Below are 115,343 nucleotides of genomic sequence, written 5' to 3'. Positions count from 1 at the left end.
CGACAACTAAACAATTAGTCAATAAATGAACAATTAGCAAGTTTTAGCTGTTTTTGATATAAAACTTTGGAAGTGCTTGATTGCAAGAGAAACTACTTAGTGCATTTTCACATCAAACAACACAATAAAGACACAAAATAGTCTATTTAACTCATATTTTTAGATTGCTTAGAGCATTGGCAGCGCATATAAGCAAATTTGTTTAATCATAAGGGTTTTGCAGTTTGTACCTGCTTACCTAATACTAGGTTTAAAGTGACTGTTTTTTATAAAATATTCGACCTTTAAACAAAATAATATCAGATACATTCATATATATTTTTTCCCCTTCCATACTGGTTTCCAGACTTAAACCGTAAACAAATGATGACAAAGACCTCCAAATCAACATCATTTATTTCACACTAAATTTACATTCAATCTATAATCAATGTGCCGATTGTTTAAAAAGGATACAACATGAAAACAATATCAACTGCATTAATACTAGGTAGCTTACTACTCTCAAAAGCAGTCATAGCACAAGGGCAGCATAGTCACATCAGTGAGTTCACTTTCGATGAACAGGCTCTTAAAAGCCTCCAGTTATATTCAATTCAAGTAATAGAAGAGCAGTCTTTCTTGTTTAGTAATTCGTTACAACATTATGATTTAGAAAACTTCCTCATGAGTTATGCTCCACATTTAGAAAGTAAAAAAGAAGTCCTGCTGCACTGGTCAGGTTATAGCAGCATCAGCCCTAAGTTATTACTTGCTTTGATGGAAACACAGAGTCAAGTGCTCAGTACACCCAATAAACAAAACTTAAATGCACCGTTTGGTAACCTTTCAACTCATAAAGGGTTTGATAAACAAGTTGAAGATATCGCGCTGTCACTCAGTAAACGCTATTATGCATATCAGCAATATGTCGAACTGAATATAAAAAATACGCTTGTGTCCACTAATGCCAGCACCGTAGCGATTGTGAGCATGTTGGAAAATCAGCGCACTGATTTAAATAAACTACTTGTTCAATACGAGCTCTTATTTGGTAAAAGCATGTTGCAAGCCAATGAAAAAAACCATATTCAAGTGCAAAATGTACAGCCACAAGTCAATTTCACTATGCAACTACCTTGGCCTTCTGGAAATGCATGGTACAGCGGTGGAGCTCATTCAAATACAGGTTCGGGTTACCCTTATTCTTCATTAGACTTTAACAATGGTTCAGGTGGCTGGGGAAGCAACACGCCCTGGGTACAAGCATCCCACAGTGGGCGTGTTACTCGCTATTCATCTTGTAGTATTCGCGTAACTCATTCTAGTGGCTACGCTACTCAATACTACCATATGGACAACTTGCAATATCAAAGCGGTGATACGATCTCCTCGGGGGCGTGGCTAGGTCGTTATGCTAACAATAGAAATCAAGCTTTATGCCAAGGAGGTAGCTCTAGCGGGCCACATGTTCACTTTTCATTACTTAATAATGGCCGTTTTATCTCGTTACATAACTGGTACATCAGCGGCTATCGAATAGATGTAGGCAACTCGAACTATGATGATAATTGTTGGAATTTTTATTTTGAAAAAAATGGCTATGTGACTTGTGCATGGAACCGTTTATATAAGTAAATTCTTATATTGCACACTGACTAGCATCTGTAAGTTAAGTGTGCATCTTCCTCATTTATTAGGCTCTTTTTTACAAGCTGTAGGTGCGCCATCAATTCTGCTATCTCAACTTGTGCAATGTAATAATTACTTTGCTGCTCAACATTACTTACCAAAGAAAACAAAATAATGGGCTGTATTAACAAGTCTTTAAGGTGATAACAAATAGGTAGCTCAAATTGCGGAAGTAAACTTTGAATATATTCATCAGAACGCTGTTTTAAAGGTTTTTTTTGCAACTCATTTGATATTAATAACAACTGCGAAATATAGTTCGCGCACTGTGATTTTTGATCAGCAAATACTGCAAGTATGGTTTGCGCCGTGATATGAAGCTCATCACTTTGTGTTTTAAGCGCTTGCCGCTTTACATCTGTATACAAAGCAAGCTGTAACTTTTGTAGCTGTTCACTATATGTATGCAACAAAACCAACAACTTAGGCGAATCATGCACTTGCAAAGATTTATTTTGCTCAATACACGCTGTAATAACCACACATGCTATTATCACAGCGAATTTTTTAATCATTAAAATTGTACCTACTCAATGCCAAAAACCAATAAAAAAAGCCGCATTGACGCGGCTTTTTTTAATTATTTAGTATTAAGGCATCGCATCAAGATCGGCGCCTTCTTTTTCTACTTCAACTGGAATTAAGTCTTCTTTACTTACCCCCATTGCAACTGCAACTGAGCTGGCAACATAAACAGAAGAATAAGTACCGATGAAAACACCAAACAACAGTGCTGTGGCAAATCCATGAATTGTTTGTCCACCCCATACAAATAACGCGACCAATACCAATATAGTGGTAATTGATGTTACTAATGTACGGTTAAGTGTTTGAGTTAAAGAAATATTAATTATTTCAATTGTATCGTCAATGCGCACTTTTCTGAAGTTCTCACGGATACGGTCTGAAACAACAATCGTATCATTTAACGAGTAACCTATAACAGCCAAAATCGCAGCTAATATGGTTAAGTCAAACTCAAGATCAAGTAACGAAAACAATCCCATCGTCAAGATCACATCATGGAACAAAGCTGCAACCGCACCAAGTGCAAAACGCCACTCAAAACGAAATGCGACATAAATCAAGATACAGATCATGGCAGTTAACATAGCTAAACCACCTTGCTCTTTTAGATCCTCACCTACACTTGGTCCTACAAACTCGATACGACGCATTTCTACACTACTATCAGCCTGTTGTAATGCAGCAATAAGTTGATTACCTATCTCTTCAGCTTTAACATCATCGCCACGAGGCGCTAAGCGAACCAGTACTTCTTGACTGGTACCAAATAGCTGTACCGATGCATCTGCAAACCCATTTTCAGCAAGTACATCGCGAATATTTTTTAAATCAGCTGGCTGTGAAAAACCGACTTCAACGGCAGTACCACCTGTGAAATCTAAGCCAAAGTTCAATCCACGAATTGCCATTGAAGCAATTGACGCCACTATCAACAGCGCAGAGAAAGCCATTGTAAGCTTTCTTGCCGACATGAAGCGGATAGTGTCTTTTAAGTTTAATAACTGCATACCCGTCTCCTAGATAGAAAGCTTCTCAACACGTTTACCACCAATACAAAAATTGATCACCGCACGGGTGCCAACGATGGCTGTAAACATGGAAGTAATAATACCAATCGCCAACGTCACTGCGAACCCTGCAATTGGTCCTGTACCAACTGAGAACAAAATAATTGCAGCAATTAGCGTGGTGATGTTAGCATCAAAAATTGTGCTAAATGCACTATCATAACCGTGATGTACAGCTTGCTGAGGACTACGACCATCGGCTAATTCTTCTCGAATACGCTCAAAAATAAGCACATTTGCATCCACAGCCATACCTACTGTTAATACAATACCTGCGATACCCGGTAAGGTTAGTGTCGCCCCAGGGATCATCGACATAACGCCAACGATTAATACTAAGTTCGCCGCTAATGCAAGGTTTGCAACTAACCCGAAACCTTTGTAATAAGCCAACATAAAGGCTAATACAAATGCAAAACCTAGCCCCACAGCCGTCATACCTGCATCAATATTTTCTTGACCTAAACTTGGACCTACCGTGCGCTCTTCTACAATTTGGATTGGTGCAACCAAAGCGCCTGCACGAAGTAATAAGCTCAAGTTATGTGCTTCGGCGGGGTTATCGATTCCAGTAATACGGAAAGAGTTATTTAACCGTGCTTGAATTGTTGCAACATTAATGACTTCTTCGACTTTAATTGGCGGTAGTGCTTTACCACTTGCATCTTTCTTACCTGATGGTTTGTACTCAATAAATACTGTTGCCATGCGCTTACCGATAGCACGTTTAGTAAACGCATTCATTTTTGCGCCACCTTTACTATCAAGGTTAATACTCACTTGTGGACGCTGGTATTCGTCCATGCCAGACTGCGCACCAGTTATATGACTCCCCTCTAGGATGATACGTTTTTTCAATACCACAGGAAAGCCATCTTTGTGGTTAATAACTTCAGTACCCGGTGGAATACGCCCTTGTGCAGCGGCGCGCACATCAGCATTTTCATCCACTTCACGGAACTCTAAAGTGGCGGTGGCACCTAAAATCTCTTTCGCTCTTGCAGTATCTTGTACACCTGGCAATTGCACAATAATACGCTCGGCACCTTGTCGCTGAACATTGGGCTCAGCAACACCTAGTTGGTTAATTCGATTGCGGATGATAGTTTCGTTTTGCTTGATAGCATAGTCACGAATTTCTTTAAACTTCTGATCGCTTAAATTCACATAAAATGCAACATCATTGCTACTGTCATCAATAAAGTTATAAAGCGGATAACGACTTTGTAAGAAGCGCTCTGCAGCTTCTTTATCAGTCGCCTCACGCATCGTTACTTGTAATCTATCGCTGCCAGCGACGCGACGTACTGAGCGATAACGTAACTTTTCTCCCCGCAAGTCGCTCTTAAAATCTTGTTCCATGGTCTCAAGCGCGTTATCAAGCGCAGTAACCATATCTACTTCCATAGTAAAGTGCACACCGCCACTTAAATCCAAGCCCAACTTCATTGGATTGCCACCTAAGGTTTTTAACCATTCAGGTTGTGCAGGGCTCATATTAATCGCAGAAATATAGTCTTCACTCAAATTAACACGCAATATGTCTTGCGCTTTCAGTTGCTCTTCTACATTTTTAAAACGCACCAATACTTGACCATTCTCAAATACTGACGACTTTACTGTGATGTTGTTCTTTGCAAGTGTATTATTTACTTGATCTAGCACGCTTAAGTCAGCACTAGCACCTTTGGTGCCAGAAATTTGTATAGCCGGATCACGGCCATACAAATTTGGTGTGGCATATAAGATACCCACAGCCAACACAACGAGTACCAGTAAGTATTTCCACATTGGATACTTATTTAACACTGGATTATCCCTTTTATTATTTTTCTTACAGTGACTTCATTGTACCTTTCGGTAGAACAGCAGAAACTGCTGATTTTTGTACCGTTACTTCAGCTTGGTCATTAAGTGCAATAACGACAAAATCTTTATCATCAGCAACCTTCGTAATCTTACCTACCAAGCCACCTTGAGTTAGTACTTCATCACCCTTCGCTAATGCACCCATTAGGCTTTTATGATCTTTAACACGCTTAGCTTGTGGACGGTATATTAAGAAATAAAATACCAGACCAAAAATAGCCAGCATAATCAGCATTTCCATACCACCACCTGCAGGCGATGCACCTGCAGTGCTTGCATGCGCACTCGACATAAATAAACTCATAACACTTCCTCTTTAAATTTTATATTTAATCTTATTCAGTTTCTGCTAACGGTGGTACAGGTTGACCACGGCGTGCATAAAAATCTGCTACGAAGGCATCTAACTCACCTTTACTGATAGCATTGCGTAATCCTTCCATAACACGTTGATAGTAACGTAAGTTATGAATTGTATTTAAGCGTGCCCCTAAGATTTCATTACATTTATCTAAATGATGTAAATAAGCACGAGAATAATTTTCACAAGTATGACAGTCACACTCAGGGTCTAATGGACCCGTATCCGTTTTATGTACTGCATTGCGAATTTTAACGATGCCACCGGTAATAAATAAATGTCCATTGCGCGCGTTTCTTGTTGGCATGACGCAATCAAACATATCAATACCACGTCTTACAGACTCTACTAAATCTTCAGGTTTACCAACTCCCATCAAATAGCGAGGTTTATCTTCTGGCATTTTATAAGCACAATGATCAAGGATGCGGATCATATCTTCTTTCGGTTCACCGACAGATAATCCACCTAAAGCGTAACCATCAAAGCCAATATCTTCTAAACCTTTTTGTGACTGTGCACGCAACTCTGGATACATCCCACCTTGAATAATGCCAAACAGCGCAGATGGATTATCACCGTGCCCCTCTTTGGAACGCTTAGCCCAGCGAAGTGACAACTCCATTGAATCTTTCGCTTCTTTTTCTGTTGCAGGGTAAGGGGTACATTCATCAAAAATCATGACAATATCAGAGCCTAAATCACACTGTACTTGCATCGCTTTTTCTGGAGAGAGCATGATTTTCTCACCATTTACTGGTGATTGGAACATAACGCCTTCTTCAGTGATTTTACGCATAGCACCTAAGCTGAACACCTGAAAACCACCAGAGTCAGTCAATATAGGTTTGTCCCAGTTCATAAAATCATGAAGGTCACCATGTTGTTTAATAATTTCAGTACCTGGGCGCAACATTAAATGAAAGGTGTTACCAAGACAAATTTGCGCGCCGGTGCCTTTTAACTCATCAGGAGTCATACCTTTAACAGTACCATACGTACCTACAGGCATAAATGCGGGGGTCTCTACTACACCTCGTTCAAAAACAAGACGACCACGACGCGCTTTACCATCTGTACAGTCTAATTCAAATTTCATTATTACCTCAAAGTCGGAAAAACAGTCCAACTGTTAACAGTTGCTAACAACAAAGCAGTTTAACAATCTGGTGAAAAAACTGCCCAATTCTACCTTGTTTGCTTGGGTAATTCTAATTATTGGGCCGAAAATACGGTTTTAAAGATAAGAGAGAGTAAAACAACGTAAACAAATAAAAACTTCTTTGAAGAATTAAACACATACTTATGTTAGAGCTCTAATTGAGTAGCTAACTCTGGCTCATTGATATTTTCGCGAACAGGTAACCAAATCTATAAAGCGAGCTCTAGGCTCTTAGTTATTCACTGGTTTTACCTGCTGGTTTTTACCTTCAATTGGGCGTTTTTATTGTATGAACCTCTTAAGCTGTAATTAATACCGCTTTGTATTCTGTGCCTTGGGTCAACATTGCAAAGGCTGTTCTGACTGTCTTGTTCGCTAAGGCTACCGCAGCACAACGTTTTCCTCTACGAGCAACCAATGCTTGATCCATGCCTCTTTTTGGGTGACGGCTTCTCGTGTCATTATCCGGTTAATCGCTGACATTGCACCTACGATAAGGTTACTGCGTAACATACTGTTTTTCACATATTTGCCAATACTGCCCAGTTTGACTTTTCCTCCCGTTGAATACTGAATTGGGGTTAATCCTATACAAGCAGAAGCATCTTTGCCTTTGTGAAATAGCTCGGGTTGACAACCCAAAGCAATATATAAATTCACAGCATTGATGGTACTTACGCCCTCTAACTGTAGTAACCTTTTACATTCAGTATGTTGTGTCGATATGTTAGCCAACACCTCTTCATAATGCACAATCGATTTTAGTAAACCGCGATATTGTGTCCAGGCCATTTGTAATGCACTTCTAAATTCAAAGGATAGGTCATTTTCACCATCTTCTAATGTTGCTTGAATGACACCTTTTAACCCACCATTACGGTTGGACAATTTAATATTCAATTCCAATAACAAGCCTTTTAGCTGGTTGCCTAAGGCTGTTTTTTGCTTAATCGCTAACTCTCTAAAACGCATAATAGATTGCAGTTGTTGCTGTTCAATGTTTTTACCTGAGATAAAATTAACATCCGGTAGTAAAGCCGCTTGCACAACCGCTAATGCATCGTTTTTATCTGTCTTTTGGTTCTGGCGTACTGAATGGACAAGTTTAGGGCAAATGAGACGAGCATCATGCCCTAAACTACTGGCTTGTTGTTTCCAATAGTCTGAGGTACTACAGGCTTCAAAAATAACTGTCGCTGATTTAAGGTTGGCTAAGAAGGTTAAAAACTCCCTCGTTGTCATTTCTGTATTAGAACGCACGCTTTTGTTTGTATACATATAAACTTGGATAACTTCTTCTGCTAAATCTACACCAACGATAGTATTATTCATGTTATGGACTCTTTTTAATATGTTTGTGTTGTAACAAATATATTACCTCACATCTTCGGGTGTGAGGGAGTCCAATTACCTATGTGCGACGCGCAGGTTCTGCCTTAGGAAAACACTCGAATGACTGCTCTGAGAACACACAGCAAAGATCAACACGCCCTAGATTTAAAGTAGTGATGTCCATGATGTTGTTTCGCATCTGCAAAGCTTCGCTCGACCATTTCTACTCATCGTCGATAAAGCTTTTTCCCCATTCGCTCAGCCTAATCACATTGGTGTTTTCTACACTTACTTGCCAAACATACTACGTGATAACTTTGGTTTTATTCTTACTGACTGTACACTGATTTTTGACTTGGCAACTTTCGCATTTCCTTGGGTCGCAATGATAATGCCGATAGCCTGTTCGACTCGTTGTTTTATAGATTAGGATTTCACCTTGGGCCGTACATAGGTATCCGTATCAGGTTGGTACTGATATTCCCGCTTGGCAAGCACGAGTTGATAAATAGCGACCATTTATAATTCGAATTGCTGGGAGGGTTTTCTTTAAGCATAGTGGAAGGGTTTTCTTTAAGCATAGTGAATATTCTAAACTCACTACGCTTATTAGATCAAAGTGTGAGATCCGCGTCTAGCCTTTTTTAACAATCTTAATGACGCATAATGCGTCATTTTTTTATCTGTATTTTATGTATCAAGCCGTCGTAACTTCAAGACCTGGTGCTGGCATTGAGACAGGTTCGTCGAACGTAGCCCATTCCCATGCTGATTCAGTTGCCATAATCTGACGTAACAACTTATTATTTAAGCCATGGCCCGATTTAAAACATGTGATCTTACCAAGGATATTGTACCCAGCCATAAACATGTCACCCACACAATCTAATATTTTGTGTTTTACAAACTCATCATCATAACGAAGGCCATTTGGGTTTAACACTTTATAATCATCAAGCACAACTGCATTGTCCATGCTACCACCTAAGGCTAAATTATTGGCATGCATGTATTCAATGTCTTTCATAAAACCAAACGTTCTAGCTCGACTGATTTGCTCCGTAAAACTCTGTGCAGTGATATCCAGCGCAATGCGTTGGCGGCTTTCATTGATAGCAGGGTGATCAAACGCAATTTCAAAATCAATATGAAATCCATCATAAGGCGTAATTTCTGCCCACTTATCACCGTCTTCAACACGGACTTTTTCTTTGATACGAATAAAGCGTTTAGCAACGTTTTGTTCTTTAATGCCGCCTTTTTGCAATAAATAAATGAATGGTAATGCACTCCCATCCATAATTGGCACTTCTGCACTATCAAGCTCAACAATTAAATTATCGATACCCATGGCAGCGACTGCAGCGATTAAGTGCTCAGTGGTCGAAAGACGAATACCATCTTTATTAGTTAAACACGTACACAGCTGCGTATCTCCAACAGCTTCTGGCGTAGTTTCAAAATTAACGACTGGATCAAGATCCACACGACGAAACACCACTCCGGTGTTTTCGCTCGCTGGTCGGAGAGTGATCGTGACCTTTTCGCCTTTATGAAGCCCTACACCCGTTGCTTTTACAACTTCGGCAATTGTACGTTGTCTAATCATAGCTTCGCCCACTTTTATTACACATAGACGGCGGATTGTATCACAAATACGATCAGCTGCCAATTGTTCAATCTATAATCAGAGATTAGTCTGATTGCTTACGCAAAAACGCAGGAATATCGAAATAATTTTCTTTTTCTTTATCTGCTTCTTTGCTATCTACTTTACTTGTTTCTGTACTAGCGCTTGGCTTATTACTTACAGCTGGTTTACTCTTCTGAGATGCTGTTTCCTGAGTACCATCTGTTTGTGGTTGTGTAAAACTAGGAACAAACATACCTGTTGATTGAGTGCTTTCTTGAGCCTCATTACCTGTATCAGAACCTACGACCTTTTTAAAGCCATTATCTACAATACCGAATTGAGGACGACGCTCACCACCTAAACCAGTTGCAACCACAGTTACACGTAGCTCTTCGCTCATTTCAGGGTCAATAACGGCACCAACAACCACAGTCGCATTCTCTGAAGCTAGTGCTTTAACGTGGTTACCCACTACCTCAAACTCTTCGATAGTGATGTCCATACCTGCTGTAATATTTACCAAAATGCCCTTTGCGCCAGTTAAATCTACATCCTCTAATAAAGGACTTGAAATTGCGGCTTCAGCAGCTTCTTGCGCACGGTCCGGACCTGAAGCCGAAGCAGTACCCATCATTGCTGTTCCCATCGCTGACATCACTGTTCTTACGTCTGCAAAGTCAACATTGATCAAGCCTGAACGAGTAATTAGTTCAGCGATACCTTGTACAGCACCATATAGTACATCGTTAGCCTTAGCGAACGCGTCTAACAGTGTAGTTCCTTTGCCTAAAACTTTAAGTAATTTGTTGTTGGGAATTGTAATAAGTGAATCTACAATTTCTGACAGTTCACCAATCCCTTGATCAGCTGCTGCCATACGCTTCTTACCTTCCAAATCAAATGGACGGGTAACAACAGCCACAGTTAAAATTCCAAGCTCTTTCGCAACACGAGCCACAACAGGCGCAGCACCAGTACCGGTTCCACCGCCCATACCTGCTGCGATAAATACCATATCAGCACCTTCTAAGGCTGATTTGATAGTTTCAATATCTTCTTCAGCGGATTTACGCCCCACATCTGGGTTAGCACCTGCACCCAAGCCTGAAGTAATTTGAGTACCTAGTTGCACAGTTATATCTGCTGATGATTTACGCAGTGCTTGCGCATCGGTATTAGCAGCAACAAAACGTACACCTTCAATTTCTTGTTTCACCATGTGTTCAACGGCATTACCACCACCACCACCCACACCAATGACTTTAATAACAGCTTCTTCGCTGTGTTGTTCCATAATATCAAACATCTTCACTCTCCGACTTGAGCTTAAAACTCACCTTGGAACCATTTTGTAATGCGGCTCCACCAACTTCCTTCCGTCTCTGCTTTGGACTTTTGTGCATTCATCGATTGCAGTGTACGGCCGTATTGTAACAAACCTACCGCTGTTGCATATGCAGGATCGTTAACATAATCTGTTAGGCCCGTTACACCGATGGGTTTACCTATTCTCACAGGCATTTGACAAATATCCTCGGCCACCTCAAGGGCACCGGTCATTTTCCCGCTTCCACCAGTAATAACAAGACCCGCAGCAATTTGATCTTCAAAACCTGAGCGGCGTATTTCTTCAAGCGCCAACTCTAATAACTCTCTGAACCTAGGCTCAACAACTTCAGATAACGTGTGTCGAGACATTAAGCGTGCTGGACGACCACCCACACTAGGTACTTCTATTGTATCTTCATTGCTAGCCATTTGGCTGCTAGCACAGGCATATTGTACTTTTAATGACTCAGCATGAGAGATAGGAGTACGAAATATTTTAGCAATATCACCGGTAACCTGATTACCTGCAACAGGGATTACAGCAGAGTGACGTAATGCGCCATTTAAATAGATAGCAATATCCATCGTCCCTCCACCAATATCAACAACCGCGACACCCAGTTCCTTTTCATCATCCGTGAGTACCGAATAACAAGAAGCCAACGCACTAAACGTTAATTGATCAACTTGAAGCCCGCAGCGTTCAACACACTTCTCTAAATTTTTAGCCATATCATTCGAGCAAGTTATGATATGGGCTTTGGCTTCCATACGAACCCCACTCATACCAAGGGGATTCTTTATCCCCTCTTGCATATCAATGCTGTATTCTTGTGGCAATGAATGGAGCATTTTACGTTCTGCAGAAATTGGTACGGAACGCGCAATATGTATCACATTAGCAATATCGTCATCACTCACTTCAGCATTGTTAATCGCTACCACGCCGCTTTCGTTCTGGCATTGAATATGCTTACCAGAGATACCTAAATAAACTGAACTAATACGGCAATCAGCCATCAGTTCCGCTTCATCAATCGCACGACGAATAGACTCTGAGACAAGGTTGAGATCATTAACACCACCCTTATCCATACCATAAGAGACTTGGTTGCCCACACCAACTATACTAAGCTGATTATCCGCGGTAATTTCACCAACGGTCGCAACTACTTTTGAAGTACCTACATCCAACCCTATCACTAAATTTCTTTCTGCTGACTTGGTCATGCTTCACTCTTACTTTGTTGTTCTTGTACTTGCGGATATTTCCAGCTAATTGCCAGCCCCGTATCATAACGCAGGTCTATCACATCAATCATGGCACCTTCCGGTGCCTGCATTTTTGGATAAACATCAATAAATCTTTGTACTCGTTTGGCTATACTCTCTCGACCTAAATTAAGCCGCACACCACTATCTAGCCAAAGCTGCCAAGCAAAACGCTCCGATAGTGCCAAGCTTACTAGCTCAAAATTATTCACCAACAGCATGTCTTTAAACTGCAAGAAGGTCTGCCAAGCTTCGCGTTCACTCCCTTCAGGGCCATATAACTGAGGCAACTGTGTACTTAGTTGTTCACTTTGAGCTTGAAAAACATCACCTTGCTTATTGAGCAGTAAATCACTATTCCACACTGCAACAGGTTGATGCTCAACAACATAGACCTGTAATTGATCAGGCCATTGCTTACGCACTGACACATGGGCTACCCAAGGCAGATCTTGTACCTTGTTATGCACAGACTTAACATCAAGTTCAAAGTAGCTACTCAAATCAACTTCTTTAATCGCCGCGATAATATCGACTTCTTTGGTGTAATAAGGTTTACCTAGTACTGTTAATTGCTTTATTTGCGCATCTTTATGCTCTACTAACCAATCACTTACCCAGTATGTACCTTTAATTACACTCAGTATAACCAACATGAAAAAGCTGACACCTAAAATCAACGACCAATTAAGGCGCTGTTTTAGCCGTTTGGCTTTATCAAAAAATGCACGCATTTTAAAGCGTTTGTTCCAAAATGCGAACAACTAATTGTTCAAAACTTATGCCTTGTGCTTTAGCCGCCATAGGTACTAATGACTTTTGCGTCATCCCTGGGACCGTATTCACTTCAAGCAAATAAAACTGCCCATTATCATCTTGCATCGCATCAACACGTCCCCAACCTTTTGCACCCACTAATTCAAAAGCATGCTTAGACATTACTTGTAATTGTGACGCATAAGCGTTTGAAATATCAGCAGGACAAAAATATTGTGTACTATTGACTTGATACTTAGCTTCGTAATCATAGAAACCACGTGGCGTTTTCATTTCAATGACCGGCAACGCCTCACCACCTAGCATTGCAACAGTAAACTCTGGACCCGTGATCCACTGCTCAACCAATACTTGATCATCAAATTTAAAAGCATGAGTGAGCGCTACATTCAACTCTTGTGCATTACTGGCCTGCGCCATACCAATACTAGATCCTTCGTGTGATGGCTTTACCATCACCTTACCAAATTCATTGATAATACTCTGCGCGTCAAAACCAGTATTGGCATCTATCACTGTATAAGCGGCTGTGCTCAACTTGGCAGATTGAAAAAGGCGTTTACAACGTACTTTATCCATTGCTAATGCACTGCCTAATACACCACTGCCGGTGTATGGAATGCCCATATACTCTAAAGCACCCTGTATAGTACCATCTTCTCCGCCTCTACCATGAAGCGCAATAAACACACGCTCAACGGCTAAGTTTTTTAATTCCCACAGGTTTCGCTCGGCGGGATCAAAGGCCAAAGCATCTACGCCAGCATTGAGCAAGGTATTTAAAACTGCTTCACCAGATTTAAGAGACACTTCTCGCTCAGCAGAGCTACCTCCGAGCAATACTGCTACTTTTCCAAATCGACTCATGCTTCACCTTGCTGTAATGCAGCTACCGACATTTGACTGGCAGCCAATTGTTTAACGATTTGGCCTATATTACCCGCACCTTGAGTAATGACTAGGTCATTATCTTGTATTACCTCAGCCAATATCGCTGATAACTCTTTATGATCAGCAACGTGAATTGGCTCAACACCTCGTTGTCTTAAACTACGACACAAACTTTTACTATCAGCACCAACAATGGGAGACTCACCAGCACTATAAACATCTAATAAAATCAACTGGTCAACTTCAGCTAGTACTTTCACAAAATCCTCATATAAGTCGCGCGTTCGAGAATAGCGATGAGGTTGATAAATCATCACCAAACGCTTATCCGCCCATCCAGCTTGTACCGCCTGTATCGTAACAGCCACTTCTGATGGGTGATGACCATAATCGTCCACCAACATAACCGTGCCGCGCTCGTTTTCAAATTCACCATAGTGCTGAAAACGTCGGCCAATCCCTTCAAATTGTTCAAGGGCGGCTAAAATAGCACCATTGTCTATGTGATGATCTTTAGCTACAGCAATAGCTGCAGTGGCATTAAGGGCGTTGTGCTTACCAGGCATGTTTAGTTTTACTTCGATTAACTCACCTTTTTTACTAACTACCGAGAACTCACTACTATTGAGTGTCTGTTGAAAGTCTTGCATCCGGTAATCTGCCAGCTCCGACTCCCCATAAGTAATGGTTGGACGTGCAAAGCGTGGGATTAAATCTGCCGCAACTTGTGAGTCAATACACACGACGGCTAAACCATAAAATGGCAGGTTATGAATAAAATCCACGTAGGTGTCTTTCATTTTTTCAAAGTCACCTTGGTAAGTATCCATATGATCTGCTTCAATATTGGTGATCACAGATACCATAGGTTGTAAATGCAAAAACGACGCGTCACTTTCATCTGCTTCTGCAATAAGCACATCACTGGTGCCTAATTTTGCGTTAGTGCCAACACTATTTAATAACCCGCCAATAACAAAAGTAGGGTCTAATTTTGCCTGAGCAAAAATACTGGCGATTAAACTTGTGGTAGTGGTTTTACCATGTGTACCCGCAATGGCAATACCGTGACGAAAGCGCATTAACTCAGCCAACATTTCTGCACGGCGTACAATTGGAATACGCGCGGCCTTAGCTGCGATAATTTCAGGGTTTTGCTCATCAATTGCGCTCGATACAACGACCACATTGGCATCTTTAATATTATTCTCATGATGCCCAATAAAAACCTCAGCACCCGCTTTCAATAACCGCTCAGTCATGGCATTTTGAGCAATATCAGATCCTGTGATCCGATACCCCTCATAAGCCAATACTTCTGCTATGCCGCCCATACCAGCACCACCAATACCAATAAAGTGTATGGTGTTAATTCTTCTCATAGCCCGACGATTAGTGATTTCTTTCACGCGTTACTCTTTTATATCTAAAATTCAAATGGGCGAACTTAGTTGTTCGCATACTTTCGCCACGCAAGACGTAGCATCTAACTTTGCTTGTTGTTTTGCACGAATAGCAAGCTGCTCAATCATCTCTGGCTGGTGCACATAAGGAAACAACAATTCACAGAGTGTTTGTTCATTAAACTGACTTTGAGGCAACAACAATGCAGCATCATTATCCACCAAATAACCCGCATTAGCCGTTTGATGATCATCAACTGCATGTGGATAAGGGACAAAGAGCGCCATTTTACCCGCAGCCGCAATTTCGCTCACTGTTAGCGCACCTGCTCGACAGATAACAATATCAGCCCAATCATAAGCACTATCCATATCATCAATAAACTCAAAGACTGACGCTGCGACACCTGCAAATTTATAGCAGTCGATCAGTTCAGCTTTGTGCCCTTTACCACTTTGATGGCGTATAGCAATCGGCAATGATGCTGTTTTACTCAGTCTTGCAAATGCAGCGGGTAATATATCGTTTAACACCTTGGCACCTAACGAGCCACCGACCACCAAGCAATTTAACTGCTTAGCAACCTTTTTTGGTGTAAGAGTTGCTACCGAGTGACGTACAGGGTTACCAACAACTTGTACTTCGTTACTTGCAAATGCACTTGGAAATGCAGCTAACACTTTATTGGCTATGTTGGCCAATAACTTATTACTTAAGCCTGCCACCGCATTTTGTTCATGAATTACCAAAGGAGTACCTGTTAGTTTTGCCGCAACTCCCACAGGGCCTGTTACATACCCACCCATCGCTAACACCACATTAGGACGGCGATATTTGATCACACTTCTGGCGGCTAGAATTGCTTTAAGCACCATAAATGGCGCTTTGAGTAAACGTTTGATGCCATTGCCACGTACACCTTGAACATTAATAAAGTCAATCTCAAAACCATGCTTAGGTACAACCTGCGCTTCCATTCTATCCGCAGTGCCAATCCAAGATACTTCCCAACCTTGTGACTTAAGCTCGTTTGCGACTGCAATCCCTGGAAAAATATGTCCGCCCGTGCCACCTGCCACAACCATAAGACGTTTAGTCATCGCCGACCTCCACGAGTACCACTTCTTGAGGTTGCTTGTTTGGTTGCCATTTTAGTTTCAAAATCCACTCGTTGTAATACACCCGCAGCAACTATCATCACCAATAAACTTGATCCACCATATGACACAAAAGGTAACGTTAATCCTTTTGTTGGCAAAATACCTGCACTTGCACCTATATTCACCATAGTCTGAAAGGCAAACCAAATACCAATGGCAAGTGCAAAATAACCTTCATATTCCAAAGCGCTCTTCAATGCTCTTTGCCCAATTAACAAAGCTCTAAAAACCAAAGTTGCGAGCAGCATAATAATGCTCACTACGCCAACAAACCCTAGTTCTTCAGCAACCACCGCAAAAATAAAATCATTGTGTGCCTCAGGTAAATACTGCAATTTTTGCACGCTATTGCCTAATCCTTGCCCAAACCAACCACCTTGACCATAAGCCATTAATGATTGCACCAATTGATAACCTTTACCGAATGGATCGTCCCATGGCTCCAAAAAACCAATTACCCGAGCCATACGATAGGGTTCAAAAATGATAAGCAAAACCACTAATAAAATACCGGTTAGAATTAACGCAAAAAACTGCCATAGCTTGGCACCTGCCAAAAAAAGTAAACCCACCGTGGTGACAAACATCACTACCACTGTGCCTAAATCAGGCTGCATCAAGATTAAAAACGCATATACAGCAAATACAGCAATGGGCTTGGCAAAACCTTTTAAGTTCTCCTGAACTTCTTCTCGCTTGCGAACAAGGTAACCTGCGATATAACTAAAAAAGAATAGTTTCGCTAATTCCGCAGCCTGAATCCCCACCGGCCCCACAGGTATCCATCGCTTAGACCCATTTACTTCACGACCAATCAACAATACCAATACTAAAAGCGCTAAACCAAACAGTAACAAATAAGGATTACAGCGCTTCCACCATAACATCGGCGCACTGGTGGTTATCCAAAACAATACAAAGCCCAGACACAAAAATGCACCATGGCGAATAGTAATATGGTAAGGGTTATTAAATAATCTTTCTGCAACCGGCATTGATGCACTGGTCACCATCACAAATCCCACCCCCAGCAAACACAACATAGCGTAAAGCAAAGGCACATCATATAATGCGTTTGACTGTTTAAAGTTGAAATCCAGCCGCAGCTGTGGCCATGCTACCATTTTGTTATTTCACCCACTAACCGGCAAAACTCCTCGCCTCTAACCATATAGTTAGGGTACATATCAATACTGGCGCAAGCAGGTGCCAATAAAATACAATCGCCATTACTTGCGATTGCTTGAGCTTGCTTTACCGCTTCTTCCAATGTTGCCACTAGATGGCTATAACGATGTAAAGACAAAAATAAAGAGCCATCTTTGCCAAAGCCATAAATAGCCTTGCAGTGCTTTTTCATCGGCTCTGTAAGCGGGCTTAAATCAGCACCTTTTGCATCTCCCCCAACGATTAAAATAATCTTGCCATGCTCGGCTTCTAAACTTTCCAATGCAGCAACTGTCGCACCCACATTAGTTGCCTTAGAGTCATTGAAGTATTTAATACCTTGAACATCTGCGACTAATTGACAACGATGCGCCAGTCCTTTGAATTGAGCGAAAGCACATTCAAATGCGCTAACTGGCAATGAAATTGGTGCCAACAGAGCCATAACAGCTAAAGCATTAAATTGATTATGTTTACCCTGTAAAGCCATACATGAAACAGGTAGCAGTGGTTGGCTATGCACACAAAAATACTGCTCTTGTTGATACTGCGCTAATTGATAATCAGCACCGCTTAGCCCAACACTGACCCCTTGCTGTTCACTGTTAAATGTATTTTTATCCGCAGCGTTATAAACTAAATGCTCGGTATGCTTATAAATACGTTGCTTAGCCGCACAATACGCAGCAAAATCGGGGTAACGATCCATATGATCTTCAGTAATATTTAAAATCATTGCACTAGTGCAGTAAAGACTATGCGTGGTTTCCAACTGAAAACTAGAAAGCTCTAGTACAAACACATCATAGTCTTGATGAAGTAAATCCAAAGCCGCTGTACCAATATTTCCGCCCAAGCCTACTTTCATACCAGCTTGTGTGAGAACTTGGGCCGCTAATGTCACCACGGTTGACTTACCATTTGAGCCTGTTACTGCAATTACAGGCTTATCATTGAGACGGGCAAATAGTTCAATATCACCAATAACTTCAATCCCATCGGAAATTGCACTTGCCACTGTTGCTTCGTATAAAGCAATGCCTGGGCTGATGATAATCATATCTGTACTAGATAAACTTGCTTGTGCTAATGGGCCAAACACTGCCTCGCATTCGGGCGCATTCTCAGCTAGCCAATGCGCACCAGGCGGCACAGGACGACTATCCACAATACGCGGTAAGATATTATGCGATAGCAAAAAACGTACAATGCCCAAACCCGTTACACCGAGCCCGAGCACTGTAATATTTTTATTTTTTAGTACGTTTAAATACTGCATTATCTAATCTTCAACGTTGCCAATCCAGCTAAAACTAAAACAATAGAAATTATCCAAAAACGTACAATAACACGAGGTTCAGGCCAGCCTTTGAGCTCATAATGATGGTGAATAGGTGCCATACGGAAAATACGTTGACCACGTAATTTATAAGAGCCGACCTGCAAAATAACGGATAAGGCTTCCATCACAAATACCCCCCCCATTATCAATAATACCAACTCTTGGCGTACCAAAATTGCAATAATCCCTAGCGCGCCACCTAATGCCAATGAACCAACATCTCCCATAAATACTTGTGCTGGATAAGTGTTAAACCATAAGAACCCTAAACCTGCGCCCACTATCGCGGTACATACAACCACCAGTTCACTGGCCAATGGTATATGCGGAATGTGGAGATAATTAGAAAAATTCACATTACCTGTTAAATAAGCAATAATAGCTAACGCAGAGGCAACTAAAATCGTTGGCACTATCGCTAAACCATCTAGTCCATCGGTTAAATTTACTGCGTTTGATGTTCCAACAATCACGAAGTAGCACATAACCAAATAAAACAGCCCTAACTGGGGCATCACCTCTTTCAAAAATGGTACAACCAGAGTTGTTTCAGCTGCTGAGTTAGACGTAAAGTACATAAAACTTGCGACAGATATGGCGATCACCGACTGCCAGAAATACTTCCATCTTGCAATTAAGCCTTTACTGTCTTTGCGAATAACCTTACGATAATCATCTACAAAGCCAACAATGCCAAGACTACCTATCACAAATAGCGTGACCCAAACGTATTTATTATCTAAATCTCCCCACATTAGCGTACTGGTAAAAATCGACGCTAAGATCAATAGCCCACCCATCGTTGGGGTACCTGACTTTGACAAATGTGATTGAGGTCCATCATCACGTACAGTTTGACCAATCTGCATTTTTTGTAATGCTCGAATTAACTTCGGACCAAAATACAACGAGATAAATAACGCAGTTAGGATCCCAAAAATAGCGCGCAAAGTAAGGTAAGAAAAAACGTTAAAGCCGCTATAATATTGAGTTAGATACTCTGCTAACCAAACTAACATTTTGAGGCCTCATCAGTGCTTAAGTCATGGCAACTGCTTATTAAATCTTTGACTAATAATTCCATACGTGCGCTGCGAGAACCTTTAATTAACACAGTACAGACCCCATCATGTTCATTTATTTTGTTTTTCAGTGCATTTAACAAATGCTCTCGAGTCGAAAAATGCCGCTCAGGTTGGGCAAATACATCACTACTATGGCGACTTAAAACACCTAAAGAAAATAAAGCATCGATACCTTTGTGTTGTGCATATTCTCCCACGTCTTGATGATATTCACGGGCTTGTTCACCAAGCTCTCCCATATCTCCAAGCGCTAAAATACGATAACCTGGCATGTTCATTAACATGTCTATACCCGCTTTAACAGAACGTACATTCGCATTATAAGTATCATCAATGACATTAAGGTTGGGCCCTGCTTTAATAAGGTTAACCCGGCCTTTAACAGGTGCCATACTTTCTAGACCAGCAGCAACATCACTGAGTGAAGCGCCCAACTCGCAAGTTAAAGCTGCAGCAATTACCGCGTTAGTCACATTATGTTCGCCGGGTAATGCAAGTTGTACTGGTACTTTTTCTTCTTTAGTACACAGCATAAAGCTTGCATGTGCCGTATCGCTTAAAAGTACATCTTCAGCCCACACATCAAGCTGTTTGTTACTTGAAAAGCACTTGGTTTTCACATCGCTAAGATCATTTCGCCACATATCGACAAATTCACAGTCGCAGTTCAAAACCGCCACGCCACCGGTTTTTAATCCTGAAAATATCTCACCTTTAGCTTGTCCAACACCTTCGATTGAACCAAATCCTTCAATATGTGCTGGTGCTACATTACAAACCACAGCTACATCAGGACTAGTTAATGCAGTCGTGTAAGCAATTTCGCCAATATGATTAGCGCCAAGTTCAATAACAGCAAATTCATCATCTTCTTTTAAACGTAGCAAAGTGAGAGGCACACCAATATCGTTATTAAAATTACCCTTAGTAGCCAAAACCTTGCCTTTATTTACTAAAATAGCAGCGCACATTTCTTTGACTGTAGTTTTGCCAACACTACCTGTAATCGCAATGGTTTTTGGTGCAACTTTATGTATTACTGCTTTACCCAGTTGCCCCAATGCTAAACGCGTATCTTTAACCACAAATTGTGTAATATCACATGCTACTGGTGTATCAACAATAGCCGCTATCGCCCCTTTTTCTTTGGCTTGTTCCACAAACTGATGACCATCAAAATTTGGTCCGCGTAACGCCAAAAACACCTCATTATTTGTAATTGTTCGGGTATCTGTATTGACATTAGCTATCGACAAATTTTCTCCAGTTAATGGAGTATCAAGTACCGCAGCAAGCCAAGCTAAATCTACTTTTATCATGCATTTACCTCATGCAAAATGGCTTCCACATAACGCCTATCACAAAACTCTAAGCGCTCACTTCCAATTATTTGGTAATTCTCATGCCCTTTACCAGCAATCAACACCACACCATTTTTTGGTGCTAACTCAATTGCATAGCGAATAGCTTCTGCCCTATCAATTTTGCACACAGCATACTCAGGCTTGCTGAGTCCAGCCTTAACGTCATCAATAATACTTTGAGGGTCTTCACTGCGAGGGTTATCACTGGTGATCACTAATTTATCCGCATTACGCTCTGCAACTTGCGCCATTAAAGGGCGCTTTCCTTTGTCTCTATCGCCACCGCAACCGAATACACACACCACATTACCAGGTACATGCTGTTGCAGTGCTTTTAAGGCCAGCTCTAATGCTTCGGGCGTATGCGCATAATCAACAATACAGGTTGGTTTATTTTTCACACTCAGTGGCTGCATTCGTCCTGCAACGGGTTCTAATTGTCCAGCAGCACTTAATAACTGCTCAAATCCATACCCTTGCGTTAGCAACGTGGTAATTGCGGCGACAAGATTATAAACATTAAACTGCCCGTAAAGCGCAGCGCTTACACTTCCGCTTCCCCAACTACTGGTAATTGAAAAGGCAACCCCTTGCTTATTAAACGTAACATCTTCAAACCAGACATACTGCAGATAAGAGTCTTGCAAAGGCCTTTTACCATATGCAACAACATGTTTGAACTGATGCTCATGTAACCATTGCTGTGCGTATGCATCATTTATATTTAAAACACTAAAGTGTGGTTTATGCTTTTGAAAAAGCGCTAATTTTGCTTGTGCGTAACGCTGCATATCACCATGATAATCTAGGTGATCTCGCGATAAGTTCGTAAATACCGCAACGTCAAACTCGGTTTCATCTAAGCGCCCTTGCACTAACCCATGAGAAGACACTTCCATAGCTACGAGCTCATTATCTTCACTCAGCTGGGATAAAATACGTTGTAAATCAACATTTGATGGCGTGGTATTGGCAAGTTCGGTTAACTGCTCAGGTTGTCCAAACCCTAACGTACCAATCACTGCTGAAGGCGTACCACACAACTGTGCTAGATTGGCAATCATGGTGGTCGTCGTTGATTTGCCATTGGTACCAGTAACCCCAACGCTACAAAGCTTTTGACTTGGCTGCTGATAAAAGTGCGCAGCTATTTTTGCAATATTTTCGCTTAGTTTGGGCACGGGAATAAATGCATCACGGGTGGCGGCCAGTTCGCTATCAGCGTCAATTAAAACACATTGGGCACCTTGTTCTAGTGCTGATATTGCAAAATCTTCACCGTTTAATTGGTGGCCTCTTAATGCAACAAATGCATCACCCGTTTGTAACTGCCGGCTGTCTAAACGCAAGTCACTCACCATCACAGGCAAGCACTGTACGTCAAAATCTTTAAGCACCAGACTGATGTCACGACTCATTGCTTAACTCCGATATATAGGCAACCCTACCTTTATCTGGTGCAACATTTAAAATACGCAATGCATTTGACATGATCTCTGCAAATGCAGGCCCTGAAGTATGGCCTCCATAATACACATCTCCACCAGGTTCATTAACCATTACCACTACTGCCAAACGAGGGTCACTTACCGGTGCTACCCCCGCAAAATACCCTACATACTCATCACCATAACCACCTGCGATGGCTTTTTCAGAAGTACCCGTTTTGCCTGCAGCGCGATACCCATCTACTTTGATATTGGATGCAGTTCCTCCTTTTTCAAATACCGATTCCATCATTTCTACCACAGCGTGTACATCGTCTTGCTCAAAAATACGCTCACCTGGGGGCGGAGCTTTTTGTTTTAAAATAGTTAAAGGACGCAATACACCGCCAGAACCGAATAACGAATATAAACGTGCAATTTGCGCCGTGCTTGCTGCTACCGAATAACCATAAGCTAGAGTAGCAATTTCAAAATCTGACCAGCGACGATTTGGATAAAATAAACCACTACTTTCACCAACCATCATAGTGCCTGTATCTTCTCCAAATCCAACCTTTTGATATAAGCCAACCATATAATCTTTTGGCAGCATTTGGCTTATTTTAGCAACCCCCATGTTGCTAGAGATTTTTAAAATTTCACGTAACGTCATTTCACCATGGTTACGCGTATCTTCCACAAGGGAGCCGCCTAGACGCATCCACCCTGGGTGAGTATTTACCGTATCACTGCTCTCAATTGCACCATAATCAAGGCCTGCTAATACAGCCAATGGCTTTAGCGTTGAACCCGGTTCAAAAAGGTCTGTAATGGCGCGGTTACGACGCTTATAAGGTGCAGCATCACGCATATCATTAGGGTTAAAACTGGGGCTGTTTACCATTGCCAAGACTTCACCAGTTTTAACATCAACCACCATGGCAGACCCCGATGTGGCTTTATAACTTAATACAGCACTTTTTAAAGCACGATAAGCAATCGCTTGAATACGCAAATCAATACTTAATTCAATGTTTTCAGGCTCTACACGTTGTTCTTCTGAAAGCACTTGAATTTCACGCCCTCGAGCATCTTTTCGCACCGTGCGTCTACCTTCAGCGCCAGTCAGTGCAGTTTCAAATAAACGTTCAATGCCTTCGATACCTTTACCATCAATATCGGTAAATCCTAGAATGTGCGCAGTTACCTCGCCACTTGGGTAAAAACGCTTTGACTCATCTAGCAAATGAATACCGGGCAGGCGAAGTTGACTAATATAGTTGGCAACTGCCGGAGTCACTTGGCGCTTGAGATATATAAAGCGTCTGCTTGGGTCGTTACGCAAGCGACCATCAACTTCGTCATTTTTGATTTGTAGAACATCAGCCAGCTCTCGCCAACGTAGCTCACTGGTATACCAAGCTTGCTTACGTCGAGCCATCTCAGCTTCATTTTCAGCTATTGCTTTATAGTCTTCACCCTTTTTACGTGCCTCTTTTAGCACTTTTTTAGCAATCGACTTATCAAGTGCTTTTGGGTCTGCATACACACTGACTACAGGCACACTTACCGCAAGTTCTTTACCATTGCGGTCAAATATCATGCCTCGCTGTACTTTTAGCTTTTCTACTCGCACAGTCCGTTTAGCATTTTCAGCTCGCGCTTTATCAGGCTCAATAACCTGTAAATAAGCAGCACGCGCTACTAAGGTTAAAAATACCAAAACCATCAAAACGCATACCAAAACAAAACGCCAAGTGATAAGACTAGTGACCGCTTTTGACTTATTCACTGTAGCACCACCACTTGTTCATCTTTACTGGTTGGGCGCTGCATATTCAGTTGCGTCTTCGCTATCTCTTCTATTCGCGCATGTTGTGAGTAAAACTCTTCTTCCACCAACAAATAGCGCCATTGTAAGTCGAGTTCATCTCGCTGTTGCAATAATTCATCTTGTGCTATTAATTGCTCTCTGGTGAGGTGAGTGACCTGTACAACAGCCAAGGCAGTGACAAAAATCGACAGCAGTAAAAACAGAGTGAATTTGTGTGCAAACAAACCCTGAATAATTTCAACAAATAGTTTTGGCTGTCGATCTGTGTTTTTACTCATTACAGTTTTTGCGCCACCCTTAATACTGAGCTTCTAGCTCTTGGGTTCATTGCAACTTCTTCTACGCTTGGTTTAATAGCTTTGCCCACTGCCTTTAACGTCAGGTTTTGTTTAAGTTGTGCATCCGTTAAAGGCAGACCTCTGGGCACCGCTTCTCCCTTACTCTGCTTCTTAATAAACTGTTTTACGATCCGATCCTCTAAAGAGTGAAACGAAATCACCACTAAACGCCCGCCTGGCTTGAGTACTTCTAACGACGCTTGTAGCGCAGTTTGGATTTCTTCCAGCTCACTATTAATATAAATTCGAATGGCTTGGAAAGTGCGTGTGGCTGGGTGTTTATGCTTATCCTTTACTGGTACGGCTTCGTCAACCAGCTCTGCTAATTGCTTGGTTGTTGTGATAGGTGTGTGCTCACGTGTTTCAAGAATTTTGTGTGCGATTCGACGGCCAAACTTTTCTTCACCGTATTTTTTGATAACAAAGGTAATATCTTCTAAATCAGCCTCAGCCAACCATTGCGCAGCACTGCGACCTGCCGTTGGGTTCATTCGCATATCAAGCGGTCCGTCGTTCATAAAACTAAAACCACGTTGAGCGTCATCCAACTGCGGTGACGAAACACCTATATCTAATAAGATGCCATCTACTTTACCAAGCAAACCAGCTTGCAGAGCAACTTCTTTAATATTAGAAAAACGTGAATGAGCTATCGTAAAACGGGTATCATCAGCAAATTTTTTCGCTGCCTCAATGGCTTGAGGATCTTGGTCAATTGCTTGTAGCTGGCCTTGCGAATCTAAACGTGACAAAATCTGCCCCGAATGACCGCCTCTGCCAAATGTGCCATCTATGTATATGCCTTGTGGGTTAATAGCGAGTGCGTCTAACGTTTCTGCCATCAACACCGACACATGTTGAAATTGCGCCGTCATGCTCAAATTTTGCCTTACTTTCAATTACAGCGAGAAATTATCAAGTTCTGGAGACGCTTCAAACTCACCACCACGTTCAAGTTCAGTGTCAAGTTGCATCTGTTGATGCCAGCGATCTTCGTCCCAGATCTCAAACTTATTTAACAGCCCAACCAGCATAACCTTCTTGCTCAATCCAGCATGGGTGCGCAATGAAGGTGCCAATAAAATACGACCATTTTTGTCTAGTTGATATTCAGTAGCGTGGCCCAGTAACATACGCTGCAAACGCCTTGCTCTGGGGTTCATATTGGATAGTTTTTGTAAGCGAGCTTCGATTTCATACCATTCGCTCATGGGATAAAGCCATAAACATGGTTCATTAATAGCAATAGTGCAGATCAGTGCGCCCTGCTCTTCAGACAGCAACTGTTGTCGGTACTTGGTTGGTACCGCAAAACGACCTTTGTCATCTAAGCTCAATGAGCTTGCACCTTTGAACATTAAAAAACCAACCTCAACCTCGCTTAGCGTTCAAGATCCAATTTGATCCACTAAAAACCACTTTTTACCACGATAGTACAGTTTAGGGCTTGACAGCACTTTATGTCAAGCAAATATGAGCTTTGCTATTGCTTTTGAGGCCAGAAAAAATGCGGGTTTAGTGAAAGTGTATGAATTAGGTGGAAAAAAGTGGGAACTGTTAAAATCCACGACTTCCTAACAGAAAAATTACCGTATTTTATCCGCAGGAAAATAATAAATTTTATTTTTGACTACTTAAAACGCATAGATCGTGTGCACCGAAATGGTGTAAATATTTAATAAAAAACACCTAATTACTTGGCGCATAGAGTCACAGTTTAGTATTATACAAGATCGTTTTACTGGTACTTCTAGGTGTGATTATTTCTAATTTATCAATACCGCAACGCTTCTATCGTTTGCTGTTTCTTATTTGTGTTCCTGGCCTTCTAGTGATATTTGCACAACTATTAGGTGAACGAGCCGAAATATTAGAGCAAAGCGAGCATCATGCACTGCTACTGGCAAAGCATATCGTAGCAGTACAAAGTACTGAAATTAATGATACGAAGGCGTTGTTAACCCAGCTTGCTAACCATGAAAGTGTACGTAATCTAACCTATGGTCAGTGTCCAGATTTGCTCTCACATGCACGGTTATTATCCGCCAATATTGCCAATATTGGCATTGTCGCACCCAATGGTGACGTCATCTGTTCTTTGCAAACAGGTACTCGTGCTATCAACATCACTGATCGCGAATACTTTCAAAAAGCTTTGTCATTGGAGCAATTTACCATTGGCCAGTTCCAACAAGATCGCTCAGTAAACCGAGCAACCGTTAATTTTGCAATGCCCGTATTTGATAATAATAATGCGATTCTATCAATCTTAGTTGCTGTAAAACCTCTAGACAGATGGAGTCACACCTTGGCCAAATTACCCCTGCCACAAGGTAGCCAAGTGATGTTAAGTGACGTCAATCAAAACATCATTGCGCAATCACCATTTAACCCAGCATTATTAGGTACGCCAAGCAATGCCAGTTGGCCAACTTTAGCATCAAACCAAACACATATATTAAATGATGACAATGGGCATCGTCGTATCTACTTTACGCTCCCTTTAGCTATCAGTGATACTCAAAACTCTTTAGCCGTCCATGTTTCGTTGCCTTTTGAAGAAGCAATTACACAAGCAAATAAAGAAGTTGCCATTACTTTATTATTATTTGTGTTGGCTATTGCTTTATTAATTTGGCAAGCACATTGGCGCTTACAGCGAGTCATTCTAAAACCGCTGCAAAACTTGCTCAATGCCATTGAAAGCCTATCTCAAGGGCAGCCCGTACGTTGGTCTCAAAAATCACAAACCCCAGAATTTAATGCTATCGCTTTGCGGTTTGAACAAATGGCAAATATCCGTTTGAGTATTGAGTCAGCCCTCTCTCATAAACATGCTGAGCTAAGTGCCTTATTAGCATCACTACCAGATAGCTATCTACGATTAGATAGGCAAGGTAATATTTTGATGCGCCATGGAGAATTTGCAAAACGCGCCTCTGTATTAGCGCACATTTTCCCAGAGCATATTTATCAACGCTTACTCAAGCACCTTGCAGAGCTTAGTGCTCATTCACATTGTCAGTTGGAATTTTCAATTGTTGAGAATAACAAACGTCACGTTTTTGAGTGCCGCTTGAGCCCAATCCTCGACCATGCGCAAGCAATTTTAGTCGTTCGTGACATCAGTCAACGCAAGAAACAAGAAGAAGCCATAAACCTTGCAGCTTTGGTCTATAACAATAGCAGTGAAGGAATGGTGATCACAGATGCCAATGGCTACATTCTAGATACTAACCCTGCATTTAGTCATGTTACTGGTTACAAACGTTCTGAAGTCGTAGGTAAGACCACCGCAGTGTTAGGGTCAGGCAAACATGAACAGTCATTTTATACCAATATGTGGCAACAACTAGAAAATCACGGTAAATGGCAAGGCGAAATAGTTAACCGCCGAAAAAATGGCGAACTATTTACTGAATGGCTAACCATTAATAGCGTTTACGACAGTAATGCTGAGCCCTATCGCCGCGTTGCTATATTTACTGATATTACCGAAAAAAAACAGCAAGATGAGTTAATTTGGCGTCAAGCTCACTATGATCAGCTCACAGAGTTGGCCAATCGCACTCAGCTAAAACGCCATTTAAAAAGCCGATTGAACCAAGGAAAGCAACAGCTAGCTATTTTATTGCTCGACTTAGATCACTTTAAAGACATCAACGACACCCTTGGCCATTTTTATGGTGACCAACTGCTAACAGAAGTTGCCAACCGACTTAATCTGCTCAGTCCTCTTTGCAGTTTGGTTTCTCGAATAGGTGGCGACGAGTTTGTGCTTGTGACTCACTATCTAGGAGATGACAACACACTGATAGAGTTGGCTGACAAAGTACTTAAGCAATTACAGTCAAAAATAAATATTGGTAATGAATCATTTCATATCAGCGCCAGTATCGGAATTGCACGCTCTCCTGGAGATGGTACCAGTAGTGAACACTTGCTAAAAGCGGCAGACCAAGCCATGTATCAAGCAAAACAACAAGGGCGCAGCGGTTATGCTTTTTTCAGTAATGAAATGCGCGAACATGCAGAAAGTCGTATGCGACTACTCAAAGATTTACGTGTTGCGCAACAAGACCAGCAGTTTTGTATGTTTTATCAGCCCATCGTTGATTTAAAAACTCAAAAAGTATGTAAAGCAGAAGCATTAATACGCTGGCAACACCCACAACAAGGGCTGATCCGCCCTGATAGCTTTATTCCGCTTGCGGAAGAAACTCAGCTCATACACAAAATGGGGGAGTTTATCTTCACAACTGCTTGCAATACGTTAACTAAAGTACAAGCGACGGGTAAACAACTTCAACTGAGCATTAATGTGTCTCCGGTGCAATTTACATCTAAAATATGCCATTTAAGTAAATGGTATAAGCAATTACAGACACTTAATTTGCAAGCACAAGATATTGTTATTGAGATCACCGAAGGATTAGTGATGAATGCCCAGCCGCGTACTCAAAAGCGCTTAAATGCACTTACTGCGCAAGGGTTTTCTCTGGCATTAGATGACTTTGGTACCGGTTATTCGTCATTAGCGTATCTTAAACAAATGGATACCGACTATATTAAAATTGATAAGCGCTTTGTTGATGGTATTGCAAATAGTAAAGACGACCTTGCGCTCTGTGAAGCTATGATCATGATGGCACATCAACTTGGCATATTAGTTATTGCAGAGGGGATCGAAACGTATGAGCAGCATCAGCTTTTACTATCAGCTGGCTGCGATTTTGGCCAAGGCTATTATTATGCTAAACCTATGCCTGAAGATGCCTTGCTCAAATTCATATCTGACAATTAAGTATTAAAATAACAAACCGGAAAAAGCCATATAGTGATGGCTTTGTATTAAAGTCTAAGGACTGTAATCATCAAATATGAAGCTGTTTTACACAAAAAGTGGCCGTAATAACGATATCAACCCTGAAAGTTATTATAAAATATTGCGCGTCAGCTTATCTGATGTGCTGCTCCGCATTGCTTGTTGCACGCACTCTCACATTAGTAATGTAGTGATGCCCATCACATACTATTAGCAATGACACATACGTGGAATTGACATTGATGTGACTAAAATAATACTCAACCGCTTAGGGTATGATGTAAAACTTCTTCTTGTACCACTGGGTCGTTAGTAAAAACAGCTGAAGCCGATTTGATGTCCCCGATTTTTCAAACTAAAGATGGTAGGCGCTCTTATCTCAGCGACCCTATTATTACCTACAAACCCATGGTATTTTCACTCAAAGGCGTCAATCTAACACCAGCCAAAGTTTCTGATCTTGCTAAGTTTTCAGTTATTACTTTTCAAGGTGCACTTGGATATTTCGGCGATAAATTTAAAGCAATGTCAAAGCTAGCTGACTATGTCGAGTCAACCAAAAGTGTCAGTGATACCAATGCTGCTTAGCAAAGGCTGGTTTGATTTTGCTGTTCTCGATAAGTACATATTTTATTACTTTTATCGCTTATATAATAAAGAAAAGTCAATCGTTCAGTTGAAAGAGCACAAGCTTATTCCACCAGTGAGTGCCAGTGTTGCATTTCAAAATAAATCACTTCGGGATGCATTCAATCAAGAACTTGAACAATTTAAACACGAGGGCCACTATCAACGGATTGTTAAGCACTATTTGGGCCATGTACCTTTTTAACTTTCCATTACTACTTATTTGCTAAGTAAAGCTATTTTACTCACTATAGGCGTTGCTTTCAGTTGCAATAGGGCGCTAGTACTGTATAAAACCGCCTTGATATTGAAAGAATTATGCACGAGATGTCATAATCATTAGTCAATAATAAGAGCTGCAAGTAATGCCTGAACATGAAGATTGTATTCACCAGTATCCAATTAGCACTAACGAGCAAACAATCACCTATGTAAAACTGCAACCGATGCAAAGAGATATATAAGCAATCACACTCAAGCCTGAATAAGTGGGATATGATATATAAGGACATAATTAAAAAACAAAAAACCCAGCCTAAGCTGGGTTTTTAGTGTTCTGAAAAAGCAAAATTACTTGATTTTTGCTTCTTTGAAAACCACGTGTTTACGAACCTTAGGATCGTATTTTTTGATTTCCATTTTTTCAGGCATGTTACGCTTGTTTTTGTCGGTAGTGTAAAAATAACCAGTACCAGCAGTTGAAACTAAACGGATCTTATCACGCATGACTCAGGCTCCTTAAACTTTTTCGCCGCGAGCACGGATATCAATCAATACCGCGTCGATGCCTTTTTTATCGATAATACGCATACCTTTAGTAGTAGTACGTAATGTAACGAAACGTTTTTCGCTTTCAACCCAGAAACGGTGTGTTTGTAGGTTAGGTAGGAAGCGACGCTTAGTAGCGTTGCGCGCGTGTGAACGGTGGTTACCTACCACTGGGCGCTTACCTGTAACTTGACAGACTTTAGACATGTCTATGTATCTCCAATAACTTCGCTCGAGCTTAATTTTCCCTTGGACCTTAACTGCGTAGCCCCGGGGTAAATAGAGGGCGCTCTTTATACAGCATCTACAGGCAGAGATCAAGGATCTGATCCTATCTAATCAGCTCATGTGTAATTTTGATAGCGGCCAATTATAATGATCGAATGCCCCTTAGGAAAGCAAAAACTGCATTTAAATTAAACTAATTTGCAAAAAACACCGCAAAGTGATGTTTTTTGCAACTTTATTCTCTAAAACTCACTAGGGTCTGTTTATCTTTCGAGATTAATTTTGCAGCAGCGCGTTTGGTTTTTAGGTAAGGCAGAGCCTATGTCGTGTGGTATTCCCCATAAATAGGCGATAACGCAGCATAAATACCAAACGCGCGCTGCCCAAAGGGTTCTGTCTAGGGGCGATTAACTCTTTGCTGCTCGATTTTTACTTAGCCCACTAGGTTACAAACCTCGCACCGCGATTAAATCGCCCCTAGATTGAACAAATTTTAATCCTCAAAGGAAAACAGACCCTAAATTAAGCCACGTTGTGCAAACGAAATACATTGATTACCCGCCACAATAAGGTGATCAAGTACATTAATGTCAACAAGGGCCAATGCATTTTGTAACTTTTTGGTGATTAATTTATCGGCTTGACTGGGCTCTGCAACGCCAGATGGGTGGTTGTGCGCAAAAATTAATGATGCGGCATTATGTTTTAATGCTGCTTTAACAACTTCTCGTGGATACACACTTGCAGCATTAATGGTCCCTCTAAATAGTATTTCATCTTTTATAAGGCGATTTTGATTATCAACATACAGCGCCATAAAGACCTCATGATCCAACCCTCTTAACTGAATCGTTAAATAATCCGTCACAGCCTCAGGCGAGCCGAACAATATATCTCGTTCACAACGCTCTTTTAAATAACGCTTACTTAATTCTAACACCGCCTGTAACTGTACATATTTTGCTTCTCCGAGTCCTTTAAAAGCGCAAAAATCACTGAGACTGGCATTAAATAAATTACTCAGGGTATTGTTTTGTATCAATAAAGACTGCGCTAACTCGACGGCATTCATACCCTTAACCCCAGTGCGTAAAAAAATAGCCAAAAGCTCGGCATCGGTTAATGCGTTAGGACCTTGATTAAGTAGTTTCTCACGGGGGCGTGTATGTACAGGTATTGCATGTATTTGCATCTCTTATCCTTAGAATTGATTATCCATTTGCCATTAAGTGTAGTGAGCAAATCAAATTATTCAAAACCGCCCTAGTGCCATCAATATAGTGCCTGTGTTATCTTTAATACTTAAACTAATAACTCTTGGATTTAGGGCATGAGCCAACAACATAAAAATATTGTGCTAGGAATAAGCGGCGGTATTGCAGCCTATAAATGTGCTGAACTTGTCAGGCGATTAAAAGAACAAGACTGTACAGTTAAAGTCGTCATGACCGACTCAGCAAAGCACTTTATTACAGCGCTCACTATGCAAGCCGTTTCGGGTGAGCCTGTTGCAGACTCACTCCTAGACCCCAGCGCAGAGGCCGCAATGGGCCATATCGAATTAGCAAAATGGGCCGACCTGATTCTAGTCGCACCCGCTAGCTGCAATATCATTGCAAAAATGGCACAAGGCATTGCCGATGACTTGCTCACCACATTATTGTTAGCAACTCCTGCGCAAGTTGCAATCGCACCAGCAATGAACCAACAAATGTATGCCCATGCAGCAACCCAAGAAAACCTTAAAACTTTGCAAGCGAGAGGCGTGTTAATTTGGGGGCCTGGCAAAGGTGAACAAGCGTGCGGTGATGTTGGCGCTGGTCGAATGTTAGAGCCTAATAAGTTGGTAGACTTGAGCTTAGCAGCAGAGCCTGCCACATTACTTGCCGATGTTACCATTACCGTTACAGCGGGCCCAACACGAGAACCACTCGACCCAGTACGGTTTATTAGTAATCACAGTTCTGGAAAAATGGGCTATGCATTGGCTCACGCAGCTCTAATGTTAGGTGCTAAAGTTAATTTAATTTCCGGGCCAGTCAACATTGAGCCCCCACAAGGCGTCAATCTAATTTCAGTAGAAAGTGCTATACAAATGCGTGATGCAGCACTAAAACTAGCGGGCAGTTCAGATATTTTTATTGGCTGCGCAGCAGTTGCTGATTACCGCGTTGCACAAGTTGCTGAACAAAAAATAAAAAAGCAAGGTGATGAAATGACCATCACTATGATCAAAAATCCTGACATCATTGCTGAAGTTGCCGGATTAACCAAAAACCGCCCCTACACTGTTGGGTTTGCGGCTGAAACACAAAATGTTGAGCAATATGCGAAAGGTAAATTAAAAAACAAAAACTTAGATATGATTTGCGCCAACGACGTATCTGATCAAACGCTTGGATTTAATTCTAATAATAATGCACTCACCTTGCTTTGGCACGACGACAGTGTAGAACTCGGCATCGCTGACAAACAGGCCTTAGCGATGAACGTGCTATTAGAAATAGCAAAAAGGCTTGATTTTTAGCCACTTCCCAGTGGCCCTTTAAAGTACTGGCACCAAGCTGAATAAAGCATTAACATAACTCCCTGAGCAATAGGTGTGAGCTGCTTGGGGTTTGCACTGACCATAATAACGATAACTAAAGGAAAGTTCATGCCAGCGACTAAACGCAGTAATCGCAAAGAGCAAATACTACAATCTCTCGCACAAATGCTTGAAACTAGCCCAGGTCAACGCATTACTACCGCTAAATTGGCTGCTGAAGTTGGCGTATCTGAAGCTGCTTTATATCGCCATTTCCCCAGTAAAGCGCGTATGTTTGAAGGACTCATCGAGTTTATCGAAGATACTTTACTCTCACGCATCAACATTATTTTAGAAAACGAAAAAGAGACTCAAGGTCGCATTTACAATATTTTAATGTTGCTATTAGCATTTGCAGAAAAAAACCCTGGTATCACTCGAATTTTAACGGGCGATGCACTCCAAGGTGAGCAAGAAAGGCTAAGAGAGCGCGTGCAAAGTTTATTTGAAAAACTAGAAACACAGTTCAAACAGGTATTACGGGAGCGTAAACTCAGAGAAGGTAAAACATTTGCCACTGAAGAAGGCGCACTGGCAAACTTATTTCTTGCATATGTGGAAGGTAAAATGAATCAATTTGTGCGCAGCGACTTTAAAGCATCACCTAGCAGCCAGTTTGAAAAGCAATGGCTAGAACTACAAAAAATCTGGCTTGCTTAATACCAGTTTTATTAATAAATTCGGATACGATAAAAAGGTATTATCGCCTTTTTATCTCCTTCATCCCTATATTTACCGCAAGCCTCTTTAGAGAGCAAACCAACTTGTGATAAAACAAGTTATCGTCAACAACCAGTAAAAAAAAGATGAAACCCATTCACTCCCTTATTAGCGCCGGTATATTAATTGCCAGCACCGCAAGTACAGCTTCTACATCAGGCTTAGCGCTACAGTTTAAAGATGTTTTTGATTTTCGTTATGCACAAAACACGGTGTTATCCGATGATGGTCAGTTTTTAACGTTTTCCGCCCAACCTTATAGAGGAGATAGCGAAGGACATGTTTATAATTTAACAACCAATCAATTAATAGCGAAGGTGCCTAATGGCAAAAAGCCACAGATCAACAAATCAGCTACTTGGGTAGCATTTACGCAAACTCCTTCTTTGCTTGATAACGAAACCGCCAGTAAAAAAGAAAAAAGAAACTGCCAAAAAATCTGGTTTTAATAAATACCCAAACAAAGCAACAGCACACGTTTAACAATATTGCTGATTACCAATTGTCTGATGATGGACAGTGGCTTGCATATCGAGAGAAAGAAACCGCAGAAGGCAAAGACAAAGACAAAGACAAAGACAAAGACAAATCAAAAGTTGAAGCTGATCAACCTAGCATCAAAACTGACAAAAAAGACAAAGCCTACCAGCTAGTCATCATTAATTTAAACAATGACAGCACAGTGCGAATTGAGCAAGTAGGCAAGTATGAGATCAGCCCAAGCAGTCAAGGGGTACTGTTTAATCAACTGAGCAAAGATGGCAGTAAAAATCGTATTAACTTTATTGATTTAAGTGACCTTAAACAACATAGTTTATTTGATGAACCTGGGATCACAGTAAGTCAAATTGCTTGGCACCCGCAAGGTAATACGGTGGCATTTTATCAAGGTAATTACGTCAATGAGGATACACGTCGCCGTCATTATCAATTAACTTTGTGGAATGCACCGAAAAACACCATCCAAAATATCACTAACCCAGATACTTGGCTTAGTGGTAAAACAGCTAAAATTCAGTGGTCTGAAGATGGTAAGCGACTATATTTTGAAAACCGTCCATTATTAGAGGCAAAAAGCACGCCTCTGAAATACCACGATCAAGCCTCTTTAACCGATATTGATACCATCCGCGCACACAAAGGGTTGCAAATTTGGCACAATGAAGACCCAGAAATAAAACCTCGAGAAATCAAGACTTGGGAAAAAACCAACAAACACCGTCATTACCAAGCGGTTTATCATTTAAATGGTCAACATATAGTACAACTGACTGACGAAAAAACCCCCCATGTTAAACTCAATACAAACGCGCAATATCTTTTGGCTAGCAACGACCAGCCTCATTTAAAACAGATTATGTATAAGGGGTTTTATGATGATTACTACGCTGTAAAAGTAGCCAATGGCAATAAACGCCTCATCATAAAAGAAGCACCTTTTCGACCTAGTTTATCACCCACAGGTAAGCATGCTGTTTATTTTAAAGATAAACAAGTGTGGTTAAAAGAATTACACACTCAAAAAGAGTCACCCTTAACCCATGCCATACACAATGCGATTTTTGCCAACGATAAGCATGACTACCCTCAATCACAACCGGGTTACGGCTTTGCTGGCTGGCAACAAGATGGCAGTATCGTTTATGTGTATTCTAAATACGATATCTGGGCATTCAACGTTAACTCACAACAAGCCAAACGCCTAACACAAGGCAAAGAAACACAAACACAATATCGTGTTAAGGTGCTCGATAAAAATAAAGTCGGCTTTATCAACAATGATACGCTGATACTTTCTGCCCATAACCTTGAAAATAAGCAAACTCACATTGCAAAGCTTGCGCTGGGTAATAATCAAGTAACAACAGTCCTTGCCGAGAAAGCACGCTTCGACGTGGTGAAAAAGGCAAAAAATGCAGATAAATTCCTATTTACTAAACAAACTTATCATCAATTCCCTGATTATTGGCAAACTGATACCCACTTTAAAACGCCACAACAAGTCACCACACTGAACCCACAAATTAGCAATTTTGCATGGGGCCAAAAACCAGAGTTAGTGCAATACAAAGGGTATGACGGGGAAGACTTACAAGGTGTACTCATCAAGCCCGCAGGCTACAAGAAGGGTGACAAACTACCAGTTGTTATCTACTTCTATCGCTATATGAGTCAGCGCATGTATCACTTTCCAAAAATGGAGCTAAATCATAGGCCTAACTTCCCTATGTTTACCTCTAATGGTTACGCGTTGTTCCTACCTGACATTCGCTTTGAGATAGGAAAACCAGGCCCATCATCCACACAAACCATGGTCAATGCAGCGCAAAAACTAATTGATATGGGTATTGCTCACCCAGATAAAATTGGCTTACAAGGGCATTCTTGGGCAGGCTATCAAAGCGCTTTTATGGTCACACAAACAGATATGTTTAAGGCTGTTGTTTCAGGCGCTCCGGTATCAAATATGACCTCAGCATATAGCGGCATTCGTTTAAAGTCTGGTCTTGCACGTCAATTTCAATATGAAACAGGGCAAAGTCGAATTGGCAAAACATTGGTCGAAGCACCAGAGTTATACATTGAAAATTCACCTGTATTTTTTGCTGATAAAGTAAATACGCCAATTTTAATCATGTTTGGCGATGAAGACGGGGCAGTTCCATGGCAAGAGGGTATTCAATACTATCTTGCATTACGTCGCCATGACAAGGATGCTATTTTCTTGCAATATGAAGGCGAACCGCATCATTTAAAGCAGTTCCCTAATCAGCTCGATTTTTCTATTCGCATGATGGAGTACTTTGATCACCATCTAAAAGGTATGCCTGCAGCTAAATGGATAAATCAAGGCGAAGCTTATAAAGCAGAGTAAAGTACAGATAGGTCCAGGCAAATAGGTTTGGACCCATAACTGCAACATGGCGCCTGCTGTTATATCTGACTAGCTTATGAAGAGCGCAACGTTTAAAATGCACGTTTAACTTGGTTTTTAGCTGTGGCAATGCTTGGCCACTTCATTTTAAGAGCAGCATCCTATGACAACAGCAACACATGGTAACCTTTTTATTCTTTCTTCACCATCAGGAGCAGGAAAATCAAGCCTAATCAAGGCTTTACTAACAAAGCACCAAGACATTAAAATGTCAATTTCACACACTACTCGCGGCCCCCGTCCGGGTGAAAATAATGGTGAACATTACCACTTTGTGAGCGAGGCTGATTTTAATGCCTTGATCTTAAACGATGACTTTTTTGAATGGGCCAAAGTGTTTGATAATTACTACGGTACATCAAAAGCAGCTGTTGCAAATCAATTAAATGCTGGGCTGGATGTATTTTTAGATATTGATTGGCAAGGTGCTCAGCAAGTACGTAAGTTGGTACCAGACGTTAAAACTATTTTTATCTTACCGCCATCACAACTAGAGCTTGAAAACAGACTTAATGGCCGAGGCCAAGACTCAAAAGAAGTCATTGCCTCACGCATGGCACAAGCAAAGTCAGAAAGCTCTCACTACAATGAATTTGATTACGTGCTAGTAAATGATGACTTCGATACGACACTCAGCCAATTAGAGCACATTGTGATCGCTGCTCGTATGGAGTTAAAAGCGCAACAAGCACGCCATGGCGCTTTAATAACAGACCTTTTACGCTAATTTTTGATAAATTTTAACCACCCTATTGGCGAATTGGCTCCCTTGCAGTAAACTAGCCTTTTGGAAATAAATTAACTTTGGAGTGCTTCGATGGCTCGCGTAACTGTAGAAGATGCGGTAGATGCAATTGGTAACCGTTTTGATTTAATCTTGGTAGCAGCGCGTCGCGCTCGTCAAATCGCTGTAGGTGGTAAAGATCCTATGGTTGATGCTGAAAACGATAAGCCAACGGTTATCGCTTTGCGTGAAATTGAAAAAGGTCTGGTGAACAATTCTTCACTAGATGTGATTGACCGTGAAGAACAGCAAAACCAAGAAGCTGCAGAACTTGCAGCGGTTGCAGCTATTGTAGGCGGTAACAACTAAAACTAATTTAGTTTTGATGATGATGCCAGCATTATTGCTGGCATTATTGTTTTACAGTCCAATTAATACCAATTGCATTAAATAAATAGCCAAATATTACGACGAATAAATGGCTTAGTAATTTTTAACGCAGTTAATGTGTCATTTAGCTCGCTAGAATGATCAATGTATTAATAAAATTGGCATAAAACCCCAATTACAGTTAGTGCTCGCAAATAAAGTCTAGACTAGTCGTTGGTTTCTCTCTCAATTCATCGTATATTCGTTACATATCGATAACTTCACCGAAATATTGGAGTGTGAATGTATCTTTTTGAAGGCCTAAAAAAGAAAGTTTCTGAGTATTTATCACCTGCAGACGTTGAGCTTGTGCAAAAGGCTTATGTTGTTGCGCGTGAAGCCCATGAGGGGCAAACCCGCTCAAGCGGTGAGCCATATATCACCCACCCTGTTGAGGTAACACAAATACTCGCAGGCATGAGATTGGACCATGAGACTTTGATGGCTGCGCTGATGCACGATGTCATTGAAGATACTGACTTTAGCCAACAAGATTTAGCCGAAATTTTTGGTGCAACAGTAGCAGAGCTAGTTGAAGGCGTTAGTAAGCTAGATAAGCTTAGTTTTAAAGATAAAAAACAATTTCAAGCTGAAAACTACCGAAAAATGATCATGGCAATGACACAAGATATCCGTGTCATTCTTATTAAGCTTGCCGATAGAACACATAACATGCGCACGCTCGGTGCACTGCGCCCTGATAAACGTCGTCGTATTGCACGAGAAACATTAGAGATCTTTGCCCCAATTGCTAATCGCCTCGGTATTCATGACATAAAAAATGAGCTTGAAGATTTGGGTTTTCAAGCACTCTACCCGATGCGCCACCGAGCGCTCAAATCGGAAGTGGCCAAAGCTCGTGGTAATCGCAAAGAAGTGATAAGCAATATTCAAACTGAAATTGAATCGCGCTTGCAAGAATCAGGCATACAACCGGCTGTCAGTGGCCGCGAAAAACATTTATATAGTATTTATAAAAAAATGCTCAATAAAGAGCTGATGTTCAATGAAGTAATGGATATTTACGCCTTTAGGATCAACGTTGATAACCTTGATACCTGCTACCGAGTACTTGGCGTGGTTCACAACCTATATAAACCCATTGAAACTCGCTTTAAAGATTATATTGCCGTACCTAAAACTAATGGCTATCAATCTCTACATACCTCATTGGTTGGTCCTCATGGTATTCCTGTCGAAATACAAATTCGTACCCACGATATGGATCAAATGGCTGACAAAGGGGTTGCTGCTCACTGGATGTATAAAAAATCAGGTGATAGCTCAGGAAATACAGCGCAGCAACGTGCGCGTCAGTGGATGCAAAGCTTACTCGAGTTACAACAAAGTGCAGGCTCATCCTTTGAATTTGTTGAAAATGTTAAGACAGAATTGTTTCCAGAAGAGATCTACGTATTTACGCCCGATGGCCGAATAGTAGAACTGCCAATGGGAGCAACAGCGGTTGATTTTGCCTACGCAGTACATACTGACGTAGGTAATACTTGTGTAGGTGCACGCGTTAATCGTAAACCTTACCCACTTAGTAAAGCACTAGATACGGGGCAAACAGTCGAAGTAATTACCAGTTCAGGCGCCCACCCAAATGCAACTTGGCTAAACTTTATTGTTACTGGTAAAGCACGCTTAGGTGTGCGCAACTACTTAAAGAGCCAACATCAAGAAGAAGCAATTCAGCTTGGTCGCCGTTTACTAGACTCAGCTTTGGGTGAGAGCAAGTTAGATGATATTCCTCAAGAAACAATTGACCGCGTTTTAGATGAGCATAAACTGACCACTTTACTCGCTCTATTGGTAGAAATTGGTACTGGCAATATTATGAGCATATTAATTGCCAAGCGTTTGTTACAAACCGATGATGGCATTGAGAGCGTTGCTAAAAAGGCCAAAGCAGCCATTATCGGAACAGAAGGTATGCTGGTCAATTACTCTAAATGCTGTCGACCTGTCCCAGGTGACGCAATTACCGCTTATGTTAGTCAAGGCAAAGGCCTAAACGTACATCGCCAAGAATGTAAGAACATCAAAGGCTGGGAGAATGAACGCTCCAAGTACTTTGTTGTTAAATGGGAAGATAACCCAGAAAAAGAATATATTGCAGCACTGAGGGTCGATATCATTAATCATCAAGGTGCCTTAGCAAAACTCACTAATGTGGTAGCAAGTACACAATCAAATATCGTTGAAATCGCTACCGACGAAAAAGAAAGTAATTTATACGTTATAGATTTAGGCATTACAGTTAAAGACCGTATTCACGTCGCTAATATTATGCGCCGTATTCGCGTAATGCCAGATGTACAACGCGTATATCGTAAGAAATAGGATTAATAATGAACAAAGCAATTATCTCAACTGATCAAGCACCAGCAGCGATTGGCACATATAATCAAGCCGTAAAAGTTGGTACAGCGGTTTACTTATCGGGTCAAATTCCACTTGTACCACAGACCATGGAAATGATTTCTGATGACTTTGCTGAACAAGCTCAACAGGTTTTTAAAAACTTAACCGCAGTGTGTGAAGCTGCAGGCGGCAAATTGCAAGATATGGTTAAAGTTAATATTTTCTTAACTGACCTAAGCAATTTTGCGACCGTTAACGACGTTATGAGTCAGCATTTTAAAACGCCTTACCCAGCTCGTGCTGCCATTGGTGTAAAAGAACTCCCTAAAGGGTCTCAAATTGAAATTGACGGCATTATGGAACTGCCTTCAACAAATTGATGCAACTAGTGCATGTTGTTCTTTGAGTTATGAATTTTGTTCAAATTAAAGGCTTTCAATACTAAAAATGGGCTATGTTGCATAGTAATCTATGTTTTAATAGCACATGAGAGTGCAATATAAGCCTTTGATTGAGTCCTTTGGGCAGTGCGGGTTATTTTCTACGTTTTCACCTGACTTACATAAAATAACTATGGATACAGGCTCTGCCTTGGGCAAATACCCGAATGCCTACTGCAAAATATACAGCAAAAATCAACACGCCCTAATGCATTAGTATTAAAAAAACCGCGTTAATGCGGTTTTTTAATCTCAGCACTTTGATCTTAAGCACTTGACTCTATACTATTTATTAAGCACTCTGTAACTAATACTTTTTTTATTGTGGTTTAATACATTTGGCCTAAAAGGTAAAGGGTGATAAACGTGTTCAAATTGGCGCACAACGGCAATATTTTATTAGAAGTTGCTAAACTTAATCCACCTAACGCAGCCTTCATTGTTGAAGCGCTGGAGCAATCTCCTTATGCCGACTGTGAAGTAGACAATGACTCCATCAATGATTTTTTCAAAAGTGACCATCCTGAAAAAAACCTAGTCGTTGCTAAAAAAGTAGATGCTCAACTATCTGTTGAAATCTCTGAAGATAAAATGACTGCCACCGCTCATTTAGTTACCGCCAAAGGCGGCGCTAAAATAAGCATAGAACAAGCAAAAAAAGTCATCATAAAGGCAGGCGTTAGTCGCGGTTATAAACAATCATTTTTAGAGCAAGTATTACAAAAACAATTTGAGCTGCCACCAGGAGCCAATGCAAATGGCGTGATAGCCCGAGGCCGCCCCCCTAAAGATGGAAAAACGGCTAAACTCATCCCTCATGTAACAACATTAAGAGAGCGATTAAAACAGCCTAAATTGCGTGAGGACGGTTCGGTTGATATGCGCGATTTTGGTAAGTTAGCAAGCGTAGCACCGGGCACCTTGTTAATGTCAAAACAACCTGCCACAGAAGGTGCGCAAGGATTTACCGTCACCGGAGATGCTATTGAAGCCAAAGATGGTGATAGCTTTGAACTCAATGCAGGTGATGGCACGGAAATTTCAGCAAGTAACCCATTAGAGCTAGTTGCTACCATCGCAGGTTGCCCTTCTGATATTCAAAATGGCATGCGTGTAGATGATGTTTTTACGATTGGAGATGTTGATGTACGTAGCGGCCATGTAGATTTCAATGGCAGTGTTATTGTGACTCATAACGTTTCCCCCGGCATGAAAATAAAAGCACAAGGCGACATTACTGTGATGGGCTCTGTAGAGTCAGGTGAGCTTATCAGTGGTGGCCACATCGACATAAAGCAAGCTGCTATTGGCCATTTAGATCATCAAAACAACGACGAAGGCCTTACATGCCGCTTAGTCGCACAAGGCGATATTCATTTAGCACATGGTCAATATAGTTACATTGAAGGTAACAATATTTTTATCGCCAGACAGAGTAACCACTGCAACATTAAAGCAAAAAGCTTGTTTCAAGTAGGTGCTGATGACGCGCCAAAAGGCAAACTAATTGGTGGCGAAATACTTGATGCACAAATGGTCATTGCCGGTGAAATTGGCAGTGATTCTGGGGCTAAAATGACGATACGATTAGCTCATCGCGGTGTTGAGATAACCGCTGAAACCGATGAATGTTTAAAAGCACTCACACAAACCAGCGAGCAATTAAATACCCTGCAACAGGCCATTGAAAAAGCAGATAACGTAAAAGATGCACAAAAGAAACAGCAGCTGATGACCAAAATTGGCGCTACCCAAATGCACTACTGCGAAGAAGCCGAAGCACTTGAAAATAAACTGTCAGCACTTGAACTAAACCTCAATGGTTTGCTAGAAAACACCAAACTTGTTGCAAATCAAGCATTACATCAAGGTGTCGAGATTCATATTTTTGACCGAAAATACAAAACCACTCGCAGTTACCCTCCATGCAGCGCAAGCCTCGTTGACAATAAAATAGAAATAGCATTTAAAACCAACTAAGACGCAGCATGTCTTACCTAAATGCAATAATTTATAGATTATTTAAGCGTTGCGCTTAGTCATCCTAAAGAGCTGCCCCACCTTTACCTAAAGTAGGTAAAGGTGTATAATTTTTACAAATTTACACGGAAGTAAATCATAGTGTTATTTATATGCTTCTCGTGTTCATATCTAACCTATAGACCTATAAATGGACTCAAACTTAACTGACCAATTTAACAGCACACTTGCTTAGCGCTTGCCGCGAGGATGTATCAAAAGCCCGTTGAAATCGACACACTGCGCAAAAATTTACTACATCGTTTGGAGATGTTGCGGGAACGATATTAAGGGTGTGCTGATAGGTAATATTTTTACACTTTAAAAAACTAAAAAATCTCAAGAGCAGTAGCTTGTGCATTATTTGGGGCCGCTTTAGAGGTAACTTTAGGTACGTCATTTATCTTTATCGGTGTAGGTGCCAGCGATAGTTTTTACAGGAGTAAGGAGTAGCTAGTGGTATTGCAGAGGGAGTTACAAAACAACCTATTGGCAAATCAGCAGGACTTACTTTTAAAAGGTAAGCCCTGCTAGCTCGCTTCTCAATTAAGTACGTGTAAACCTGCAACCCAGCATGTCGGTTTTTACATCGCACTTACTTGATGAAGATGGGTGACTCGTTACAAACTTAGTCCCTGTTAAGATGTACTTAGTGTTAATCACGCTTTAACGTATAAAAAAACGGCACCAGGGAGTGATGCCGCTTTGCACTACTAAACACTCATCTAGAGTTCTTTACTTCCAAGGTCAGGTGGTGCCTGTAACTTAACCGCCCTGCACTCGTTTTTATCTTAAAACATCACCTACTTGCGCTTTTAGCTCATCACTCCAAACCCCCACTTGTACTTGCGCAATATGCTGCTTTTGCAGTAATAACATGGCTAAACGAGATTGACCAATGCCACCGCCAATGGTTTGGGGCATGTCACCCGCTAATAGCTGTTGGTGCCAATCATGCGCTAAACGGGTTTCGTCTTGGGTTATTGTTAACTGTCTTGCTAAAGCGTCAGGACACACACGAATACCCATGGATGAAATTTCAAAGGCATCTTCAAGCATTGGGTTCCATACTAAAATATCACCGTTTAGGCCTTGGTATTTATCACATGTCGCGGTTGACCAATCATCGTAGTCAGGTGCGCGGACATCATGAATTTTTCCATCTCCAAGCTCACCGCCTATGCCAATTAAAAATACCGCACCGTACTCTTGGGCTATGGCTTTTTCACGTTGCTTAGCACTAAAATCTGGATACATTTGACGCAGCTCTTCACTGTGCACAAACGTGATCTGCTCTGGCAAAAAAGGTGTTAAAGCAAATTCATCGGCTACCACCTGTTCTGTGGCTTTTATACTGCGATATAATGTCTCTACCGTTTGCTTTAATGTTGCAAGTGAACGCTCAGACTCGCTGCAAATAATCTTTTCCCAATCCCACTGATCAACATAAATAGAGTGAATTGACGACAGTTTATCTTCATCAGGGCGCAGCGCTTTCATGTGTGTATACAAGCCCTCACCGACTGCAAATCCATAATCTCCTAAGGTTTTACGCTTCCATTTAGCCAATGAGTGAACTACCTCAAATTGCGCATCGGGCAGTGCTTTAACTTTAACCGATACCGCTTTTTCAGTACCACTTAAGTTATCTTGGATACCATCACCCACTTTTGCCAAAATGGGGGCCTGAACTTCAATCAAGCCTAGTTCGCTTTCTAATTGCTGTGAAAATACCTGCTTAACGCGGCTAATTTGCTGCTGTGTTTGACGATATGTGCTTGTCATAATTAGGACCTCATTCCCAGTAAATACTTAAATTCGTTTGCCTGCTTGCTCTTGGCTTGATTTTATCTTCAACAAAAAACAACAAAAACACAATAACCCATAACAAAAATAGCAATAAGCACTACCACTCATTAAAAAATTGCGGTAAATTTTATCGATACAATAAAAACCCAACAAAATAACCATGGAAAATTATCAGATCGATAATCTCGATAAATCAATTTTGCACGCCTTAATGGACAATGCCCGTACTCCTTATGCCGAATTAGCAAAAAGATTTGCCGTCAGTGCTGGGACGATTCATGTGCGAGTTGAAAAAATGAAACAAGCAGGCATCATTCAAGGCACTAAAGTCACTATCAGTGCCAAACGTTTAGGGTATGACGTATGCTGTTTTATCGGCGTAAACTTAAAGCATGCCCGAGATTACCCCAGCACCATTGCACAACTGCAAGGCTATGAAGAAGTGGTCGAGGCATACTACACCACTGGTAACTACAGCATTTTTATCAAAGTTATGGCACGCACCATCGACCACCTACAAGATGTTTTAATTAATAAAATTCAAACAATTGAGGAGATTCAGTCCACCGAAACCCTGATCTCACTACAAAACCCCATTGCCCGTGAGGTGATCCCCTAACGATTAGCGGGTATAATCGGCGCAATTTTGATTGAAAGAGCAGTAATTGATGAAAGAAACGCGTTTTCATCGCGTCAAACGAGTGTTAGATAGACGCCAAACCGACCTAACCGTATGTTTAGATGAAGTACACAAGCACCATAATTTATCCGCTATTGTACGTACAGCTGACGCGGTAGGATGTCATCATGTTCATGCTGTGTGGCCCCAAGAAGAGCGCCGCTTGACCAACAACACCTCTGGAGGCAGCAAAAATTGGGTAGAAACCCATATGCATGATGATATTGATGAGGCGGTAGCGACCATTCGCGAGCAAAACCCTGGCATTCAATTACTGGCGACTAATTTAAGTGATGAAGCGGTTGATTATCGCAACATTGATTACACCCTACCTACCGCCATTATTGTAGGACAAGAGCGCTTGGGTATATCTGATAAAGCACTCGCTCATGCTGATAAGCACATTGTGATACCCATGCAAGGCATGGTGCAGTCGCTTAATGTCTCTGTGGCCGCTGCACTGATTTTATACGAAGCACAACGCCAAAGAGATGCAGCGGGATTGTACAATCGTAATGATATGCTAGACGCCGACACCAAACATACTTTATTGTTTGAAGGCTGCCACCCAATTATTGCTAATCGCTGTATTGAAAAGGGTTTACCCTACCCTGCATTAAATGATGATGGCGAAATAGTAGCTAATGAAGCTTTTTGGAATGCTCTAAAATTTAATAACGCGACTTAAACTAAGGATTAGCATGTCAACGCCAAACCTCTCTCACTACCCTATTACCGAGCTTAAAGGCGTAGGACCTAAGGTAGCAGAACGCTTGGCGAAACTGGGCATTTTTACCGTACAAGATATGCTATTTCACCTGCCACTTCGCTACGAAGATAGAGCCCGTACCTACGCGATTGCCGAGCTTACCCCGCATAGCCATGTCAGTATTGAAGCGCAAATAGAGCATAGCCAAATTACTGTTGGTAAAAGGCGCATGCTAATTTGTCATGTCAACGACGGCACAGGCAGGCTGGCACTGCGGTTTTTTAACTTTAATGCAGCGCAAAAAAATGCCATGGCAACAGGTAAGGTGATCCGCTGTTTTGGTGAGGTACGCAGGGGCCAAGCGGGCTTGGAAATGGCCCATCCTGAATACAGTATCCGCGATTGTCACAGTGAGCCTAAAGATCCATCACTGGCGACACTCACCGCGGTCTATCCAACCACCGAAGGCCTAAAACAACTCAGTATTCGTGCCATTGCTGATAAAGCCATTGCACTTTTGCAAAAGTATCAGCTTGATGAGTATTTGCCACAACCATATCGCCCTGCAGATTTAAGTTTAAAAGATGCTGTATTAGCGCTGCACAAGCCACCACAAGATACTGACCTATCCGCTCTTGAACTAGGACAACATCCAGCACAACAGCGGCTAGCCTTTGAAGAGCTGCTTGCGCAAAATCTCAGTTTGTTGCAGTTACGTCAGCGCGCTCAAACAGTGAAGGCGGTGCCTTTACCACCCAATAACACCTTAGAGCCTGAGTTTTTAGCTCACTTACCATTTGCTCCAACGAACGCACAGAGCCGTGTTGTGGCAGAAATTAAACAGGATTTACAACATCCCTACCCAATGATGCGGTTAGTGCAAGGAGATGTGGGGTCAGGTAAAACCTTGGTCGCTGCACTGGCTGCGCTCGGTGCCATTGCTAAAGGCTATCAAGTTGCACTGATGGCTCCCACTGAAATACTTGCAGAGCAGCATGGCATCAACTTTGGTAACTGGTTTAGCAAGTTAGGCGTTGAAGTGGCTTGGTTTGGTGGTAAAACTAAAGGTAAAGAACGTGAGCGTACATTAGAAAGCATTGCCAGCGGTAAAGCACAAATGATTGTTGGCACTCATGCGCTATTTCAACAACAAGTCAGCTTTTTTAACCTTGCTTTAATCATTATCGATGAGCAACATCGTTTTGGTGTACATCAGCGCCTTGCACTGCGCGAAAAGGGTCAGTTTAATAACTGCTACCCGCACCAGCTAGTTATGACCGCAACGCCAATCCCGCGTACTTTAGCGATGACTGCATATGCCGACTTAGAAACGTCTGTGATTGATGAGCTACCACCGGGCCGTACCCCTATTACCACCGTGGCTGTGCCTGATAGTCGCCGTGAGCAAGTAGTCGGTAGAGTAAAAAGTGCCTGTTTAGACGATAAACGACAAGTGTACTGGGTGTGTACCTTAATTGATGAATCAGAAGTATTGCAATGCCAAGCCGCTGAAGATGCCGCCGCACAACTTACTGAGCAACTGCCAGAGCTCAAAATTGGTTTGGTGCATGGCCGTATGAAGGCACAAGAAAAACAACAGATCATGAGTGATTTCAAAAACGGCGATATTAATGTATTGGTCGCTACCACCGTAATTGAGGTAGGTGTTGATGTGCCTAATGCCAGTTTAATCATCATTGAAAACCCTGAGCGATTAGGGCTTGCTCAGCTCCACCAGTTACGTGGACGTGTGGGTCGAGGTGCTATCGCATCACATTGCTTATTGCTCTATCACGCACCTTTATCACACACAGCGCAAAAACGCTTGGGCGTGTTACGTGATAGTAATGATGGCTTTGTCATCGCAGAAAAAGATTTAGAGATTCGCGGCCCTGGTGAAGTACTAGGCACCAAGCAAACTGGGCTTGCAGAGTTTAAAGTGGCTGACTTAAACCGCGATAAAGCACTGTTAAATCAAGTTAGGCCTTTAGCATTTAAGCTTATGAAAGCTCACCCTGAAGTGGTTGAACCATTAGTCTTACGTTGGTTAGGGGCTAAAAGCGAATTGGCCATGGCCTAAGCACATAAAAGTGCAGATAAATAGTAGGCTACTTATCTACACTTTTTGATATAAATTAGACCTTGTAACCATTGGGGTTATTGCTTTGCCAGCGCCATGTGTCTTGCATCATATCATCAAGGCCACGTTGTGCCTGCCAACCAAGTTCTTGCTCAGCCTTTTGTGGTGCCGCATAACATGCTGCAATATCACCACCACGACGAGGTTTAATTTGATAAGGAACGGACTTACCCGAGGCTTTTTCAAATGCACTCACCATTTGCAACACCGAGTAACCATTACCTGTTCCCAAGTTATAAATATGCGTACCCGTATGAGTTGCCAACTTATCTAGCGCTTTTAAGTGACCCACCGCCAAATCAACAACATGAATATAATCTCGAACGCCGGTGCCATCCACAGTATCATAGTCATCCCCAAATACACCTAACTGTTCAAGCTTACCAACAGCAACTTGAGCAATATATGGGAGTAAGTTATTTGGAATGCCATTTGGGTCTTCGCCTATTAAGCCCGACTCATGCGCGCCGACCGGATTAAAGTAACGTAGAATCGCAAATGCCCAACGCTCGTCTGATTTAGCAACATCTTGCAACAGCATTTCCACCATTAACTTAGATGTGCCGTAAGGGTTTGTAGTACCCCCGACTAAAAAGTGCTCTGTGATAGGTAAACTTTGCGGGTCGCCATATACCGTCGCTGACGAACTAAAAACCAGCTTAAACACACCTGCATCGCGCATTGCATCTAACAATGTAAGCGTGCCCTGTACATTTGCTTGATAATATTCAATTGGCTTAACAACCGATTCGCCTACCGCTTTTAAACCAGCAAAATGAATAACTTGGCTAATATCATAACGGGCAAATACGCCATCCAAAAAGGCTTTATCCAAAATATCACCTTGATGAAAGCTCACTGTTTTACCCGTGATCTGCGCGACACGTGTTAGTGACTCTTGTGATGCATTACTTAAATTGTCTACTACTATCACGTCTTCACCTTGTTGTAGTAGCTCAACTAAGGTGTGTGAGCCAATATAGCCAGCTCCGCCAGTCACTAATATACTCATATCGCTTCCTTTATATAAAAACCTGCTGACTATTTTAAATAAATTTTTATATCTGTGCAGCGTTAATTAAGATTTATCACACACAAACGCTAAATTACCTTGGTGATAACTTAATCTTGAGATATGTGTATCACAATATGGACTTAAATTATGCCACTGCGATATCGCTTTGGGGTTTTCAAAATCACGCATATAAATACGATTACCAATCGCATAAGCCACATGACTCTCATTTAACCATGTGTAGTCTTGTACACCTTCTGGCATCACAAAATGGTCGCTCACTTGCTGTGTGTTTGCCGAAAAGCTGGCAAACCAGTGTTGACCATTTTTATTATAGGTAAATGAGTAAATTTGCTTTTTATTATTAAAGGCCAGTGTTCGGCCGATATCTTTAGCGACCTTTGTTGGTAAGTGACCTGTCAAGTCGGCGTATTGCAGCGTATGTGGCTGGCCTAAAATAAACATCACCAAATCACCTTTATTACCCCATGCGTGGTAACCAACCGGCTCGATATGATCAAAGATACGCTGTGCACTTTGGGTTTTATCAAATGGGTAAAACCACAACTTTTGCTTACCATCAGGCTCTACCACCACACTCGATAGCCCATCACCATCGGGGTATAAAGTAGGTGAAAACTCTGACACAGGAGTATTGGTTAAATTATGGCTTGTTTTATCTGCAAAATCATAAAAAAACAAATCAGTTTGAGCTTGCTCTTTAGTGGTCACTCCTTGTGTAAAATACACTCCTTTTTTAGTCACAACAGGCTGATTATGGTAGTTATCATCCGAGGTTATAGACACAACTTTAATTGAATCATCAACTTCACTAGCAAGCAAAATTTGGCTTTGTGGCATCGCTGCCTGCGCCGTCACTATATACATCGAAAATAAATATACAGCCAGTGGGATTAAAGCTTTCATGAATGGTCCTTATTATTTTTCTTTTATCATACCCAGTTGTGCGTTAAACCACAAAACTTGCTATTCAAGCCGCTTCGAGTAACAATCGAATTCACCTATTTTGTTCATGTTTTGAGATTATCGAGGCTTATTATGTCCCAAAAGCACCCTATCATAGCCATAACTGGTAGCTCAGGGGCAGGTACTACCACCACTACCAACGCAATTAAACATATATTTCGTAGTGTGAGTGCTAATGCAGCCTTTATTGAAGGAGATAGCTTTCATCGCTATACCCGGCCTGAAATGGATAAGCTCAAACGAGATGCTCTGCAAGAAGGTAAGCACATAAGCTACTTTGGCCAAGAAGCGAATGATTTTGCCGCCTTAGAAGCACTATTTAGTCGCTACGGCGAGTATGGCGATGGCAAAATAAGGCGTTATCTGCACACTTTTGATGATGCTGTTCCTTACAATCAACTCCCCGGTACTTTTACACCTTATCAAGATTTAGAACCCAATACCGATGTACTTTTTTACGAAGGACTACACGGTGGTGTGGTAACACCCGAGCATGATGTTGCCAAGCACGTTGACTTGCTCATCGGTATGGTGCCAATAATTAACCTAGAGTGGATCCAAAAACTAATTCGCGATACCAATGAGCGCGGCCACTCCAGAGAAGCGGTAATGACCTCAATCGTACGTAGTATGGATGACTATATTAATCATATTACACCGCAATTTTCTCGCACCCATATCAACTTTCAACGTGTACCCACTGTCGATACCTCTAATCCGTTTAGTGCCAAAGACATCCCTTCATTAGATGAAAGCTTTGTGGTGATCCGTTTTCGCGGTATTGATGATGTGAACTTTCCCTATTACTTACATATGATCGATGGCAGCTTTATGTCACGTATGAATACTCTGGTAGTCCCTGGCGGTAAAATGGGGTTAGCCATGGAGTTAGTGCTTACCCCTCTTATCAAAGATTTATTAGTAAAAAAACGCGCGATAGAAAATATGGCCCCCGTTGAGCTGCCGATTTAACTTGCAGGCTCAATCATCGCAAATTAAACTTGTGACCCTCTTTTTGCCGCAGTTGGAAGCGATTCATGGCATCAATAAAGACCATTAAAGTATTAGTGGGTTCTCAAAATCCAGTCAAAATTAGTGCAGCTAAAAGCGTGATTGCGCGCTATTTCCCTGAATATCAAATAGATTGCCAAGGATTACATGCTCCAAGTGGTGTGCCAGAGCAACCCCTAGGCGAAGAGCAAACCCGATTAGGCGCGCAAAACCGAGTGAGCTACCTACAGCAACATCATGACGCTGACTTTTTCTGTGCAATGGAAGGCGGTGCCCACCAATTTAGCTACGGCCCTGCTACGTTTGCTTATGTGGTAGTTGCTAATGCTCATTACACCAGTGTAAATCGCAGTAGTAATTTACCGTTACCGCAGCCTATTTATAATGCACTCATGGTGGGCGAAGAATTAGGTCCAGTTATGGACCGTGTGTTTAATACCACCAATATTAAACAGCAGGGAGGGGCAATTGGTTTGCTCACCAATCATGTTGCGACGCGTGAAAGCACTTATACACAAGCACTCACCTTAGCCATGGCCCCCTTTTTACATCCACATTTATATATCGAAAAGGCCAGTGATGAAGTATAGCCATATTCTATTTGACGCCGATGAAACCCTGTTCAGCTTTAACGCATTTTTAGGCTTGAAGAAATTATTTTCTAACTATGGCGTAGAATTTACAGAGCACGATCACAAAGAGTATCAAGCGGTAAATGCCCCACTTTGGCTTGATTATCAAGCTGGTCGTATTGATGCCACAACATTGCAAATTACGCGCTTTGCAAAATGGGCAGAGCGACTAAAGGTACCTGCTAACGAATTAAATTCGGGGTTTTTAGAGTCAATGGCAAGCATTTGCGAACCACTACCTGGCGCACGCAGCTTGTTAAACCACCTCAAAGGCAAGGCCAGTCTTGGCATTATCACCAACGGTTTTGCAGCATTACAGGAAAAGCGACTCGCCCATACAGGGTTAAACGATTACTTCGATTGTTTGGTAGTATCAGAATTAGTCGGTACAGCTAAACCTGACCCTTCTATTTTTGCTCACACGCTTTCTTTATTGGGCAACCCAGATAAAAATAAAGTGCTGATGGTAGGCGATACCCCCAGCAGCGATATTTTAGGAGCCAATAACTTTGGCATTGATAGCTGTTGGTTACAGCATCCAGATGCTAGCTGTCCTGAAGGTATCAAGCCAACTTACACAGTACAATCACTGAAGGAATTAGAGGCCATTTTAGGCACCGACCATTAACTATAAAAAAGTGAGTAATCGAGGTAAAAACAAAGTGCGATTACTCATAACTATTTTATACGTTCTTTCACATCGACACTGAGAGCAGCAATTTGGTACATAAAAAACTGATACAGATAAGCGCTCTTGATGAACTTAAATTTGCGTACGATACCAAAAGCCCATGAAACACTACAGTTACTTCATAGTTCAGCTTACTCAGTTGCCCCGTATCATAACATCGCATGCGTCTAACGCATCATCTAGAGCATTGAACACTGATTGAATAATTACATCATTAAATTCGTCAGTAGTAGATGCCATATTTACATCAACGTCATAGCCCCGAAAATAACGCACTAAGTGATCGTTTCTCACACTAATTAGTACATGACCACTTAACACATATGGTTCATATGAGATATACGCTTTTTCTAATATAACTGATATCTGAGCATCTTGTGCCTGTGTATATCGACTTTCAACCGCATCCTGAACAGTTTCTAAATCAAAATACTTAACTTTTTTATGTACAACATCATCAACTCCAAACCGAATAGCATGCTTGCATTGAATAGACTTCATATGAGTCGTAGTCTTGCATGCTGACAATACAACGCAGCATACAAGAAAAATCGCGAGCCTAACTAAAGTACTCATTAGTGCTCATTGATTAAAAACATACTGTAATATCAGTAGTATTATTGCTCGGTACTGAACATACTTTACCAGTGTCGTAACCATGGATTATACGTATTATATTTCGCTCAGGAAGTCGCTGTATCACTTCAGAAAAGGCACTAGTAAGTTTTCCAGATGCTTCACGCTCCACAAAGTCTTCTGTATCTTGCACATCGAAATTAACAAGGTCGACAATTGAACTAATTGACGTCTTTAATTGGGCTTCCAATTGACCTTGATAAGTTGTCACCCAGGCGTTGGCTGTAATGGCTCTCGACTCTTCGAAGTTAGTGTTTGGACGCTTTGCTTTTTTAATTTTTCTTTGAAGTTTAGCTTTGTATCTTCTCTCTGATTTTGTCGAGTCTGGAAGCTTATCAAACTCAGCCTTCGCTTTTGCAACCTGTTTCGCAATAAACTCTTCGCTTTTTTTAGCTTCTGGAAGCGATTTATTAAGAAATGTAAACTTATTTCGATATAACTCCGGCAATTGCTGCTTTGCACCTTTAGCTGCACGTTCCAATATTTTCACGTTCGCAGACATTCGTAGCACTCTAAAGTCCATCGACAGACGGTAATCTGGTGCAATTGTCATATACTTTTGACCAACTTCCGTTTTAGCGCCTAGCTCTTCACCTGAATAGACAAGGTATGTATTACCAAGTTGCTGATTGGCTATCGTCATTTTGGCTTTTATGGCTTCTACAAACTGTTTATCGAAATCAAACAAATTTAGTTCGTTACGCACAATAGAAAGTGGATCCTGTGCTTCCTCCATATTTGAACTATTGATTGCTGAATCAATAGCAACACCGACAAGCGCACCAATGACTCCATATTGAGCGCTTACACCAGAACTATTACTAACAGGAACGTCTGCATTAAGCTCACTTTGCGACACCATTATGTACACATCTATTGGACCATTAAGGGTATTTTCAGCCAATGGCGTTTTGTAAGGGGTTGTTTTACATGCAGCTAATGTCAACATAAATGCCGCAAAAAAAATATTTTTTAACACTCTATTTCCTATTTTTTATTTTCTTCTTAAACTTTGAAGTCTTTTTACACTAATAAGGCAGCCGTTTCAAATAATGAAACAATTTTTAAAAATTACTTTATCTGACAAGTGAAATTAATCAAAACGCTTAGCTTCCAACACCCCGGCTTATAGCCGGATAACCTGTATCATGGCCGCAAGATAGGAAAATATGCTCTGTTTCAATGTTAAGTCACTGTATATTGAGTGTGGTGCAAAGTTAATACACTAGATACCAATCCATGACATTGATTATCATGCTTGTTAGGGTGATGAAAACAAACAAGGAGCAAACCACATGAAACTAATCACATCGTTTTTACTACTTTTTCTAAGTTTTTATACGTAGGCAAATACCCGCAAAGATAATATCAAAAAATTGTTTGCCAGTTATATGACTAAATATAGCCATTACTTACAACACTTGGTCCTGCCTAAAAGCCCCCATTTATATACCGATACACTGATGTTAATGTCTACTAAACCCCAGCCAAATGTTATTGCTCAGGCGCAAATGAATCAGCAGGTTCAGGTATTTGATCAAATTTAAAAACTGATGGGGTAACGCATATAAAGTAGGGGGAAATAAAGGTACATTTTCTCAACAGTAATATTGCGCTGGTGAGCAATGTCGCTGAGCGATATACACAAACAGGTAAGCTGTATAACAAAGTTGGTGCGAACTATTACGTCTATTTAATTGATGGACAATGGAAAATATCTGCATTTGCTATACGCGATGCAAAAAACGCATTAACTTAAAGGTACCAACACACTGAATACAGTCAGCATGAAAAACCGGGACGACTTGCAATTATTATTCGCATTAAAACAAGCCAATACCCTGCGTGGTACAGCTAAATTACTGGGCATAAACCATGCGACTGTATCTCTCAGGTTAGTGAATCTGAATCTGCGTTATGGTATTGAGCAGGTAAATAATATAAGAAAGGCACGAGGCGACTAAAAGTCACCTCGATTGATTAGCTTTGTTTGATCACTGCTGAGCGTCCATATATGTCTTGCTTATTTTCTAAAGAAAATCGCTAGTAATTACTCAAATGGTAACTTTTTTACTTGAGCTGCAACACTGACACAATAAAAAACGATGCAATATACAGCGCTTTTTTATATCGAAATACCTTTACTTAGCTGTCAATTTTACAAGGCGCTACGCTGTCTTAGCACTTCAAACAAACAAATGCCCGTTGCCACCGACACGTTTAAACTAGACACTGTGCCCACCATTGGGATTTTAACTAAAATATCGCAATGCTCTCGGGTTAAGCGGCGCATACCATCACCTTCTGCGCCCATTACAATTGCAATCGGCCCAGTTAAACTAGCATCAAATACGTGCGTATCCGTTTCACCCGCAGTACCTGCTACCCAAACACCCGCTTCTTTGATATCACGTAGTGTGCGTGCAAGGTTAGTCACCTGAATAAGCGGCACCGTTTCTGCCGCACCGCAGGCTACTTTTCGGGCTGTGCCGTTAAGCTTGGCTGACTTATCTTTTGGTACTATCACCGCATGAGCACCTGCAGCATCGGCGCTACGTAAGCAGGCACCTAAGTTATGAGGGTCTGTCACGCCATCCAATACTAAAAAGAACGGGCTTGATTCACGCTCTAAAATCTCATCTAAGTCGCGTTCGCTGTAGGTACGAGCGGCTTTAACATTAGCAATGATCCCTTGATGTTGTTCACCTTTTGCTTTGTTATCTAGTGCTTTTCTTTGCATGAATTGCACTGAAATACCAAACTTACGGGCTTCATTTATCAATGGGTTTAGGCGTTTATCTTCTCGCCCTTTAAGCGCATAAATCTCTAAAAAGCGCTCAGGCTCTTTACCCAAAATGGCTTCAATTGAATGAAAACCAAAAATTAATTCGTTACTCACTTATATTATGCTCCAGAGCTATTCTTGCTGCTTTTTCGCGCATTCTTACCAGGGCGTTTTGCTTTCACTTTTTTGCCTTTCGCCTTGGTTTTTGATTTGCTTTTTACTGTGTCAGCACCCGCTTTTTTGGCTTTTTTCAACTGACCTTTAGGGGTAGTTTTTTTCCCTTTCTGCGGTTTACGATCGGTTTTACTCTCAGTGTCACCTTCGCGCTTATTAGGAATTTTACCCGCCTTTAATTGCGCGCGAACGCTACTTAATGCCGGTTTTTCATCCACTTTAGTCGGCTTGTTCCGACGCCTAGCGTAGCGATCTGGCACCTGCTCACCTGCTATAGCTAAATGAATGCGTCGCTCATCAAGGCTCACTGAAGCAACCGTAACGCTGAGTTTATCGCCCAAACGATACACTTGGCGACTGTGCTCCCCCACCAAACAGTGCTTAGCACCGTCAAAATGGAAGTACTCTTGCCCTAAACTAGAAATATGGATCATGCCATCAATTTGCAAGTCATCTAAACGTACAAATAAACCAAACGTGGTAACCGATGACACCACACCGCTAAATTCCATGCCTACATGGTCTTGCATAAACTCGCATTTTAACCAATCCGCCACTTCTCGAGTCGCATCATCCGCTCTTCGCTCTGTGGTAGAGCATTGCTCGCCTAATTGGTCTACTTCATCGGTATCATAAACATACGCACCGGATGTGTTTTGCCCTTGCTTACTCAGCACTCCTTTGATGGCTCTATGTACCACTAAGTCAGGGTAGCGACGAATGGGGGATGTAAAATGTGCATAGGCATCTAGCGCTAAACCATAGTGACCAATATTATCTGGTTGATATACAGCTTGCTTCATCGAGCGCAGCAACATGGTTTGAATCAGTTCTTTTTCTGGTCGCTCGCCCAACTGATTTAATGCAGCTGTTAACTCTAAAGGTGATGGGTCGTTAGGGAGTAAACTCTCAATACCTAAATCATTTAAAAACTGCCTAAAATGACTAAGCTTTTCTTGATCAGGCTCATCATGCACACGATATAGCGCGCTGGCTTCATGCTTAGCTAATAACTTAGCTGCCGACACATTAGCCAAGATCATGCATTCTTCAATGAGTTTATGCGCATCATTGCGCACCAGCGGCACGATTGATTCAATCTTACGGTGCGCGTTAAATACAAATCGCGTCTCTAACGTTTCAAATTCAATAGCACCACGTGTTTGTCGAGCCGCTTTTAACGCCATATACATTTGTTGCAAATCGCTTAGGTGCGGCACTAAGGGTGAATATTGTTCACGCAGCTTCTCATCACCTTGCAAAATAGCATGTACTTTGGTGTAGGTAAGACGCGCATGAGAGTTCATTATCGCTTCATAAAAACGATAACCAGACAAGCGCCCTGCTTCTGATATGGTCATCTCAGCAACCATACATAAGCGGTCAACTTGTGGGTTCAGCGAACACAAACCATTGGACAGTACTTTGGGTAACATGGGGATCACTTGCTCAGGAAAGTACACTGAGTTACCACGTTCTATGGCTTCTGTATCTAACGCGCTGCCTTTGGGCACATAATGAGATACATCGGCAATGGCAACCCATAAACGCCAGCCACCCGATTTTTTGCGCTCACAATACACCGCATCATCAAAATCGCGGGCATCTTCACCATCGATGGTAACCAAGGGTAAGTCTCTTAGGTCAACCCGGGCGAGTTTGTCTGCTTCAGCAACATCTTCACCGTGGCTAGATACTTGTTCAAGCACTGCTTGGGGCCAAACATGCGGAATATCATGATTACGCAGCGCCACTTCAATTTCCATACCCGGTGCCATATGCTCACCAAGTACTTCAACCACTTTACCCACCGCATTCATTTGCCTAGTTGGGCTTTGGGTTATTTGTACTTGCACCATCTGGTTGTGTCGTGCGCCTTTTTCACTACCCGGTAAAATAATTATATCTTGGGTAATTCGGGGGTCTTCTGGCACTACCACTGCACTGCCATATTCAACAAAGTAACGACCAACAATCGGCGCTCGTTCAGCTTCAAGTACTCGTATAATACGCGCTTCAACTTTGCCACCAGAGCCTCTACTGGCCGCTTTAGCCAATACAATATCGCCATGCATAACGGTATTCATTTGATGCTTAGCAATAAACCAATCTTTAGGTTCGCCCTCTACAGCCAAAAAGCCAAAACCATCACGGTGCCCTATCACGCGACCTTTCACCAACCCATCATCGGTCGGTATAACATAGCGCTTAAATTTATTAAAATGCAGCTGACCGTCACGCTCCATAGCGCGTAAACGACGTTTAAACGCGATTTGGCGCTCATCGTCTAACACATTGAGACTATTACAAAGTTGGCTGAAGGTGGTCGCTTTATCGGCTGCTTTAATGTGCTCTAATATAAATTCGCGACTAGGTACTGGGTTTTCGTATTTGTCTTGCTCTCGACTGAGATAAGGATCCTGTTTTGACATTCACTAGCTTGTTAATTGAGTTATGTTGTTATTTTAACCCAAAATCTACTAATGAGACAGCTCCAGAGAGTGAAAGTTTTATTTACATGCGCGCACTATAACCACCCTTTTTGTTTTGCAATTCTAGCAGCATCAACTCGATTGCTTGCATACAGCTTCGCAATTGCCTCCGATAGGTAGTTTCTGACCGTGCCATCACTTAAATACAACCTTACAGCAATCTCTTTGGTGGTCATGCCTTCCCCTGCTAAACGCAGTGCAGCACGCTCTTTATCCGTTAGTGGATCGCGCTCTCCGGCCCCCAACGCCAACAGTTCGGGTTCAATCACCTTTTTGCCTCGCATTACCTCTTCAAGGGCATTGACCAAATAGCTAACTGGTGCTTCTTTTAAAATAAACCCTTTAACATTCAAGTCCATTGCCCGCTGAATATAACCCGCTTTTGAAAACGTCGTCATTATAACGCTCAGTACAGTTGGCAGCTGCTCATTAATATATTGTGCAAGTTCTAACCCTGTTTTATTCGGCATTTCGATATCAGTAAGTACAATATCGACTTGATATTTTGATAGCTTCTCAATTGCATCAACGCCATCTACCGCCTGTGCAACCACTTCAATATTTGGCTCTAAACCAAGTAATGCTGAAATAGCGCCTCGCACTAGGGCTTGATCTTCAACCACCATGACTTTCATTAACGCTTTGCTCCATTGTTAGTTGCAGTTTTAAGCCATGCGAAATATCAACGTGCAACTTTGCACCTAACTGCAAAGCGCGTTCTTTGATACCCTCTAAGCCATTACCATGCGTTAAATTTTTAATATCACCATCATCTTCAATTCTAAAGAACACAACATTATCTTGCTGCATTAACGCTACTTTGACGTTCTTAGCCTTGCTGTGACGTAAAATATTCGTCACAGCCTCTTTAGCGATGTAACATAACGCGCTTTCTTGTTGCGCACTTAATGACGGCGCTTGATTTTCAATAAACACATTAAAACCGGCTTGTGCAAGGCGCTGCTGTAGTGCCTTTAATTGAGCATCTAAGCCTATTTGTTTCAATCCTGAAACGGCTTCTCGAACCTCACTCAACAAACTACGAGCAATGCTCGCCACCTCTAATGATTCTTGTATTGCTTGGCCATGTTGCCCTAACTGCTGTAATTTAGTCGCTAGTTCCGCTTTTAAAGCAATAGACGACAAAGAATGTCCAAGTAAATCATGCAAGTCTCGCGCAATGCGCTCTCGCTCAGCAATCGCTGCCAATTGTTGTATTTGTTGCTGACTTTGCCTATGCTGCAGTCGATGGGTTTGATCTTTACGCCCAATAACGCCCAGCGCAAATAACCCACCACCCACCACAAAAGCAGGCAAGCAAAAGTACCAAAGCGACTCATTAGCAAACAAAAAGCCAGTCAACAATAGCGCCGACATAAGCATAGCCATCATAATTAAGCCTTGCGCTAGTCGGTAACATAACCCACAGAAAAACCCCACATAGCCAAATATCGACTGTGTCCCATAAGTTAGCATGGTACCCAACCCACAGATCAGCATCATTAACAATAATATACCAGTAAGGCGCGGACCTTTTTGATAAAGTGCAATCAGGTAAAACGCGATAAATAACATGTACACAGCAACTTGTGCTATTACATCAACAACACTAACGGGCGTTTTTTGAGCTAGTAGCGGAAAAAAGTAAAAGCTAGAAAATATCAGCGCCCACATACCCATTTTTTGTTCTTTATGTAGCGGCAGTTCAACACCTAATTTACTCATCACATGCATAATTACTCATCTCATTTGAGTTGTTCAAATATATTATCTGTTTAATAGCGCTAGTTTCAGTGACAATTGTCAACATGCTACACTGCATGCCTCACAAATCTACAAGAAAAAGTAATGCGTCCTGAACAAACCTCTCTTTTATACCTACACATCGCTGTACTTCTATTTGGAGGTACTGCACTATTTTCAAAACTAATTGATTTATCCGCATTAGATATAACCGTTTATCGAACAGCCGTAGCGTTTGTCGTCTTGGCATTACTACTAAAACTGACAGGAAAACGACTACGTCTAGAGCAAAATAAAGACTATTTTATAGCCGTCATGCTGGGTGTCGTAGTTGGGCTACATTGGGTTACCTATTTTGCTGGGATGCAAATGGCCGGCATTGCAACTGGCATAATCGCGTTTTTTACATACCCAGTGATCACAGTTTTTTTAGAGCCTTTTTTCACAAAACAACGTATTAAAAATAAGGATATAGTCAGCGCTTGCGTGGTATTGTTTGGTATTTATTTGTTAATACCAGAAGCGAGTTTAGGTAACCAAGTAACCCTTGGGATCATCACAGGTATCATCTCTGGTGCTTTATTTGCGCTGCGCAACTTATTACAAAAACGCTTTTTTGCCAGCTACAGTGGCCCGCATACCATGTTTTACCAAACACTCACAGCCTGCATGATGCTGGCTGCATTTGTACAAATACCGCCCACACAGCTACCAAGCCAAGACATTTACTATATTTTGCTTGCTGGTGTTGTATTTACTGCCATTCCCCATGCTTTATTTGCCAGTAGCCTAAAACATTTGTCGGCGACCACTGCTGGATTAATTTCTTGTTTACAACCCTTGTATGGGACGCTATTGGCATTTATGCTGTTGGCAGAAGAACCAACAATTATGACTTTAGTTGGCGGTTTGCTGGTGATCAGCGCTGCTTGTTTTGAAACTTGGTCTATCACAAGGAAAAAGCCCAATGCGAGTATTCGCCCATCGAGGTGCCAGCGGTAATTACCCCGAAAATACGCTCAGTGCTATTCGAGCAGCATTACAGGCTGATGTAGATGGCATTGAATTAGATGTACAAAGCTGTGCCGATGACTACGCTATTGTACATGACACTTGGCTTGATAGAACTACCAATGGCACGGGCAAAGTCAACCAAACATCCTTGCAAGAAATACAAACGTTGGATGCGGGTAATGGTGAGTCTATCCCAAATTTGCAGCAAATATTTGACGAAATAGGCCACAAAAGTATGATAAATCTAGAGCTAAAACATACTTTTAGCCTAGATAAGTTTGTTGCCTGTATCGAACAAAACATACGCCAAGACACCTTTGCGCGCGAGCAATTGATCGTGTCATCATTTGACCATCATCAATTAGTTTGGCTAAAACAACATATGCCGTGGATAAAAATTGGTGCTCTGACCGCATCTATTCCCTTGCACTACGCAGAATTTGCCCAGCGTTTGCATGCCTACAGCATTCATATTGATAAGAACTTTATTAATCATCAGTTCGTTGATGATGCCAAACAACGTGGGTTAAAGGTATTTACCTATACAGTCGATAAACAACAAGACATAGAAGATATGCGCGCATTAGGAGTCGATGGCATTTTTAGTAACTTTCCATGTTATGCAAAAATGATCTTATCGCGTTCTTAGCATATATTATTGATAAGAGAAGTATTTATGTTTTTATCAGCTGTAGCCAAATGCCCTGTTTAATCAGGTTGCAGAATCTTGGGAAAGACAATTATGGATAATCAAAAGCCAACAATGAGTCTATACATGCGCTTATATAATCAAATTGAACAAAGCTTTTTTTATACACTTTCACGCAAAATATTTGGCAACCTTAGCTTTGTATTTGCCTTTCAAGTGTTTACCTTAGTATGGTTGTATCGTGAATTAGATGCTAACAACGGTAGTTTTGGCTTATTCTGGTTAATGACGTTAGGTGCTGTAGGCGGGTTTATATTCACCCTGTTTTATATGCGCTTTTTAATTGTACGCCCGGTACGAGCCATGCGCGATAGCCTGCAACAGGCAAACCGCCAAGACGGTAATTTAAATGCCACACTACCCAAATTTTCTTATGATGAATTTAGAGAGCTGAGCGAGCAATATAATGCCTTTACCCTGCACTTACGAGAATTACTAGAAAAAACCTATGAGGGTGCACAAACAGCGGCAACCAGCAATGAACAAGTCACTCACTCCATGCAACAAACCGCCGATTTTAGCGGGCAGCAAATTAATATGAGTGACTCTATTATTGCCGCCAGCGACCAAGTTACTTATAGTTTACAAAGTATTGTGACTAATACCGACCAAGTATATCAAGCCAATACACAAAGCCTACAATTCGTTCAAGAATCATCACAATCTTTGACCACGTTGGTTGATGAAGTAAAGCAGATCACCGTGTTGCTTGGTAATTTTTCAACAACTGTATCCGGTTTAAAGGAGAACAGTGAAAATATTCGTAGTATCTTGAAAATGGTCGAAGAGTTTTCAGATCAAACCAACTTACTGGCTCTCAATGCGGCCATTGAAGCAGCACGTGCGGGTGAAGCTGGACGAGGGTTTGCAGTGGTTGCCGACGAAGTACGTAGTCTATCGGTTAAGGTCAATGATGCAACTCGTCAAATAAGTGACTTCATTAACCAAATGAATAGCTTAGTAGGTGAAACTCATCGTGAATCTGAACTACTCATAAGCCACTCCGAATCAGCAGAGCAAGCAATTAGTAAAACCTCCCTCGGGTTTACTGACATGAGCTATGACTTTGAGCGCAATCAGGCCCAGCTTGAGCAAATTGCCAGTGCAGTACACCAATTAGAGTCAACTCAAGCTGATACGCATGAATCAGTACAGCAAATTGTAGCACTTGCGCAACAAGCAAAAACACAAATTGATACTGCACTTGCAGATTGTAAGCATGCGCAACAGCTCACCCAAACTACCCAGCAAGCGCTAAAGCGCTTTGTATAAATTGCTATATTGCGGGCATTATGCCCGCTCTATGCCAAACGCAATCACATCACTAATATGACCTTTGTTAAGCGCTAGCATAATCAACCTATCAATACCTAACGCAACACCTGAGCACGGTGGCAAGCCATGCTCTAACGCGTTAATAAATTGCTGATCTATTGCAACGGCCGACAACCCCTTCTGCGTGCGCTGCAGGTTATCTTCATTAAAACGCTGAACTTGCTCCTTAGCATCGGTTAACTCATTAAACCCATTGGCCAGCTCCATTCCCTGATAATACAATTCAAAACGCCCAGCTACGCGAGAGTCTTGTTCATTAAGCTGTGCAAGTGCCGCTTGTGATGCAGGGAAATGATACACGAAACAAGGGGCATCAATACCAATTTTGGGCTCAACTTGCATACAAAATAGTAACTGTAACAAAGTATCGGGATTCGTTTCTTGCTGTGCGATATCGCCATAACCATGTTCGTTGGCACATTGCTTTAATTCATCAAAACTAATCGTTAGTGGATCAATACCTAAAACATCTAGAAAAGCCTGCTGATAGGTGATACGAGTACAAGGTTGGCAAGCCAAGATCAGTTGTATTAACTGTTCAATTTCATCCATCAATGCAAACTCATTAAAACCTGGACGATACCATTCCAACATCGTGAATTCTGGGTTGTGATGCCGCCCCGACTCTTCATTTCGAAATGCTTTAGCCAATTGATATATTGGGCCACTGCCTGCTGCCAATAATCTTTTCATCGCAAATTCAGGAGAAGTCTGCAAATAAAGGTCTAAACCACCTTCGGAGCCTGGCCCAACAAAATGCGTTTTAAAGCTTGCAAGGTGTACATCGGTAACGCTTGCGCGACATAAACTTGGCGTTTCAACTTCTAATACACCTTTACTTGCAAAAAAACCTCTAATTTTAGCTAATATGGCAGCCCGTTTTTTCAACGTGCTAATGTCAGCACTGGGTGCCCAAAATGGCTGTGGCATTGTATTTCTCTTAAATTTTATTCTGCTAAAAGAAAAAGCCCAGCACATAGCTGGGACTTTTTAATCATGCGCCCAGTAAAATTGGGCTACAGTGGATGTTATTTAACGCGGCTCACATATTCGCCAGTGCGTGTATCAACACGGATCACTTCTTCGATTTGCACGAACAATGGTACACGTACCACCGCACCTGTGCTCAATGTTGCAGGCTTTCCACCAGTGCCCGCAGTATCCCCTTTAAGGCCTGGATCAGTTTCTGTGATCTCAAGCTCTACAAAGTTAGGCGGCGTCACCGCAATTGGGCTGCCGTTCCACAAAGTAATCGTACATACGTCGTTTTCAACTAACCACTTTACGTTTTCACCCACTGCTTTTTCATCTGCAGCGATTTGCTCGAACGTCTCATTATTCATGAAATGCCAAAACTCACCGTCGGTGTACAGATAAGCAAGATCGGTATCCATTACATCAGCACCCTCAACTGAGTCGCCTGACTTAAAGGTCTTTTCCAATACTTTACCTGAGATCAACTTACGGATCCTAACACGGTTAAACGCTTGGCCTTTGCCCGGTTTTACCATTTCATTTTCTAAGATGGCACAAGGTTCGCCATCTAACATAATTTTTAAGCCGCCCTTGAACTCGTTGGTGCTATAATTCGCCATCGTATCCTCTAATCATTTTTTTCGAGTAATAAACCTGCTAATGATACAAACAAATGAAGTAAATTTGCATAGTAACTGGCAAAAAGAATTGGCAAATGTCGTAACTTGCCCTCAAACCTTACTCAATATGTTGGGTTTAGAGTCGCATTTTGACACAAAAGATGTCCAAGCGAGACGTTTATTTCCTCTTCGTGTACCACAAGCGTTTATAAAGAAAATGCGCTACGGCGATGCCAACGATCCATTACTGCTACAAGTGCTACCAGTTCACCAAGAATTTTTAACTAAAGCAGGCTTTAATAAAGACCCGTTGCAAGAACAACAAAGTACACAACCTGGAGTGTTGCACAAATACCGTTCGCGCATTTTAGTGATGTTAAAAACAGGTTGTGCTGTAAATTGCCGCTATTGTTTTCGTCGTCACTTCCCTTATCAAGACAATCAGATCAACAAGCTCGCTCTGCTTGATATAGTAGATTACGTAAAAAAACATCCGCAAATAAACGAAGTGATCTTAAGTGGTGGTGATCCATTAATGGCAAAAGATGATGCAATTACTTGGCTAATGGACCAACTTGAACCATTAATGCAACTAAAGCGTATCAGAGTTCATAGCCGTTTACCTGTTGTTATGCCCAGCCGTATTACCGATACTTTGTGCGAACGATTTGCTTACAGCCGCTTAAAAGTAATTTTGGTTAATCACATTAATCATGCTAATGAAATTGACGATATATTTATTAGCGCTATGCGCAAACTCAAACAAGCTAACGTTACCTTATTAAATCAAGCAGTGTTGCTTAAAAATATTAATGACTCATCACAAGCGCAAATTACTTTAAGTGAAGCATTATTTGACGCGGATATATTACCTTATTACTTACATTTGCTTGATAAAGTAGAAGGTGCAAGCCACTTTGATGTAGAGCAGGCGCAAGCACAAAAAATCATGGCTGATATGCTAGAAGCACTGCCTGGGTTTTTGGTACCCAAATTGGTCAGAGAAATCGGTGGCAAAACAAGTAAGACACCGATTGATTTACAGCTGGAATAACAATAACGATACGTTAAACGTATACGTTAATGTTATTACCTAAACTTGCTGTGGTTGATTGTGCAGGACTTTGCGCTGCTGCGCTGCTGCCTGCGGCTTCAATCAAAGCAAGTGCCGCTTTCCCTTCTGCTTGCTGCTGCTTTTTAGCTAAATTGGCACTATATACTTCGCCACTTTGCCCCGCACCAGACATGACAGGCAGGTTATTTCCGGAAATATTCATAAGCGTTACCTGACTTTTTAAATGAATCCGAGTAGACTATCGGCCGTTTCAACAATAACTTTAGGAAGAAAATGCAGGCCATTATTGAAAAATTAAATGAAAACCTAAAAGTTGTTTATCGTCAGTCACTTGATGCTGATAAAAAATTAGACGAATTACAGCAACAAGGACATGGAAAATTTACAGCGCTATTTACCGAAGAGGCTGGATTTTCTTTTGAAGCAAAACGCTTTAAGCCCTACGTATTAGATGTTGCTGGCGATGTTAAAGCATTGAGCGAGCAAGAAACTATAGATGAAGCAAAATTAAAAGCGACAGTACTGAAGCTACAAAGCTTATTACAGCTACTTGCAACATTTAAATAGCAACAACGCACCGAGCTAATTTAAGCTACTCGGTGCGCATTTAGCTATTTTAGATTTTAGCTGTGGCTAGCACATCTTTATCGAACCATTCATTAAGCAAACGCTTTTCGTAATATAACGCTTCGTTTCGGCCTACTTTTATTCTATCCATAAAACTCATATCTTTAAGCTCTCGCTCTTGCGTTTTCAGTACTTGTTCACCTTTTTCATTCACTAACCGATAGCGAATATTTAGGCGTGGAAAATAAATAGGTTTAACGATGCGAACATCGTTCATGCTAAAACGCACATCTCCAGCAAGGTCTATGTCATTAAAGGTCACATCAAGTTTATAGCCTTGTGGTAATTGCTCAGCTAACTTTGCAATGTGCCTTTCAAATTGCTTAGCTAGTCGTTTGTGATAAGCCCCTTTCACTTCATTTGATGGATACACATCTCGGTATTCATTAAAATCTTTAAAACTTACTTTGGCTTCACCAGCATACACACTACATGCTGCACATAAGCCCATTATCAATACAATAACGTTTTTCATATCTCGTCTCCTCATGCCGCTTTCACTTTGCACTCATACTGTAACGGAATGGTTATTCATTTGTCTGTCGCATTTACGCTCTTTAACACTCATTAGCAAATGATTACTTATACCACCTTTTCACTTTCATTATGAGCGCTTATTTTAAACAATAATGCATAAAGCACAGGCACGACCCCAAGTGTGAGTAGCGTTGAGAACAACAACCCACCCATGATACTCAGTGCCATAGGTTCCCACATTTCCCCCCCACCCAAATAGAGCGGTAATAAGCCCAACACGGTTGTGGCCGTGGTTAATAATATCGGCCGCATTCTGGCTTGAGCCGCCATTATAATGGCATTAATGGGCGCTTGTGGTGACGCGTCCAATTCAATTTTGATCCGTTCCAGCAAAACAATCGCATTATTGATAACAATACCAGCCAATGAAATCACACCTAATAATGTCATAAAGCCAAAAAATGATTGCCCGACTAATAGACCGACAACAACGCCAATAAATCCCAAAGGTATCGTCACCAGCACCAATAATGACTTACGTATTGAATTAAACTGTGCCACCAGCAGCAATACAATAATCAGAACTGCAATTGGCAGTTTTTCTGCGATTGATTCATTCGCTTTACCAGAGGATTCCGCTTCACCGCCTAACTCATAACTATATCCAAAGGGCCAATCTTTTTGTTGCTGTTCAAGCCACGGGGTGAGTGAAGCAAACCCCTCGCTCGCAGTGATACCGTCAATTTGCGCCCCAATAACCACTGATTTAACACGATCGCGGCGAAATATTTGCGCGCTTTCCCATACCACCTCTACGTCTGCAACTTGTTGCAATGGCACCGAATTACCAGAGGCTTGTGAATACACCGCCATCGCTTTTAGTTTGGCGATATCTTGCCTATCAGCAGCAACAGAGCGAAGAATTACCGGTATGGTATCTTCTTTTTCACGGTACTGCGTAAGCTCTAGTCCACTTAAACCCGTTTGCAATGAAGTGGCGATATCTTCACTTGAAACACCAGCCCGCCTTGCTCTTGCTTGATTAATGTTGATCTCAAGCTTTTTAATTGGCAAACCCCAATCATCACTAATTGATTTTAACCCCGGTGTTTGCCGCATTTGCTGCTTTATCTGCTCAGCGATTGCCATTAACTTTGCCTTATCCTCACCCAGAATACGTACTTCTACAGGGTTATTTATTGCCGCACCATTTTCAATCTTTCGTTGTTTAAGTAATAAATCCGGGTGGCGAGTAAGTGCATAACCTTCAATTTTAGTCATCATGTCATCAATTAAGGTATATGACGTTACCGACACTATCATCAAGGCATAGTTCGCACTGCTTGGTTCTGGGTTGTGGCTAAGCAAAAAACGCGGTCCTCCATTGCCTATGTAACTCACCCATTGCGTTACCCCCTCAGAACGTTGCTCATTGACTAACAATTGGCTGTGCAGGTATTGTTCAAAATCTTTAACTAAGTGCTCAGTGCTTTCTAAACGCGTTCCCACTGGCAGCTCTAATTCAACCTTAAAGTAAGTTCTATCTGAAGGCGGGAAAAATAACTTTGGCACCAGCTGTAATGCTTGAATTGCTATAAAGAACATCAATATGCACGCCCCTACAGTGAGCCATCGATAACGCAGCAAACACCCTAAAATTGCACGATAGTTTCTATAAATTGGGCCACTAAATGCCTGCTGTTGGGTTGTATTTACTTTTACAAAATAAACACAAAGCATGGGGATCATCGTTAAAGCCAATATCCAAGAGCACAATAAGGTAATCGTTACTACTTTAAACAGTGATGCGGTATATTCACCTGTCGATGATTCTGCCAAGAAAATGGGCAAAAATGCCGCCCCTGTTGTTAGCGATGATACCAACAGAGGCACTTTCAATTCTTGAGCCGAATCCACTGCAGCATCAACCGCGCGCCTACCTTGCTCCATTTGCACCATGATATTTTCTGACATCACAATGCCATTATCCACCAGCATACCCAATGCAATGATCAGGGCAGCAAGGGAAATTTGATCAATGCTAATATCAAAAAATGACATCACCAAAATACCAAACACCATACTCATTGGAATTAAACTGGCAACTACAAGCCCAGTGCGTAACCCCAAAGTAAATAACATTACCACTGTCACAACCAACACCGCTTGAACTAAATTAGAAACAAAATCATTGACCTTTTTTTCAACTTCCTGAGGTAAAAAGGATAATAGCTTAAACTCCACACCAATAGGGTAAACACTCTCTAGATGCTGGATAGTCTGCTTAACTTGCTTGCCAAGGTCTAGATTATTTCCTCCTGTTCGCATCGAAATACCAATGGTTAAACCCTGATGTGTACCGACTCGAACTTTCGCTTTTGCAGGTTCAATGTGGTCGCGATAAACCTTGGCAATATCGGATAACAATATAACTTGTTCACTGCCAGGCACATTAATAATGGTATTCGCTATTTCAGATACCGACTCGAAGTTACCACTGGGTTCTACCACTAAGGTTTCATCGCCAACATAAAGCGTGCCACCTGGGTTTACAATGTTACGTGCCGCCAATTGTTGTTGTAATATGCCTGCCGAAAGTTCTAATGCAGCTAAGCGACTATTCTCAAACTCAATAAACACCCGCTGTTCTTGAGTGCCGTAAATTTCTACTTTTGCCGCATCAGGTAAACGTAAAAAAGTATCGCGAACTTGCTCTGCAACCTCTTCCATTTCCCGATGACTATAGCCTTCAGCAGTCAAACCAATAACAATACCAAATACATCACCAAATTCATCATTAACAATAGGCGCTTGTGCTCCTTTGGGCAGTTCTGCTTCTATACTTTGTACTTTACGCCGCAAGTTATCCCAAATAGGACGCATATTTTTATAGCTTTCTTTAATATTAACACTCACGATCGACACACCGGTTTTAGATGTGCTACTTACAAAATCTAATTCTGGAATTTGTTGTACGACTTTCTCTATTTGGTCCGTCACTAACGCCTCAACCCGCGGTGGGCTGGCTCCGGGAAAGTATGTAACGACTTGAGCAGTGCGAATAATAAAGCCGGGGTCGTAATCTTTGGGCATTTTATTAAACGCCAGTATCCCAAATAGAAGCATGGCTAAAAGAACAACCCAAGCAGTGCGGTTATTCTCAAGAGCTAATCGAGTAATATTCACGCCTCGCCTCCCATAAATTTCACCAATTGACCATCACTTACTTTACTCATACCTGCCGATACAACATGTTCGCCAGCTGAAACCCCATTAATAATTTGAAAACCATACTGGGTCATTTCGCCTATCGTCACTGGTGTTTTGGTTACTTTTCCTTGATTATCGCCAACGGCTTCAACGGTCCAAACATAGTTACCTTGTTGATCTTTTAAAACTGTTTTTACAGGTAAATAGATAGCTTGTTTATCAACAGCAACTTGGCTTGAAAACACTTTGGCCGTCATACCCGGTAAAATGTTGTAGCCAGTAGGTGGCGTCATACTTAACGTCACTTCATAGGTATTGGTGACTTCATTAGCCTTAGTACTGACTTCTACAAACGTTAAAGGAAAGCGCTGGTCTTCAATGGCAGAAAACTCAGCATAAACTTGCTTTGGCACATCTTTTGAAACGTTAATCATCACGCTCTCAGGAACATTCACTTTCACATTAACCGTTTTAATATCCTGTAAAGTAGCGATTGCTTGCTTAGCTTGCACCTCTTCAAATTGTTCAATTTGGGTACGAGCTACTACACCACTAAAAGACGCATGTAACGTGGTATACTCCAAATTATTTTTCGCGGTAGCTAACTTATTTTTAGCACTGGCAAATTGCAGTTTAAGCTGATCATAATCGGCCTTTGAAATAGTGCCCGTTTTAAGTAACTTTTCTGCTCTGCCAAAATCTGCGTTGGCTTTATCAAACGATGCTTGAGCCTCTTCAAGTGACAATTTATAATCGGTATCGTTTAAAGTGGCTATCACATCACCTTTTTTTACTTCTTGCCCCTGCTTTACCAGTAACTTACTCACTTCACCTGAGACTTTAAATGATAATTGAGCTGTATTTGCCGCATCCACAACACCCGGGAACTCTTGTACAGGCCCTGCATGAAACAAGCTCACCGTTATGGTTCGCACCGGCCGTAACTGAGGCGCTTGCTCCTTGCCTTGCTCATTGGGACTACATGCGCTCAGTAATATACCGCTCAATAAAAATAATAAAAGATGACGAACAATGACCATAATAAGCTCCTGAAAATGCACTCTAAAATGAAGTTTTTTAAAACAAAAGTAGTTTTGTCTGATAATAATAGTCGAGATATGCACAATACCCATTACATGATGTCGCTGCGTGGTAACATCAGTAGCCCACCAATCTAGAAAATAGAATAAATTATTGATATATAAAATTAAAACTAGAAGCTACAATTCTTTTAGGTATGGGTTTTGTGCAAATCAAAGGCTTTTAATACACCAAATGAGTAATGTCGCATAATGGGTTATGTGAGTTGCAAATGACAAAAGCCACACACTAGCCTGCATCGCCTATGAAAAATGATATAAAAAAGCGATAGTCGGTATCTGCTGACTACCGCTTGAATATTGCTATATACCTTCAACCATTAAACGTGTGTCAGGTAAGGAAGATAAATAGGGTACCGCCAAGTCAGGACGCTCGACTCGACTAATTGCATTAAGGGCTGCAGCAATCGCGCCTTCTTGCCAACCTGGTAGTGAAGAGAGTTGGTCGCCAACCACAAAAAAGTTAGGCACTGTTTGTGTGCTCTGTGAGGTATGAATAGGGCTTCCTTGCGACAAAGCATTAAAGTGCACTACGGCATTACCAGCATGTTGATCAACCGCATGCCACTGCGCCCAACCTCCTTTAATATAAGGCATGTTTTGCCATGCAATAGCAACTCCAAGCTCTAATCCTTCGCCAAATTTGCTACCAAACAATTTAGCCCCATCTCGCGCTTTATTTAATCGCTCATCAACTGGTAACTTACCCCACTCGTATGCAACCTTGGAGAAGTTATAAGCGCCTGTTAACACCCCTTTTTGGTCATGATAAGCACAAGATGGATACCAAATTTGTACGATATCGTCATCAGTCCACGATATACCACCAAAAATAGGCACAACGCCAACTTCAGAGTCTGGCACTGTTAGTACTTTCTCTTGGCACTGCGCTGTATTACGTACTTCTACTTGACTACCTTGCCATAAATAACGATCTGCTTGCCAACCCACTTTAGTGGTACAAGCAAGGAATTTATCGGTATGTATCCCTTTATCATCAAAAAATTGTGAATTATAAACCGCCTGTAATGCCTGCTTAAATGGCTTATCTAAACCTATATTGGAGTTCACATCCTGTAAGGACTCATCAAGAATTTCTTTTAAGAACGGTATAGCCATATTTACAAAGCAATAGTCTGCATAATAAACATCTAGCTCGGTCGTACCTATTTTAATTACAGAGATTTTAAACTGCTGTTTGCCATCATTCCATTCAATACACTTAACGGGACTGTTTAAATGTATGGTGCCCCCAAGAGATGCTACTTGATGTGCAAAAGCATGCTGGACCTGATCCATACCACCTACAGGCTGGAACAGCGTTGCTTGCCATAAAAAGTCAACAGGTTGATAAAAACGAGTTTTATCCCAAAATTGTGAGTCAAGTAAGCTATTAAAGCTTAGTGGCTCTGCAGTTATACCTGCTTGCACACCCGGTAACTCGGTATAGCCTGCACGAGACTTACTGTTTTCTAAACCCGACTGCCCAGCGGTTGCCACATACTTTCCATCTTCACTGAGCTCACCAAAGCTTATCATTAACTCTTGTAGCTGCTGTGCTCGCATTGCCACATCACATTCTGCTACTTGGCATTGTGTGCTGCGAACTAACTGCTCTGCATTGTCATAGACAAGTTGCGATAGACAACCACGGGTATTATGATCTAAACGACGATACACCAAAGGCAAGCCATTAAAACTGTCTTTCATTTGTACCAGATTCGACTCGCTATTCATCACATACACTTCGACATCAACACCAAACTGCTTGAGATAAGATAGCAAACGCTTGTGACTTGATGGAATACGTCCGGGTCCGGCATTAAGGTATGGCTGGCTATCACCTAAAGGTTGTTGAAAGCGCACAACTTGGGTTTGCCCTGCTTTAGAATTAAATAGTTGACTGTCTTGATCTTCAGTAAGCGTATCTCCTGTGCGCAAGCTTAAACAACGTCCGCCAGTGCGGTTTTGCGCCTCTAATATGGTTACTTCCATACCTGTTTTTTGCTCAAGCAGTTCATAAGCAGTGGTGAGGCCAGATACCCCAGCGCCAATAATAACCGCTTTTTTTCCAGAAAACTTTCCTGCTGTAAGCTTAACGGCCCCCGGTGTAACTTTTAGCTGCTGATTTGTTGCGCTATCTAATGCAGCATGTGCCTTTGCTTTTGGGTGCTGCTGTAAAAACTTAGCACGTGATTGATGGTTATCCATGATTGTCTTCCTCCTAGGAATAAGCTGAATAGTCCGTCTCTAATCGCCTGTGTTGCGAGTGCATCTAAAAATAGTCGAAGATATTAAAAATGCTAATTACGTAGACTTACACTCAAAATAGGAGGAGTTAAAAAGAGTTTAGCCACAAGCGCGCATGATCACTAAACTCAAGATATGGCTTAATTATTTTAATGTTTGGGTAATATGACCCATGCCATTATGTGCTGATAGATGTGCATAAGCCCCATTAAATAAAGTGAGATTAGGCGGCAGATGACCTATATCCACATCATAAATCACTGGAATATCAAGTTTGCTTATCACATCTAACAACACCTGCTCTGAGGTTATTTCTTTGTCTGCATGACCAATTACCGCATTACGACCAATTAACAAGCCATTGATTTGCTCAAAAACCCCTTTGAATTTTAAACTCAATAACGCACGTTTAAATGCAGTGGGAGAAAGCTCTGCGTTCTCAAAATATAAAATAATGCCCTCTGGTGCAAAACGCTGTTTCAAAGTCGTTAAATCAAAGTAAGGCGTGCCTAACAAATATTGTAAAGTATCAAAACAGCCGCCAATCAAACGGCCACTCATTTTAACTTCATCCTGTTCAGGTAGAGTTCTCCAACAGGTTTGTTCAGTCACATTCATTACCGTGTCAGGATTCTCTGCAAAAGACTCACCGTTGGTTTGATAATATTTAGAAGATACTTGAGTCAAACTATAACCGCGCTCTGCTCTAACTAAGTGCAGTAACGTTTGAGCTGTCAGAGGCTCTGATTCATCTGGATGTAGCTGCATCAAATTGCTACAGTGGGCACTTGACCAACCTAACTTGCTCATTAACGCCACCGCAAGCGTACTAACATCAGAAAAACCAAATAACCATTTTGGTTTTGCTAACTTTAACCGTTCAAAGTCAAGCAATGGCAACACCTCCATAGCAAGCTCCCCTCCCCAAGGTGGTGCAATTGCAGCAATACGGTCATCACATAAGAATGCCATTAGCTCTTGCGCTCGTTGCTCTTTAGATGCACTGACATGGTCTACATTGCACCTTAAGCATCGCCCTTCAATCACCTCAAAGCCCTGTGCGCGCAAGCTCATAATTACACGCTCTAATCTAGGATGAAACACCTCAGGTACACCTGAAGAAAACGCAGTAACCGCAATTTTACTGCCCAGTTTTAAAGCTTTTGGATAACCAACCTGACTCATGCCACTTCTCTAATTTTCTATCGATTTAGCTACTTCCAATATTCAATAATTTTTGCCACTTTGTTATGTTTAAACTCAAACACAGTCAAATGCTTTTCTATCTGCCCCTCATATACTTGCTCTCGTTCAACAGATACCGCATCGTGACCCACTATCATATTTGTTATTTTGTACCTAGGAGAGGTGTTTTGGTACCTCCCAGCTTTAAGGAATTTAACATAATTATTATATAGATGTTCCTTGGTATAAGTGCCGCCATATACTTCATGGATGTACTCAAAGTTATCAGTGAAATGCGCAAATAGGGCGTCAACATCAGCCACTTTTGAATCTTTCATTAAAATAACATTTTGTAATTCGTTAATCACTTGAACCTGTTGTTCAAGCTGTTTAGCATTGAGAGATTCAACTTCGTTTGCCTGCACCACAACTGTAAACAGTATTAAAAAGCCAAAATATAACCATTTCATAAATCATTCCTTCTTATTATTGTTAAAGGTACACTAACCAAACTATTAAGCTTTCGCAATATATCAGCACCAATAAAGCTGCTTATTTTACGTACGACACAAAAATCACGTTCAGTTCTGTTTTTGGCTAGTACAAAAACTCGGGTCATTTATAATCCAGTTAATACGCAATATTGAGCAACGTATGATAAAACCAGCTACATTTCCAACAGCAATGGCTATTTGCAACATGTGAAGTCAAGTTTTAGCACAGAACATATAGTTTCTTTACGCTGCACTCTAACTTTTCAATTATTGAGTTAATTTTAATGTATACAGATTATATAGAATCCCCTTTAGGGCTTGTAGAATTTAAGGCATCAGATAAAGGTATTACGCAACTTATTTTTTGTGGCACACAATCGATAAAAACAGCAAACAACCCCATAACGGATCTGTGTAAGCAGCAACTCATAGAGTATTTCTCAGGTAAGCGAAAGCAATTTGATGTACCTCTTGACCCCAAAGGGACTGACTTTCAAAAATTAGTGTGGAAACACCTATCACACATTCCTTTTGGTAAAACGCTTTCTTATCTTGATATAGCTAAATTGGTAAATAGACCCAAAGGCTCACAAGCAGTAGGTGGCGCCAATGGAAGAAACCCGATTAGCATTATCGTTCCATGTCACCGAGTGGTTGGTAGTAATGGCGCTTTAACCGGATATGCTGGGGGAATTGAAAGAAAGCTCTGGTTGCTAGCCCATGAGGGAATTGCAATAAAGCACTCAAAAGAAGTTGATGCGCTTGATTTAAATAATGTCATTAATACCAGACAGGCTAAAACACAGTTTTTAAAATAAGAACGCGTTCATAAGAAAGCGATTACTACCACTGAGAGTTATGCCTTAATATTTCTGTAATCGATTTTGCTATTTCCCACCGTGGGGCGTTACTTGAATTAGTAAGCAGTATTAATGCATTTTTGCAAGCTGGGTAAGTCAGAACTAGCGATTTATATCCCCTAATGCTTCCTGGATGTCGAGCGATATTACCATTCTCACTTTTATATACTTGCCATCCCAACGCCATGTATATTTCACCCCAAGTAGTTTTCACTTGTGGTTCTAACATTTTTTGATATGTTTGCTCTTTTAAAATAGATGTGTCATGGGTAAGTGTTAACTTTAGCCACTGACTTAAATCACGCACATTTGAAATTAACCCTTCACTTGGGTTGAATGATATATCGTAAGGTCGTTGATCAACTTTACTAATTAACTTCCCTTTGTATGTCGGCCTCGTTTGAGAAAAATATGAGTTGACACCATCGAAATAGTTACTTTTTTCCATGGATGCAGGCTTCAAAATATTGTCGTATATGAACTTTTCATATTTCTGTCCCGAAACTTCACTTATAACGGCGCCCAAAATATTAAAATTAGTATCACTATATTCAAATTTCTTATCTTCGATATTCTTTGATGCAGAGTTATTCACAAGGCTAAGGTAAGAATATACAGATCTTTTTTCTTCAAAGCTCACTGGTCTGATTACGTCATTCAACCCAGAAGTATGTGTAAGTAATTGCTTAATCGTGATATTACTATTTCTGAACGTTCGCAAAGATTGTTCTACTTTGTCATTAAGATCTAATTTATCATTTTGAACAAGTTGCATTATTGCTTGAGCGGTAAATAGCTTAGAAATTGAAGCTATCCGAAATAACGACTCACTAGTTGTTGGCTTAGTCTTCATTTCATCCAGAAAGCCAAAACCTTTAATGTAAGTTACCTCACCTGAGCTAATTACAGCAACAGCCATAGATGGGATACTATTTTGTGTTCGAATTTTTTCTAAGGTAGCAGTTAACTCTTCTTGAGTATTCGCTTTACCTGCAATTACATTAGAAGAAATAGTTAAGAGCATTATTATAATTAACTTATACACCAGACTGCCTTGTGAAATTTAACACCGTATTAGTAGGGCTGAGTGCTGTGGCTAGAATAAGCGACGAAGGAACAAAACCAACAGTGCCTTTTCCTTATCTAACCTTGTTAGCACTAAACATTTAAAATAAGTCCAAGCCCGGTATAGCCGCTTTTTCAGGTTTCATGCAATGGTACAAATATATTGCAAGTCCAGCGTCTCCAGTCCATAAAGTATATCGGCCTTGCCCGTAATGCAAGCGTGCTTTCTGGCACTGCTCAATAGAGTGCATTGCAAATTTTCTTGCTCTGTCAAGCCATACCAACTTCCCCGTTTTTTGGTATAAATACAAAAAAGCGCAGCCATTACCAGACGTTCCATGGCAGATATTAGAACCTTTTTAGGAGAGGCCCTGCTTGCCAAACTAGCTCTCCCGTTTCGTCTAACAACTTATCAAGTAATTTAGATTCAGGTGAATCAATCACCGGTGTTCTTGACATTGCTGTAACAACACCTGCTGCTCCGTGACACCATTGAACAAGTAATTTATCAATATCTGGTTTAGTACACGTTGCTTCGAAGCACCAAAAAGCGTTTATGGCCGATTTAAAGCCTGTTCATCGTGCTGCAACCAAAGAGGCTGCTGAAGTTGCGTTAGACGAGCTAGAGGATAAATGGGGAAAGTTATACCCCATCGTTATCGATTCTTGGCGTCGTAAATGGGCGAACCTATCAATTTACTTCAAGTACCCTGATTACGTACGCAAGGCAATTTATACTACCAACGCAATTGAAGCCGTACACCGCCAGTTTAGAAAACTCACCAAAACTAAAGGTGCTTTCCCTAACGAAAATAGCTTGATGAAATTATTGTATGCGGGCATATTGAATGCTTCGAAGAAATGGACAATGCTAATCCACAGTTGGAACCTGACATTGTCACAATTAGCCATCCACTTCGAAGGTAGGTTAGATGGCGTGCTAGATATTTAGCAACTTAGGCTGACACAGAATTCTGAACGCCCTCGGAAAATCAGCTACCTTGCTTTCTGCTGAGCCGTAATTACCATTTCTCTTTATTGTCACTGTGGATCTTTTTGAAATAGGCACGATAGTGCTCTTTTACCGCATGGGCACCGACAGTTCGACGCTGTTGAGATTCTTCTTCTTTTAATAATTTAAGATAATTGTCAAAATGAGCTTCGCTTATCAAATCATCAGCGATGGCCGCTTGAACTGCACACCCAGGTTCGTTGCTATGCGTACAATCACTATATTTACATTGCGCAATTAGCTCAACAATTGAACTAAATGTGCGTTCAATGCCTTGCTCCGCATTATACAGTTGCAGTTCACGCATTCCAGGAGTATCTATTACTGCTACATCCCCATCAGTGAAAAACAGTTGTCGATGCGTTGTAGTATGCTTACCATGAACGTCACTTTCCCTAACTTCTTTAGTGGCTTGATGCATATGAAATAAGGCATTAATCAAAGTAGACTTACCAACACCTGATGAACCAACTAACGCGATACTTGAACCTTCATAAAGATACTCTTGCAGCACATCTAAGCTATCTAGCTGATTTACACTCAACGCGTGCACATTTGGCACATCAAGATGCTTTATCTGCGATGTAAATTGCTCAATATCATCACACAAATCCAATTTAGTCAGAACTACAACGCAAGTGATATCAAATTCATGTGCCAATGAAATGTAGCGCTCTAAACGTTTGACATTAAATTCCTCGTTTGCACTGGTTACAATCCATAAATAATCTAAATTGGCAGCAATTACTTGAGGTAAGCCATTCGAAATACGGCGAACTCTGTTTTTAGGTGTGAATATTTTTGTAATACGGTAATGTTCATTTGCAAGTTCAGCTAATACCCAATCACCAACAGCAAGATGCTGACTTATTGGTTGATATTCAGAGCCACAGATGATTGATTGTTCACCAGCCAATCCTCTACCAACAATTCGACTACGATGAATTTCGGTGATACGAAATACCAAATTACAGATATTCTCATCACATATTTCATCATAACTTAACTGCTGAAAAAAAAGATTAGACCAACCAAGCTTATTTAATTCAGAATACGACATTCCTTTCGTCCTACATTTACTTTTCTTTTTACATTCGTCAAAAATTGACACCTAAGGCACTACCCTTGCCATGTCGCTTGTCAAAAAAAACACATTGAATGATGCCTTTTGGCGCCAAAATTAACATAAAACTATACTTAACCCAATAAAAGTGCATATTTTCCTCAGCTTTGATCACCCAATGACATTAACTTTGATCACTTATTCTCATTAAGCTTTGATCACAAAAATCAGGAACTTCTCAACCCGTCAAAAAAGATACCCAACGCCTTGTACCCCTCTAAAATGACGAAGCTTTAGCAAATTTCAGACACAAAAAAAACCCTAACATCAAACTGTTAGGGTTTTTCTAAAAAGTGATTTGGGCCGATTTTTACTACATCATGCCGCCCATATAGAGCTTAAGCGATTGTTTCTATTGAACTATTAACATGGGAGAAAGTAGTGATACCCCACTTTATACCCCTAGGGTGAAATAAAGGCTAAATTTATTTATTTTTCAAATGCTTATTGGTTTTAACAGAAAATTTTAAGTGATTACCCCTTAAGACCTTTAAAAAACCGCTATTTTACAAGGCTAGTAGGAAAATCGCTTGGTGTTAACAATATAATTTGTTGCAGTTTATATCTTATCTTACAGCCTGTAAGAATGAGCATATATTTTACCATACACGTAGCTATGGACGAACAACAGCCGTTGGTAAAACCACTCAAACTTGCACAAAAGCAGATCTCATTTGTATGAAAATAAATTTATCTCATTCACTGATTACTTTATGGGGATAAAATATGGAAGATTATCGATTAGTCTTGGGCTTTTTATCCAAGTTATCACTTGTCGTTATTGGTACAGGTTTTTTCGAGTACTTAAACCAAAGAAGAGCTAGAAAAGATGCACTCAGACTTAAAACTATTGAATTTATTGATGAGACAAGTGCCACTTTAAACAAACCTCTTTCAATGCTTTATGGTCTATCACAAGAGCAAGGAAACATCGTTTAAATAATGAACTTTATGAAGCTATAAGTGATATTTTTTTAAAGCGACTCAGTGTCAAAATAAAAAATAGTGCCTTTTTAAATAACGAAAGCTTTTACACCTTTTACTTTGACATTGGAGTTGAATATAAATTCATCATTAATATGTTAAAAAATAAAGACGCTTTATCAAAAAGTGTATTAAAAGATAAATTGGTATCGCGGCGCTATGCTTTTGTGAACAAATACAATATTGGCGTATACGAGAACCATGAGACCTCAAATGATTTTATAACTGAATTTATATCTTACATAAATGTTTTATGGGACTGTACGGCTTTTAAGCTTTCAGAAACTACTCTAAAAGCAGTGAAGTAAAACCATTAATTATCAACATCATCAAATGTTGAACGCTCAGTGTTATGAATTGATACTGAGTGATGCTCTCGTTAAAATATATCATTGGGTTTGTAACACCCCACTTTATACCCCTTGGATGAAATAAAGGATAAATTTATTTATTTTTTCATGTGACTAACAACAAAACACCAAATTTTATCGCTAATTTAAGTTGCTAAAATTCATGATAACACTAGGTCAATCACTTCACCGTACTATTTATTATCGTCAAAACCGACAATAAAAAATTCCGCACCTGACGAACGAATCGCATTTTCAGCACTGATAAGCAAAACATCAAGCTGAGTTTTGATCTTACTTCCATTATTGGCAGTATAAACACTTTTTTGAGTATGTGGCTGTATTACAATAACCCTTGTTTTTATGTATTTACTGTCTTTCAATGTTTCCAATTTATGAAAAAAATCTTCAGCTTTACCTGTTTTCCCATTAAGCCAACAACCTTTATGACTAGCAGCGTCATGGCGAGTTTTTAAATCTTCAAGTAAAGTCTTTCGAGCAGTATAACGTAAGTTTTTAACGGCTTGATTCAAAACGACATCGTGGGCTCCAACTGAAATTTTTCTCGAAGATTTTTCACTTTTAGAAGCTTTAACATGTATTAATGAGATCAGATGTAAAGAACCATGTTGAACATAGTGAATAAAATCAGCTTTTTCACCTGCCCCATCATCACAATATAACCAACCTTTGGGCTTTTCAGTAGTATTGAAATCATCAGCATTTAACCAATTACCACTCCAACATTTCTCAACCCAACAAAACAAGGACTTTTCTTTCCCAATACTTCTTAAGTCTGGTTTTTTTGGGTCAGCTCCTGGTTTCTCTTTAGTAATATCAAATTCTTCAAAACCAGCCCAAAGGAATTTATTATACTCAACATCTTGGTAGCCAGTTCGATACACCATGCCATTTACAACCGCATGTCCCGATTCAAACCAGCATTTAACTAATTCTGGATAACTAAACACACGTTTATATTGATCAAAATATTTCTTAACAAAGACATTTTCACTTTTTATGTGAAAACTAACTTTATAATCATCAACTTTCAATTCAACACATAAGTTCCCTACTTGTTTACCAGCATAGAAAATATCAAGTGCAATATCACTATCAGAAAAAGTGGGGACTAGTTCCACATGAAAGTCATATTGCAATTTATTTAAGAGATCTTTACGATGTTGTCCATCTTCTTCTGGCAAGAAGTCATAATCAACTAAGGAAAAATCATAAGGATTAGCTAAGTCGTCTGGTGATGGAATAGGGTATGACAATATTCCAATCGGATTGTCAGATTTGTTAGTATTACTAGATAATATATCTAAGATCTTAACAACCCGATTCTCAAAGGTTTCCCAATCTTTACATGGACCACGCCAAATCGAAGATTTAAAAGGATTAATTCCAATAGAGCTTTTTGTATTTTTACCCCATACTTCTGTTCTCACCGCTGACATCATATAAGATTGGTCAATTAAGGGATCTAATGTATCGGCTACACTTTTACCTCCCAATACTTTTGAATCAGCTTTAAAGTTATCTCTGCCATGAATCCCTGACAGCCAAAGCATTTTTATTTCATCTTCATTAATAAAATTACCATTGAGTTTACTGATAGGAACTGGAAATAAATTAGTTAATGGCTTTTTTCCGAAATAATCTCGAATGGTATCTTTTTTTCCTTTCTCAGAAAAATAAAAAGCTAAACTTCCTCGAACATCAAAACTTACAAACACATGATTTTCGACATCTTTGATATCGATGTCTTTCGCCCAGCTGGGTGACTTAACTATTGCATATGGTGTTATTTTAACTATGCCTAGCTCTCCAATAGCTTCTTCTATAATTGAGCCAACACTAATTTCACCTGAACATTCATCTTGAAGTATTTTGACTATCTCTTCATGAATTGTGCACGGTTTTGCATTATCAGACTTAACACCTAACAAAATAGATAAATAAGGAGCCACATTATTTTTGCTGACTTCCATGAAGCTATTATCCATATCACCTAGCTATAAGCATAGAATCACATAAGTTATCAAAATAGTAATTTGAAAATTCTAAAACGTCCTATTTATGTAACCTTTTGGGGTAAATTGAAATTATTCAAATCTAAACAGTAAGATATGAGCTTAGCTCAAATTCTACAGGGGGAAAGTTCCCAAGCATCTAAAGGTAAATTTATTTATTTTTTTCAGTTATCTATATCAATAGAGCGCCAATCTAGGCTTCTGCTACCAATTAGTATTTGCGAAGGTATCTGCTTTCCTTAAAGTAAGAAGTTAAAAGAAGCTAACGCAAAACTTTGCCGCGCTTTTTTTATGCTCAAAAAACAACACATGGGCGTTAAATCGATCCCCCACTTTATACCCCAAAAATGATCACGCTTTAGCAAATTTCAGACACAAAAAAACCCTAATATCAATGCGTTAGGGTTTTTCTAAAAAGCGATTTGGGCCGATTTTTTACTACATCATGCCACACATATAGAGCTTAACACTATGTTTTAATTAGGGTATTAACATGGGAAAAAGCAGTGATCCCCCACTTTATACCCCTCGGATGAAATAAATGGTAAATTTATTTATTTTTCATGCAGTTATCTATATTAAAAGAACGCCAGCCTACGCTTATGCTGCTGAGCGATATTCGAGAAGGGAGCTCCTCTGCTCTCTAATACTGTAAAATTCTCTATCTGCCAATCTTCGTTATTTTGTATGGTCTGTACATGACTTGGAGACTTGAAACCGCAAAGTGGTTCTGATTACACTTTTAACTGTTAAAATAACAAGTCAATTGTTAATAAATATTGTATTGAATTGGCGAGTACATTACTATATCTATGCAGCAGCGATGAACTTAGCTTTACTCTTGCCAATAATGTCCAGACAAAAAATCGCTTATTGCTGTATGAAAACGCGGGCCATATTTTTTAATAATGTTGTAAACAAATTGCAAGAGCTTTCTGCACTGCTTTTCTTGCAGCTGTAGCAATAATCAACATTGTTACTTGGTGCGAAGTTCTGCTTTATAAGTACAATTTTATTACTAACGCCCCAATTAAGCTATACGTGCGAGACAACGCAGTAGTCATTTTGCATTTGTTGTACATAGGTGCTCTGGTTAAGTACGTATTGAAAGCCGAGTTCAGAGAAGGATGTTTAACCAATGAGAAAGAAATTACTCCCTGAAAAATTGCTGTCAAAAGTAGTTGCTGACGTCGGTAGTAAGTCACAATCCCCACCTCTTCCGATCTTGGCCTACTTAGCCCCGAAGATAACAAAATAAACTCAACAGCCATAGCTACCCATTCCTGTGTTCCGAAACTTGTCCAAACTTATTCGGATTAGTTTTGGGGATTTTAGTCTGATGACTCTATTTAACTTTTCTGCTTTCATTACAAATAGGACTTTAAATGAATATTTTTGATAACGATGAAGATATAATAAAAACTGATGTGCTTAAAGCCAGAGGGAACACTCTTGTTTTTTACAATACAATATATCAGATATCTAACATTTCTGAAGTTAAAACAATAAACCTATCAACTGAGAAAAACATGCCAGTATTCTACTGGGCTATTCTTGCGGCTGGACTTGTGTTATTAGTTCCTCAGCAGGTAATTACATCTCTGCTTGGTTTTGCCGCAATTGGGCTGTTTGCTTACTTGGTTTATAACTACTTTAAAAACAGAGTAGATGAAAAATATGGGTTATATATTTCCTTGAACTCAGGAAGAAGTACAGTTATATCTTCAAAGGATCTTGAGTTTGTTCAAAAAGTTGTAATAACACTCATTAATATTATGAATAAACAGAATGCATATGTGAATTTCGACTTTTCCAGCAGAACAATTAACGAAGTTAGCGCCTCTGATGGCTCAGTTATTGTAAATGGTAAGGTTAATGGCGATATTGCGACTAATGTTTGATGACTATGAAAAAAGAAAAGATACGTGCAGATAATGGAAGTGTGGTAGTAACCGGTGAAGTTAAAGGGAATATTACCACTAATTCAAGCAGAAAGAACTCTAAGAAACCTGTTGAGGAACCTAAGGAAAGCAAGACTCCAATTAAAGCTGCCATCATAACAGCTATTGCTGCCATTATTTCAGGTACAGTAATTGCTTTGAGTAATTTTCTTGATTAACTAAATTAATTTTCACTCATGCCAAAGCTCTTGGTTATCTAATCAACAACCCAGAAATTACTAATAATCAGGTAATTTCTGGGTTGTCTAAGGGTAATCCGCCCTTTTTTAACTGCATCAAAAAGTAGACCATTATTTGCCTTATGAGGTCGCTCATTATTATAAAACCACAACCCTTGAGTTGCATAATCTTGGACTTCTTCAATGCTGTCAAATAAATGCTTTTAACCCAGATCAAAATACATTCACCGCACCAAATCAGAGCCGCCACTAGCAAGCACATGGTGTTAGTAATAAAACTAATGTGGTAAGCCACTCTAATTCATTATAAGAAAGTAACGTAAAAACAAATTTACAGCGCAATTTTTACGCTCTAAAAACAACACATGGGCGTTTAATCGATACCCCACTTTATACCCCTAAAATAACGAAGCTTTAGCAAATTTCAGGCACAAAAAAACCCTAACATTAAGATGCTAGGGTTTTTTCTAAAGCGTGTAGTGCTTAGGAAGTGATGTTTATCACATCATGCCGCCCATGCCGCCCATTCCACCCATGCCGCCCATATCAGGAGCCGCTGGTGCATCTTCTTTAGGTAGTTCAGCAACCATTGCTTCAGTGGTGATCATAAGACCGGCTACTGATGCTGCATACTGAAGTGCAGAGCGTGTTACTTTAGTTGGGTCAAGGATACCCATCTCAATCATGTCGTTGTATTCGCCGCTTGCCGCGTTGTAACCATAGTTACCTTCGCCTGCTTTAACGTTGTTCACAACCACTGATGCTTCATCACCTGCATTGGTAACGATTTGACGAAGCGGTGCTTCCATCGCACGAAGTGCCACTTTAATACCGTGGTTTTGGTCTTCGTTATCACCTAGTAACTCAACTAGCTTGTTAGCTACGCGTACTAGAGCAACACCGCCACCAGGTACTACACCTTCTTCAACCGCTGCGCGAGTTGCATGTAGTGCATCTTCAACGCGGTCTTTTTTCTCTTTCATTTCTACTTCAGTTGCTGCGCCAACTTTAATTACTGCAACACCGCCAGCTAGTTTAGCCATACGCTCTTGAAGTTTTTCTTTGTCGTAGTCTGAAGTTGCTTCTTCGATTTGTGCTTTGATTTGTGCAACACGCCCGTCAATGCCTTCTTGCTCACCAGCACCATCGATGATAGTTGTGTCGTCTTTAGTGATCACAACGCGCTTAGCAGTACCTAAGTCTTCGATTGTTGACTTCTCAAGCTCAAGACCAATCTCTTCAGAGATAACTGTACCACCCGTTAGGATTGCGATGTCTTGTAGCATTGCTTTACGACGGTCGCCAAAACCTGGCGCTTTAACAGCTGCTACTTTCACGATACCGCGCATGTTGTTCACAACAAGTGTTGCCAGCGCTTCGCCTTCAAGGTCTTCAGCGATAATAAGTAGTGGTTTGCTTGTTTTAGCAACAGCTTCTAATGTTGGTAATAACTCACGAATATTAGAGATTTTTTTATCTACTAATAAAATGTGTGGGTTATCTAGCTCAACAGCGCCTTTTTCTGCGTTGTTGATAAAATAAGGAGATAAGTAACCACGGTCAAACTGCATACCTTCAACAACGTCTAGTTCGTTTTCTAACGACTGACCTTCTTCAACGGTAATTACGCCAGACTCACGGCCTACTTTTTCCATTGCGTTTGCAATGATGTCACCAATTTCTAAATCAGTGTTTGCAGAAATAGTACCTACTTGAGCAATTGCTTTTGTATCAGCACACGGTACTGACAACGCTTTTAGTTCAGCTACTGCTGCAATAACCGCTTTATCGATGCCGCGTTTAAGGTCCATTGGGTTCATGCCCGCTGCAACTGCTTTTAAGCCTTCGTTTACGATTGACTGTGCAAGTACGGTCGCAGTTGTTGTGCCATCACCCGCTGTATCATTTGCTTTAGATGCAACTTCTTTTACCATTTGTGCACCCATGTTCTCGAACTTGTCTTCAAGTTCAATTTCTTTCGCAACAGATACACCATCTTTGGTAATAACTGGCGCGCCAAATGATTTGTCTAAAACAACGTTACGGCCTTTAGGACCTAATGTTACACGTACTGCGTTTGCTAAAATATTTACGCCCGCTAGCATTTTAGTGCGAGCATCGTTTGCAAAGATTACTTCTTTTGCTGCCATGATTTTAATTCCTATTAAATTTGGTAAATTCGAAAAGTGAAAAGTAGGATTAGCCTACAATGCCTAAAATATTGTCTTCACGCATGATCAGGTATTCTTGACCTTCGATCTTTTCAGTTTTTTCAACATAAGAGCCGAATAGCACGGTATCACCGGCTTTTACTTCTAATGCTCTTACTTCACCGTTGTCTAGCACGCGGCCATTACCTACAGCAATAACTTCACCACGAGTTGACTTCTCTGCCGCTGAGCCAGTTAATACAATACCGCCAGCAGACTTTGTTTCTTCTTCAAGACGCTTGATGATTACGCGATCATGTAAAGGACGAATGTTCATGTGTTGTTTTCTCCTAACAGTTTCTGAACAATTACAGAAAAATTCTTTTAAATTCAGTTGCCATCATTTATGGGGGTGGCTGTTTTAAAACCCAAGTAAAAAATTGAAAATTTTTTAATCTTTTCTTTGGTATTCACCCTCTATCGTATTAGATGACTGCTCTTTACTTTTAAGGTCTCTATGCTCTGCATGCTCAAATGACTGTGATGTACTACTATGATGAGTAAAAGTATTATGTGATTGATTCATACTGGTTTGCATTTTAACCGTTACTTGCTTCATCAATGTTTTTGCCAATCGAGTGCGAATAACGGGAGTCAATAACATAAAGCCCAACACATCAGTCATGATCCCAGGTGTCATGAGCAATACACCTGCAATGATCACACATAGGCCAGTAAACAATTCAGCCGCGGGCATTTGCCCTTGTGACATTTGACCTTGTACGTTGCTGTAGGCACTGAGCCCTTGCTGCTTCACTAGTTTTGCACCAAAAATAGCGGTTAATATCACTAAAGCAATTGTCGCAACACCACCAATAACATCACTTACTTGAATAAGCAGCGCAATTTCAATAATGGGCACCACAATAAACAGTACAAATAGAATACGAAACATACTTTCTCCTAAATCAATGAAACTTAAATATGGGTTACTCGGTCTCATTTCAAGCACAAACGAGAAGATAAGCTACAGGGCTGCTATTTTGCTTTCATCTATAGACACTTGGGATAGGTATTAGTTTAAGCTACTATGACTAAAGTTTATTCTTTGTAAAGGAACAGCGCATGGCTCCCCAGTACAAACTGATCATGACCACCTGCGAAAATCAACAAGATGCAAATCAGCTTGCCAATCAACTCGTGGTGTTAAAGCTCGCTGCTTGCGTCAACATTCTACCTGCCGTTGAGTCGGTTTACATGTGGCAAGGTGAAGTTGTGCAACACACCGAAACTAAACTGTTTATAAAAACCAAATCAGAAAAACTAAGTAAAGTGATCAACACCATCAAAGAACTTCATAGTTATGAAGTACCAGAAATTCAGGTACTCGATGTAACAGGTGGTAACTTAGCTTATTTTAACTGGATGGATGAGGTACTAAATTAATGCGCACCCTGTTGTTTATTTTTTCACTTATTTGGCTGTTCCCTGCTCACGCAAATAACGACATTCTTGAGAGCCTAATAACCCCCAAACAAAGTACATTTTTAAGTGTTAACGAAGCATTTAAGTTTGATTTTGACCAGCAAGGTAATATTCTTTTTACCGGCTGGGAGATTGAACCTGGCTATTATTTATATAAGAAAAAAATAGAGATCATTGCCAAAGGGGCTGATATTACAGTACCTGAATATGCCAAAGGAGAAGAAATAGAAGATGAATTTTTTGGCAAAACAGAAGTCTATTTTAACTCTTTCTCGGTTGTGTCAAAACTGAGTAATATCAGTAATGACGCTATCGTAAAAATACGTTACCAAGGCTGTGCTGAAGCTGGTTTATGTTATCCACCTGAGGTCATAGAAATACCTTTGTCTCCTCTGGCTATGGTTAATACCACCGATAATGAAAGTAACAATCAACAAACTTCAAATGAACAACTAAAAAGTAATACCAATGATGGTGAACCATTATCTTTTACTGAACGACTGGCAAATCAGAGCTTACTGACCAATTTAGCTATCTTTTTTATGGTTGGTGTAGGCTTAGCTTTTACGCCCTGTGTTTTCCCTATGTTCCCAATATTATCTAGCCTGATAGCAGGCCAACAAGGCCTCTCAACAAAGAAAGCGTTTAGTTTATCATTTGTATATATCCAAGGTATGGCACTCACGTATGCTTTATTAGGGTTAGTTGTTGCCGCGCTTGGTGGACAAGTGCAAGGATATATACAACACCCTGCTGTACTTATTAGTTTTAGCTTATTATTTGTTTTACTCGCCATGGCCATGTTTGGCTGGTATGAAATTAAGCTGCCTAATGGTTTAATGAATAAGCTAACCTCCATTAGTAACCAGCAAAAAGGGGGGAACTATTTGGGCGTGTTTGCCATGGGCATACTGTCTGGTTTAATCGCTTCTCCTTGCACCACTGCACCGCTTTCGGCTGCTTTATTATATGTTGCACAAAGTGGCGACTACTTTATTGGTGGCATCACGCTTTACGCACTCAGTTTAGGAATGGGATTACCACTGCTATTACTTGGCACATCAGGCGGTAAATTACTGCCTAAAGCTGGTGCTTGGATGGAGCAAGTGAAAATACTGTTTGGTTTTGTAATGTTGGTGGTGCCACTAATATTACTTGAACGCATTCTTGATTTTGACATTATTCTTTGGCTGGGTAGTGGCCTAATGCTCGCAACTGCGCTGTACTTGCATCATTGGCAAAGCCAGCAGCACACGGGCGTGTTTAAAACACTATTATGGGGTGTTGCTTCATTGTTATTAGTAACGTCACTTTTGGTTAGTAAACAACTTATTTGGCCTACTAAAACGATAAAAGTGACACAACAAGCTAACAGTGAGAAAAAGTTTCAATTAGTCGAAGACTTAAGTGCGCTAAGGCAAGCTATTGACCACGCAAATGATAATGGCCAAATCGCCATTGTAGACCTATACGCAGATTGGTGTGTAGCTTGTAAAAAGTTTGAAAAATACACGTTTTTTGCGCCTGAGGTACAAACACAATTTCAACACTTTGCTTTATTAAAGCTAGATTTAACGCAAAATGATGAGAAAAGTATCGAAATCATGCAAGAGTTTAATGTTTTTGGTTTACCTACCATGTTGTTCTTTGATTCTCAGGGAAATGAGCTATCAGAGTTACGAGTTACTGGCTTTATGGGTCCACAACCCTTCTCTGCTCACCTAAAGAAAGTACGTAATCACGTAGAATAATCCCGAATATGTGGACGCTGGCTAATTGAGAGCAGCGTCCACCATCTGATTAGACCAGTATTTTGCTGCTATTTACTTCGATATATCTATAATACACAGCGAAAGTGAGAAAAATTTGCTATTTAAGTTTAAAGCGCTTAATTTAGATACTATCTTTTATCAAACGCTTAGTTTATTTAGATTTTGGGGGTTTTCACAGATTATGACCGCAAAGTTACAGATTTTAGTCTTAAATGGCCCAAACCTTAATATGCTTGGCCGTCGTGAGCCTCAAACCTATGGCACACTAACGCTTAATGAGCTGATAGCAACTTTAGATAAGCAGGCCCAGCAGCTTGGTGTCTCACTCTCACATTTACAAAGTAATAGTGAAGCAGAGCTTATAAATAAGATTCATGATGCATGGCAGCAGATTGACGCCATCATCATCAATCCCGCAGCCTTTACACACACAAGTATTGCGCTGCGTGATGCACTATTAAGTGTAAATATACCTTTTTATGAAGTGCATATTAGTAATGTTTATGCACGAGAACCCTTTCGCCACAAGTCATATTTTTCTGACATAGCGCAAGGGGTTATATGTGGCTTAGGCGCAATAGGCTACCAAGCAGCTCTTATGGCTGCAGTAAGCAAGTTGCACAACAAAAATAACGCAAATTAACTAACAGGCGGGTCATTATGGATATTCGCAAGATTAAAAAACTTATCGAATTAGTAGAAGAATCAGGTATTGCTGAACTAGAAATTACCGAAGGTGAAGAGTCAGTACGTATTAATCGTTATAGCAACGCACCTGTTATAGCACAGCCACAACAATTTGCAGCACCTGCACCTTTAGCTGCACCGGCAGCCGCCCCAGCAGCTGCTGCTACTGATGCAACACCTGCGGCTCCTGCTGCACCAACAGGCCACCAAGTGCTATCGCCTATGGTTGGTACTTTCTATGCTGCTGCTTCTCCAGAGGCACCTAATTATGTTGAAGTTGGCTCAAAAGTAAATGTAGGCGATACGCTATGTATCGTTGAAGCAATGAAAATGATGAACCAGATTGAAGCAGATAAAGCAGGTGTGGTTAAAGCAATTCTTGTTCAAAATGGTGACCCTATTGAGTTCGACCAACCAATATTCATCATCGAATAATTACGCAATAAGAAGGCAAACGCTATGTTAGATAAAGTAGTCATTGCGAACCGAGGTGAAATAGCACTTCGCGTATTGCGTGCCTGCAAGGAGCTTGGGATCAAAACAGTGGCTGTGCACTCAACCGCTGACCGCGATCTTAAACATGTACTTCTTGCGGACGAAACCATTTGTATCGGAAAACCCGCTGCGTCTGAAAGTTACCTAGATATTCCGCGTATTATTGCTGCGGCTGAAGTAACTGATGCAGTCGCCATTCATCCAGGTTACGGGTTCTTATCAGAAAACGCTGACTTTGCTGATCAAGTTGAGCAAAGTGGCTTTGTATTCATAGGCCCAAGAGGCGATACCATTCGCTTAATGGGTGACAAAGTATCAGCTATCGAAGCAATGCGTAAAGCAGGCGTACCTTGTGTACCAGGCTCTGATGGCCCACTGACCGAAGACAACGACCGCAACGTACAAATTGCCAAGCGCATTGGTTACCCTGTGATTATTAAAGCGGCGGGCGGCGGTGGCGGTCGTGGTATGCGCGTGGTACGTAGCGAGGCAGAACTAGTAGATTCAATTGCATTAACGCAACAAGAAGCGAAGCAGTTCTTTGGGAATGGCATGGTCTATATGGAGAAATTCCTTGAAAACCCACGTCATATCGAAGTACAAGTATTAGCTGACGGTCAAGGCAATGCCATTCACTTAGGTGAGCGTGATTGCTCTATGCAACGTCGCCACCAGAAGGTCGTTGAAGAAGCTCCTGCACCCGGAATTACTGCGGAAATGCGTAAGTTCATTGGCGACCGTTGTACTCGAGCGTGTATCGAAATTAATTACCGTGGCGCTGGTACTTTTGAATTCTTATATGAAAACGGCGAATTCTACTTTATTGAAATGAATACCCGTATTCAGGTTGAACATCCCGTAACCGAAATGGTTACTGGTGTCGATTTAATAAAAGAACAGCTTAAGATTGCTGCTGGTCAGCCTTTGTCTATCACACAAGGTGACGTGGTGATCCGTGGTCATGCAATTGAATGCCGCATTAATGCTGAAGACCCAGAGAGCTTTATCCCATCTCCAGGTAAAATTACGCGCTTTCACCCTGCAGGCGGCTTAGGCATTCGTTGGGACAGTCATATTTATGCTGATTATACTGTTCCTCCGCATTACGACTCTATGATTGGTAAACTGATCACCTATGGTGAAAACCGTGACGTTGCTATTGCACGCGCACGTAATGCATTAAACGAGCTCGTTATTGATGGCATTAAAACTAACACGCCTCTGCATAAGAAAATTCTTGCAGATGAAAATTTCCAAAATGGTGGAACAAACATCCATTATCTTGAGAAAAAGTTAGGTTTATAAACATCTATGCTTAAAAAGCCGACAATTGTCGGCTTTTTTGTCTGTATAAAATATAGATACAGCCTAAGTTGCTCTAAATTTAATCATTTGATTTATAGATAGTTAAATTTATAGCATTTACTAGTGACAAAGCATTTAAAAGTTTTTATACTGCACCCCGCTTACTTAATGTTAGTAAGCCTTTAACCTACATTCTACGTAGGTACTGTATGGCCCCTTAGCTCAGTTGGTTAGAGCACACGACTCATAATCGTTAGGTCCCCAGTTCGAGTCTGGGAGGGGCCACCACTTTTACAAGCTTTCCAAGTAAATACCTGCTAACAGAAATTACCCTGTGCTACCTCTGTGCTACTTTTAGTATAGCGGAAAACATCTCTATATGTTGGATATGATTAATCCCTTACCTTTACTGAGCTTCACTTCTCATCAGAAAAGCTTGTTGCTATATGATTGAACATTGTTTTGCTTGATAGTGGTCAACATTCAGGTAAATCATTTCTCCACATCAAGTAAATGCTATAATATTCATCGTTCTAGGCAATAGGAAGCGAATGATGGATACTAACGAATACTACTTTCTAAAGAGCTTTTTAAAACCCAAAAGCTTATCGAAAGTGTTGAGTATGAGAGATTGGACTAGTTACTTAAGCCGTGATGCAAAGCTTGCTTTAAATAAATTTGAAAAAGAGGGGGTTCTACAGTCAGCTAGTACACAGGATGTTGTCACAGCGACTCACTCTGCTCCAGAGTTAAAAAAGATTTCTCAAAACCTTAACCTACCAACCTCTGGTACAAAATCTGTTTTAGTTCGTAGGATTTTGGAAGTAGCACCAAACTATTTTAATGGTAATTCATTAGAACATGATTTTTTGGTTTGTTCGTCTGAGGGGGCGAAACTGGTTGAAGTTAAAGGAAAAACCATCAAAAACGAGATGGTTGCTGCAGTTAAACTATCAGTAAATGAAGCTCTAAATAGAAACTTTAAATGTGCTTTTGAGCCAGTCAGGAAATATCAACTGAGTTTACCATTTCCATCAGGCTTAGGAGTTGACTGGTCTAATTTTGGTGGTTCAAGAGAAATTTTTATAATCAATAATATTCTTGATGATTGGCCACTCATACTTTCTGAGATACAGCCTGATTTAAAACCTCTAGTGCGCCAAGGAGCAATTTGTATGTTTCTTTGGGGACTAAAGGTGGGTGATGAATTAAGAAAGAAATTAGCTAGCAATGGAACTCACTTGGACTCTGGTGGCGTATGTCGCATGATGTTATTCTTTGCACAAAACAAGTTTCGTATATTTGATGCTAAATTAAAGTCTCAAGAACTTGGTATGCCGTATATTATGAAAACTATACGGTTCGAAGGGGATTTTTGCTCTGCGTGCAAAAAGCATAGAGCTGGGGATTATAGTCTAAGCGAAGTGCCGGAAATTCCGTTAGCTGACTGTCGGTGTAAAGGTGGTTGTACCATATCACTATCTGAGGCTCTTGATATTAACAAAATCACTACAACGTGAAAGACCTCGAAGAGGAGTTAATGCTTATAGTAATTTTATATTCGAGAAAAACTTTAAGCTCATCAAAAACTTAATAGCTTTTAACTCTAATTTACAGCAACGGAAATAGTGGGTTACCTTAAATAAACCTCAGTAATTTTAGCCCTGAAGTGACCTAGCTCTTGCGATACAGTTTCGAGAGCAATAGTTCTCGATAAATCCAAGCTTCTTAGCTCAACCATTCTCTCTTGTGCGTAACTATGCCTAAGGCCATGACCACCATTACCACTTCTAGAGCGTTCAATAATATGTGGTACTCTATAAAAGTCACAGGCTTCAGAAAAAGCTTTAACGGAGTGAATCCAGTCCCCTTTATCGAAATCAGCAGCAAGAATGTGAGTCGTGTTGTCATCTAGAAGTGGATAAATCCCAATCGTTTGATTGCCTTTAAGGTGATCAAATACCGCCTGACCATCATAATACTTAAAGTTTTGGTTCGCGCATTCTGTGCAACTAATCCGTAGTTTATTACAGATTTTAGGTTTCCATTCATTCCAACACGCTGGCGAATAACCACTTCACCCATTTTGCGATTCCCAACGAAAAGGGTAAACATCATTGCGACCTTTAAAATTAGAAATGAATAACTCGACTTTAGCTTCAGGAGAGACGTGTTGGTTAAAGTGTTTGGCTAGCTCTACCTCTTGTTGTGCAAGAATACTATAACGTTCATTTAACAATGACTCTTTTTCTTCAGCGAGTTGCTGAAGCCGATTATCAATTTCTAAGAGCCTATCTGATAACGAACTAGACACATTTATTACTCAAAAGCAGCTTTAAGGTTTTCTGCCCTTAGTATTCGCATAACATCAACACAGTCACTAGAGACTAGGTAGTAAATAGCATGTTTGCCATACACACTACGTCTGTATCCCTTACGGATATGATCGACAGCCTGATAATGCAACGGGTTTTCAGCAATGCTTTGAAACTGAATAATTAGCCCATCAACATATGATTTAGCCTGAGCCAAACCAAAGTTATCGATACCATATCCAAATAGCTGCTCGAAGTCCTGATCAGCAGCTGTACTTAATCTATAATACTTTGCCATTAGTTTGTTTTCGAGCAATCACCGCATTAACAATATCTTCAGGAGAACGTGAGCTAAAACCACTTTGCTCTGCTTTAATAAGTTCTTGTCTAATAACTTCAACTTCGCTGGCACGAACTTGCTCTTTTCGGATCAAATCTCGTAATAATTCGCTGTCACTAGCATAATTGCCAGTAGCTAGCTGTGCTTGCATCCATTGCTCTTGCTGAGCAGTCACTGTGATACTTTTCTTTACCATTGCCATAATTTACCTCCAATGCAAGAAACTTCATAAGGATTTAATCCTACTTTATACTACCACAATAAAGTTTAGTCCAGAACTGGTAAGAATCAATCTGAGTTACACCATACAATTCATAGGTGGTAACAAAATCGGTAAGTTGGAGGTTGTGACCATAGTAAATACCGCAATATTAAAGGGATTATAAGCTTGCCAATAGGTCTCATAATCGTTAGGTCCCCAGTTCGAGTCTGGGAGGGGCCACCATTTTTTAAAAATACCACCATTTAATATTCAAAAAGATAAGTAAAAACTTACCCATTAAATTACAAAGTCGTATTTATAGTCTAAGTTAGCATGCTCTCCCCAAGTTAAAATCGATACCCTACATGAATACCAACTAAAGTTTTGGTATGAACTTCGTCTAGACTGGCGAACATGCTGGCTCTATCTTCGCGTCTAGCACCTATGCTACCTCCCCAAACCCAGCCTGAAGCACTCACACCTTGTGAATAATAATTATAGGTGAATGCTGCAAACCCCTTTTCGCTTGTGATAACTTCGCTACCAACGGCTATGCCAATTGCATGTTTATTGTCATCACTAAATACAAATTGATACCCCAGAGCAGCACCAATCAATCCAAGTGATGCGTACACAGCATGCTCGCCTTGAACTAGTGAATATTTTGCACCCAACACACCACCATACTGATAGCCGGCCCCGATGTCGACTTGAGCCAACGCAGGATTAACTGATGCAACGCTTAAAAGTATCAAAGCTGCCGCCTTTAACGATGAATTTAACATTTTATATTTAATCCTTTAAGTTACTCAATTTGTGACTACAATAGAAACAAATTGTGATACAAAAAATACCCATCTACACCCAGAAAGTCAACTACGCCCTATCATTTGCATGTTAAGCAACCAGACCAAGCCACTTGTCTAATAATTTATTTAGGCGAATTGCAACACTAAACAAGTTATCTGGAAAATTTAGCAACGCTTATATCGTCCAACATATAAAAACTGACTTTTATCGCCAAATGATAACCTTCACCCGTCGATACAATTACAATACGACTGATTATTTTTTCAAGTGAGAAATTTATATGAACAAAGTGATATTTTTTGCAGTAATTGCATTTGTGGTTGCTGCTATTTACTTAAATAATAACTTTAACTACATACAACATGGTGATGCCAAATTTGTATATGATGAATCCAGCATTGACAACGCTCTAGCACAACAGATACATCAATACCTACTCAATAACAATGCTTATAAAGATAAAACAGGAGAAATTTTTCTGCTTAAAAAAACGCCATCTGATACATGGATTATCAAATATCCGGTATATCAGGGAGGTGACATTGCACCCAAGTTGCTAAAAGAAATAGAAACATTGAGTCAAGGACTAAAAGAGCAAGTGTTGAATAACGAAACACTTGAAGTTCACATCACCAATGTGGGTTACCAAAGTGTACAATTTTTTAAAATTTAGTCCAATTAGGTTATGCGCTACCACCATAAAGTCGATTTAGAGTGAACAATTTGCACTCATACTCGTATTGATGAGTAAATCAAACTAATCGGAGGTCTCGTGGCAAACAGCGTAGATAATAAAAGTGGAAAGAAAATCCCCAGTAACAGACTCCACCGTGTTGGTGTATTTGGCTCCATTGTGACTAGAGTAGCTACCAATATGGCTTCTGAAGGCGCAAAACAATTACTATCAGGAAAGCGACCTTCCGCAAGGCAACTATTGTTGACGCCAAAGAACATGACCAATGTAACAGAGCAACTAGCACAACTTCGCGGTGCCGCAATGAAAGTTGGCCAGCTGCTAAGTATGGATGCCGATGATGCATTACCCAAAGAACTCACAGACATACTAGCCAAATTGCGCTCAGATGCCACCCCTATGCCAGCAAAACAACTTGCTGCTGTATTAGAAAAGGAATGGGGTCAAGATTGGCATCATCATTTCATTTCATTTAACTTCAAGCCTCTCGCCGCAGCTTCTATCGGACAAGTTCACTTCGCGCGCGATGACGATGCCTCTGAACTTGCTATAAAGGTGCAATATCCTGGCATTAGAAAAAGCATAAGCAGTGATGTTGATAACGTAGTGACATTACTTCGCATAACTGGATTGGTTCCCAAAGAAGTTGATTACAAAAACATATTAGAAGAAGCAAAAAAACAATTACATGATGAAGCCAACTATGAATTAGAAGCAGAGATGGCCAATGCCTTTTATAAGTACTTACAGCATGATAAAAGGTTCATCGTGCCTAAAATATACAAAGCGCTCACTACGCCTTCCATTTTAACTATGAGTTTTGAGCAAGGTGAGTCAGTTGAAACACTGCAGGATTTACCTCAGGTACAAAGAGATCAATTAATCACAAACTTGTTTGAATTATTATTTAAAGAAGTGTTTGAATTTCAACTAGTACAAACTGATCCAAACTTTGCTAACTATTTATACCAAAGAGGTAGTAAGAAGCTGGTTTTGTTGGATTTTGGTGCAACACGTCATTACAACAGCAATATCAGCCAAGGCTACCAAAAATTGCTGAGCGGCGCCATGAACAAAAATAAAGAAGATATGGGGCTGGCCATGGCGCAAATAGGTTTTTTCAGTGAGGATATTTTTCCTGATCACAAAGACGCGGTGATAAACCTGGTCATGACAGCTTGCGAACCACTGCAATGTGAAGGAAGCTACGACTTTGGTAATACTGACCTAGCTAAGCGTATTCATGATGCTGGTATGGCACTGAGCATGGAGCAAGGCTATTGGCATACTCCACCTGTAGATGCGCTATTTTTACATCGTAAAATTGGTGGGTTATTTCTATTAGCCGCACGCCTCAATGCCCATGTAAATGTTAGAGCTTTATTCATACCTTATCAGTGGCAACCACAGTTAGTTGATAAGCACACTGACTAGCTAAACTTTATTGATATTTATAAAAATGGCGAGGTGTTAGTTTTGCCTGCTGTGATTATTACATAGTCAGTACACACTACTTAATGCACTCATTAAAAACTGTAACCTATAAAGTTGTTAAGTACGCACACATTGTACGGTTAGGCTCAAACTTATTCTTTGCACAGCTAAGAAACGCAAATGCCATATCTTGGTAAAATTATATCAACCACGTTGAATCGGTGCTGTTTTGCCGCATCATGAAACAATTTCCAATCAGATGATAAAAAAGCTTGGCTAAATAAATAGTCATCTTCGTCACCATCACTTAGCACGGTTCCCAGTGCTTGATGTTTCCATGAGCCTAGCCCTTTGGCAATATATGCTAATTGATAAGCACCTAGACCAAATCGGTCACGGGCTATGGCTTCTAACCATAACTTTAAACGTAATTCTCCACCATTCATATCAAACTCACTAAAACACTGCGCTATAAGTGTTTTGATATGGCTACTAAGCCCAACGGGAGTATGCTGCAAATATGTTTGATAGATCTTACACAATTCATTCGCTGCTTCTAAAAAGTCTTTTGGATTGTTACGCTCAATTCGCTCGCCCAAACCATTCATGTAGCTCCAGTGCTGGTGAGGTAAATCTGGGTTAGATAATGCCTGCCCGTGACCCAAACTTGGAATTTCATCTTGCATCACATCCATAAAATAAGCCGACACTCTTTGCATCCAATCACTGTCTGGCTGGCCGTTATGATCTTTTATATTATCAACATTGTTTATTTGATGCTGTACCCCAGCAAAGCCTTGATGTCCGTATGTATCAATAAAAACATGTGACGTAATACCGAGTAAATGCAATGCATAAGGGCGATGACGATTGGCAATACACTCATCCACCATATCTTTTGCTACATAAGAGTTTGGCTTACATACGAGTTTACGAATAAAGCTGCCTGGTGGGTTGCTGCCTGCGGGTAGCCCATCATTGCCTGGTAAAAAATGAAAGGGGATCCAAACCTGCTGATTTTTAAGGCTCTGCAGGTTTCTATAATCAAGCATTTTATGGGCTGTGGTGATCCGTTTATAGGTGGCACCATTACTAAACTTAATGGTTCCCTGATTGGTTGCATCATCAACATACTGAGATGCATGCGCAATCATTTTTGCCTCAGAAGGGCTAAAGCCCGCCGCTCTAGCAACAACCCAAGTCATACCAAAATGTAAATCAATCTGCATAATTTTCCTTATCACAGCCCATCATGGCTAGCTTGTAATCATCAGCCATAACCCACTGTTTCTGTTATATCAATTGCCTGAAGTGTAAATATATTATCCATGTATTCCTATCAAGCACTAAGGGCATATAAAACCTGTACATACAACTCAAAATAGAGCGACTACTTTTCAATATTCTAGTCTAGACTTAAGTAATAAAAAGCGTTGGTCAAAATAGCCAACCTTTATCATCGTATCCGAGTCAGACATACTCAACTTGAGCGAACGAGCCTTATATTATGAAAGCGCTATATTCAATTAACATTAAGCTTTGGCTTAGTATTATGGCAACGTTGATATTTTTAACATGCTCTGCCTTTATCGCTAGCTATACCTACTATGCACAGTTAAATATCTTAATTAATAGCAGTCGCGCGTCTTTAAATCGTGAGTTACCCGCACTGGCTGTCGAGTTAGAGCAAGAAATAGCAAATAAGCATATTGAAAACGCCCAATTTGCCATCAAAACCAAAATGGCCAGTATATACTACCTGAATATTCTGGTTATTGACCATCAAGGCAATATTATGATTGCGCCCTCGGCTAACTTGGTCGGGCTACATTATCAAGCTCTCGGCTTGCCAATTTCTGACGAAATCACCATAAACATACACAAAACGAAACAAGCACTCATCAAATATAATGATACCCAGTATGCCTTTGACAGCTATTACCCATTGAGGTTTGAGGGCAATAACATCAGTTTGTTATATGCCAGATATACGCTGCAATCTGATGTACAAAACTTAATTGACTTAACACTTGGCAAGAGCTCACTTATTGCACTATCCCTCTTTTTCGTGCTGTTATTTGTCGCAACTTTTGTTTACTGGTTTATTCACAAGCCTATCAATCATCTAACTTTTGTAGGTAAGAAATTACAAGCACTTGAGCTTGACTGTCGTGCAAATATGCAAGGCACAGGAGAACTCAAGATGTTGGCTGATAGTTTTAATGCAATGGCCGATAGTCTACAAGAAAAAATAGCGTCTCAAAAAGCAGCTGAACAATATGCTCTATTAAAGCACAGCTTATTAGAAAGCATTTTTAAAGCGTTACCCGACGTCTTTATTCTCATTGATGATACTGGAGAAGTACTAGAGTTTCATAGCGGTAATACCAACGCATCTTTTATCGAAAAAACACACTTAGTGGGTAGTAATATCACTGAGTTGTTACCTAACTCTTCGTCCAAAAACTTTCAGCAAGCCATATCCGATACAAAAACCAGTAAACAGTTAATGTATATAGAATATCCTTTAGAAATCGACAACCAAGCCAAGTTTTTTGAAGCTAGATTATCTCCTATTCCTTTTACTGACAATATTGTCATTGTAGTTAGAGATATAACCCAAAGAAAACGCCAAGAGGAAATGATATTTCATCATGCTTTTTTTGATACCCTTACCAACCTTCCCAATCGATTTTTGGTCATCGAAAGATTAACACAGCAAATAAAAGAAGCTACCCGCAGCAAAGCGCACATTGCTGTGATGTTCATTGATTTAGACGACTTCAAAAAAGTAAATGATTCATTAGGTCACGAAACAGGAGATAAGTTACTGATTGCATCAGCCAAACGCTTACAAGGCACATTGCGATTAGAAGATACCGTTGCGCGATTAGGTGGTGATGAATTTGTTATTTTGCTTGGTAACTTGAATGACCCTCACGATGCTCAACCTATTGCGGCTAATATAGTAAGACAATTTCGGACACCACTTCGCATTGATCAGCGTGAATTTTGCATTTCCTTAAGTTTAGGCGTAGCACTATATCCACATGATGGTGATACACCCAGTGAGTTATTACGTAAAGCAGATTCCGCAATGTATAACTCCAAACAACAAGGTAGGAATACTTATTCCTTCTTTACCGAAAAAATGAGTCAAGATCTTACTCGACGACTATTACTCGAAGAGCACCTGCGTCATGCATTAAGGCTAGGTGAACTTGAAGTGTACTATCAGCCTCAATTTAATATTGAAACTAACGAATTAATTGGCGCAGAAGCGCTGCTTAGATGGCACAATAGCGCATTAGGTAGCGTCTCCCCTGAAGAGTTTATTCCGCTTGCAGAAAATAATGGAGAAATAGTCGAAATTGGCAAATTTGTTTTAAAAACAGCCATAGAGCAAGCTACTGAGTGGTTTAATAAGCTCGATAAGCCCTTTAAAATTGCAGTAAACCTGTCTCCACGTCAATTCAAAGACCGTAATCTAATTAGCGACATCAAACGCTATATTGCCCAAGTTGATATGCCCGCGTCATTATTGGAGCTAGAAATAACAGAGGGCGTATTATTGTCTGGAGAGGACAGTGTAAGAAAAGCACTAAAAAACCTACATCAATTAGGTTTAATCATTGCAATGGATGACTTTGGCACTGGTTACTCATCTCTTAACTATTTACGACAATATCCTTTTGATATTTTAAAAATAGATCAAAGTTTTATCAGTGATTTATCTAATAAAGCTGAGGCGAGTGAGCTAGTTAATTCAATCATTACCATGTCTCATAGCCTGGGCCTTAAAGTCATTGCTGAGGGCATAGAAACCCTCTCCCAACTTAAAATACTAGAACATTATAGGTGTGATATTGGCCAAGGCTTTTTATTAGGAAAACCCATGCCAAGCAAAGACTTTGAACATTGGGTAGGGTTAACTAACGTAAAATAGGTACACCTAGACGAGTATTTAGAGCTTTTTGATAATAACTGACTCACACTATAAGACTATTAAAAAGAATATGTTAGTATTTAGGGGCAAGAGTAAGGGTTAGAATAATGAATGTAGAATTATTGATCTCCAAAGCAAAACAAGTATGTAATAATCGCGGCGCAAGGTTTACTCCGATCCGCGAGAAAGTATTTCGCCTGCTCGCCAGTAAACAAGGCGGTGCGGGTGCTTATGACTTATTGGAAGAACTAAAAGTCACTGAGACAGCTGCAAAACCCGCGACCATATACAGAGCTTTAGATTTTCTAGCTGAACTCGGCTTTATTCATAAAATAGAAAGCACGAATTCATTTATGCTTTGCCAACATTTTGATCATATTCATCCCGTACAACTTTTGATTTGTGATGAATGTGGTAACGTTGAAGAGTTGCATTCTAGTATTATCTCTCATGAATTGAATAATTTAGCAGCAGAGCAAGGTTTTATAGTCAGTGCGCAGACAATTGAAGCCCATGGCAAGTGTGAAAAGTGCAAAGACTAAGTGCATGTGTTCTAAAACCACACTACACTCAAATACTGCCTCTAAATAATATGTAATTAAGGAATTCATATGAAAGTAGAGTTTATCAACCCTTTTTTATCATCTTTAATTAATGTACTGGCCACCATGGCTCAAACAGAATTAACGCCAGGGAAACCAAAAATTAAAAAAGATGAAGTTGCTCAAGGTGATGTTTCTGGGCTTATAGGCATGGTTGGACCACAAACCAAAGGCTCTTTCTCAATAACCTTTGATGAGAGCTTGGCTTTAGCAATAATGGAAAGAATGTTAGGTGAGCGACCAGACACGATTAATGAAGAAGTCACCGATATGGTAGGGGAAATAACAAATATGGTCACCGGTGGCGCTAAAAATTTACTTGGTGAAAAAGGATATGAATTTGAAATGGCAACCCCCATTGTCGTTTCTGGTAAAAATCATACCATTACACACCAATGTGAAGGGGCTAAAATCATAATGCCATTTACTTCTGCTGATGGCAGCGCCAGCATAGAAGTCAGCTTCGATACCTTATAACCAAGGTTATTCGCCTTGTATGGTGACAATAACCGTTCGGTTTGAAGCGTGATCTCTATGCTCACATAAATAAATACCCTGCCATGTACCGAGTGCTAACCTACCATTAGTAATAGGGATGCTCTGGTTTACACCTATTAGCGTCGATTTAATATGTGCAGGCATGTCATCTGGGCCCTCATAAGTATGGATATAATAAGGTGCATTTTGTGGTGCAAGTACATTAAAGTGGTTTTCTAAGTCTTGCCTTACAGAAGGGTCCGCATTTTCGTTTATCGCCAAAGACGCAGAGGTATGCTGGATAAAAATATGCAATAAACCGATTTTAACCTGCCTAATCTCAGGCAGCTGCCTCGTAATTTCATCAGTGATTAAATGAAAGCCTCTATTACGAGCTTTGAGATTAACTGTTTTTTGTAACCACATATTATCCCACCTAAATTGATTAGATCATAAATCAATAACAAGTAATCTTACTGCTTTGCATATAGATACTCGTAACTGACACGTGGTGTTACATTGCATAGTAGCTCATACGGTATCGTATCAGCATGTGAAGCCACTTCTTCAACAGGCAAATTTGGCCCCCACATTTCTACTTCATCACCAATGTGTATATTGGCTTGATTATCACCAATATCAACTGTGATCATGTCCATAGAAACGCTGCCAACGATACCAAAACGTTGTCCTTTAATGATCACTGGTGTGCCATTTTTTGCATGACGTGGATAACCATCACCATAACCCATAGCAACAACAGCAAGTATCGTTTCTTTATTACTTTGCCATCTACCACCATAACCTACAGACTTATTGGCTGGTAAACGCCGAATTGCGATCACTCTAGTAATAAGCTTCATAACAGGCCTTAAACCATGGTTGTGGGCAATCTGATGCTGCATGGGTGATACCCCATAGAGCATCAGCCCAGGTCTAATCCAATCACCATGGCTTTTCGGCCAACCAATAATACCCGCTGAGTTAGCCAAACAAACTTGCTCTTGTTTGTTATCAACGAGCCTTGCAAAGGTGGCTATTTGCTCAGTAGTTTTGGTATTTTTTGTATCGTCAGCACAAGAGAAGTGAGTCATTAAATTAATCTGTTGCTTGACATTGTTTGAGTTTTTGAGTCGGTGATAGAATGCATCTAACTGCTGCGGTTCAACTCCTAAACGATGCATACCAGTATCGACTTTTAGCCATGTCGCTATAGGAGCATCTAATTTAGCTTGCTCCAACGCATATAACTGCTCTTCGTTGTGAATCACTGCTTGAAAGTTATTCGCCAATAAAATGGGAATATCACTGGCATTAAAAAAACCTTCTAACAATACAATTGGGTTGGTTATGCCGCCTGCGCGAAGCGCTAATGCTTCATCAATTCTTGCTACTGCGAAGGCATCTGCCTTTTGCAGATGCTGCGCAATCGTTACCAAGCCATGACCATAAGCATTGGCTTTCAATACCGCCATAACCTTAGCATTGGGTGCTATCTGCTTTATACAACACAAATTATGTGCTAATGCTGATAAATCAATCTCCGCCGCCGCTAACTTCATGTGCGACTCTCCTAATATTCGTCATCAACCGCAGGGCCTGCGTAGTTATCAAAACGTGAGTATTGACCTTGGAACGTTAACCTAACCTTACCAATAGGACCGTTACGCTGCTTACCAATGATGATCTCCGCCACACCTTTATCAGGGCTATCTTCGTTGTATACTTCATCACGATAGATAAACATAATTAAATCGGCATCTTGCTCGATAGAACCAGATTCACGTAAGTCAGAGTTTATAGGCCGTTTGTCAGCTCGTTGTTCAAGGGTACGGTTAAGCTGAGATAAGGCGATGACAGGACATTGTAGCTCTTTTGCCAGTGATTTAAGTGAGCGAGATATTTCTGCAATCTCAAGGGTACGGTTATCAGATAAACTAGGAACCCGCATTAACTGCAAATAATCGACCATTATCATACTGATCCCACCGTGATCCCTTGCAATACGCCGAGCACGAGATCGCACATCCGTAGGCGTCAGGCCTGATGCATCATCAATGTACATTTTACCTTTTTCCATCAACAACCCCATGGTTGAAGACAATCTTGCCCAGTCGTCATCATCTAATTGACCCGTTCGCACTTTAGTTTGGTTAATACGACCAAGCGATGCAAGCATCCTCATCATGATCTGTTCTGAAGGCATCTCCAATGAGTAGATTAATACAGGCTTATCTTCCGTCATAGCTGCGTGCTCTGCCAAGTTCATGGCAAACGTTGTTTTACCCATAGATGGACGTGCCGCAACAATAATTAAATCTGAAGGCTGCAGTCCAGCAGTCATCTGATCAAGATCTGAATAACCTGAACTTACACCCGTAACACCATCTTGCGGTGATTGGTAAAGCTCTTCAATTTTATCGACTGTTTTTTCTAAGATATTATGCAGGCTTTGTGGGCCTTCAGTGCTTTTTGTTCGCTGCTCTGCAATTTTAAATACTTTACTTTCGGCTAAATCGAGCAAGTCATGGCTATCTCGCCCTTCAGGGTTAAATCCAGCTTCAGCAATTTCATTGGCAACGGAAATCATCTCACGAACTACCGCTCGCTCGCGCACAATATTGGCATAGGCATCTATGTTCGCGGCACTTGGCGTATTTTTAGCAATCTCAGCTAAATACGCAAAACCACCCACATTTGCCAGTTGATTATTTTTTTCTAAATTTTCAGAGATGGTGATTAAGTCAATGGGGTTGCTTGTTTCTACTAACTTTTCCATTGCTTCAAATATAAGCTTGTGTGTACGCGTATAAAAATCATGCGAAACCACCAACTCTGCCACTCTATCAAACGCTTGATTATCAAGCATTAAGCCACCGAGTACAGACTGCTCTGCTTCAATGGAGTGAGGAGGAACTTTTAATGTATCGACTTGATGATCTGGTTTTGCCATAGCACTGCATAATTTAGAATTTAGGGAGCTATTTTATCTGCTTAAAGAATAAATATCACTAGTTGTGATAAGTATAATAACGGCGCTGATATATCAATACTCTAAAAGGTGCGCTATCAAGCAGTTACTTAATAGCGCATAGGAAGATCAGTTCTTTTTTAATTCGATATGGCCACTTACCGTGTCAATTTCTATATCAGCATCACCGCCATTTAATACAAACTCCAGCTCGCGCGATGGACCCCACTTTGACTTTTTCACTTCATGTTCACTCAACTCATTTATAACGTTACCGCCTGCATGCATATCAATATCAAAGCGTGCTGATACGTTCGCGGGAAGGTATAAACTTACATCACCACTGACTGTATCCATATTAATATTTGCATTCTTTTTAAGCTTCTTAATGCGCACATCGATTTCACCATTGACAGTATTTAAACGAAGTTCCGCAAGCTCACTTATACGCAAACCAACTTCTCCATTAACATTTTCCAAACGAACATCTTGAGCACTGGTATCACTTTCAATATCACCGTTTACGGCATCTATTTTTAATTTACCCGCTGAATTTCTATCGTTAATCTCTCCATTAACCGTTTCATAATGAATATTGCCATTGAGGTTCAATCCATCAATATCACCATTTATAGTCTGAAGTGATATTTTTCCTTTTAAATCAGAAGCTTTGATATTGCCTTTAACGGTTTTAATATATGTACCTGCGTGTAATTCATTGGCCTTTATATCTACACTAACTCCTTCAAAGTTCAACTCACTGCTTTTAGGCATATAGATTGTCAATATTGAGCCGTCACGAGCATTTTTCCAGCCACGATATTGCTTAGGCATCTGCACAATAAACTCAGTCACTGAACCATTAGTTTCAAGCTTATACCCTTTAGCCTTTTCATCCAGTGTACCCGATACTTTAAAACTATTTTCATCCCATGTTTTTATTGTGATTTCACCACGCTGATTTTCAACCACTACTTTTCCATTAACTGGAATAGTGATTTGTTCGTCTATCTTCTGTGTAGCAAATGCAAAAACGGGTAGTAATGCCAAACCTGCTAATAATGCTCTCATGTTATTCTCCTAAATTTGTTGCCAACGAGGTTCATGTACCTTGTTTATTAAGTCCAATTGTTGCTGATATACTTGTGCTAGCATTTTTAACAGTGCTGCATTTTCTGGGTCATTTTGTAGCGCAGATTTTACCGCTTGCTCAGCACTTTCAAGCTCTTTGAGCTGCACCTGCCAATCTGATGTTAGTGCAGGTTGCGCCTCATACTGCACCAACAAGCTTTGCTTTTGCTGCTCAAAAAAAGCGCTCATATCAACCATGGTATTTTGTTGAGGCTGCTTTATCACAACTTGCCAAGCTAGCAGTCCAGCCACCATACACGCTGCAACTCCGGTCAACTTTGGCCAATAACTTACTTGCTTAACATGATCATTGTGCGATACCAATGCCCGCTCAATACCTGGCCACAAGTCACGTTTTGGTGAGACCTCTTTGGTTTGTTCAAGTGATTCTTTTAAAAATTGCTCAAAACTTGGTTTATTCATTGTCATACCACTCCTGCAATAATTGACGAGCACGATGATATTGCGACTTGCTCGACCCTACAGCCATACCTAACATATTGGCAATTTCCTCATGGCGATAACCTTCTACTGCATGTAAAACAAAAACTAAACGCGCACGCTCTGGTAAGCGAACAATCAATTTATCTAAGCCGTTTAAGCCTTCGCACATGCTACTTGCTTGCTCATCCATACCACACCCTTCAATACTGACCACTTTTTGCAACCAATTTTTATGTTTGCGCAAATAACTGATGGCAATATTACTTGTGACACTATGCAACCAAGTTGAAAATTGTGATTGGCCTTGAAACTGAGATATTTTATGCCAAAGCTGTACAAATACTTCTTGAGTGACATCCTCAGCATACTCAGGTGATGCAAGCAACCTAAGGCACAGTCCATAAACACGCTTTTCATATTTTTTGTATAACTGTTCAAAAGCTCGCTGGCTGCCCTGCTGAACTTGCAAGACAAGTTCATCAATAGGTTTGGGTTTATGCACTTTATGTGATAATGCCTGATTGGCATCTATTAACATTGTTCTCTTCCCTTTCTCTTGGTCAAGCTAGCTTGATATAAATACCATTTGCTTTCAAGTTACTAAGTTAGACGGGAGTTGGGTAGGAAAAGGTTTAAACGAAGATAATTTTTTTACATGAAAATAAAAAAGCCCTTCATTTGAAAGGCCTTTTACTTTATTCGTTTTCTTCAGCTATGCGCTCAGGTAGTCGGTAATACCAGCGCTCAAATGTTAGCAAAGGAGCACTTGCCCCACCACCTCCACCATTACCAGAACCGCCGCCCAACTCAAGTGTTGTCACCGCCTCATCAAAATGAAAATCTGCATCACCAGCGCCATTAATATAAGAACCGACGATACTACCGAAGATTGCACCATTGCCTTTAACATCAACAGTAGCAAATGGTGCATAAATAACGGCATACATCTCACTGTTACCACTGACGGATACGGCATCGCCAGAATTATTAGAGTAAATACTAAATGTTGCGTGACCGCCGCTGGTTAAACCGTGTCTCTCTACAACAATGTCACCGCCGCCACCAAGGTCAAAATTACCGGTAACAAATAAGGTTAATGAGCTATCATCTTTTATCGTCATCGTGGAGCCGCCGCCAATGCTGAAGTCGCCATCCACTAAAAAAACCACATCTCCACCTTGAATAATTACGTTACCATTACTGGATAAAGAGAAGCTTTTCATGCCAAAAACAAACTCGTTGCCACTTTCATCTTGTACTACATCTTCATAGCGCTGTTCATTGATATCAAATATATAAACATCTCGCTGTGAAGCCAAAACTGTACCAACGTCTTTTAAGTTGCCACTATTACCTTGGCGTGTTTCATGATCAAGTCGCTTTGGGCTAAAGGTGTAATAATCATTGGCATTTATTGTATAATCAATAAAACCACTACTATCGCCAATTACAGTGGTCATTTTACTTGAAATACCCGCAGGGTCGCATTGTTCGGAATCAGCCTCATAGCTTTCTAAAGGCACTAACATTGGATCTACGTTAAAATGAGCAACTGAGTAATGCATACCATCTTGATAAAAGTCATTACCATCAGGGAATGTACCTGTTCCGCCATATTGAAGGTCAAAATCATCACCACTTAGATTAGCAATCGACGCTCCCCACTTCATGGTTACATCACCGGTAGCACGCACATAACCTGCTATTTCTCCACCTTTATGGATAAGATCACCCAGAGTTAATACATTACCATCAACACGTACGCCCCCCCCGGAAGAGATTTCTACGTTTCCATTTGCTTTTACATTACCTTTAATTGGAGAAGAACCCGTTAAATACACCCCACCTGCAGAGTTAACATCTCCTTTAATAATAGAGTGCCCTTGAAGGTATACGTCAGCATTACTACCCCCTGTGGTAATTAATGCATTGTCACTTTTAGTCTGCTCATAACTCCCTTGAGAGGAGTCATAACTATCAATCAAACCACTTCCTTTAAGCGTAACACCTGTACACCCAGCGATTAAACTATCGTTTACCGGGGATGTTTGCCCTGCGGTGAACTTATAATAAGCAGTGATCTTATCATTTGAGTCACCACTATATCGCTCACCCGAACTAGTAATAATGATAATGTCATCATTATCTGGGTGTATGCTCGCTGTCACATCATACTTTAAGTCGGTCGCAATCTGCCCCCCTCCCGTAATGGGGTCTTGTGCATTTACTAATTCATCTCTGGTTAGTAAGGGGTTTTCAACAAGCTTCGCTCTGAGTTGATCAGCCATCTCATAAATGCCTTTTTCAGATAAAAAACGAGCATTCATACTTTTTTGAAAATTACCTGATAAACGCTCTTGTACTAGCGTTTCTTTCATTGCACCAAACACCACGACGCCTGCCATGGTGCTTAACAACAAGACTTTGACGAGTGTAAAACCGCGTTGTGTATTCATCATTTACCTCACCATAATTAATTGAGTTGCAGCAATACTAATCACAATACCGCCTGCAAACTGTGTTGGAACGTCCTCTGGTATTACCGTAACATCCACTAGCAGCCCACTAGCGCTACTGCTAAAGGTAAGTGCTTGCACCCCTTTCAATAAGTTAGCACTGCCCAGACTATTACCTGAAGATCTGTCAATAATCTCACATGTAAGATAGTTATTACTTACAGTATAGACCTCATCAAACGCAATGGTAGGCACAGTGCCTTGACATGACGGACTGAATGAGTTTTGTTCAACCCTTATTGTTAAAGCATTGGCTGAAATCGTCGGTGCACGAATTGCCTGCTTAATGCTTCGAGACAAAATTTGTTGTGTATAACGTATAACCTCTTGTGCGTTTGCTAACGACTGAGCAGACAAAACAGTGCTTTTAATTGCCGTGTAAGACATCGCAATACCTATTAACAAGAACGAACCTATCGCCATTGCAACCATTAACTCTACTATTGAAAAACCTTTATTGTTCATGTAGGTAAACACGCTGGTGGTAATTGAACAAAAGTGGCGTTTATTTGTACTTGATTAGAGCCATCTTGTTGATTCGTTCCATCATCTGTTACACCTATGCGATCATCTTGCCATGTCACGGTAATGTCCATATCATTACTAAAATCATCAGGCATAACAACCTGAAACTTACTTTGCAAAACCTGAGGCGGCTGCAAAAAGCTTTGAAAATCTGCATCATTATAAAGTGCTGGGTTGTTATTTTGGATCACACAAAGTTGTGACCATACGCGCTCCATCGCATTTTGACCCAATATCAAAGACACCGTATAATCAAAACTATTAGTCGCATATTGCAAAGATTTCAGCTGAGTTGCTGCTAGCCCTAACAATGCGATACTGGCAACGAGCATAGAAACCAATACTTCGATTAAAGAAAAACCTTTAGTTTTTAACAATTCTCTGTCGCCTCATTTATCCAGCTTTGTCCACTTTGCAACACACAAAATCTATAGTCATTACTGGCGCTATCATTATCACTAATTAGAATATCAATTATTTGATTTAGTTCCCCTGTCGAACTGATCGTTCTATCCACATAGCTGATACTGATGGAGCTGTGAGTAACGGAAAATTGATTTAACGTCTGTAGTTGCCCGTTGCTATCTGTTGACCTGACTAGCCATGACGAACCGTTATCTACAAGCTGAACACTTTTTGCCTGCTTTACTGCTTCACTGCGAGAATATTTATAAAAAGCACTCATTAAATTAGCGGTATTCGTCAGCCTATCTTGTTTAATTTGTTGTACAAATGATGGCATAGCAATTATCGATAAAATACCAATAATTGACAACGCTACAAGCAACTCTATCAATGTAACGCCTCTTACTCGCTTACTACCAACAACCACTTGTTTGTGCCCCCTGCGTACCGGTATGATTGATCGTCACAGCACCACAAGGGTCACCCGCCTGAGATGAGCCAGTTTTGGGAGTAGCTGTGAGTAAAAACCTAGGGCTTGTAAAATCTGCACCATTTGCTGGTTTATCAAGATTTTGGTAAGTAAATGTATAAACCTCTAAAGTCGGTAAAGCAGCAAAAGATGTACTGTCTGGGTATCCGCCATTGCGCGAATATTGTCGCTCAAGAATAACGGCTGTTTTTAACAACTCTTGTTGCGCTTCAGATCGCCGACCATCGATGATCGCGTCTGTGTACGAGGGGTAAGCTAATACGCCAATAATCGCTACTATCGCGGTAGCAATCAGTAGCTCTAACAAAGAAAAACCTTGATTCTTTTTCATCTAACTCTCAAAAACATTTCCCAAAAAAAAGACAGCGCTGTCAAAAGCACTTTGATTTAAAAAGGATATTTGACTTAAACCTGATTTATACGGACTGATTACGAATTAAAAAAACTATAACTATGGATAAATTTTAGCCCATTTGTGTTCAAAAGTACATTTTGGATAAATGCAGGCAGTAATTATTTGATGAACTAAGGATTATTTTTATATATTCAATAATAAAAACTAAAAAACCGTGCACTGGCGTGCACGGTTTTACTTAATATAAAATTAAGCTTCAGCAATAACGATTACTTTAATAGTAGCTGTTACATCTGAATGTACTGCGATTACTACGTCAAATTCACCTGTCTCACGGATTGTACCAAGAGGTAGACGAACTTCTGATTTAGCAACTTCAACACCAACAGCTGAGATAGCTTCAGCAATATCGCGAGTACCGATAGAACCGAATAATTTACCTTCGTCACCAGCTTTAGATACTAATGTAACTTCAGCTAATGCTTCAAGCTTCTCTGCACGTGCTTGTGAAGCAGCTAATCCTTCAGCGATTTTCGCTTCTAAGTCAGCACGACGTGCTTCGAAAGTTTCGATGTTTGCTTTAGTCGCAGGAACTGCTTTACCCTTAGGGAATAAGAAGTTACGTGCGAAGCCAGATTTAACTGCTACCTGGTCACCTAGGCCACCTAGGTTAGCGATCTTGTCTAGTAGAATAACTTGCATGTCTCTACACCTTTTAAAAACTGTTAATCAGCTGCTTACTTATGTAAGTCAGTGTACGGAAGAAGGGCTAAGTAGCGAGCACGCTTAATAGCAGTTGCTAGCTGGCGCTGGTATTTAGCGCTAGTACCTGTGATACGGCTAGGTACGATTTTGCCACTTTCTGTAACATAGTTTCTAAGAGTAGCTAGATCTTTGTAATCGATTTGTTGTACGCCTTCCGCTTTAAAACGGCAGAACTTACGACGTCTGAAATAACGTGCCATGAGTAATTTCCTCAATTAATTCTTTCAATATGTTGTGCATGTAATACCAGTTGACTCAAACCATTTCGGCTCTCGTGACGGTTTAAAAAACCACTAACTTGTATTGCTTGCCCAACGTATAAATGCTGAGTTTGAGACTGGAATTGCTGCCCACTAGCAACCACTTGAAGTCGAACATAACTATGACGGTTAAGATCAGCTTCTACTTGCATTGATTTATGCTCAAGCACAAAAATACAGTGTGGAATACCAGCTGGGCTTTGATTAAATTTGGGTGTTTTACAAATCACGCCCGAAAGCACATATTGATTTGTATACAGGTCAGCCTGTTGTTGCACCACAAATCCTCAAAGTCCAGAATCAATAACGATTAAGCAGTAGCTGCTTCTTTTTTCTCTTCTCTTACAAGAGGAGATGCTTCAGTTACAGCAGTTTTAGTACGCATAACTAAGTTACGAAGTACTGCATCGTTGTAGCGGAAAGAAGTTTCAAGCTCGCTGATTACTTCAGTAGTTGCTTCAACGTTCATAAGAACATAATGTGCTTTATGAAGCTTTTCGATTGGGTATGCCAATTGACGGCGGCCCCAATCTTCTAAACGGTGGATAGTACCACCAGCTTCAGTGATAGAACCAGTATAACGCTCGATCATACCAGGTACTTGCTCACTTTGATCTGGGTGAACCATGAATACGATTTCGTAATGACGCATGGATATTCCTTACGGTTAATATAGCCTTTTCCCGTTTCGGCCAGTCGGGGGAAGGCAAGGAACTAAATGTGATAGCCGAAAGAGCGCGTATTTTACGTAGAGTTGGAAAATTAAGCAATGAAAATTTACAAAGGATGAATTTTTTTTGAATTATCTAAGGAAATTATAAGATTGGAGCGGCACACGAGGCTCGAACTCGTGACCTCGACCTTGGCAAGGTCGCGCTCTACCAACTGAGCTAGTGCCGCTTTATAGGTGTTCATAAAATTTTAACCGTTGAAGCGCGATA

At 40.6% G+C, this 115,343-nt stretch carries 108 protein-coding genes, 2 tRNA genes and 5 pseudogenes; 41 read left to right on the top strand and 74 right to left on the bottom strand.

The window, feature by feature from the left end:
• Positions 1-459 precede the first annotated feature (459 nt).
• Positions 460-1,617, top strand: a complete 1,158-nt coding sequence (locus tag SANK73390_RS06765; protein ID WP_462764859.1) for a M23 family metallopeptidase — start codon at positions 460-462, stop codon at positions 1,615-1,617.
• Between the two features lie 20 nt (positions 1,618-1,637).
• Here SANK73390_RS06765 and SANK73390_RS06760 read toward each other — a convergent pair whose 3' ends face one another.
• The 22 genes and pseudogenes from SANK73390_RS06760 to mraZ form a co-directional block, all read right to left on the bottom strand.
• Positions 1,638-2,186, bottom strand: coding sequence for a hypothetical protein (locus tag SANK73390_RS06760; RefSeq protein ID WP_462764857.1), 549 nt, complete (start codon positions 2,184-2,186; stop codon positions 1,638-1,640).
• A 75-nt stretch (positions 2,187-2,261) separates the two neighbouring features.
• Complete coding sequence (gene secF / locus SANK73390_RS06755) at positions 2,262-3,206, bottom strand: protein translocase subunit SecF (protein WP_261593097.1); 945 nt, start codon at positions 3,204-3,206, stop codon at positions 2,262-2,264.
• A gap of 9 nt (positions 3,207-3,215) precedes the next feature.
• On the bottom strand, positions 3,216-5,075 hold the full coding sequence (secD, locus tag SANK73390_RS06750) for a protein translocase subunit SecD (RefSeq protein ID WP_261593098.1): 1,860 nt from the start codon (positions 5,073-5,075) through the stop codon (positions 3,216-3,218).
• Between the two features lie 25 nt (positions 5,076-5,100).
• Positions 5,101-5,439, bottom strand: a complete 339-nt coding sequence (yajC, locus tag SANK73390_RS06745) for a preprotein translocase subunit YajC (RefSeq protein ID WP_261593099.1) — start codon at positions 5,437-5,439, stop codon at positions 5,101-5,103.
• Positions 5,440-5,470: 31 nt separating this feature from the next.
• Positions 5,471-6,595, bottom strand: coding sequence for a tRNA guanosine(34) transglycosylase Tgt (tgt, locus tag SANK73390_RS06740; RefSeq protein WP_462764854.1), 1,125 nt, complete (start codon positions 6,593-6,595; stop codon positions 5,471-5,473).
• A 361-nt stretch (positions 6,596-6,956) separates the two neighbouring features.
• Positions 6,957-7,990, bottom strand: a pseudogene (locus tag SANK73390_RS06735) (IS110 family RNA-guided transposase).
• Positions 7,991-8,687: 697 nt separating this feature from the next.
• Positions 8,688-9,599: a UDP-3-O-acyl-N-acetylglucosamine deacetylase gene (gene lpxC / locus SANK73390_RS06730; protein ID WP_261626825.1), complete on the bottom strand. Its 912-nt coding sequence runs from the start codon at positions 9,597-9,599 to the stop codon at positions 8,688-8,690.
• Between the two features lie 85 nt (positions 9,600-9,684).
• On the bottom strand, positions 9,685-10,929 hold the full coding sequence (gene ftsZ, locus SANK73390_RS06725; protein WP_462764851.1) for a cell division protein FtsZ: 1,245 nt from the start codon (positions 10,927-10,929) through the stop codon (positions 9,685-9,687).
• Positions 10,930-10,949: 20 nt separating this feature from the next.
• Entirely contained in the window at positions 10,950-12,182 is a 1,233-nt protein-coding gene (ftsA, locus tag SANK73390_RS06720; protein ID WP_261594520.1) for a cell division protein FtsA, read from the bottom strand.
• Positions 12,179-12,958, bottom strand: a complete 780-nt coding sequence (locus SANK73390_RS06715) for a cell division protein FtsQ/DivIB (RefSeq protein WP_462764848.1) — start codon at positions 12,956-12,958, stop codon at positions 12,179-12,181. The genes ftsA and SANK73390_RS06715 overlap by 4 nt, the downstream gene beginning before the upstream one ends.
• 1 nt (position 12,959) lies before the next feature.
• The gene (locus SANK73390_RS06710) at positions 12,960-13,868 is read right to left on the bottom strand and encodes a D-alanine--D-alanine ligase (RefSeq protein WP_462764846.1); all 909 of its coding nucleotides are present in this window, start codon (positions 13,866-13,868) and stop codon (positions 12,960-12,962) included.
• Positions 13,865-15,274: a UDP-N-acetylmuramate--L-alanine ligase gene (murC, locus tag SANK73390_RS06705; RefSeq protein ID WP_462764884.1), complete on the bottom strand. Its 1,410-nt coding sequence runs from the start codon at positions 15,272-15,274 to the stop codon at positions 13,865-13,867. Before murC ends, SANK73390_RS06710 begins: the two co-directional genes overlap by 4 nt.
• A 51-nt stretch (positions 15,275-15,325) precedes the next feature.
• Positions 15,326-16,396: an undecaprenyldiphospho-muramoylpentapeptide beta-N-acetylglucosaminyltransferase gene (gene murG, locus SANK73390_RS06700; RefSeq protein WP_462764844.1), complete on the bottom strand. Its 1,071-nt coding sequence runs from the start codon at positions 16,394-16,396 to the stop codon at positions 15,326-15,328.
• On the bottom strand, positions 16,393-17,580 hold the full coding sequence (gene ftsW / locus SANK73390_RS06695) for a cell division protein FtsW (protein ID WP_462764842.1): 1,188 nt from the start codon (positions 17,578-17,580) through the stop codon (positions 16,393-16,395). Before ftsW ends, murG begins: the two co-directional genes overlap by 4 nt.
• Positions 17,574-18,902, bottom strand: coding sequence for a UDP-N-acetylmuramoyl-L-alanine--D-glutamate ligase (gene murD, locus SANK73390_RS06690; protein WP_462764840.1), 1,329 nt, complete (start codon positions 18,900-18,902; stop codon positions 17,574-17,576). Before murD ends, ftsW begins: the two co-directional genes overlap by 7 nt.
• Entirely contained in the window at positions 18,902-19,984 is a 1,083-nt protein-coding gene (gene mraY / locus SANK73390_RS06685) for a phospho-N-acetylmuramoyl-pentapeptide-transferase (protein WP_462764838.1), read from the bottom strand. The genes murD and mraY overlap by 1 nt, the downstream gene beginning before the upstream one ends.
• The gene (locus SANK73390_RS06680; RefSeq protein WP_462764836.1) at positions 19,978-21,369 is read right to left on the bottom strand and encodes a UDP-N-acetylmuramoyl-tripeptide--D-alanyl-D-alanine ligase; all 1,392 of its coding nucleotides are present in this window, start codon (positions 21,367-21,369) and stop codon (positions 19,978-19,980) included. Before SANK73390_RS06680 ends, mraY begins: the two co-directional genes overlap by 7 nt.
• A complete protein-coding gene (locus SANK73390_RS06675; RefSeq protein WP_462764834.1) occupies positions 21,366-22,832 on the bottom strand; it encodes a UDP-N-acetylmuramoyl-L-alanyl-D-glutamate--2,6-diaminopimelate ligase in 1,467 nt (488 codons plus the stop codon). Before SANK73390_RS06675 ends, SANK73390_RS06680 begins: the two co-directional genes overlap by 4 nt.
• Complete coding sequence (locus tag SANK73390_RS06670) at positions 22,822-24,633, bottom strand: penicillin-binding transpeptidase domain-containing protein (protein ID WP_462764832.1); 1,812 nt, start codon at positions 24,631-24,633, stop codon at positions 22,822-22,824. Before SANK73390_RS06670 ends, SANK73390_RS06675 begins: the two co-directional genes overlap by 11 nt.
• Entirely contained in the window at positions 24,630-24,953 is a 324-nt protein-coding gene (gene ftsL, locus SANK73390_RS06665; RefSeq protein ID WP_462764830.1) for a cell division protein FtsL, read from the bottom strand. The genes SANK73390_RS06670 and ftsL overlap by 4 nt, the downstream gene beginning before the upstream one ends.
• Positions 24,953-25,888 (bottom strand): 16S rRNA (cytosine(1402)-N(4))-methyltransferase RsmH, encoded by a 936-nt coding sequence (gene rsmH, locus SANK73390_RS06660; RefSeq protein WP_462764828.1) that lies wholly within the window; start codon positions 25,886-25,888, stop codon positions 24,953-24,955. Before rsmH ends, ftsL begins: the two co-directional genes overlap by 1 nt.
• Positions 25,889-25,912: 24 nt before the next feature.
• Positions 25,913-26,371, bottom strand: a complete 459-nt coding sequence (gene mraZ, locus SANK73390_RS06655; RefSeq protein WP_261594532.1) for a division/cell wall cluster transcriptional repressor MraZ — start codon at positions 26,369-26,371, stop codon at positions 25,913-25,915.
• Positions 26,372-26,844: 473 nt separating this feature from the next.
• Here mraZ and SANK73390_RS06650 point away from each other — a divergent pair, with 473 nt between their 5' ends.
• From SANK73390_RS06650 to SANK73390_RS06640, 3 genes are all read left to right on the top strand, one after another.
• Entirely contained in the window at positions 26,845-29,817 is a 2,973-nt protein-coding gene (locus SANK73390_RS06650; RefSeq protein WP_462764825.1) for an EAL domain-containing protein, read from the top strand.
• A gap of 357 nt (positions 29,818-30,174) precedes the next feature.
• A complete protein-coding gene (locus SANK73390_RS06645) occupies positions 30,175-30,426 on the top strand; it encodes a hypothetical protein (protein WP_462764823.1) in 252 nt (83 codons plus the stop codon).
• Positions 30,383-30,670, top strand: coding sequence for a hypothetical protein (locus SANK73390_RS06640; protein ID WP_462764821.1), 288 nt, complete (start codon positions 30,383-30,385; stop codon positions 30,668-30,670). The genes SANK73390_RS06645 and SANK73390_RS06640 overlap by 44 nt, the downstream gene beginning before the upstream one ends.
• 365 nt (positions 30,671-31,035) lie before the next feature.
• Here the strand turns inward: SANK73390_RS06640 and rpmG are convergent, their stop codons facing one another.
• The 3 genes from rpmG to radC all read right to left on the bottom strand — a co-directional run bounded on the left by rpmG (position 31,036) and on the right by radC (position 32,653).
• On the bottom strand, positions 31,036-31,191 hold the full coding sequence (gene rpmG, locus SANK73390_RS06635; protein ID WP_152087164.1) for a 50S ribosomal protein L33: 156 nt from the start codon (positions 31,189-31,191) through the stop codon (positions 31,036-31,038).
• A gap of 12 nt (positions 31,192-31,203) precedes the next feature.
• Entirely contained in the window at positions 31,204-31,440 is a 237-nt protein-coding gene (gene rpmB, locus SANK73390_RS06630; protein ID WP_261593176.1) for a 50S ribosomal protein L28, read from the bottom strand.
• A gap of 538 nt (positions 31,441-31,978) precedes the next feature.
• The gene (gene radC, locus SANK73390_RS06625) at positions 31,979-32,653 is read right to left on the bottom strand and encodes a RadC family protein (RefSeq protein ID WP_261593178.1); all 675 of its coding nucleotides are present in this window, start codon (positions 32,651-32,653) and stop codon (positions 31,979-31,981) included.
• Between the two features lie 138 nt (positions 32,654-32,791).
• On the opposite strand from radC, the gene coaBC reads away from it, so the two are divergent.
• On the top strand, positions 32,792-33,988 hold the full coding sequence (gene coaBC / locus SANK73390_RS06620) for a bifunctional phosphopantothenoylcysteine decarboxylase/phosphopantothenate--cysteine ligase CoaBC (protein WP_462764819.1): 1,197 nt from the start codon (positions 32,792-32,794) through the stop codon (positions 33,986-33,988).
• Here the strand turns inward: coaBC and SANK73390_RS06615 are convergent.
• Complete coding sequence (locus SANK73390_RS06615) at positions 33,985-34,119, bottom strand: hypothetical protein (protein ID WP_462764817.1); 135 nt, start codon at positions 34,117-34,119, stop codon at positions 33,985-33,987. The genes coaBC and SANK73390_RS06615 overlap by 4 nt on opposite strands.
• On the opposite strand from SANK73390_RS06615, the gene slmA reads away from it, so the two are divergent.
• The 7 genes and pseudogenes from slmA to SANK73390_RS06580 all read left to right on the top strand — a co-directional run bounded on the left by slmA (position 34,118) and on the right by SANK73390_RS06580 (position 43,643).
• The gene (gene slmA / locus SANK73390_RS06610; RefSeq protein WP_462764815.1) at positions 34,118-34,708 is read left to right on the top strand and encodes a nucleoid occlusion factor SlmA; all 591 of its coding nucleotides are present in this window, start codon (positions 34,118-34,120) and stop codon (positions 34,706-34,708) included. The genes SANK73390_RS06615 and slmA overlap by 2 nt on opposite strands.
• A 146-nt stretch (positions 34,709-34,854) precedes the next feature.
• Positions 34,855-37,643 (top strand): annotated as a pseudogene (locus tag SANK73390_RS06605) (S9 family peptidase).
• Between the two features lie 163 nt (positions 37,644-37,806).
• Positions 37,807-38,430 carry a guanylate kinase gene (gene gmk, locus SANK73390_RS06600; protein WP_462764814.1) on the top strand — a complete coding sequence of 208 codons (624 nt, stop codon included), beginning with the start codon at positions 37,807-37,809 and terminating at the stop codon, positions 38,428-38,430.
• A gap of 90 nt (positions 38,431-38,520) precedes the next feature.
• Positions 38,521-38,796, top strand: coding sequence for a DNA-directed RNA polymerase subunit omega (rpoZ, locus tag SANK73390_RS06595; RefSeq protein WP_152087169.1), 276 nt, complete (start codon positions 38,521-38,523; stop codon positions 38,794-38,796).
• A 303-nt stretch (positions 38,797-39,099) separates the two neighbouring features.
• Positions 39,100-41,202 carry a bifunctional GTP diphosphokinase/guanosine-3',5'-bis pyrophosphate 3'-pyrophosphohydrolase gene (spoT, locus tag SANK73390_RS06590; RefSeq protein ID WP_462764812.1) on the top strand — a complete coding sequence of 701 codons (2,103 nt, stop codon included), beginning with the start codon at positions 39,100-39,102 and terminating at the stop codon, positions 41,200-41,202.
• Positions 41,203-41,210: 8 nt separating this feature from the next.
• Entirely contained in the window at positions 41,211-41,603 is a 393-nt protein-coding gene (locus SANK73390_RS06585) for a RidA family protein (RefSeq protein ID WP_462764810.1), read from the top strand.
• A 426-nt stretch (positions 41,604-42,029) separates the two neighbouring features.
• Positions 42,030-43,643, top strand: coding sequence for a DUF342 domain-containing protein (locus tag SANK73390_RS06580; protein WP_462764808.1), 1,614 nt, complete (start codon positions 42,030-42,032; stop codon positions 43,641-43,643).
• 825 nt (positions 43,644-44,468) lie between these two features.
• On the opposite strand, the gene asnA is transcribed toward SANK73390_RS06580, so the two are convergent.
• Positions 44,469-45,467, bottom strand: a complete 999-nt coding sequence (gene asnA / locus SANK73390_RS06575) for an aspartate--ammonia ligase (RefSeq protein WP_462764806.1) — start codon at positions 45,465-45,467, stop codon at positions 44,469-44,471.
• A 184-nt stretch (positions 45,468-45,651) separates the two neighbouring features.
• On the opposite strand from asnA, the gene asnC reads away from it, so the two are divergent.
• The 3 genes from asnC to recG are packed head-to-tail and all read left to right on the top strand — an operon-like array spanning position 45,652 to position 48,959.
• Positions 45,652-46,110: a transcriptional regulator AsnC gene (gene asnC, locus SANK73390_RS06570; protein WP_462764804.1), complete on the top strand. Its 459-nt coding sequence runs from the start codon at positions 45,652-45,654 to the stop codon at positions 46,108-46,110.
• Between the two features lie 49 nt (positions 46,111-46,159).
• Positions 46,160-46,858, top strand: a complete 699-nt coding sequence (gene trmH / locus SANK73390_RS06565; protein ID WP_462764802.1) for a tRNA (guanosine(18)-2'-O)-methyltransferase TrmH — start codon at positions 46,160-46,162, stop codon at positions 46,856-46,858.
• A 13-nt stretch (positions 46,859-46,871) separates the two neighbouring features.
• Positions 46,872-48,959, top strand: coding sequence for an ATP-dependent DNA helicase RecG (recG, locus tag SANK73390_RS06560; RefSeq protein ID WP_462764800.1), 2,088 nt, complete (start codon positions 46,872-46,874; stop codon positions 48,957-48,959).
• Positions 48,960-49,014: 55 nt separating this feature from the next.
• Here recG and galE read toward each other — a convergent pair whose 3' ends face one another.
• Positions 49,015-50,031: a UDP-glucose 4-epimerase GalE gene (gene galE / locus SANK73390_RS06555; protein ID WP_462764798.1), complete on the bottom strand. Its 1,017-nt coding sequence runs from the start codon at positions 50,029-50,031 to the stop codon at positions 49,015-49,017.
• A 66-nt stretch (positions 50,032-50,097) separates the two neighbouring features.
• Entirely contained in the window at positions 50,098-50,961 is an 864-nt protein-coding gene (locus SANK73390_RS06550; RefSeq protein WP_462764796.1) for a TolB-like translocation protein, read from the bottom strand.
• Between the two features lie 132 nt (positions 50,962-51,093).
• Here SANK73390_RS06550 and SANK73390_RS06545 point away from each other — a divergent pair, with 132 nt between their 5' ends.
• From SANK73390_RS06545 to yjjG, 3 genes are all read left to right on the top strand, one after another.
• Positions 51,094-51,993, top strand: a complete 900-nt coding sequence (locus SANK73390_RS06545) for a phosphoribulokinase (RefSeq protein ID WP_261593192.1) — start codon at positions 51,094-51,096, stop codon at positions 51,991-51,993.
• Positions 51,994-52,058: 65 nt separating this feature from the next.
• Complete coding sequence (gene yjjX, locus SANK73390_RS06540) at positions 52,059-52,622, top strand: inosine/xanthosine triphosphatase (RefSeq protein WP_462764793.1); 564 nt, start codon at positions 52,059-52,061, stop codon at positions 52,620-52,622.
• The gene (gene yjjG, locus SANK73390_RS06535; protein ID WP_462764791.1) at positions 52,612-53,292 is read left to right on the top strand and encodes a pyrimidine 5'-nucleotidase; all 681 of its coding nucleotides are present in this window, start codon (positions 52,612-52,614) and stop codon (positions 53,290-53,292) included. The genes yjjX and yjjG overlap by 11 nt, the downstream gene beginning before the upstream one ends.
• Before the next feature lie 198 nt (positions 53,293-53,490).
• Here yjjG and SANK73390_RS06530 read toward each other — a convergent pair whose 3' ends face one another.
• Together SANK73390_RS06530 and SANK73390_RS06525 are read right to left on the bottom strand one after the other, a co-directional pair.
• Positions 53,491-53,856, bottom strand: coding sequence for a hypothetical protein (locus tag SANK73390_RS06530; RefSeq protein ID WP_462764789.1), 366 nt, complete (start codon positions 53,854-53,856; stop codon positions 53,491-53,493).
• 88 nt (positions 53,857-53,944) lie between these two features.
• Positions 53,945-54,970, bottom strand: a complete 1,026-nt coding sequence (locus tag SANK73390_RS06525) for a hypothetical protein (protein ID WP_462764787.1) — start codon at positions 54,968-54,970, stop codon at positions 53,945-53,947.
• 808 nt (positions 54,971-55,778) lie between these two features.
• Here SANK73390_RS06525 and SANK73390_RS06520 point away from each other — a divergent pair.
• A complete protein-coding gene (locus SANK73390_RS06520; RefSeq protein WP_462764785.1) occupies positions 55,779-55,955 on the top strand; it encodes a hypothetical protein in 177 nt (58 codons plus the stop codon).
• A 194-nt stretch (positions 55,956-56,149) separates the two neighbouring features.
• Here SANK73390_RS06520 and rlmB read toward each other — a convergent pair whose 3' ends face one another.
• The 4 genes from rlmB to SANK73390_RS06500 all read right to left on the bottom strand — a co-directional run bounded on the left by rlmB (position 56,150) and on the right by SANK73390_RS06500 (position 61,176).
• Entirely contained in the window at positions 56,150-56,890 is a 741-nt protein-coding gene (rlmB, locus tag SANK73390_RS06515; protein WP_462764783.1) for a 23S rRNA (guanosine(2251)-2'-O)-methyltransferase RlmB, read from the bottom strand.
• Positions 56,891-56,895: 5 nt separating this feature from the next.
• A complete protein-coding gene (gene rnr, locus SANK73390_RS06510) occupies positions 56,896-59,382 on the bottom strand; it encodes a ribonuclease R (RefSeq protein WP_462764781.1) in 2,487 nt (828 codons plus the stop codon).
• A gap of 95 nt (positions 59,383-59,477) precedes the next feature.
• A complete protein-coding gene (locus tag SANK73390_RS06505) occupies positions 59,478-60,077 on the bottom strand; it encodes a response regulator transcription factor (protein WP_462764779.1) in 600 nt (199 codons plus the stop codon).
• Entirely contained in the window at positions 60,058-61,176 is a 1,119-nt protein-coding gene (locus SANK73390_RS06500) for a sensor histidine kinase (RefSeq protein WP_462764777.1), read from the bottom strand. The genes SANK73390_RS06505 and SANK73390_RS06500 overlap by 20 nt, the downstream gene beginning before the upstream one ends.
• A gap of 114 nt (positions 61,177-61,290) precedes the next feature.
• On the opposite strand from SANK73390_RS06500, the gene SANK73390_RS06495 reads away from it, so the two are divergent.
• From SANK73390_RS06495 to SANK73390_RS06485, 3 genes are all read left to right on the top strand, one after another.
• Positions 61,291-62,187 carry a DMT family transporter gene (locus SANK73390_RS06495; RefSeq protein ID WP_261626119.1) on the top strand — a complete coding sequence of 299 codons (897 nt, stop codon included), beginning with the start codon at positions 61,291-61,293 and terminating at the stop codon, positions 62,185-62,187.
• On the top strand, positions 62,153-62,848 hold the full coding sequence (locus tag SANK73390_RS06490) for a glycerophosphodiester phosphodiesterase (protein ID WP_462764775.1): 696 nt from the start codon (positions 62,153-62,155) through the stop codon (positions 62,846-62,848). Before SANK73390_RS06495 ends, SANK73390_RS06490 begins: the two co-directional genes overlap by 35 nt.
• 114 nt (positions 62,849-62,962) lie before the next feature.
• Positions 62,963-64,180, top strand: a complete 1,218-nt coding sequence (locus tag SANK73390_RS06485) for a methyl-accepting chemotaxis protein (protein WP_462764882.1) — start codon at positions 62,963-62,965, stop codon at positions 64,178-64,180.
• Between the two features lie 18 nt (positions 64,181-64,198).
• On the opposite strand, the gene epmA is transcribed toward SANK73390_RS06485, so the two are convergent.
• Positions 64,199-65,173: an elongation factor P--(R)-beta-lysine ligase gene (gene epmA, locus SANK73390_RS06480; RefSeq protein ID WP_462764773.1), complete on the bottom strand. Its 975-nt coding sequence runs from the start codon at positions 65,171-65,173 to the stop codon at positions 64,199-64,201.
• A gap of 98 nt (positions 65,174-65,271) precedes the next feature.
• On the bottom strand, positions 65,272-65,838 hold the full coding sequence (efp, locus tag SANK73390_RS06475) for an elongation factor P (protein ID WP_261593203.1): 567 nt from the start codon (positions 65,836-65,838) through the stop codon (positions 65,272-65,274).
• A 40-nt stretch (positions 65,839-65,878) separates the two neighbouring features.
• Here efp and epmB point away from each other — a divergent pair, with 40 nt between their 5' ends.
• Positions 65,879-66,892, top strand: coding sequence for an EF-P beta-lysylation protein EpmB (gene epmB, locus SANK73390_RS06470; RefSeq protein WP_462764771.1), 1,014 nt, complete (start codon positions 65,879-65,881; stop codon positions 66,890-66,892).
• A 13-nt stretch (positions 66,893-66,905) separates the two neighbouring features.
• Here epmB and SANK73390_RS06465 read toward each other — a convergent pair whose 3' ends face one another.
• Positions 66,906-67,115, bottom strand: a complete 210-nt coding sequence (locus SANK73390_RS06465; protein WP_152087188.1) for a hypothetical protein — start codon at positions 67,113-67,115, stop codon at positions 66,906-66,908.
• Between the two features lie 71 nt (positions 67,116-67,186).
• On the opposite strand from SANK73390_RS06465, the gene SANK73390_RS06460 reads away from it, so the two are divergent.
• Complete coding sequence (locus SANK73390_RS06460; protein WP_462764768.1) at positions 67,187-67,480, top strand: prephenate dehydrogenase; 294 nt, start codon at positions 67,187-67,189, stop codon at positions 67,478-67,480.
• A gap of 49 nt (positions 67,481-67,529) precedes the next feature.
• Here SANK73390_RS06460 and SANK73390_RS06455 read toward each other — a convergent pair whose 3' ends face one another.
• From SANK73390_RS06455 to SANK73390_RS06430, 6 genes are all read right to left on the bottom strand, one after another.
• Complete coding sequence (locus tag SANK73390_RS06455) at positions 67,530-68,015, bottom strand: DUF3016 domain-containing protein (protein WP_462764766.1); 486 nt, start codon at positions 68,013-68,015, stop codon at positions 67,530-67,532.
• A gap of 107 nt (positions 68,016-68,122) precedes the next feature.
• Entirely contained in the window at positions 68,123-71,203 is a 3,081-nt protein-coding gene (locus SANK73390_RS06450) for an efflux RND transporter permease subunit (protein WP_462764765.1), read from the bottom strand.
• Positions 71,200-72,267 (bottom strand): efflux RND transporter periplasmic adaptor subunit, encoded by a 1,068-nt coding sequence (locus SANK73390_RS06445; protein ID WP_462764764.1) that lies wholly within the window; start codon positions 72,265-72,267, stop codon positions 71,200-71,202. Before SANK73390_RS06445 ends, SANK73390_RS06450 begins: the two co-directional genes overlap by 4 nt.
• A 363-nt stretch (positions 72,268-72,630) precedes the next feature.
• Complete coding sequence (locus tag SANK73390_RS06440; RefSeq protein ID WP_462764763.1) at positions 72,631-74,538, bottom strand: flavin monoamine oxidase family protein; 1,908 nt, start codon at positions 74,536-74,538, stop codon at positions 72,631-72,633.
• A gap of 183 nt (positions 74,539-74,721) precedes the next feature.
• Positions 74,722-75,762, bottom strand: a complete 1,041-nt coding sequence (locus tag SANK73390_RS06435; RefSeq protein ID WP_462764762.1) for a S66 family peptidase — start codon at positions 75,760-75,762, stop codon at positions 74,722-74,724.
• 29 nt (positions 75,763-75,791) lie between these two features.
• Positions 75,792-76,232, bottom strand: a complete 441-nt coding sequence (locus SANK73390_RS06430; protein ID WP_261593212.1) for a nuclear transport factor 2-like protein — start codon at positions 76,230-76,232, stop codon at positions 75,792-75,794.
• Positions 76,233-76,540: 308 nt separating this feature from the next.
• On the opposite strand from SANK73390_RS06430, the gene SANK73390_RS06425 reads away from it, so the two are divergent.
• Positions 76,541-77,074: a methylated-DNA--[protein]-cysteine S-methyltransferase gene (locus SANK73390_RS06425; RefSeq protein ID WP_261626122.1), complete on the top strand. Its 534-nt coding sequence runs from the start codon at positions 76,541-76,543 to the stop codon at positions 77,072-77,074.
• A 25-nt stretch (positions 77,075-77,099) separates the two neighbouring features.
• On the opposite strand, the gene SANK73390_RS06420 is transcribed toward SANK73390_RS06425, so the two are convergent.
• A complete protein-coding gene (locus SANK73390_RS06420; protein WP_462764759.1) occupies positions 77,100-78,161 on the bottom strand; it encodes a serine hydrolase domain-containing protein in 1,062 nt (353 codons plus the stop codon).
• 121 nt (positions 78,162-78,282) lie between these two features.
• Complete coding sequence (locus SANK73390_RS06415; protein WP_462764757.1) at positions 78,283-78,492, bottom strand: hypothetical protein; 210 nt, start codon at positions 78,490-78,492, stop codon at positions 78,283-78,285.
• Between the two features lie 215 nt (positions 78,493-78,707).
• Here SANK73390_RS06415 and SANK73390_RS06410 point away from each other — a divergent pair.
• Positions 78,708-79,133: pseudogene (locus SANK73390_RS06410) on the top strand (transposase); the annotation flags it as partial.
• A gap of 70 nt (positions 79,134-79,203) precedes the next feature.
• On the opposite strand, the gene rsgA reads toward SANK73390_RS06410, so the two are convergent.
• Positions 79,204-80,253: a ribosome small subunit-dependent GTPase A gene (gene rsgA, locus SANK73390_RS06405; protein ID WP_462764755.1), complete on the bottom strand. Its 1,050-nt coding sequence runs from the start codon at positions 80,251-80,253 to the stop codon at positions 79,204-79,206.
• Positions 80,254-81,042: 789 nt separating this feature from the next.
• On the opposite strand from rsgA, the gene SANK73390_RS06400 reads away from it, so the two are divergent.
• Positions 81,043-81,255 carry a hypothetical protein gene (locus SANK73390_RS06400; RefSeq protein WP_462764753.1) on the top strand — a complete coding sequence of 71 codons (213 nt, stop codon included), beginning with the start codon at positions 81,043-81,045 and terminating at the stop codon, positions 81,253-81,255.
• A gap of 589 nt (positions 81,256-81,844) precedes the next feature.
• Here SANK73390_RS06400 and SANK73390_RS06395 read toward each other — a convergent pair.
• Positions 81,845-83,644 carry a hypothetical protein gene (locus SANK73390_RS06395; protein ID WP_462764751.1) on the bottom strand — a complete coding sequence of 600 codons (1,800 nt, stop codon included), beginning with the start codon at positions 83,642-83,644 and terminating at the stop codon, positions 81,845-81,847.
• Between the two features lie 1,427 nt (positions 83,645-85,071).
• Between SANK73390_RS06395 and SANK73390_RS06390 the strand changes: the two genes are divergently transcribed.
• Positions 85,072-85,587 carry a DUF6232 family protein gene (locus tag SANK73390_RS06390; RefSeq protein ID WP_462764749.1) on the top strand — a complete coding sequence of 172 codons (516 nt, stop codon included), beginning with the start codon at positions 85,072-85,074 and terminating at the stop codon, positions 85,585-85,587.
• A gap of 5 nt (positions 85,588-85,592) precedes the next feature.
• Positions 85,593-85,805, top strand: coding sequence for a hypothetical protein (locus SANK73390_RS06385; RefSeq protein ID WP_462764747.1), 213 nt, complete (start codon positions 85,593-85,595; stop codon positions 85,803-85,805).
• A 38-nt stretch (positions 85,806-85,843) separates the two neighbouring features.
• Here the strand turns inward: SANK73390_RS06385 and SANK73390_RS06380 are convergent.
• From SANK73390_RS06380 to SANK73390_RS06365, 4 genes and pseudogenes are all read right to left on the bottom strand, one after another.
• A pseudogene (locus tag SANK73390_RS06380) lies at positions 85,844-86,029 on the bottom strand (hypothetical protein); the annotation flags it as partial.
• Positions 86,030-86,326: 297 nt separating this feature from the next.
• Entirely contained in the window at positions 86,327-87,976 is a 1,650-nt protein-coding gene (groL, locus tag SANK73390_RS06375; protein WP_261595444.1) for a chaperonin GroEL, read from the bottom strand.
• A 49-nt stretch (positions 87,977-88,025) separates the two neighbouring features.
• Positions 88,026-88,313: a co-chaperone GroES gene (locus SANK73390_RS06370; RefSeq protein WP_070986334.1), complete on the bottom strand. Its 288-nt coding sequence runs from the start codon at positions 88,311-88,313 to the stop codon at positions 88,026-88,028.
• 114 nt (positions 88,314-88,427) lie between these two features.
• A complete protein-coding gene (locus SANK73390_RS06365; protein ID WP_462764745.1) occupies positions 88,428-88,931 on the bottom strand; it encodes an FxsA family protein in 504 nt (167 codons plus the stop codon).
• Between the two features lie 170 nt (positions 88,932-89,101).
• Between SANK73390_RS06365 and cutA the strand changes: the two genes are divergently transcribed.
• The 7 genes from cutA to SANK73390_RS06330 all read left to right on the top strand — a co-directional run bounded on the left by cutA (position 89,102) and on the right by SANK73390_RS06330 (position 95,240).
• Positions 89,102-89,422, top strand: coding sequence for a divalent-cation tolerance protein CutA (gene cutA, locus SANK73390_RS06360; RefSeq protein ID WP_261595446.1), 321 nt, complete (start codon positions 89,102-89,104; stop codon positions 89,420-89,422).
• The gene (locus SANK73390_RS06355) at positions 89,422-91,212 is read left to right on the top strand and encodes a protein-disulfide reductase DsbD (RefSeq protein ID WP_462764742.1); all 1,791 of its coding nucleotides are present in this window, start codon (positions 89,422-89,424) and stop codon (positions 91,210-91,212) included. Before cutA ends, SANK73390_RS06355 begins: the two co-directional genes overlap by 1 nt.
• A gap of 202 nt (positions 91,213-91,414) precedes the next feature.
• Complete coding sequence (aroQ, locus tag SANK73390_RS06350) at positions 91,415-91,876, top strand: type II 3-dehydroquinate dehydratase (protein ID WP_462764740.1); 462 nt, start codon at positions 91,415-91,417, stop codon at positions 91,874-91,876.
• 17 nt (positions 91,877-91,893) lie between these two features.
• The gene (gene accB / locus SANK73390_RS06345) at positions 91,894-92,355 is read left to right on the top strand and encodes an acetyl-CoA carboxylase biotin carboxyl carrier protein (protein WP_462764739.1); all 462 of its coding nucleotides are present in this window, start codon (positions 91,894-91,896) and stop codon (positions 92,353-92,355) included.
• Between the two features lie 24 nt (positions 92,356-92,379).
• On the top strand, positions 92,380-93,720 hold the full coding sequence (accC, locus tag SANK73390_RS06340) for an acetyl-CoA carboxylase biotin carboxylase subunit (protein ID WP_261595450.1): 1,341 nt from the start codon (positions 92,380-92,382) through the stop codon (positions 93,718-93,720).
• Positions 93,721-93,931: 211 nt separating this feature from the next.
• Positions 93,932-94,008: transfer RNA gene (locus SANK73390_RS06335), tRNA-Ile, on the top strand.
• A gap of 263 nt (positions 94,009-94,271) precedes the next feature.
• Positions 94,272-95,240: an SAP domain-containing protein gene (locus tag SANK73390_RS06330; RefSeq protein WP_462764737.1), complete on the top strand. Its 969-nt coding sequence runs from the start codon at positions 94,272-94,274 to the stop codon at positions 95,238-95,240.
• 113 nt (positions 95,241-95,353) lie between these two features.
• Here SANK73390_RS06330 and SANK73390_RS06325 read toward each other — a convergent pair.
• From SANK73390_RS06325 to SANK73390_RS06305, 5 genes and pseudogenes are all read right to left on the bottom strand, one after another.
• A pseudogene (locus SANK73390_RS06325) lies at positions 95,354-95,785 on the bottom strand (TOTE conflict system archaeo-eukaryotic primase domain-containing protein); the annotation flags it as partial.
• A gap of 12 nt (positions 95,786-95,797) precedes the next feature.
• On the bottom strand, positions 95,798-96,034 hold the full coding sequence (locus SANK73390_RS06320; protein WP_462764735.1) for a hypothetical protein: 237 nt from the start codon (positions 96,032-96,034) through the stop codon (positions 95,798-95,800).
• Between the two features lie 5 nt (positions 96,035-96,039).
• Positions 96,040-96,333 carry a type II toxin-antitoxin system RelE/ParE family toxin gene (locus tag SANK73390_RS06315; protein WP_462764733.1) on the bottom strand — a complete coding sequence of 98 codons (294 nt, stop codon included), beginning with the start codon at positions 96,331-96,333 and terminating at the stop codon, positions 96,040-96,042.
• Positions 96,317-96,577, bottom strand: a complete 261-nt coding sequence (locus tag SANK73390_RS06310; protein ID WP_462764731.1) for a ribbon-helix-helix domain-containing protein — start codon at positions 96,575-96,577, stop codon at positions 96,317-96,319. The genes SANK73390_RS06315 and SANK73390_RS06310 overlap by 17 nt, the downstream gene beginning before the upstream one ends.
• Before the next feature lie 347 nt (positions 96,578-96,924).
• Positions 96,925-97,362 carry a hypothetical protein gene (locus SANK73390_RS06305; RefSeq protein ID WP_462764725.1) on the bottom strand — a complete coding sequence of 146 codons (438 nt, stop codon included), beginning with the start codon at positions 97,360-97,362 and terminating at the stop codon, positions 96,925-96,927.
• A 305-nt stretch (positions 97,363-97,667) separates the two neighbouring features.
• On the opposite strand from SANK73390_RS06305, the gene SANK73390_RS06300 reads away from it, so the two are divergent.
• Positions 97,668-98,060 (top strand): hypothetical protein, encoded by a 393-nt coding sequence (locus SANK73390_RS06300; RefSeq protein ID WP_261593971.1) that lies wholly within the window; start codon positions 97,668-97,670, stop codon positions 98,058-98,060.
• A 99-nt stretch (positions 98,061-98,159) separates the two neighbouring features.
• On the top strand, positions 98,160-99,515 hold the full coding sequence (locus SANK73390_RS06295) for an ABC1 kinase family protein (RefSeq protein WP_462764724.1): 1,356 nt from the start codon (positions 98,160-98,162) through the stop codon (positions 99,513-99,515).
• A gap of 167 nt (positions 99,516-99,682) precedes the next feature.
• Here SANK73390_RS06295 and SANK73390_RS06290 read toward each other — a convergent pair whose 3' ends face one another.
• Complete coding sequence (locus SANK73390_RS06290) at positions 99,683-100,744, bottom strand: DUF6765 family protein (RefSeq protein WP_462764722.1); 1,062 nt, start codon at positions 100,742-100,744, stop codon at positions 99,683-99,685.
• 323 nt (positions 100,745-101,067) lie between these two features.
• Between SANK73390_RS06290 and SANK73390_RS06285 the strand changes: the two genes are divergently transcribed.
• From SANK73390_RS06285 to SANK73390_RS06275, 3 genes are all read left to right on the top strand, one after another.
• Positions 101,068-103,461, top strand: a complete 2,394-nt coding sequence (locus SANK73390_RS06285) for an EAL domain-containing protein (RefSeq protein ID WP_462764721.1) — start codon at positions 101,068-101,070, stop codon at positions 103,459-103,461.
• Positions 103,462-103,568: 107 nt separating this feature from the next.
• A complete protein-coding gene (locus tag SANK73390_RS06280) occupies positions 103,569-104,003 on the top strand; it encodes a transcriptional repressor (RefSeq protein WP_462764719.1) in 435 nt (144 codons plus the stop codon).
• Between the two features lie 69 nt (positions 104,004-104,072).
• Positions 104,073-104,540 (top strand): chemotaxis protein CheX, encoded by a 468-nt coding sequence (locus SANK73390_RS06275; protein WP_261593978.1) that lies wholly within the window; start codon positions 104,073-104,075, stop codon positions 104,538-104,540.
• Positions 104,541-104,546: 6 nt separating this feature from the next.
• Here the strand turns inward: SANK73390_RS06275 and SANK73390_RS06270 are convergent, their stop codons facing one another.
• The 16 genes from SANK73390_RS06270 to SANK73390_RS06195 form a co-directional block, all read right to left on the bottom strand.
• Positions 104,547-104,966, bottom strand: a complete 420-nt coding sequence (locus SANK73390_RS06270; RefSeq protein ID WP_462764716.1) for a secondary thiamine-phosphate synthase enzyme YjbQ — start codon at positions 104,964-104,966, stop codon at positions 104,547-104,549.
• Positions 104,967-105,013: 47 nt separating this feature from the next.
• Positions 105,014-106,102, bottom strand: coding sequence for an alanine racemase (gene alr, locus SANK73390_RS06265; protein ID WP_462764714.1), 1,089 nt, complete (start codon positions 106,100-106,102; stop codon positions 105,014-105,016).
• Positions 106,103-106,113: 11 nt separating this feature from the next.
• Positions 106,114-107,493, bottom strand: a complete 1,380-nt coding sequence (gene dnaB / locus SANK73390_RS06260) for a replicative DNA helicase (RefSeq protein ID WP_462764712.1) — start codon at positions 107,491-107,493, stop codon at positions 106,114-106,116.
• 147 nt (positions 107,494-107,640) lie between these two features.
• Positions 107,641-108,582 (bottom strand): DUF4097 family beta strand repeat-containing protein, encoded by a 942-nt coding sequence (locus SANK73390_RS06255; protein WP_462764711.1) that lies wholly within the window; start codon positions 108,580-108,582, stop codon positions 107,641-107,643.
• A 9-nt stretch (positions 108,583-108,591) separates the two neighbouring features.
• A complete protein-coding gene (locus tag SANK73390_RS06250) occupies positions 108,592-109,065 on the bottom strand; it encodes a hypothetical protein (RefSeq protein WP_462764880.1) in 474 nt (157 codons plus the stop codon).
• Entirely contained in the window at positions 109,058-109,624 is a 567-nt protein-coding gene (locus SANK73390_RS06245; RefSeq protein WP_261626131.1) for an RNA polymerase sigma factor, read from the bottom strand. Before SANK73390_RS06245 ends, SANK73390_RS06250 begins: the two co-directional genes overlap by 8 nt.
• A gap of 157 nt (positions 109,625-109,781) precedes the next feature.
• Entirely contained in the window at positions 109,782-111,545 is a 1,764-nt protein-coding gene (locus SANK73390_RS06240) for a DUF7305 domain-containing protein (protein WP_462764708.1), read from the bottom strand.
• Positions 111,546-112,067 carry a PilW family protein gene (locus SANK73390_RS06235; RefSeq protein ID WP_462764706.1) on the bottom strand — a complete coding sequence of 174 codons (522 nt, stop codon included), beginning with the start codon at positions 112,065-112,067 and terminating at the stop codon, positions 111,546-111,548.
• Complete coding sequence (locus SANK73390_RS06230) at positions 112,064-112,504, bottom strand: type IV pilus modification PilV family protein (RefSeq protein WP_462764704.1); 441 nt, start codon at positions 112,502-112,504, stop codon at positions 112,064-112,066. Before SANK73390_RS06230 ends, SANK73390_RS06235 begins: the two co-directional genes overlap by 4 nt.
• The gene (locus tag SANK73390_RS06225; RefSeq protein ID WP_462764702.1) at positions 112,498-112,959 is read right to left on the bottom strand and encodes a GspH/FimT family pseudopilin; all 462 of its coding nucleotides are present in this window, start codon (positions 112,957-112,959) and stop codon (positions 112,498-112,500) included. Before SANK73390_RS06225 ends, SANK73390_RS06230 begins: the two co-directional genes overlap by 7 nt.
• Complete coding sequence (locus tag SANK73390_RS06220; protein ID WP_462764700.1) at positions 112,946-113,353, bottom strand: type IV pilin protein; 408 nt, start codon at positions 113,351-113,353, stop codon at positions 112,946-112,948. Before SANK73390_RS06220 ends, SANK73390_RS06225 begins: the two co-directional genes overlap by 14 nt.
• 273 nt (positions 113,354-113,626) lie before the next feature.
• Complete coding sequence (gene rplI / locus SANK73390_RS06215; RefSeq protein ID WP_261594005.1) at positions 113,627-114,079, bottom strand: 50S ribosomal protein L9; 453 nt, start codon at positions 114,077-114,079, stop codon at positions 113,627-113,629.
• Positions 114,080-114,114: 35 nt separating this feature from the next.
• Positions 114,115-114,342: a 30S ribosomal protein S18 gene (gene rpsR, locus SANK73390_RS06210; protein ID WP_002962753.1), complete on the bottom strand. Its 228-nt coding sequence runs from the start codon at positions 114,340-114,342 to the stop codon at positions 114,115-114,117.
• Positions 114,343-114,353: 11 nt separating this feature from the next.
• On the bottom strand, positions 114,354-114,683 hold the full coding sequence (gene priB / locus SANK73390_RS06205; RefSeq protein WP_261594014.1) for a primosomal replication protein N: 330 nt from the start codon (positions 114,681-114,683) through the stop codon (positions 114,354-114,356).
• A gap of 29 nt (positions 114,684-114,712) precedes the next feature.
• Positions 114,713-115,054, bottom strand: a complete 342-nt coding sequence (gene rpsF, locus SANK73390_RS06200; RefSeq protein WP_138591187.1) for a 30S ribosomal protein S6 — start codon at positions 115,052-115,054, stop codon at positions 114,713-114,715.
• 172 nt (positions 115,055-115,226) lie between these two features.
• Positions 115,227-115,302: transfer RNA gene (locus SANK73390_RS06195), tRNA-Gly, on the bottom strand.
• Positions 115,303-115,343 lie beyond the last annotated feature (41 nt).

The organism is Pseudoalteromonas sp. SANK 73390, from assembly GCF_054966645.1.
Note: the sequence above shows the minus strand (reverse complement) of the source record. Positions and strands in the feature narration are given on the sequence as shown.

Excerpts from the sequence above, each read along its gene's own strand:
- SANK73390_RS06765 (WP_462764859.1), top strand. The coding sequence starts at position 460 with ATGAAAACAATATCAACTGCATTAATACTAGGTAGCTTACTACTCTCA.
- SANK73390_RS06760 (WP_462764857.1), bottom strand. The coding sequence starts at position 2,186 with ATGATTAAAAAATTCGCTGTGATAATAGCATGTGTGGTTATTACAGCG.
- secF (WP_261593097.1), bottom strand. The coding sequence starts at position 3,206 with ATGCAGTTATTAAACTTAAAAGACACTATCCGCTTCATGTCGGCAAGA.
- yajC (WP_261593099.1), bottom strand. The coding sequence starts at position 5,439 with ATGAGTTTATTTATGTCGAGTGCGCATGCAAGCACTGCAGGTGCATCG.
- tgt (WP_462764854.1), bottom strand. The coding sequence starts at position 6,595 with ATGAAATTTGAATTAGACTGTACAGATGGTAAAGCGCGTCGTGGTCGT.
- lpxC (WP_261626825.1), bottom strand. The coding sequence starts at position 9,599 with ATGATTAGACAACGTACAATTGCCGAAGTTGTAAAAGCAACGGGTGTA.
- ftsZ (WP_462764851.1), bottom strand. The coding sequence starts at position 10,929 with ATGTTTGATATTATGGAACAACACAGCGAAGAAGCTGTTATTAAAGTC.
- ftsA (WP_261594520.1), bottom strand. The coding sequence starts at position 12,182 with ATGACCAAGTCAGCAGAAAGAAATTTAGTGATAGGGTTGGATGTAGGT.
- SANK73390_RS06715 (WP_462764848.1), bottom strand. The coding sequence starts at position 12,958 with ATGCGTGCATTTTTTGATAAAGCCAAACGGCTAAAACAGCGCCTTAAT.
- SANK73390_RS06710 (WP_462764846.1), bottom strand. The coding sequence starts at position 13,868 with ATGAGTCGATTTGGAAAAGTAGCAGTATTGCTCGGAGGTAGCTCTGCT.
- murC (WP_462764884.1), bottom strand. The coding sequence starts at position 15,274 with ATGAGAAGAATTAACACCATACACTTTATTGGTATTGGTGGTGCTGGT.
- murG (WP_462764844.1), bottom strand. The coding sequence starts at position 16,396 with ATGACTAAACGTCTTATGGTTGTGGCAGGTGGCACGGGCGGACATATT.
- ftsW (WP_462764842.1), bottom strand. The coding sequence starts at position 17,580 with ATGGTAGCATGGCCACAGCTGCGGCTGGATTTCAACTTTAAACAGTCA.
- murD (WP_462764840.1), bottom strand. The coding sequence starts at position 18,902 with ATGCAGTATTTAAACGTACTAAAAAATAAAAATATTACAGTGCTCGGG.
- mraY (WP_462764838.1), bottom strand. The coding sequence starts at position 19,984 with ATGTTAGTTTGGTTAGCAGAGTATCTAACTCAATATTATAGCGGCTTT.
- SANK73390_RS06680 (WP_462764836.1), bottom strand. The coding sequence starts at position 21,369 with ATGATAAAAGTAGATTTAGCTTGGCTTGCTGCGGTACTTGATACTCCA.
- SANK73390_RS06675 (WP_462764834.1), bottom strand. The coding sequence starts at position 22,832 with ATGAGTCGTGACATCAGTCTGGTGCTTAAAGATTTTGACGTACAGTGC.
- ftsL (WP_462764830.1), bottom strand. The coding sequence starts at position 24,953 with ATGAGTAAAAACACAGATCGACAGCCAAAACTATTTGTTGAAATTATT.
- rsmH (WP_462764828.1), bottom strand. The coding sequence starts at position 25,888 with ATGACGGCGCAATTTCAACATGTGTCGGTGTTGATGGCAGAAACGTTA.
- mraZ (WP_261594532.1), bottom strand. The coding sequence starts at position 26,371 with ATGTTCAAAGGTGCAAGCTCATTGAGCTTAGATGACAAAGGTCGTTTT.
- SANK73390_RS06645 (WP_462764823.1), top strand. The coding sequence starts at position 30,175 with ATGTCCCCGATTTTTCAAACTAAAGATGGTAGGCGCTCTTATCTCAGC.
- SANK73390_RS06640 (WP_462764821.1), top strand. The coding sequence starts at position 30,383 with ATGTCGAGTCAACCAAAAGTGTCAGTGATACCAATGCTGCTTAGCAAA.
- rpmG (WP_152087164.1), bottom strand. The coding sequence starts at position 31,191 with ATGCGTGATAAGATCCGTTTAGTTTCAACTGCTGGTACTGGTTATTTT.
- rpmB (WP_261593176.1), bottom strand. The coding sequence starts at position 31,440 with ATGTCTAAAGTCTGTCAAGTTACAGGTAAGCGCCCAGTGGTAGGTAAC.
- radC (WP_261593178.1), bottom strand. The coding sequence starts at position 32,653 with ATGCAAATACATGCAATACCTGTACATACACGCCCCCGTGAGAAACTA.
- coaBC (WP_462764819.1), top strand. The coding sequence starts at position 32,792 with ATGAGCCAACAACATAAAAATATTGTGCTAGGAATAAGCGGCGGTATT.
- slmA (WP_462764815.1), top strand. The coding sequence starts at position 34,118 with ATGCCAGCGACTAAACGCAGTAATCGCAAAGAGCAAATACTACAATCT.
- SANK73390_RS06615 (WP_462764817.1), bottom strand. The coding sequence starts at position 34,119 with ATGAACTTTCCTTTAGTTATCGTTATTATGGTCAGTGCAAACCCCAAG.
- gmk (WP_462764814.1), top strand. The coding sequence starts at position 37,807 with ATGACAACAGCAACACATGGTAACCTTTTTATTCTTTCTTCACCATCA.
- rpoZ (WP_152087169.1), top strand. The coding sequence starts at position 38,521 with ATGGCTCGCGTAACTGTAGAAGATGCGGTAGATGCAATTGGTAACCGT.
- spoT (WP_462764812.1), top strand. The coding sequence starts at position 39,100 with ATGTATCTTTTTGAAGGCCTAAAAAAGAAAGTTTCTGAGTATTTATCA.
- SANK73390_RS06585 (WP_462764810.1), top strand. The coding sequence starts at position 41,211 with ATGAACAAAGCAATTATCTCAACTGATCAAGCACCAGCAGCGATTGGC.
- asnA (WP_462764806.1), bottom strand. The coding sequence starts at position 45,467 with ATGACAAGCACATATCGTCAAACACAGCAGCAAATTAGCCGCGTTAAG.
- asnC (WP_462764804.1), top strand. The coding sequence starts at position 45,652 with ATGGAAAATTATCAGATCGATAATCTCGATAAATCAATTTTGCACGCC.
- trmH (WP_462764802.1), top strand. The coding sequence starts at position 46,160 with ATGAAAGAAACGCGTTTTCATCGCGTCAAACGAGTGTTAGATAGACGC.
- recG (WP_462764800.1), top strand. The coding sequence starts at position 46,872 with ATGTCAACGCCAAACCTCTCTCACTACCCTATTACCGAGCTTAAAGGC.
- galE (WP_462764798.1), bottom strand. The coding sequence starts at position 50,031 with ATGAGTATATTAGTGACTGGCGGAGCTGGCTATATTGGCTCACACACC.
- SANK73390_RS06550 (WP_462764796.1), bottom strand. The coding sequence starts at position 50,961 with ATGAAAGCTTTAATCCCACTGGCTGTATATTTATTTTCGATGTATATA.
- SANK73390_RS06545 (WP_261593192.1), top strand. The coding sequence starts at position 51,094 with ATGTCCCAAAAGCACCCTATCATAGCCATAACTGGTAGCTCAGGGGCA.
- yjjX (WP_462764793.1), top strand. The coding sequence starts at position 52,059 with ATGGCATCAATAAAGACCATTAAAGTATTAGTGGGTTCTCAAAATCCA.
- yjjG (WP_462764791.1), top strand. The coding sequence starts at position 52,612 with ATGAAGTATAGCCATATTCTATTTGACGCCGATGAAACCCTGTTCAGC.
- SANK73390_RS06530 (WP_462764789.1), bottom strand. The coding sequence starts at position 53,856 with ATGAAGTCTATTCAATGCAAGCATGCTATTCGGTTTGGAGTTGATGAT.
- SANK73390_RS06520 (WP_462764785.1), top strand. The coding sequence starts at position 55,779 with ATGAAAAACCGGGACGACTTGCAATTATTATTCGCATTAAAACAAGCC.
- rnr (WP_462764781.1), bottom strand. The coding sequence starts at position 59,382 with ATGTCAAAACAGGATCCTTATCTCAGTCGAGAGCAAGACAAATACGAA.
- SANK73390_RS06505 (WP_462764779.1), bottom strand. The coding sequence starts at position 60,077 with ATGAAAGTCATGGTGGTTGAAGATCAAGCCCTAGTGCGAGGCGCTATT.
- SANK73390_RS06500 (WP_462764777.1), bottom strand. The coding sequence starts at position 61,176 with ATGCATGTGATGAGTAAATTAGGTGTTGAACTGCCGCTACATAAAGAA.
- SANK73390_RS06495 (WP_261626119.1), top strand. The coding sequence starts at position 61,291 with ATGCGTCCTGAACAAACCTCTCTTTTATACCTACACATCGCTGTACTT.
- SANK73390_RS06490 (WP_462764775.1), top strand. The coding sequence starts at position 62,153 with ATGCGAGTATTCGCCCATCGAGGTGCCAGCGGTAATTACCCCGAAAAT.
- SANK73390_RS06485 (WP_462764882.1), top strand. The coding sequence starts at position 62,963 with ATGAGTCTATACATGCGCTTATATAATCAAATTGAACAAAGCTTTTTT.
- epmA (WP_462764773.1), bottom strand. The coding sequence starts at position 65,173 with ATGCCACAGCCATTTTGGGCACCCAGTGCTGACATTAGCACGTTGAAA.
- efp (WP_261593203.1), bottom strand. The coding sequence starts at position 65,838 with ATGGCGAATTATAGCACCAACGAGTTCAAGGGCGGCTTAAAAATTATG.
- epmB (WP_462764771.1), top strand. The coding sequence starts at position 65,879 with ATGATACAAACAAATGAAGTAAATTTGCATAGTAACTGGCAAAAAGAA.
- SANK73390_RS06465 (WP_152087188.1), bottom strand. The coding sequence starts at position 67,115 with ATGAATATTTCCGGAAATAACCTGCCTGTCATGTCTGGTGCGGGGCAA.
- SANK73390_RS06460 (WP_462764768.1), top strand. The coding sequence starts at position 67,187 with ATGCAGGCCATTATTGAAAAATTAAATGAAAACCTAAAAGTTGTTTAT.
- SANK73390_RS06455 (WP_462764766.1), bottom strand. The coding sequence starts at position 68,015 with ATGAAAAACGTTATTGTATTGATAATGGGCTTATGTGCAGCATGTAGT.
- SANK73390_RS06445 (WP_462764764.1), bottom strand. The coding sequence starts at position 72,267 with ATGGTCATTGTTCGTCATCTTTTATTATTTTTATTGAGCGGTATATTA.
- SANK73390_RS06440 (WP_462764763.1), bottom strand. The coding sequence starts at position 74,538 with ATGGATAACCATCAATCACGTGCTAAGTTTTTACAGCAGCACCCAAAA.
- SANK73390_RS06435 (WP_462764762.1), bottom strand. The coding sequence starts at position 75,762 with ATGAGTCAGGTTGGTTATCCAAAAGCTTTAAAACTGGGCAGTAAAATT.
- SANK73390_RS06430 (WP_261593212.1), bottom strand. The coding sequence starts at position 76,232 with ATGAAATGGTTATATTTTGGCTTTTTAATACTGTTTACAGTTGTGGTG.
- SANK73390_RS06425 (WP_261626122.1), top strand. The coding sequence starts at position 76,541 with ATGTATACAGATTATATAGAATCCCCTTTAGGGCTTGTAGAATTTAAG.
- rsgA (WP_462764755.1), bottom strand. The coding sequence starts at position 80,253 with ATGTCGTATTCTGAATTAAATAAGCTTGGTTGGTCTAATCTTTTTTTT.
- SANK73390_RS06400 (WP_462764753.1), top strand. The coding sequence starts at position 81,043 with ATGGAAGATTATCGATTAGTCTTGGGCTTTTTATCCAAGTTATCACTT.
- SANK73390_RS06395 (WP_462764751.1), bottom strand. The coding sequence starts at position 83,644 with ATGGAAGTCAGCAAAAATAATGTGGCTCCTTATTTATCTATTTTGTTA.
- SANK73390_RS06390 (WP_462764749.1), top strand. The coding sequence starts at position 85,072 with ATGAATATTTTTGATAACGATGAAGATATAATAAAAACTGATGTGCTT.
- SANK73390_RS06385 (WP_462764747.1), top strand. The coding sequence starts at position 85,593 with ATGAAAAAAGAAAAGATACGTGCAGATAATGGAAGTGTGGTAGTAACC.
- groL (WP_261595444.1), bottom strand. The coding sequence starts at position 87,976 with ATGGCAGCAAAAGAAGTAATCTTTGCAAACGATGCTCGCACTAAAATG.
- SANK73390_RS06370 (WP_070986334.1), bottom strand. The coding sequence starts at position 88,313 with ATGAACATTCGTCCTTTACATGATCGCGTAATCATCAAGCGTCTTGAA.
- SANK73390_RS06365 (WP_462764745.1), bottom strand. The coding sequence starts at position 88,931 with ATGTTTCGTATTCTATTTGTACTGTTTATTGTGGTGCCCATTATTGAA.
- cutA (WP_261595446.1), top strand. The coding sequence starts at position 89,102 with ATGGCTCCCCAGTACAAACTGATCATGACCACCTGCGAAAATCAACAA.
- SANK73390_RS06355 (WP_462764742.1), top strand. The coding sequence starts at position 89,422 with ATGCGCACCCTGTTGTTTATTTTTTCACTTATTTGGCTGTTCCCTGCT.
- aroQ (WP_462764740.1), top strand. The coding sequence starts at position 91,415 with ATGACCGCAAAGTTACAGATTTTAGTCTTAAATGGCCCAAACCTTAAT.
- accB (WP_462764739.1), top strand. The coding sequence starts at position 91,894 with ATGGATATTCGCAAGATTAAAAAACTTATCGAATTAGTAGAAGAATCA.
- accC (WP_261595450.1), top strand. The coding sequence starts at position 92,380 with ATGTTAGATAAAGTAGTCATTGCGAACCGAGGTGAAATAGCACTTCGC.
- SANK73390_RS06330 (WP_462764737.1), top strand. The coding sequence starts at position 94,272 with ATGATGGATACTAACGAATACTACTTTCTAAAGAGCTTTTTAAAACCC.
- SANK73390_RS06315 (WP_462764733.1), bottom strand. The coding sequence starts at position 96,333 with ATGGCAAAGTATTATAGATTAAGTACAGCTGCTGATCAGGACTTCGAG.
- SANK73390_RS06310 (WP_462764731.1), bottom strand. The coding sequence starts at position 96,577 with ATGGCAATGGTAAAGAAAAGTATCACAGTGACTGCTCAGCAAGAGCAA.
- SANK73390_RS06305 (WP_462764725.1), bottom strand. The coding sequence starts at position 97,362 with ATGTTAAATTCATCGTTAAAGGCGGCAGCTTTGATACTTTTAAGCGTT.
- SANK73390_RS06300 (WP_261593971.1), top strand. The coding sequence starts at position 97,668 with ATGAACAAAGTGATATTTTTTGCAGTAATTGCATTTGTGGTTGCTGCT.
- SANK73390_RS06290 (WP_462764722.1), bottom strand. The coding sequence starts at position 100,744 with ATGCAGATTGATTTACATTTTGGTATGACTTGGGTTGTTGCTAGAGCG.
- SANK73390_RS06285 (WP_462764721.1), top strand. The coding sequence starts at position 101,068 with ATGGCAACGTTGATATTTTTAACATGCTCTGCCTTTATCGCTAGCTAT.
- SANK73390_RS06280 (WP_462764719.1), top strand. The coding sequence starts at position 103,569 with ATGAATGTAGAATTATTGATCTCCAAAGCAAAACAAGTATGTAATAAT.
- SANK73390_RS06275 (WP_261593978.1), top strand. The coding sequence starts at position 104,073 with ATGAAAGTAGAGTTTATCAACCCTTTTTTATCATCTTTAATTAATGTA.
- SANK73390_RS06270 (WP_462764716.1), bottom strand. The coding sequence starts at position 104,966 with ATGTGGTTACAAAAAACAGTTAATCTCAAAGCTCGTAATAGAGGCTTT.
- alr (WP_462764714.1), bottom strand. The coding sequence starts at position 106,102 with ATGAAGTTAGCGGCGGCGGAGATTGATTTATCAGCATTAGCACATAAT.
- dnaB (WP_462764712.1), bottom strand. The coding sequence starts at position 107,493 with ATGGCAAAACCAGATCATCAAGTCGATACATTAAAAGTTCCTCCTCAC.
- SANK73390_RS06255 (WP_462764711.1), bottom strand. The coding sequence starts at position 108,582 with ATGAGAGCATTATTAGCAGGTTTGGCATTACTACCCGTTTTTGCATTT.
- SANK73390_RS06250 (WP_462764880.1), bottom strand. The coding sequence starts at position 109,065 with ATGAATAAACCAAGTTTTGAGCAATTTTTAAAAGAATCACTTGAACAA.
- SANK73390_RS06245 (WP_261626131.1), bottom strand. The coding sequence starts at position 109,624 with ATGTTAATAGATGCCAATCAGGCATTATCACATAAAGTGCATAAACCC.
- SANK73390_RS06240 (WP_462764708.1), bottom strand. The coding sequence starts at position 111,545 with ATGATGAATACACAACGCGGTTTTACACTCGTCAAAGTCTTGTTGTTA.
- SANK73390_RS06235 (WP_462764706.1), bottom strand. The coding sequence starts at position 112,067 with ATGAACAATAAAGGTTTTTCAATAGTAGAGTTAATGGTTGCAATGGCG.
- SANK73390_RS06220 (WP_462764700.1), bottom strand. The coding sequence starts at position 113,353 with ATGAAAAAGAATCAAGGTTTTTCTTTGTTAGAGCTACTGATTGCTACC.
- rplI (WP_261594005.1), bottom strand. The coding sequence starts at position 114,079 with ATGCAAGTTATTCTACTAGACAAGATCGCTAACCTAGGTGGCCTAGGT.
- rpsR (WP_002962753.1), bottom strand. The coding sequence starts at position 114,342 with ATGGCACGTTATTTCAGACGTCGTAAGTTCTGCCGTTTTAAAGCGGAA.
- rpsF (WP_138591187.1), bottom strand. The coding sequence starts at position 115,054 with ATGCGTCATTACGAAATCGTATTCATGGTTCACCCAGATCAAAGTGAG.